Below are 115,343 nucleotides of genomic sequence, written 5' to 3' on the forward strand. Positions count from 1 at the left end.
TGCATCCAAGTGATAAGCCCAGCACAATTTTCATCTGTATTCGCATCAATACATAGTTTATGAATACTATCTGCAGTCGTTAGTACTGGCTTTAGGACGATTTCATATGGAAGGTTTTCGTCACTGTTTAACCGTGCGACAATTTGACGAGAGTGCTCTTGTACTTCTTCAATCGTTTCTGGACCGTACAAGTGTTGACTTCCTGTTACAAACCAAAATTCGTATTTCTTTATTTTCAACATGTTCCTACTCCTCCTCCTTAAAACTTCTGTAATCTCGGTGTTACTCATTGTTCCTTTAGTGCTTTTAACCTTTTCATGACGTCATTTTCGCCGCGCCCAAAGTAATCATGCAACCTTGTATATTCTTGATACAGCTTTTCATAAACCGCGACATTTTCAGGGATTGGCTTAAATGTTTCTTCTTTCACTCTCCCCATTGTTTTAGCTGCATCTGTAATCGTCTCATATCCACCTTGTTCACTTCCCGCTGCTACTGCGCCAAACATCGCAGCTCCAAGTGCAGGGGTTTGTTTTGATGCCGCTACCTTAATTTCTCGATTCGTAACATCTGCATAAATTTGCATCAGTAATTTATTTTTTTGCGGTAACCCGCCACAAGCGTATAATTCGTCTACCGGTACACCGTTATGATGAAAGGCATCTACGATTTTTCTTGTCCCAAATGCAGTTGCCTCAAGCAATGCGCGATAAACTTCCTCCGGTTTTGTAAGAAGATTGTATCCAAGTAAAACACCCGTCAAATCTGTATCGACAAGTACAGAACGGTTGCCATTCCACCAATCTAAAGCAAGCAGGCCGGTTTCGCCTGGCTTATACTTAGTAGCCTTTTGTTCTAGTAATACGTGAACATCTAAGCCAGCTTTTTCGGCTTCTTCTTTAATATAAGCCGGTACACCTTGATCCACATACCATGCAAAGATATCGCCTACGGCTGACTGCCCCGCTTCATATCCGAGGTAACCAGGAATGATTCCATCTTCGACGACACCACACATACCTTCTACCTTTTTCTCTTCTGTACCTAAAAGCATGTGGCATATTGAAGTCCCCATCGCCATAACTAGTTTGCCAGGTGTAACGACGCCAACTGCCGGAACAGCAGCGTGTGCATCCACGTTCCCTACAGCAACAGCTGTTCCTGGGAGCAATCCGACAGCATTTGCCATTTGTTCGGTTAGTTCCCCTGCTTTTGTTCCAAGAGGAAGAATATCGCCTCGTAACTTTGTTTCTACTAAATCTTCCAACCGTGGATCAAGTGATTTAAAAAATTGTTTAGACGGATAACCTTCTTTTTTATGCCAGATCGCTTTATATCCTGCTGTACAACTGTTCTTCGTAATATTTCCGGTCAGCTTAGAAATGACCCAATCCGTTGCTTCAAGAAAACGGTCCGTCTTATCGTATATATCACGGTCTTCGTTTAAAATTTGCCATACTTTCGCAATCATCCATTCTGAAGATATTTTCCCTCCGTAACGTGGAAGGAACTCTTCACCTCTTTTTTCTGCAATTTCATTGATCAAGTTCGCTTCACCTTGAGCTGCGTGGTGCTTCCACAGTTTCACCCAACTATGAGGTCGATCTTTTAATTCAGGATAAAGGCATAATGGTTCCCCAACTTTATCAACAGGCAACATCGTACACGCTGTAAAATCAATCCCAAGACCGATCACATCTGCTGGATCCACTCCTGATTCCTTTATGACTGCTGGAATCGATGACGCTAAAACGTTAATATAATCAAGCGGGTGCTGGAGTGCCCATTCATGATCTAATTTAACTCTAGATTCAGGTAGCTCTTCATCAATCACCCCATGATCGTAAACGGTTACATGATCTGCAATTTCAGATCCATCTGATAAATCAACAAGCACTGCACGACCAGATTCAGTACCGTAATCAACACCAATCGTATATTTTTTACTCATCCTGCAACCCTACCTTTCTATGAATCTCTTATTTTTGTCCGTAATAAGCATTTTTGCCGTGTTTGCGTAGAAAATGCCGATCTAATAACGTTTGATCCATCGGTTTTGTATTTGGATTAATTGATAGCGTCTTCCATGCCATCTTTGCTACTTCCTCTAAAACAACAGCATTATGAACGGCATTTTGTGGATCCTCTCCCCAAGCGAAAGGAGCGTGGGAATGTACTAATACACCTGGAATCTGCATAGGGTCGATATTTCTTGATTGAAAACACTCTACAATCACATTCCCTGTTTCTAACTCGTATTTCCCATTTATTTCATCTTCGGTCATCGGTCGAGTACATGGTATCTCCCCATAAAAGTAATCTGCTTGTGTCGTACCGTATGCAGGTATAGGTTTGCCTGCTTGTGCCCAACTTGTTGCAACTGTAGAATGAGTATGGACAATTCCGCCTATGTGAGGGAAAGCATTATAAAGAGCAAGGTGTGTAGCAGTATCAGATGATGGTCTTAAGTCCCCTTCCACTATGTTCCCATCAAAATCAACGACTACCATATCTTTACTACGCATTTCAAAGTATTCTAGACCACTAGGCTTAATGACAATAACTTCCTTTTCACGGTCAATGCCACTGACGTTTCCCCATGTAAAGGTAACTAAATGGTGCTTAGGTAAAGCAAGATTCGCTTTGAATACGGTTTCTTTTAGTTGCTCTAACATGTAAATACTCCTTTCCTTTTCACTCATTATATAATTCCATTATACACTTGTACGGACATTTTCCCATAGTTATTTTCTCTTTTTTTATTTATTCGATCAGATAATTTTAGGTAAGATTATTCTTTCTTCTCGAATATCTATTCAAATAAAGGGGAACTCTGTACGTACAACTTTTAGATATTTATATTAAATGAATAAGTTGTCGTCGATTGATATACATCCCCTTGCTTCAACATAATTGACGGAAAGGATGGATGATTGATGGCATCGGGATGTTTTTGTGTTTCTAAGCAAAGACCTAGATATTTTTTCGATTGAACTCCCCTAATTGAAAAGTCATCTCCTAATTGATTGCCTGTATAAAGAACGACACAAGGTTCATCCGTTTCAACGACTAAATTACGCCCGCTTTCTCGATCTTCCAAAACAATTTCTTGTTGATGATTCGTATTTAATACGAAAGGGTGATCATAACCATTTCCTGCAAGGATGTTTTGTTCATGATTCGATTGCGCTCCGCTTATAATTTGTCTTCTCTTACGAAAATCGAAGTCCGTATTTTCTACAGAAGCCAATTCCCCCATAGGAATTAATTGTTTTGTTAATGGCAAATAAGCCGAAGCATCCATCGTTAAATAATGATTGAGTACATCTCGTTTTAAATGACCACTTAAATTAAAGTAAGTATGATTCGTTAAATTAAGCAGTGTTGTTTGATCTGCTTCTCCTTCATAAGCGATTGAAAATTCGTTAAGATCATTTAACGTGTAGATGACTTTCACACGTAAATTCCCTGGATAGCCTTCTTCTCCATCTGGACTGAAATAGCTAAATTCTAAGCCTACTTTATCTTTTTGATCGATGACTCTTGTATCCCATATGACTTTATCGAACCCTTTATGTCCTCCATGCAGATGGTTTTGTCCATCATTGACCGGTAATTTATAAGTTTCACCATCTAATTGAAATGCTGCTTTATCGATTCTTCCAGCTACTCTACCGATTGTTGCTCCAAAATAGGAAGAATAGTTATGATAATCTTCTAAACGATCAAAACCTAATACGACATTTTCAAATGTTCCATTTTGATCTGGTACTAACAATTTTGAGATAATACATCCATAGTCTAAACAAGTTACCTCATAGCCATTGTTATTCGTTAACGTATAAGCTGTTACATCTTTCCCTTGATATTCTCCAAATTTTTCTTGCGTCACTTTCACTTTTTCATCAGCTCCTATGCTGTCCTTTTTTTTGTTTTGGCTGCTTTATTAAAGATTGTTGCTTTTGGATCATATTATATGATTGTTCGAACCCGTTACTGGCAGACGCTTTCACTCAGAGCACAAGTGTTACATCTACTCTCGCTTGCACTTCGTTTGCATACGTAGTGGCTTTTTTGCAACGGACAATGTCTCAACTTCCTATGCTCTACACTGTGTTCCCTAGGAAATTTTCGACTATTGCTTATACTGCTTGAGTCGCCACTGTTTACTTCTTCGCATTTTCAACTAAACAACAATCTATGAAAAAAGCCTTTGCTTTATAAAAAATTTAGTGCAGTATGATAACTCTTAATTGTCTCATAAGGGGTATGGTCCGTTTTACGATGTTTATGACGATAATTAAACCAAATACTATTCCATCCAGCTTCACTCGAAGCGACAACATCATTCGTCCAGGAATCTCCAATGTAATAACAATGTTTAGGAGCAAATCCTATTTTCTCTGTTACATGATGAAAGATTCGTTTATCGGGCTTTGCAAAACCAACAGCATCAGAGATAAAAATATTCTCTTTAGAAATATAATGTAATAGCTTGAGAGCATACACTTTTTTCATTTGATGTTTGACAGGACCATTTGTAATTAACCCAACTACACAATCTTTTTTTATCAATTCAGTAATGAACGGGATAAAACCTTCAAAACAATAGATGTTATGTTGCCTTTTCTCATATTCTGCTTGGATTTTCTCTGCGTCATGGACAGTGATTGTTTCACCAAACAAGTTAAATGAGTGAACGAGCCTCTGTAACCTTAACTCAGTTAAAGTTATTTCCCCTTCTTTGTATCTCGTCCAAAGGAGATCACTCGCTTCCCTCACCTTTATAAAGAAAGATTCATAAGGGAAATCATGCTCAATATTTAACGTTGTACGAACAGCATCTTTAAACGGTAACAATTGATCATATATCGTATCATCTAAGTCAAAAAAATAAGCTGCCCGTATCTCCTTCGCCGTGATCATGATAAACTCCCTCTCAGATGACCTTATTGTTTATACGAGTCATCATAGTGTTAAAAAATTTCAAGAACGTGTACCGATCTCTTAGAAGATGAGCTTCTTTTAAGCTCTTTTTTAAAAGTTCCGTTTCAATGCCTAATTCAATTGGCTCCACTTCTCCTCCCAGGGTCGAAATCATCTCTTTAATACTGCTCGATTTTGGAATTTCATTAATGATTTCCATGACTTCTTCTCTGTGATTTAACACTTTTTGGACATGTTCTTCATCGCTATGTTCATTTAATACACTGACATTGGAAACGAGCTTTCGAACCTCTTCTTTATATAAATCTGCGATAATCGAACAGGAAATACTTACTTTTGCTCCGTGCATTACTTGTTGCTTGTTTCGACGGATAAAGTCCATTTCCCAATAATGTGAGAGGTGATGTTCAGCTCCGGATGCAGGATGAGAATGACCGATGAGAAGCATCGCAAGACCTGATTTGATTAAAGCCTCAGTAAGCGTTTGGATTCCTTCTTCCTCTCCATTTGCAATCGAGCTAACATTAGTAACACAGTCTTCTAACGCACTTTTTGTCATCTCATAAGCTAATGGACAAAATATTTCGTCACCAATGAGATGACTAAATTTCCAGTCAGCTAAAGAAGTACTTTTTCCTAACATATCCCCGAAACCTGCAGCAATCATTTTTTTAGGAGCTTGCTTTAAAATCGTGAGGTTCGCGAACAAGGCAATCGGTGCCTGTGTTTGATATGTCTTTTTTACCCCGCGGACGATGATCGGCGCCCCCATCGAATTAAATCCATCTACAGATGGAGCCGTAGGAATCGAGATAAATTCCTTGTTCATTTTATAGCTGACAATTCTCGTAATATCATGAATCGTTCCGGCCCCAACAGCTAGTAAAATATCTGTTCTCTTCGATACTGCTAACATCACTTGAACAATTGATTCAGCATCAGCAACGACGTCGCCTTGGTCATCAGGCTGAACTAAACAAACATCTACTTCAATCCCGTTTCTTTCAAGAATGTCACGAAGGTTTTCACCTGCTATTTCATTTGTTGTACAATCTGCTACAATCATGACATGCCCCGTTGTTTTTTGTTGAATAAATGAAACTGCATCTTGAAATGCGTCATTGTGAATGACCATTTTCTCAATATTTATATCATAATGATGTAAACCACACTGACACTTTTTAACTTGTTCTGACATGCCATTCATATTCATTTCCATACAATCTCCTCCACTCTTTAAAAATATAATTGATACGTACAACTATATTTTATTTCTTATATTTTAGTAAAGGATTATACTTTATTTTAACTGAAGAAAAATGAAAACATGACTTTCTCTAAGTCATGCAACTTCCCCTTCTTTCCTTACATTAATAAACTTGTTTATGAATTAACAAAGATGTATTATATTTTTATAAATATTTATTATAAGTCATCTATCTCTCATCGTAGCGCGTGATAGGAGGAACGAATGTGAAAGTAGACATATCAATGAATTCACTGCCTGTTTATGAAGCACTTGCTAGTAAAGTAAGACTATCGATCATTCAACATTTAACCGTTCGTTCGATGAATATTAGAGAACTTGCAGAAGCTGTTGGGCTTAGCAGTGCGATTATGACAATGCATATAAAAAAGCTTGAAAAAGCAAAAATTATTCGAACAGATATGGTTCCTGGAAAAGCAGGTATGCAAAAATTATGTATTCTGAACGTCGATCAAATCGACATCCAATTTCCGAAAAAAGAATCGAATATGACAGAATATCACCAAACTGAACTTTCTGTTGGCCATTATACTGATTTTAATGTTGAACCAACTTGTGGACTAGCTACCCAAGAAAAGATTGTCGGTGAATTTGATGAACCTCGTTATTTTCTAGATCCAGAAAGAGTAAATGCGAAAATCCTCTGGTTTAGTAAAGGGTACATCGAGTACAAAGTCCCGAACTTTATCAAACCTACCCATCAACCAAAAGAGCTTGAAATCTCATTAGAATTGTCATCAGAAGCTCCTTTTACAAATGAAAACTGGCCATCTGACATTTCATTTTTCTTTAACAATGTGAAGGTAGGAAAATGGACCAGCCCTGGTGATTTTGGCGACAGATTAGGAAAGTATACACCTGATTGGTGGCCAAAAGTCATTAATCAATATGGCATACTAAAGTTTATTCGTATTACAAAAAACGGCACGTTCATAGACGGGAATAAAATTTCTGATGTGACGATTCATGATGTATACATTCGTGACAAACAGTGGTCATTCCGTATTGCCGTTGAAGATGATGCTGAAAATGTTGGTGGTGTAACAATCTTCGGAACCAGCTTTGGAAACTATAATCAAGACATTTTATTCAGGCTGTTCTACACAAAAGAAACATATAATGAAAATGATGAGCAAATGCCATAAAAGTGAATATTTATGGCATTTTTTGTCATCATGTAAAAGCACGTCTATATACTTGACGATTTCATACTTTCTTTTATCGTTTTACCTTTTTTAAGCGAATCACATTCCAAGAAGCTTTAGATAACTTCGCTTCAACAAATCCATCATGAAGAGTTGATATACCATTCAAATGCGGTCGAATATTTTCTGACGTTGCTGTATTGACAGCTTTTAAATCATCATTTTCTAGCACAATATGTTCGATTAACTCATACCCTTCAAAACTCCGTACGTCAGCATCAAGTACAAGCGCTTCTTCTAAATGACGGTTAACCGCAAAAATCGTAACTTCTTCCTTTTCTTCGTTATATACGGCAGCAGAGTCAATATACGGCACATCAGTAAAATCTTTACTATCATATTTTGGTGATGATACTACCGGGCGTAACGCCACCCCTCTTCCAAAAGTGGATACATGTGCATACGGGTAAAAAATCGATTGCTTCCATGCTTTACCATCATTTTCTGTCATAATTGGAGCAATAACATTGACTAATTGGGCCATACAAGCAATTTTCACACGATCTGAATGACGTAAAAATGTCAATAACATCGATCCAACAAGCAATGCATCCTCAAAATTATAAACATCTTCTAATTGAGGAGGTGCAATCGACCAAGGCTCAATCTGTTTATCTTGATCGTTCGAGTGATACCATACATTCCACTCATCAAAACTTAAGTTAATCGTTTTCTTGCTGCGTTTCTTGGCTTTCATATAATCACATGTGGAAATGATTGTTTTAATAAAATGTTCCATATCCATCGATTTCGCTAAATAGTTCGCTGTGTCATTATTTCGATTTCCATAATATTGGTGTAACGAGATATAATCGATTGCTTCGTATGTGTGCTCTAATGTAGTCGCTTCATATTCCGGAAAAGTCGGCATACTAGTGTTAGAGCTTCCACAAGCGACAAGCTCAATCGTAGGATCTACTAATCTCATTGCTTTGGCTGTTTCTAATGCTAGTCTTCCATACTCTTCTGCCGTTTTGTGCCCAACTTGCCACGGACCATCCATTTCATTCCCTAAGCACCACGTCTTTATATTATGAGGTTTTTCGTAGCCATGATTTTTCCGGAGGTCACTATAATACGTTCCTCCTGGATGGTTACAATATTCAATAAAATTTCGAGCTGCATCAATACCACGTGTTCCTAAGTTTACTGCCATCATAACTTCAGAATGAACTAAATTTGCCCAATCAACAAATTCATTCGTTCCAACTTCATTCGTCTCAATCGTTCTCCAAGCTAACTCTAATCGTCTCGGTCGTTCTTCTTTAGGTCCTACTCCGTCTTCCCAATTGTATGCAGAAACCATATTTCCTCCGGGATAACGAACAATTGGTACTTGAAGTTCTTTAACTAACTCGATCACATCTTTTCGGAATCCATTCTCATCTGCATCAGGGTGATCAGGTTCATAAACTCCTCCATATACCGCCCGGCCTAAATGTTCGATAAATGAACCGTAAATACGTTCATCTATTTCAGAAACACGAAAGTCTTTGTCTACAATCATTTTCGCTTTTTGTAAAACTACCATGATGCTCATCCTCTCTTTTATTAATCATTCTTTATCGACTTTACATCTCTACAAGTGTACCAATTACTAACTTCTATATAGATACTGTTTTAAACAAGTGATGAATAGAATACAGAAAAAAAAACGATTTTTATAAACAGGGCATGATTTCAAAGTTTTATCGTCTCATTAAGCCGCAGCCTCTTGTGACAACCTTACGGCTTTATTTTTTGCTAGATATATGACGAACGCGATCGAAAATATCGCAAAACCAATCAAGTCCATGGACAATAATTGAACGGCTCCCCATATTCCAATCCATATAATGACCTTATTTTGAATCTGATTATCCTTCATTTTAATAGCAATGATGAAATTTACGATCGCACCAACAAGCATAAATATTCCGAAAAGTAAAATGACATCAAGTATATTATTTACCATTTGAGACCCTGCCAGTGCAGTACTTTGGTCTACCAGCTCTAACCGTTGTGCACCTTCTCTTTTGAACCATGTATAATAACTGAACATCGTTAATAAAGCTGTAATTAAATTCCAAAGTGACCCTGTTATTAACAATTTTCGTTCTAAACCCCTGTTCATAGTCATTCCTCACTTTTTATCGGTTTTCCAAAAAGATTTAGATTGCTAACCTTTAATTCCCGCATTCAATTTAATAGCTTGGACAAAGTATTTTTGTGCAAAGAAGAATAGTAACAGTGTCGGAATAATCGCTAAAATAGCTGATCCCATTAGTTGTCCAATCATTCGGTAGTTACCGTATACATCTTGGAGTAAGAGCAAACCTGCTGTTACAGGCATTTTTTGAACATCTGTATAAACGATTACCGGCCATAAGAAATCGTTCCATGACCCAACAAATGAAAATAAACCGCATACGATTAAAATCGGCTTAATGAGTGGCAAAATAATCCTCGTGAATATTTGAAAATCACTTGCACCATCTACACGTGCAGATTCATCTAATTCTCTAGGGATCCCTTTCATAAACTGCCTGACAAGGAAAATATTTGCCATTCCGGCTAAACCAGGAACGATCATTGCCCAAGGTGTATTCACCCACCCTAGCATGTCAACAATCATATATGATGGAATAATATTTACGACGTTCGGAAAGAATGAAATCGCTAATAGAGTGAAAAATAACACATCTCTCCCTTTAAATTTCATCCGTGTATACCCATATCCCGTGATCGATATAACGATCACGACTAGTAAAGTATGAGTAGTCGCAATAAATATGGAGTTCCATATCCACTGCATAATTGGTGCAGTTGATGTATTTTCCAAAATGGTCACATAATTATCAATAATCCAGTTAACAGGCAGCAGCCTGAAGCCTTCATTCACAACTTCTGATTGGGATCGAAAGGAAGTCGTAATCCCATAAAGAACAGGCACAACCCATATCGCACTAACCGTAATTAAAAATAAGTACGATAAATACTTCGATATTTTTAAAGTATTTCTCATTTTTTAAACCTACCTTTCTAGTTCCTATCAATAGAACTCACTCATAGTCTTAAGCTGTGTTACGGCTCATCAAGTAGTATTGGATGGCTGAGATAACGAGTATGACTAGCCCAAGCAATACCGCCATTGCTGATGCTATTCCTGCTATTGATTCACCATGACTAAAGGCTAAATCTCGAATATACATCATTAATACGGTTGTACTTTGTCTCGGTCCACCATCTGTCATCATTAATGGTTGTGCAAACACATTAAACGCACCAGCGGTTGACATAATGAGTGTATAAATTAATGGGAAACGAATAGAAGGTAAGGTTACGTGGAAAAACTTCCGAACCGGTCCTGCTCCATCTATTTCTGCAGATTCATATAAATCCTCTGAGACACCGTTGATCGAAGCACGGTAAATGATCATATTTCCACCTATCCCTGCCCAAATCGTAATCACAATAATGATTATCCAGGCATACGGTTGAGTGGATGCCCAAACAGCTTCAGAGCCAAACACATTATTAACGACTCCTAGTTGTCTATTAAAAATCAGTGACCAAATGAGTGCAGCAGCAGAAATGGAAATGAGTCCTGGTATAAAAATAAGTGTTTGAAAGAAATTTTTCATTTTTACTTCTTTATGTTCTAAGGAAACAGCAATCATTAATGGTATGACGATCATTAATGGAACACTTGCTCCAACAAAAATAAACGTATTTTTCATACCATTAAAAAATTGACGAGAAAAAGTAGATTCTTCATTAAACAGAATCGTACGGTAGTTTTCTAACCCGACCCACACCGGATCACTTACTAAGTTCCATCTAGTAAAAGAAGCGTAAATACCGTACACAGATGGGATGAGGATAAATACAATGAAAAGTATGATATGTGGTCCGATAAAGAAAACAGGCGCTAAATTCATTTTCTTCTTCACCGTTACGAAACCTCCTTTGTTTAAAAGTAATGTACCAATAAAAATTGGTACATTACTCTATTGCTGTTGTTTATTCTTCTTCCTCTTCTAATTCTTCAATAACGGTATCGAGATCCAATGCGCCTTCTGCCACTCTATCTACTACAAATGAATGCATTTCTGCTAAACCTTCATCAATATCCATCTCTCCATGTACAATGTCTGCCGCATATGTGTCTAATGCTTCCGAAATATATGGGTAGTGCTCATAAGTGTAGATGTATAGTGAATCAGTTTGTTCTTCAGTGGACGTGAAGAATGATTGCATATAATTTTCATATTCTGGACTTTCAATCACATCAACACTCGCTACAATTTGTCCAGCTTCAGCCCACTCAATCGAGTTTTCACGAATGAACTCTAAAAACTCACCAATTCCTTCTACTTTCTCTTCCGTTCTTTCTTCACTTCTTAACATCGAAAATAAATGTGATGAAGCGCGGTTGTGGAACGTGTCTGGTTCATACGCATATATATTTGTTACACCAAAATCTAAATCCTCAACTTGAGCATGACCTAACGAACTCCACGTTCCATCTGTTGAAAATAAAACGTCACCAGATTGGAACATTAAGTATCCATCATCCCCAAAAGGAGTCATAATCCCTGCGTCAGCAAGTTCTTTTATCGATAAAATGGCTTCTCTCATTTCAGGAGTATCTATCGCTGGGTCACCATTCTCATCTTCGATATCTCCACCTAAATTTTGAATTTGTGCAAAAATAACCCAAGTTAATAGTGCATCATTTAAAACGTAGTGTCCCTCATCTAACTGACCTTGTAAGGATAGCATTTCATCAAAGGTAACTACATCATCATCCAACCAATGTTCCACACCATAATAAGCGAGTAATTCTCTATTGTAGTACATCGCACTACCGTGAATATCTAATGGAATTGTAAATTGTGTACCATCAATAAGTCCTGAAGTCCAAGCCTCTTCAATGTAATTTTCTTCCCTTAACTCCGGCTGCTGTTCTATAATATCATCCATAGGTACTAACAAGTCTTGCTTAACAAAATTCGGGACGCGGTCAGCGTGTATAAGTGTTAAGTCTGGAATACCGCTCCCTGAGTTCAATACAGTGTATAAGTTCGTATACAAATCGGATGTTATAACATGGTTCACTGGAAACTCCGGATCTGTTTCATTGTACTCTGCAACTAATGCATCCATGTTTGCACCGTCATCGCCAGTTAAAGGTGTCCAAAATTGAATGGTATTAGGATCTTCACTATTACCGCAGCCTGCTAGAAAAAGTACAAGTAAAGAAAATAAGAAAAAGACGTTTGATTTGATTTTCATTTTATTCCCCCCTGTTTTAAGTACTAAACACTACTCCGAATACTACAAATCCCATTGAAAGACAAATGATTGGTAACGCTTTCAATGTGAATAAATAAATCTCTAAAACTACCACCCCCATTTCATATAAAAACCTAATGACAATCAATTTATTAAGGTAAAGGTACCAACTGAGGAACAAAGATGTTAGATTTCATCATTGAAGTTGGGTACGCTTCATACTTATACGGATAATTATCTATTGTTAACGTTATCATTAATAATTGGTACGTACATTAACCTTGATGTCATTATATTTATTAAATAAACAAATGTCAATGGAATATTTTCTGACTTTTCTAATCCTTTTTTGTCCCTAGTTGTAAGCAGAAAGTACCTAATATACTAGGTTATAAAGTGTTTGAATGAAGGGAGTTAAAAATATTAGGACTCTTCATATGATTAATATTTTAGTTAATAACAAGACGTTTTATATGTAAGTTAAGTGGTTATTATTTATATATTTTTGTACGGATATGTATGAACCCATTACTTATTTTTCATAATCTGTTACGATTAGATTAATAATAGATTTGTTTATTATTTGTTGATAGATAAATAGTACGTCGTTTAGAATAAAAGTGAACCGAGTATAGAGTGAAATGGAGATAATAAAGGGGTGGTTTATGTTGGAATTAAATAAAGCATTTAAAACGCTAAACATTTCAGAAGATGCATCTAAAGAAGAGATAGAAGAAAAATATTTCATTCTCATAAGAAGATATAAAAACCAATTGGACCAACAACAAAATGACCTGCTTAATATCGATGAAATAAATAAGGCATATAACGTCATTCAAGATCATTTCGACCAAGATGAATTAGCGAAAATGACAGAGAACTCTCCTCGTAAAAGCCGATTCAGAGAAAAGGCAGAACATATTTGGGACTATTATAAGCTTCATATTATATTTGGACTTATCGCGATGTTTATTTTAACTAGTTTAACAAGGACTTCATTACAAGCATGGCAGGAACAACGATATTTAAATAGCTTACCTCCCGCTGATTTGACCATTACTTTTTACGGTGAATTTCGGGATGTCGACTCAACAAAAGTAGAAGACGAGATTCTCTCTTTGTTTCCCGAATGGGAGCGTGTTATTGTCAATGTCATTACTTCTCCCAATGAAATGACTAGTCAATATAGTTTTGGTGAACAACAAAGAAGTATGATCGAACTTATGGAGGACGAGTCTGATTTGTTTATTGTCGATATGCCTCAGTTTAGTCATTTAGCTGAACAAGGTTTATTTTATTCCTTTGGAACATTTGAAAGCGTATTGAAAGATTCGGTTCATGAAGAAAAGCTTGTTTATGTATATAATGATCAAGAACAAAAGGAACTTCTTGGTCTAGATATTTCGAACCACAGTTTGTTTAATGACAGCGACATAACGACAGATGAAAATATCATTTTGGCGCTTCACTCCCGCTCCGAAAATAATCAGGATCATTCACTGCATTTTGTGGAACACCTGATAGAACAAGAATAAATTCATATAACGAAAAAAATACAAGTCATATATGACAAATTATGACTTGTATTTCTTACTCAATTAATTCTATGAATTCCTTTCTTTTTACTTAATTCGGGCTTACTATTTTAACGAAATAAATCCCTCCTGCAGCATACCCTTCCTCAGAAGCAAAACATACTTCAACTTTCCTGTTTCCTTTCGTCAAATATTCAGGAATCGGATAACGAACAGCAAAAGTACTAGCAGGAGGACCGCTATTTTCTAACAGTTGATTCGCTATGATTGTACCATCGATTAATATATCAAAATGACGATGATAGGTTGTTCCCTCATCCACAATCGCCTTGTCCCCGCCAAAATAACCAACTTCTAAAATCGCGCTCTCATTAGGATTAACAGCCATTTCATAGCTGAAAAATCCTCGGCCGCGCGTCTCTCTCCAGCCGCTTTGAACAATTTTTGAATAACCTGCATTAGAATTTTCTTTTCTGATTCCGTGTTCTACTTCGGATTGCTGTTCATAAGGCTGGACTTCATCAATGACAACTTCTTGCAATTGCGATACCCCTACTCGGTTCCTTTCAAAGTTGTTATATTCTTCTTCCATCATCATTCTCCAATATAATGAATAACGTTCGTGATGGACGTTATAAAATGGACGTAATGTTAATTCTTTATTGCCGGGTTGTCCAACTGCTTCTGTCATAAATCTCAAATTTTCACTTTTTACCTTCTTTACCCATTCATTAGGGTCCTTCTTATCGACTACAATCGTAGGAATGTCGATTAACGGATGATTATTAAGCTTTAAATGATCTGTCACAATATCACTTTCAGGAAAGTGGTCTCTGCCTAATACGCCTGCTAAAACAAGTGGTCCGTACATGATTCCAACATTAGAAGAATCATCTTTTGCCTCGTAAAGATGTAAATCCATAGGTAGCTGAACCTCAACCGTATCACCAATCCCCCATTCCTTTCCAATAGTTACATAACGATTATCACTATTCAGCGGTATTTCCTTCTTACCATTTACGTTTACACAAACTTTCCCTGCGACCCAATAAGGAACACGTATATGAAGCTGTAAAAAACGGCGGTCGCCCTCAATGAACGTTAACGTTGTCTTATCGGTTTTCGGAAAATCAGTCTCTTGTCTTAAAACTGTCTTTCCATCAGATAAATGTATGTCTGAATCAATAAATAAATTTACATACAACTCTTCTTGGTTCTCCTTATATATATTGCGAGTATATCGAGCTGGATTTTCCATCCCAGTACCTGTGCAACACCAAAAAGAATGATCAGGTGAACAATAGACTTTAAAATGTCCCGGTTCTGTAGAAACGAAATACGTCTTCATCCCTGAATCAGGGTCTTGAGAAGCGAGAATATGGTTATATAAAGCCCTCTCATAAAAATCGATATATGCTGAATCATAAGACCAGCCATATATGATTTCCGTAAGCTTTAACATGTTATATGTATTACACGTTTCCGCTGACTGAACACCTAGTTTTTCTTGATCTATTGGTCCAAAGTGTTCGTTAATACTATTGCCGCCAATGATATATGATCTTGTTTTTGTTACTTGATCCCAAAAAAACAAGGCGATATTTTTATAAATTTGATCTCCTGTTATGTTATATAGTTTCGCTGCACCAATCACTTTCGGAATTTGGGTATTTGCATGTCTACCTTCCAGCTCATCTATCCCTCTTGCTAAAGGTTCAAGAACTGCTTCATGACAGAATCGAATCGCAAGCTTTAAGTATGCATCTTTTTTCGTTAACAAATAAAGATCAGCCATCGCTTCATTCATTCCGCCATGTTCACAAGTTAGCATTCTTTCAAACTGTTCAGCTGTTAAGTTTTCAGTTCCTGCTACCGCCCAATCTGCGAGTCTCTCAACAATGGTTAAAGCACTCGTTATTCCAGTAAAGGTATACGCATCAATAAGTCCTGCAAACACTTTGTGAAGGCTGTACCACGGTACCCATTGTCCAGCTAAACTAAAGTTGTCTACTTCAAATTTACCTGTAAAAGCTCTATCAAAACAAGTTCTCGGAAATCCGCCGAGATAACCATCTATTTCATAGCTTTGAATTTTAGTAAGTTCATCTAATGCATAGTGTAACTTCTGTATTAGTTTTTCGTCTTTTGTTACGTCATACATATGTGATGCTGCTGATAACCAATGACCTAGAGAATGACCACTAATCCCCGCTGACTCCCAGCCACCATAACGAGGTTTTTTCGGTTGTTTATTCACAGCTTCATAAAAAGGTGCTAAAAGTCGATCAACATCGAGATAAATTAAATATTCTTTCCCCTTCTCTTGAGATTCTTTAAACATTCCTTCACGTAAGATAGTGATTGGCATATGTTTCACCTCGTATTTCTCTATTATTAATTAAAAACAGAAGAGAGAAACTCGTACGGGGAAAAAGTCCGTACGAGTTTTCATTATTTTCTCTACTGAGATATTGCTGCAATTTCGTCTGACGATAGTGCGCCTTCATATATTTGCAAATCATCGATTAAACCTTTATAAGGCGGATCCCACCAATTTACTCCTAGGCTGAAGCTTCCTTGAGTATTTGTGAAAATATTCGGAAAATCTGTCCCGCTAAATAATACAGCACCATTAAGAAAAACGTTTATATTTCCTTCATCTACTGTTAGCGCAACATGTGTCCATTCTTCGGTAGGAATTGTTGTTCCTGTTAGAGCATCATACCAGTTTACACTTCCTGACCAGACCATCGTTTGTCCGCCGACAGGACCACTCGGAAGTACACTAACCCAATGACTATCATCTCTCGCACCAAAGAACGTAGTCGTGTACGTTGTTAATTGTTCTGGTTTTAGCCAGAATGATACGGAATACGAGTTACTCGAAATTAAACCATCTGCTAGCCTAACTCCAGACTCTCCGTCAAAATAAGCTGCTTGACCTAACACGCCTTCAGCAAATGAAATCGAGCCACCTGTATATTCATTCTATTTCCTGTCACTGTACCGGGTTCAAAGTTTCCTTCACTGTCATCTAAGTTACCATCAAAATCATAATGAGCTATGAGACCGGCTTCTCTTAATGCGAGCACAGTAATTTCAAAGGTTTTCGTAGATGTAATCTCCCCTTTCGTTACCGTTGCAGTAAGTGTAGCAGTAGCATCTTCTTCAACTGTCTCTGGTCGGGTAATTTCTCCTATATTTGTGATAACAGTATCATCTGACGACTCCCATGATATTTCAGTATTTCGCGTACCTTCAGTTGGTAAATCTAAATCAGCAATGACGCTGTTTAAATCACCTAAATCAATATCATTTACGACATCCTCAACGATTTCCTCATCAGTCCTCTGTAACATTTTACTGCCCCATACCGCAACACCGTCATTTGACATTGCCGTAAAGGTCATGACATTTCTCTCTGAAGCAGGATCATATTGTCGGAGGAATACTCCTTCATAAGTCGTACCATCAATCGTTAATTCTGCTCGATTATGCCCTTTAGACCTCCAAGTTCCGTCAACACTACCTGAGATGGTATTATTTTTATTTAATGTAATAAATTTTGATGATGTTATCGAGGATGTGATGTCTTTTCCATGATTAATAAATTTATATTCTCCAATTACATCTTGTCTGTTGATCTTTTCTAACGTTTCACCTGTATACCTATAAGGTGCAACGACAGGCCATTCGGAGTCGGTCATAAACATTTGATGGACACGTACTTCATGCAATTCCCCTCTTTCTGGGAAACGCGTATGGAATACTAGAAACCTTTCACCGGTATCAGGATCCGTATAAACAGAGTTGTGACCTGGTGAAACATACCCGTAGCCGTTTCCTGTTCCCGGATCGCCTAACTGTCTGTCAAATAAGAAATTCCCCATTAATTTGTTCCCATATACTTCATGGGAGTAATCGCCTACTTTGTTTCGAACGGTTCCATCATCGAGGTCTTCCGGAAAATATGCAGGCTCCCCAGCAACATCCTCATAAGGTCCTTCAGGATCTTCAGATCGGAACACTCTCATTTGGTATCCACCATCAGACGCTAGTCCGCCATAAGTGACATATAGGAAATAATAACCCATTTCTTGATCATATTGAACATACGGACCTTCTACTGAATGTCCATATCCTCCTGCAATCTTCGTTCCAAAATAACGATCGACCATTCTCCCGTCTTCTGTCGTTCCATCTTCCCCAGGATAAATGAGTTGACCTGTAGCCGGGTCTACTTCTAAAATGAAAATCCCCCCTGCCCACGAACCATAGGTCATCCATAAACTTCCATCTTCATCGAAGAATAAGTTCGCATCAATAGAGTTAGTGAAAAGACGGTAGTTATAACCCCCTTCTTCTGTAAACCAATCCGGGTTCGGTTCTTCAAAAACTCCTTCTTCTATAAGTGATGGTATATTCGTATTTTCAAAGTGCTTATTCACTGTACTGTTGTTATCATAAGCTTCATGATCATAAAACCCCGAATACATTACTGTATCAACATATTCAAATGGTCCTTCAATATCTTGTGAAACAGCATAACCAATTGCCGAACGAATGTAAGTAGATGATACACTGTAATACATCATGTATGCACCTGTTGTCCCATCATCGTTCACATAATGTTCATTCCAAAAAATCTCTGGTGCCCATACAGCATATCCTCCTAAACTATCCGCATCGTCTTCACCTGCCCATTCAAAAGATTCTGACAAGTTTTCAGATAAATCACCATATACATCATTCCCTGGAGTAGTGTAACCATTCGTAAAGTTAGACCAATTTATTAAGTCCTCAGATTTAGCTCCAGCAATATGAGATCCATAAACGTAGTACATGCCATCAGATTTAATGATAGACGGATCATGTACAGAGGCATTCTCAAAGTCGATATGCTCCCCCTCTTCGTCTAAGTGAGGTTTATTGTTGTTTTCGTTTGAAGGGACATTTCCCTTGCCAGAAGCCATAACAGTAAGTGGTATCATGAGTAATATAATCAGGAAAACAAAGGTCATTTTCTTTACTGCTCCTTTTCTCATGAAATCATTCTCCTTTCATCCATATGAAATCTTATTTACGAGACTATATATCCCTTTTCATTAAACGAATATATAATAGTAAGGAAAAATCTTGATGCCTTCGTTTTTTGTCATGCTTTGGAAATACTACATTTTACATACTGCGTCTCCGTCCCCCTATGGATTTGACATCTACTTAAAAATAAACCGCTTACATATATTAATAAATATATTTATTAATATATTTATAATTAAATTAATATTATAAAAATCAACATCGTAACTCATGAGAATATTTTCCTATTTTCCGTCTAAAAGGGCTAGGTATATTCCTACATCTTAATCATGTCTTTCTTATAAATTTACGAATAAATATGAATTACTCAAACTTATTAAACAAAATGCACTTTCCTCTACTTTTTAAAAGCATCGTATAATATTAATGAATATATTAATTTATTGTACGATCTCTATACACAAGATCTATAGCAAGTAAACATAATATTATTATCGTCATGTAATTCCTGTCTTTTCATTCTTAGAAGATTATCGTAAAATAGATAGCAGAGAAGAAAAGAGGTGATGTCTGATGCCAAATGATCTGTTTATGTGGATGATTGCCCTTTGGTCTGTATTTCTAATGGTAACAGTTGGTATCGGCGGGTATTTTATGTTTCGAAAGTTTTTAAAGAAGATGCCGAAAGAAGATGGGAAATCGGTCTTAGATTGGCAGGAACATTATATTAATGAAACGCTCCACTTATGGACAGATGAACATAAAGCTTTTTTGAACGAACTTGTCGAACCAGTACCTGAGATTTTTCGAGATGTCGCAAAAGGAAAAATAGCTGGTAAAATAGGTGAATTTGCGTTAGAAGAAAATGCTGAGGAAATGACTCAAGACTTAATTATTAAAGGATATATCGCAGCTACACCAAAGCGTGATCATAAATTTCTCATTAAAAAGCTAAAAGAAAAAAATATAGACTATACTGCTTACAATTCTTATTTCCAAGCATAAACAAAACTTGGCTTTCCGCAAATTTATTGGAAAAACCTTAGTTAACGTTATACGATTGTCCATAATTCCTATTAGTATAAGAAAAACCCAACGTTTAGCTTACGTCTGCTAAGTCGTTGGGTTTTCTCGTTGAACATGTATTGGTTGTTCGATTGTTTGTTGTTTTAACTCCCGCTCTACGTCTTTAAACTTCATAAGCATGGCAATCCGCCACGGTAAAATCATGCCAAATGCTAGAATGAAAAACAATCCGGCCAGTACTTCATATTCGAAATGGATTCCAAATGTAAGCTTAAAACTTAACCGTATTCCGAGCAATCCAAATAATATAAAAGGGAAAGCAACGGACCTTTTCATAAAAATTGCTTTGTCTTTAATGATAAATGAAGACGTTTTAATTAAAACGATCGAAAACACCATACCTACAGCAAGGGCTAGTATGACTTCCCACGCAGGAGGCCGTGTCGGCGGATATAAAAACATTAAAAATCCAGTCGACATCGCTACTGGAGGAATGATGATCTTTTTAACATTTGCTGGTTTTTTCATCGCTTTCATTCGTATAAATATAGCAATAACTGCCATAATTAACGCTAATACTGTAAATATCGTTGCATACATGATTCACAACCCCGTTCTTTCTATCGATGTTCCATCCGTATTATATCATAAGTCATCATTTTAATATAAAATTTTTCTATCGTCCTCTGTTAGAGTTGAAATGGGCTAACGATAACATATGCAAATAGAAAGCCAATAACAATAAATAAACTTCGTCCCAGTCTTTTTCTAGACGAAACAAATAGAAATGCACCAACAATAATGAGCATAAGGAACCATGCATAATAAACATTTACCATGTGGTATGTAAGATCGCCAATCGTATAGCCGAACGATAATGAGCTGACTGCCCCATACTCTTTTATAAATATTGAATACGTAAATAATGTAAGAGCACTACCGAAAACGATACTATCGATTGTTTTCGAAGACCATTTCTTTCGATAATACTGAAATCCAAAATACGTAACAGCTACTGTACTTGCTGCAAGTATAGCATATGGACCTCCAGAGTAATAAAGTAATTGCTGAAATGATGTGATGAGACTTGGTTCAAGGATAAATGGCCAGCTTTTATAAACGATTAAAGAAAGAATGATCGCTACGATCAAAGCATCTGAAACAGACTCCTTCTCCGCTTTACTGTACGTTTTTAAATACATCTGTACTGAAAAATAACCAGCTGCGATTGAAACAATTAGAAATAATAACATATAAGATAATGATATTGGACCTAAATTGATCGTTTCAAATGGTTCAAACATCGTTATTTATTCTCCTTTCATTTGTTGTACACCTTGGCTTATATCAGCGTTTGTTAATGCTCCAACTTTGCGATGTACAATCGTTCCATCATGCTGAATAAATAACGTCGTTGGTACGGGAGGAACGAAATACTTTTGAGATACCTCTCCCTGCTCATCCAAACCATTTAAAAACGTAATATCGTGATTATTGATAAAAGCTTTCGCATTTTCTATTCGGTCTTGTGATGTTACATTGATGCCTAAAATTCGAATATTCGTCAGTTCAGCTGATGCTTTTTGTAAGGCTGTCATCGAAGCTTCACAATATGGACACCACGAAGTCCAAAAATAAACGATCGTCCCGTCGTACTCAGCTCCGTCATTATATAAGGTGACTTCCTCTTCAGTCGATATTTCACTTAGAGTAAAGTTTGGAGCCTTATGTCCAATTTGGACGAGCTCCCCTCGGACTGCCCCTTGTTCATCTCTTTGATCCATCCCGATGAAGAAAATAACCGATATACTAGCGATAATAAACCATATTCGTTTTAATATAGTCATTTTATATGTACCCCTCTGTCCATAATTTGACGTGCCAAGTATATCACGTTTTTGTTCTCTTTTATTAGAAAATGTTCATATCCTTGTCGAACCCTTGAAGACCCTCTTTTTAACAAAGTCTATCATGAAAAAAGAGCATCACAACTGTGACACTCTTTCATAATTTAAAATTGGTGTTTATTCAACATCTTCTAATACTTTTTTTATACTCTTTAAGTGATCGCCGTCTTCACGGTTAATCATTTTGACAAGTAAAGGGCGCATTAATTTCATCGTCCATTTTTTTGCAATGACATTTCCATTAAAAGTCACTTTCGTTTTTTGATCAACTTCTTGAAAGGAATAGTGATACGTAACTTCCAACCCATTCGCATCACTTTTTACCCCGTATGATTTTTCCGGTTCATACTCTGTTACTTCAAGAACAGCACCAACTTTCCGATTTGCTAGATGTCGGAACTCTTTATACCGGCTGCCGACTTCCACTTGCCCTTCAGACAACTTTTCGACTTCAACAACATTTGCAAAATAATACGTTGCGTTCTTCGGGTTTGCAATAAACCGATAGACATCATCAATTGTTTCGTTGATTATCACTTCTTCATGAAAATCTGCCAAAGCAACATACCTCCATACATTTTAACTTCCAAATCATTCACTCTGCTGCTGGAATTTCTAATTTATCTGCTCCTTGCTGTAATAAGTACATTTTATGATATAGTCCTTCTTTTGCCAACAATTGAGGATGTGTACCATATTCAACGATTTCACCTTGGTGTAATACTAAAATGTGATCGGCATCTTTTATAGTAGAAAGCCTGTGAGCAATCGCGATGGTCGTTCTTCCCCGACGCATTTTCTCTAAAGCTGCTTGGATTTCTGTTTCAGTCTCTGTATCAACACTTGCAGTCGCTTCATCAAGTACGAGAATTTTCGGCTTTTTCGCCATCGTTCTTGCAAACGAGATTAATTGCCGCTGCCCGCTAGAAAAAGTTGACCCTCTTTCTCCTACTTTCTCTTTATATCCACGGGGTAAACGATTGATAAACGAATCCGCATGGACAAATTGTGCCGCTTCTCTCACGTCCGTTTCACTAATACTCTCATCATATAAGCGAATATTATACTCAATATCGCCTACGAATAAAAAGGGATCTTGCAACACGAGGCCCATTTTTGTACGCAACTCTTCATCACTGTATTGTTCAATTGGCTCTCCGTCAATTTTTATTTCACCTTGCTGAATTGAATAAAATCTCATTAATAAATTTATAATTGAACTTTTTCCACTGCCAGTATGACCTACAAGTGCTAACGTTTCCCCTTCGTTTACTTTAAAGTCAATATTTTTTAACACATCTTGTTTTCCGTCATAACTAAATGTCACATCATTAAATTCAATAACTCCATCTGTAATTTTTGGATCAGCTGTTCCTTCTTTTACAGGTGCAAGTTCATTATGATCCATTAACCGGAAGACACGACCTGCAGAAATAATCGCTTGCTGAAAAATTGAGAGACGCTGCATGACTTGATTGACGGGTTCGAAGAAACGGTCTAAATAATTTACAAATGCATATAACACGCCGATTTCAACAGGACTGTTTAAAGATGTTATTCCGAAAAAACTTAACACGAGTACGAGGGCTATGATCGAAATAAAGTCAACAGCAGGACGAAGTAGCAACCCGTCTAATTTAATGCTTTTAAACCATGCTTCATGATGCTCCTGATTCGTTTTTTGGAATTCTTTGTTCATCCTGCGTTCTTGTCTGAACACTTGGATAATCGCCATCCCTTGTATCGACTCATTTAACCTCGCATTTAACTGGCTGAGCTTTTCACTCATTTCAGCATAATATTTCGAGCTGAAGCGACGATACAATTGCATAACGAGCAGAAGGATCGGTAAGATACCTAAACAAAATAAAGCTAGTTGAACATTCAAAGCGAACATCGCGATGAATACTCCTACTAAAAAGACGATATTTTGTATAAATATTGCCATAACACTTACATATAACTCTTTTACTTGCTCTGTATCATTTGTGATCCGTGAGACGAGCCCACCTGTCGGAAATTGATCAAAAAAGGACAACCCGAGCTTTTCTACTTTATTAAACACATCAATTCTTAACTGCTGTATGATTTTTAAGGCGATTTTCTGAAAGAGTAGTCCTTGGGCATAGTTCATCACTGCTGCACATATATAAAGAAAAATAAATCCAAAACCTAACCATAATAGCGGCTGTAAGTCAAAAATTCTTGGAGTTAAGAAATCATCAATAAATATTTTTATTAAAATTGGACCTAAAATTTCTGCACTCGTTCCACCTATTAATAAAATTAATGCTATGGAGATCCACTTTAAGTGGGGCTTCGTATATGTCAACAACCTTTTAAACACTTGACCTTGAGGTAAGGGAGTTAATAAATGCTTATGGCGGTCAATCATTCACTCCCCCTCCTCTCTCAACAAGTGATTCAAGTTGCTGGTGTTCATACATTTGCTTATACCAGCCGCCATGACTCATTAATTGTTCATGAGTTCCTTCTTCCACAATTCTCCCTTGATCTAATACAATAATTAAATCAGCATGTTTAATTGCACTTAAACGGTGAGCCGTAATGAACGTTGTTTTCCCTTTACGAATATCACGAAGTGCATGAAGGATTTGTTCTTCCGTTTTAGCATCAACTGCTGAAAGAGAGTCGTCCAAAATTAAGACTTCCGGATTACTCATTAACGCGCGAGCGATCGACATTCTCTGCTTTTGGCCACCAGATAAGGTTACACCTCTTTCACCGACAATCGTTTCGTAGCCTTCATCAAACCGAATGATATCTTCGTGTATATTCGCTAATTTGGCGGCTTCAATTATTTCCTGATACGTCGCATCAGGCTTTGCAAAACTAATATTATCTGCAATCGTTGCAGAAAACAGAAAATGGTCTTGTGGGACATAGCCAATTGATTTTCTTAATGCATCGAGAGAGTAGTGCTTCAGGTCGTGACCATCAAAATCGATCTTGCCGTGTTCAATATCAAAATCTCTAACCATCGTTTTTACAAGTGTCGATTTCCCGCTTCCCGTCCTCCCAGCAATCCCGACAGTTTCACCGCGCTTTAATGTAAATGAAATGTCTTCAAGGGCTCGTTCGTTCTCATCTCCGTAACTGAAATGATCAATATTAAAGGTAATATCCCCTTGAGGAGAAGATTGAATGGCTTCATTTATATCTATAATTTCTTGCTTTACTTTTAACAATTGAGAAACACGTTCATATGACGCCCTTCCTCGTTCTACAATGTTAAACAGCCAACCGAACGCAAGCATCGGCCAAATGAGCAAGCCTAAATAAACAGTAAAGCTCGTTAACTGTCCAATAGTCATTTCATCCATTACGACATAGCGTGCTCCGAAAGCAATTGAAAGAAAATAAGAAAGCCCTACAATCAAAGAAATTGTCGGATCAAACAACGCATCGACTTTTGCGACTTGAATATTTTTATCTACGACGTCATCTGATTCCTTTTTAAATGAAGAAACCTCTTCATTTTCGTAACCAAACGTTTTCGTGACACGAATTCCAGACATACTTTCTTGCACTTTATCATTTAAAGATGAAAATGCAGCTTGTGCTTTCGCAAACCGTTTATGAAGCATTGAACCGTACTTGCTCGTAGCTAACGCCATAAATGGCATAGGGATAAGGGCAATTAATGTCAACTCCCAGCTGATCGTTAACGCCATCGTAATAATGACGAACCCACCCATCGTAATTGAATCCACTAATGTAAGCACACCTGCTCCCGCCGTTTGTTCGATCGCCCGAATATCATTTGTAGCATGTGCCATTAAGTCACCAGTTCTGCGCTTTTGGAAAAAAGACGCAGACATTTTCGAAAAATGATCATACAGCTGATTTCTGAGCAGTCTGGCTAAACGAATCGCTGAGCCAAAAATCATAATTCTCCATATGTACCTTAAAATATAAACCATGATAGCAAGAGCAAATAAAATGAGCACCCATTGTAACAATATTTTTTCGGTTAACGTTGCTTCATTAATATGATCGACAATAACTCCGACAACATATGGAGGAAGAAGAGAAAGTAAGGATACGAGTGCTAATACGAGAATTCCTCCTCCATAATTCCATTTTTCTTTTTTGAAATACCACATTAAATCAATAAAAACCCTCATATCCGGGCCCCCAATATATAAAACTTATAATATTCTGAAAGCGAAAAAGACCAATCTCATCATATCAAAATTTTCAAAAATATAACAGATATTTTTTTCTAAAATAATTTCGAAAACTATCCATCTTGAATCATTAATGAATACAGAATAATATTTTCGTCTTATGTTTGGGTTGTTGCTAGTTGTTAAAATAAAAAACACCCCGAACTGGAGTGTCTTTTTTACTTCGTATTATTTTGCATAGCTTTCATCATTTGATTGATCTTTTTTTGTGATGGGTTCATACCCATTTGCATCATCATGACACGAAGCATTTTTTCGTTAATGGGTGGATTTTTCTTCATATAGCTCATCATATACTGTCGAGCGATAAAGAAGCCGAGCGCGATCCCTGCCAACAGTGCTACAACGATGAGAACGATTGATAACCACAATTCCATGCTACGGTGACCCTCCTTCTTGCTGATCTTCCAACTATCCCTTTTCGTCTATTGGAACCTTATACATTATAACCCATTCACTAGGACAATTAAAGGGATGTTTATTAAACTTCAAAAAAATTCATTAAGAATGATTGGCATATTTTAATGTTTTTATTGGTTTTAACCAGCCGTAACGACCACTTCGATAATCCATCGCTAAAAAGTATGAATGGTAGTTCCGCAGAAGTTCAAAGAATGTTACTTCAGCATCATATAATCCGTTCGCTTTTATTTTGACACAATGATTCTCCACCACTAACTGAGCAAAGCTACGATCATTTTTCTCTTTTAAAAAATGCTTCTGTTCATCCGTGATGTAACCTTTATTTTTCAGTAAATGTCTGGTCAAATATTTATCCAAATTTGCTTTATCAATTTGCTCACTTATATAGTTAATTTGCAAAGTAGTGATTTCTTTTAATTTTCCTTTTGATTCATAATTCTCTATAAATAAGTGGAAAAGTTTCGATTCCAATCCGTAATAAATTGACGCAAATTCTTCACGTATAATATACACATTATATTCCCTCATCGAACCCACCCTCCTTATTTTCTTTCATTATAGTAGACAAGCATAAAGAGGCATGTCTTATTTTGACACAAAAAAAGACTTGTTTTGTCGGATTGTGTATCAATCTTTAAATTCGTCTCAAAAACATTCGTTTTAGATACAACAATAAACAACGTGATTCATACTAAATTTATTATTTAACCAATTGGTTGACAATTAGCAATTAATGCATTATATTTAACCATATGGTTGAATATAATGATAACATTGGATAATATTTTTCATGCGTTGGCTGATTAAACCCGTAGAGAAGTTGTTCAACTCATTGCATCTAAGGAGTTTACCGTTTCTAGTTAGCAGAACTACCTGACACTCTTTAGCTGCGATTTCTAAACATATAAAAGTGTTAGAACGAGTAGGCTTGCTGGAAAGGAACATAAAAGGGTGTACATATACTTGTCGCCTGATTGCATAATCATTATTTGTAGCTACAGAGTGTTCTTTTTTATGAACAGTTTTGGAACAGTCAATTTGATGCTCTTGAACGTGAGTTGAAAATGCAATAAAGGAGGAACATTAAGAATTAATTAAAGGATATTTTCACCAAATTAAAGGAGGGATAGAGTGGTTGATAAGTCTACCACAATACTTACGATGACAAGGCGTTTTGATTCATCTCCGGAGAGAGCGTTTGATGCATGGCTTAACCCTGAGATGTTTAGAAGATGGCTATTTACCTTTCATAAAATCTCGTATAAGGAGGTTAGATAAATATGGGAATTCCTAATCAAAAAATTACCACTTTTATCACTTTCGAAGGAAAAGCTGAAGAAGCTATGAACTTTTATACTTCTTTATTTGAAAACTCGGAAATAAAAAACATCTCTCGTTACGGTGCCAATGAGCCTGGTAAAGAGGGAAGTGTACGACATGCTACGTTTTCGCTTAATGGACAAGAATTTATGTGTATTGACAGCATTTTTAAGCATGAATGGGAGATTACTCCTGGAGTCTCACTTTATGTAAACTGCAAAGATGAAGCAGAGATGAATAAGCTCTTTGACAAATTATTAGTGGATGGTAAAGCGCTTATGCCATTAGATGACTACGGTATGAGTAAAAAGTTTGGCTGGGTGAATGATCGATTTGGTGTTTCTTGGCAGCTAAATCTGCCTTAGAAAATTGACGTTAAATTGAGGGAATCACCGATGTAAGTCAGCACTTACATCGGTGATTTTCAATAGTTTTATCCAAAATAACACTTAAACCATACAATTTACCACTAAAAACAAATTGCGTTTCATTATTCGGGAATTTCACTTTAATTCGGAGTGATATTTTAAAAACTGCACCTCCAATTATTAGATTCTATCTAAAAATTGAGGTGCAGTTCATGAATTGTACGGTTTTTACTGATTATTTATTTAATAACTGTTTAAATTGTGCTGCAACGTTTTCAACTGTAAAGCCATATTCTTTCATAATTCGATCTCCTGGTGCAGAAGCTCCAAAACGGTCAATGCCTAATACAGAACCATGGTCACCTGTATAACGCTCCCAGCCAAATGATGCAGCCATTTCAATCCCTAATCGTACTTTAACATTTGGATCTAATACTTGATCTTTATATTCATTAGATTGTTTTTCAAAACGATCCCAGCTTGGCATACTGACAACAGAAACATAAATTCCCTCTTTTTCAAGTGTCTTTTGTGCTTCTACTGCTAATGCTACTTCGGATCCAGATGCTAACAATAAACCGTCAACATTGCCATTTGCTTCAGAAACGATGTAGGCACCTTTTTTAACACCTTCATATGCTTTTTCCGCAGTGTGTTCAAGTGTCGGTAGCCCTTGGCGTGTTAAAACGAGTGCAGTTGGATGATCCGTGCTCTCTAAAGCTAGTTTCCACGCTGCAGCCGTTTCGTTCCCGTCAGCTGGACGAATTAATGATAATCCAGGCATTGCACGTAATGCAGGAAGTTGTTCGACTGGTTCGTGTGTCGGACCATCTTCACCAACAGCAATACTATCATGAGTAAAGACATACGTCACTGGTATGTTCATTAATGAAGATAAGCGCATAGCTGGACGAAGATAATCAGAAAAGACGAAGAACGTTGCAGCATATGGCTTAACGCCTCCGTGTAAAGCCATACCATTTACAGCTGCTGCCATAGCAAATTCACGAACACCAAACCAAATGTTACGACCTGCGTAGTTATTTCTTGAAAAATCATCTTCATCTTTTAGCATCGTTTTGTTTGATGACGCTAAGTCTGCAGAGCCTCCAAACAAGCTTGGAACATTTTTCGCAATAGCATTTAAAACTTCTCCGCCAGTCGCGCGTGTCGCTGCTTTATCGCCTACACTGTAAGTTGGAATATGTGCATCCCAGTCAACCGGAAGTTCTCCTTTAATGGCTAACGATAATTGCTCAGCAAGCTCTGGGTATGCTTTCTCGTATTCATTAAATAGATCGTTCCAAGCTTCTTCTTTTTTCGCTCCTTCATCTGCCAACTGTTTATAATGGTCTCGTACTTCATCAGGAACGTGGAAGTCTTGTTCAAATGTCCATTTGTAGTTTTCTTTCGCTAGTTTTGCTTCATCTTCTCCAAGCGGCGCTCCGTGAGATGCAGATTTACCGCTTTTATTCGGAGCTCCGTAACCGATTGTCGTTTTTACTTCAATCAATGTAGGACGCTCGTCTCCCTTTGCAGATTGAAGCGCATTTGAAAGTTCTTCTAAATCATTACCATCTTCTACGCGAATGACTTGCCAACCGTATGATTTAAAGCGGTCTTCAACACTTTCAGAAAACGATTGGTGTAGATCTCCATCGAGAGAAATATCATTTGAATCATATAATACGACGAGATGACCTAGCTTTAAATGTCCAGCTAAGGATGCTGCCTCAGCAGAAACACCTTCCATTAAGTCACCATCACCACAAATCGAATATGTATAATGGTCAATAATATTGAATTGATCACGATTATATGTTGCGGCTAGATGTCTTTCTGCCATTGCCATTCCGACAGCCATCGCAACACCTTGACCTAATGGACCAGTAGTAGCTTCCACCCCTGGTGTATGACCGAATTCAGGGTGTCCTGGTGTTTTACTATCCCATTGACGGAAGTTTTTTAAATCTTCCATTGAAACATCATACCCATGTAGATGTAACAAGCTGTAAAGGAGCATCGATCCATGACCTGCTGATAATACAAATCTGTCACGGTTAAACCAATCCGGGTTTTTAGGGTTGTGATTCATAAATGTTGAAAAAAGTTTGTAAGCCATTGGTGCAGCCCCCATCGGCATCCCAGGGTGGCCTGATTGTGCTTTTTCGATACTATCAATTGCTAGTGTTCGTATCGTATTAATTGATAACGTATCAATATTGCCTGACATGAATGTTCATCCTTTCGTTTTCAAATGTTGACAACTTCAAGTCAATCATATACTTATTTTATCTTGAAAACAAGCGTTAATCGAAGAGTTTGTGCTTAATTTAACATAATCTTAATCCCCGTTCATTTCATTTTGAATTAAATGGTTTCCATATCATTATCTGTCATGAGAACTCCAAAACTTTCTACATAAATAAAGTGACAATTTTGTGAAAGTCATGAACTTTTATATTGATCACTTTTGACGTTTTAATTTCGTCTGTTGTAACAGGATTCCACCTACACTTACTGTACGGATCCATAAACCAATACTCCTTGCCATCAATCAGGAGTGTACGGCATCCACTCACCTTAACTTCTCGACCTTCATTTTGTCCTACGGAAACGCCGAAGTCACCACATCCGTGTGGAAACTCGTGATGTAAACGCTAGTCGCTGAGCTAGACGTAACAACTATTTCGAGAACTTATCTACAAGATAAATCTATAGTTTCCAAAACAATAAAAAAAGACAAAATGACCATTGATTAATGAGTCATTCCGTCTCCACCTTTTTCTCTTTTTAACTTCTCAGGAGTTACGTCATTTCCTTCATCATCGACAACCTTAACGGATTTCAACTGATTTTTGAAAGATTTTCGGACGTTTTTTAAATAAGCTTCTCTCAGTTCTTTTTGCTCTTTTTGCTCTTTCAAGGTTAACCCTTCAGATTTGGATTTCCTTGATAATTCATTTATACGTTGAATCTTGTCTTTGCTTAACATTTTTAACCCTCCAATATTCAGTATTTCTATCGTACATAACATTATTGGAGGTTTCAAGTTTTTGAATTTTCAGCTTCACGCATGTATTGCTGGTACCTGCGATGGGCTGTCGCTTTTGACAAAGAATAACCAAATCCTCTTAACGTGGCAGCAACTTCATGAAAGGTTAAACCGTTAGATTTCAAGCGAACAATTTCTTCAATTGGTACTTCTTTTTTCTTTCTTCCTCCAGCATGTTGTTTATAGCGCAAGTTTTCAGCTGGGTTATACCCCTCTTCAACAGCTTTTTTCATTCCACGTTTTATTTTTAAATTATGAAGCTTTCTTTGATACTCTTCTACAATAGATACGATATCTAGTATCATCGTATCTGTTTCTGATAGGACAATCGTTCCCATATCTTCGATCGTATATATTTGAATTCCCCACTTATGAAGCTGATGTATTAAGGCAACTTTTGCATTGCCACGCCCCAGTCTCGTATCGTCTTGGATTAATAAAGCATCGGCTTGTCCACTTTTGAATTTTGACAGCATGTTTAATACACCTTGCCGGTCTATATCATAACCACTCGCCTTTTCTTCGATCACGTCGACAACATTCATCTTCCATTCTTGTGCGCCTCTCAGTAATTCCTGCTGCTGCCTTTTTAAAGAAGTCTCTTGAGTACCTTTGTCAGTACTTACTCGTGTGTAAATAATTGCTCGCAAACTCATTCTGTAACATATGCCTCCAGTTGTAAGGGGACAGTAATTTTCTGCCCTGGGTAAATATGTGACCCGCTTAATTCATTATGTTCTTTCATCCATAATACTACGTTCTGTATAGGTGCATCTATATGTTTTGTTTGCTCAGAAGCAATAGACCATAAGGAATCGCCCTCTTGCACAACTTTTTCTTCAAATAATATTCCGTCATTAATGGTAGATTCACTTGCAGTAGCTGTCGTCCAAATAAACAGACCAACAGATAAAATTAAGATAAAAATCGAACAATCTAATCCTTTTTTAACTTTTGATACAGCTTTCATTGTTATCACTCCATTAATCGAATGTTTGTTCGTACATATAATATCAAGAACAGGTGTTCGTGTCAACAACAAAAAAGAGAACGAATGTTTGCATACCATTTCTGTCCATGGTATAATGTTCCTGAACTAGAGTAGTCAGTGAAAATAGATTCCTTAAATAAATCCATTGATAAATTCACTTTATACAAAGAGGTGCATCAAATGACGAAATTATCAAAAAGACAGCAAGATATACTTTCTTTCATAAAAGACAAAGTAAAAGAAAAAGGCTATCCACCTTCTGTGAGGGAAATTGGCGAAGCAGTTGGACTAGCTTCTAGCTCTACTGTTCATGGACACTTATCCCGACTAGAAAAAAAGGGCTACATACGTCGTGATCCAACTAAGCCGCGGGCAATTGAAGTAATTGGATTAGAAAAGGAAACTTCTCACGTCTCAGAATCCCCTTCTTTATACATTCCTGTCATCGGTAAAGTTACGGCCGGTTCACCGATTACTGCGATTGAAAATATTGAGGAATACTTACCTATGCCTGCACATTTAGCAGGTGACGAAAATTCGTTCATCTTAGAAATTCAAGGGGATTCTATGATTGAAGCAGGTATTTTCGACGGGGATTATGTTGTTGTCAGACAACAGCAAAGTGCAAACAACGGTGACATCGTTGTTGCGATGACTGAAGATGATGAAGCAACGGTAAAAAGATTTTTTAAAGAAAGAGACCACATTCGGCTGCAGCCAGAAAACTCTACGCTTGAGCCAATTATTTTAAGAAATGTTCATATTTTAGGTAAAGTTATCGGCGTCTTCCGTACGATCCATTAAACTAGCACTTTTTCTTATCACTTCTCCTATAACGCAAGAAGGCAAGACCAGCTCTGGCCTTGCCTTCCTTTAGTCGTATATTATTATACAATTTATGATTAATAAACCTTCTCAAACGAAAAACCGTTAGAACCATTTCGGATCTAACGGTTTCATTTTTTAATATGTGCTTAAATATTGCTCTCTCTCCCATGGGTGAACTTGGGTACGGAACATATCCCACTCAATTTCTTTCGCTTCAATAAAGTGCTCTAAAGCGTGCTCACCTAGAGATTTTGTAATTGTTTCATTCGTTTTCAATGCATCAATGGCACCCTTTAATGTTGCCGGTAATGCACGGATCCCTTCTGATTCACGCTCAGCTTCATCCATTGCATAAATATTTCGGTTCGTCTCTTTCGGAGGTGTCATTTCTTGACGTACCCCGTCAAGGCCAGCAGCTAACAGTGCTGCCATTGCTAAGTACGGATTCGCAGATGGATCTGGACTGCGGACCTCAATACGAGTACTTAGTCCTCTTGAAGATGGAATACGTACTAACGGAGAACGGTTTCTCATCGACCAAGCAATGTAACATGGCGCTTCATAGCCTGGTACTAATCGTTTATACGAGTTAACTGTTGGGTTTGTAATGGCAGTAAATGCATCTGCATGATTAAGTATTCCAGCTAAGAATTGCATAGCCGTTTCACTTAGTTGGTTTGGCGTATTTGGATCGTAGAATGCATTTTCTTTTTCTCCTCTGAATAGAGACATATTTGCATGCATCCCGCTCCCATTAACTCCAAACAATGGTTTCGGCATAAATGTTGCGTGCAATCCATGCTTACGTGCAATTGTTTTTACGACAAGCTTAAACGTTTGAATGTTATCACATGTCGTGACTGCATCAGCATATTTAAAGTCAATCTCATGTTGCCCTGGTGCAACCTCATGGTGAGAAGCTTCTATTTCAAATCCCATATCTTCTAATTCTAATACGATATCACGACGGCAGTTTTCCCCTAGATCTGTCGGTGCTAAGTCGAAGTATCCGCCTTTGTCGTTTAATTCTAAAGTTGGTTCACCTTTTTCATCATTTTTGAAAAGGAAAAACTCCGGTTCTGGACCAATATTAAAATCTGAAAATCCTAATTCCTCTGCTTCTTTTAAAACGCGTTTTAATACGCCGCGTGGATCGCCGTCAAATGGTGTTCCATCTGGGTTATAAACGTCACAAATTAAACGTGCAACTTTTCCTTTTTCCGGAGTCCAAGGGAAAATCACCCATGTATCTAAATCTGGATATAAATACATATCAGATTCTTCAATTCGAACGAATCCTTCAATTGACGAACCGTCAAACATCATTAAATTATCTAATGCTTTTGGGAGTTGGTCTACTGGAATTTCTACGTTCTTAATAATTCCTAGCAAATCTGTAAATTGTAGTCTGATAAATCGTACATTTTCTTCTTCAGCCATTCTCGTAATGTCTTCTTTTGAATACTTACTCATCTACATTTCTCCTCCTTAAAATATTCAATGCTTTACAAAGCATTTGCTTACGTTGTTTACCTTTTTCTTTCTGGCTTTTTTCTGTATACTGTTTCTACTTTTAACATCGCAGTTGAAACCCTAAGACATAGAAATAGCAACAGTCTTTTAGAATAAAAGCCAACTTACTCAAGCAAAAATGTGCAGCTGCATTTTATAGCCAACTCCGATCATATTCTGCTCTCTTACGTTATACACATCGTAACGAATATTCCGTGTTGCATGTCATACTATGTTAGATAATCTGACAAAGAAATTTTCCGAAAAATGAATATCGTCTCGTTATTCCTGCATTATAACGGAAACCATATAAAATTTAAGTAAGTAGTGATTTTATTATATTGATTATGTTAACCATTTCTCTCCTAGATTATCATTCCCTCCAATTCGCTTAATTAAATAAATCATATTCATGTAAAAAAAGAATGGACATCATATCCACTCTTTTAATCTTGCTTTTCACGTAAAGAGCATAACCCTTGATCAAACAAGGACTTAACTGCATCAAAAACGCTAATTTTTACGTGCTCATATGTTAGTCCGCCTTGGACGTATGCTGTATAGGGTGGACGAATTGGACCATCAGCTGTTAACTCAATACTTGCACCTTGAATAAATGTTCCGGCAGCCATAATAACGTCATCTTTATAACCCGGCATATAACTAGGCTGCGGCTTTACATGTGCATCTACTGGAGAAGCTCCTTGGATCGCCTGACAAAATGATATCATCGTTTCTTTCGTAGGAAAATTAACAGATTGAATAAGATCAGTACGTTCTTCAGTCCAGCTAGGTGATGTTTCCATTCCGATTTCTTCAAGAAACTTTGCCGTAAACAAAGCTCCTTTCACCGCTTGATTGACGATATGAGGGGCTAAGAAAAAGCCTTGATACATTTCTAGTAAACTGTAAAGTGAAGCCCCGCCTTCTAAACCAATTCCAGGTGCAGTAAGACGGTAGCCGCACAAATCAATATACTTCTTTTTCCCAACTAGATATCCACCTGTTTTGACGATTCCACCGCCAGGATTTTTAATTAACGAACCTGCAATTAAATCAGCACCTACATCAGTTGGCTCTTGCTTTTCTACAAATTCTCCGTAACAATTGTCTACAAATACGATGATCGTCTCGTCAATTTCTTTTACAAAACGAATCATTTCCTTTATCTGATTGATTGTAAATGACGGACGGGAGTCATAGCCTTTTGATCGTTGAATCCCTATCACTTTCGTATTCGAGCGAATGGTCTGTTGAATGAGCTCATAATCAACTGCTTCTTCTTTTAACGGCACATAACGATAATCAATACCAAATTCTTTCAATGACCCAGATTGTTCCCCTCTAACACCTACAACTTCCTCAAGTGTATCGTACGGCTTTCCTGTTATGTATAGCAGTTCATCTCCTGGTCTAAGCACCCCGAATAAAGCAGTACTGATTGCATGTGTACCAGAAACGATCTGAGGACGGACGATCGCTTTTTCACCACCGAAAACTTCAGCATATATTCGCTCAAGTGTATCACGGCCAGGATCATCATATCCATATCCAGTAGAAGCTTGAAAATGAAAGTCTGAAACTTCGTGATTCTTAAAAGCGCTTAATACTTTTCGCTGATTGTACTCACTAACTTCATCTCTTTTTAGAAAATACGGTTGGAGTGCCTTTTCTGTTTGTTCGCGCATATCTTCAAGTTTTTTTATGTCTTTATTCATGATTGTACTCCTTTAATCATCATTTTCATGTCTTGCTTGCATTTCATGGTAAATCGCTGAATCCGGAGAAGCATAGCCGCGAACAAAATACTGCTCTCTGTCTTCGTCAAAATATCTTTCAATTTGGATAGTCTCTTGCTGTAACCGGTGAAGGAGCTTCCCTTCATTTCCTTCAAGGTACACAATATAAGGCGAAAACTGTTCTTCCATAACTGATTCAATTTTTTCTTTCAGTTTATCTAAGTCACTATCATCATGCGCACTAATTAAGATAGATGGTCCTTTCGTATAAGGGAAGAAATCTCCATATAAAGCATCCCGTTTATTGTATACAGTCAATATAGGAAGCTTGTCTGCTTCTAATTCTTCTAACAAGCTGTACACCGTTTTTTCATGATTTGGAAAATCAGCATTGGATGCATCGACAACATGAATAATTAAATCAGCCTCCTTCACTTCCTCTAATGTTGAACGGAACGCCGCTATGAGTGATGTTGGCAGCTGTTGAATGAACCCAACAGTATCTGTTAACAGTACTTCCATTCCTGATGGTAACTTCATTTTTTTCGTCGTCGGATCTAATGTAGCGAACAATTGATTTTCTACGTATACATCCGCTTCAGAAAGACGATGCAGCAATGTTGATTTCCCTGCATTTGTATAACCAGCTAAAGCAATTTGAAACGCTTGATTCTTTTTCCTTCTACTACGGTAACGTTCTCGATGAGAAACGATGTTCTCTAATTGTCGTTTTATATCAGTCATTCGATTACGAATGTGGCGTTGATCGACTTCTAATTGTGTTTCACCAGGTCCTCTCGTTCCAATTCCGCCCCCTAAACGAGACAGCATTTGTCCTTGCCCGCGTAATCGAGGTAATAAATAGCTTAATTGTGCAAGTTCTACTTGTAATTTCCCTTCTTTTGAACCTGCACGGCTTGCAAAAATATCTAAAATTAATTGAGTTCTGTCAATCACTTTTACGTCTAATGATGACGTCATATTGCGCAATTGCGAGGGTGACAGTTCATCATTAAAAATAATTAGCTCTACCTCATATTCATCGATAAGCACTTTCAGTTCATTTACTTTACCTTTCCCGATGTACGTTGCTGAATCAGGCTTTTCGCGATTTTGCGTCACTTCCATCACGACGGTTCCTCCAGCCGTTTTCGTTAAGGCTCTTAATTCTTCCATACGATATAAAAAAGACTCTTCGTCGATGTCTTGGCTTTTCACACCGACGATCAGTACTTTTTCATCTTCAACATTCCATTGTTCGTTCAATATGTTTTCCTCCTAAAAATGACTGTCTAAAATGACTCATTCGTAAAATAATAAGCTTTTCTCAAATCTTTACTTGTTAATGTCATCAGCTTCTTTTTATGATAATTATCTTCTTCTAATAAACGTACCGCCTGAGCACGAATACTTTTCTCCAACAAATTTCGGATAAACCGTCCATTACTAAAATGCTCATACTCTTCTTGTTTCGCTTCAATTAACAGTTGCCGTAACACATTTTCCGCATCCTCATTCAGCTCATACTCCCGCTCTTTGATCATTTGGTTCGCAATCATCATCAATTCATTTACGGAGTAGTTTGGGAACGTAAGCTTCATTGGAAACCTTGACGGCAGTCCAGGATTCAGCTTTAAAAACCGGTCCATTTCTTTTGGATATCCAGCTAAAATGAGTACAAAACTATGCTGTTGGTCTTCCATTGCTTTGACTAGCGTGTCAATCGCTTCTTTTCCGAAGTCTTTTTCTCCGCCTCGTGCTAAAGAATAGGCTTCATCCACAAATAGTATACCACCAATTGCCTTTTGAATAAGGTCCCGTGTCTTTTGAGCTGTATGACCAATGTATTCTCCTACTAGATCAGCCCGTTCCGCTTCAATTAAATGACCTTTTTCTAACACACCCATTTCTTTAAACAATTTGGCTATTAACCTGGCAACCGTTGTTTTACCTGTACCAGGATTACCTTTAAACACCATATGCAGAACTTGTTTTCCAGCTTTTAATCCTTCTTCTTTCCGCTTTTCATTTAAATAGATCCAAGCATATATTTCTTTAATAAATTGTTTAATATGGTTTAAACCAATAAACTTCTCTAAATCAGCTTCAATATCTTTAAAAGCAGCGTGCTTCGGCTCATGCAGCACATTCGACTCACGTTCTGAGATTTCCTGACTTGCTGATGTATTTTTTAAAACGATATTTATCTGACCTTTTCGCTTCATTTTTGACTGTTCCAATGAGGTCACCGTCCTCTATTGTATAGTGGAAAGAATCCTGTCACAACTACTATACGCAAAAGCTTCAAACACGTGACAAATGCCTATTCCCTTTACATAAAAAAATCATGCTACAATAATAAATAAAGTTTTTCTACTTTTATACATAAAGGACATAACGTTTACACGCTTCATAAACTTAACGTGAAGGTGATACAAATGGAAGAAAGTATACTTACATATTTACAAAAGATAAAAGCAAAACACCAACAGAGCACTGTAAAGCGCTATGAATATGACTTAGTCCAATTTTTTTCTTGGCTGAAATCAACAGGTCGTTCTTTTCAATCGATTGATGACCTCCATTTATACTATACCTATTTATTGGACAATCAACGCTATTCCAAAAATAGTATTCGACGTGTTTTTGCCGTTTTAAAACAATATTTTCTTTTTATTGGTCATAAAGAAGCTGTCAAGACCATTGAAGCACTTATTCAAGAACAGCACTTAATACGAAAGATTGAAAAGAGTGACATTCTTTTTCCAGATGACATTCACCTACTTTTTCAAACATTTAAAAGTGATAAAGGACTTACCGATCACCAAAAAAAATTCCGGCATAAATTCCTATACCGAAATGAGATGATTATAAATCTCATGTTAAATTACGGGTTATCTGTACAAGAAATAGCAAATATAACTGTAAACAATATTCACTTCACCTCAAACATGATTGGCGTTCAAACGAGGAAGCAGCAAATACGAACTATTTCAATTAGCAAAAGTGATAAAGAGAGTCTCTATCATTATTTTCTGTCAATACCTGAACCAATCAGGCCTAACCGGTATGATAAACACGCTTTTTTTATCGCTTTTGATTACCAAAGAGGGACTTACAGGTGGAATTATACAAACGATGAACCTAAAGCTCTATCCGTCGTCGCTATTCAAAAAATGATTCGCACAGAAATGAGACGCGCAGGTTTGAAGAAGCATTACTCTGCGAGTAGCTTAAGAAAAACGTATATTTTCCAACAACTTTTAAGTGGAAAATCTAAGGAAGATCTTCAAAAAGAATTAGCTTTTAAAACGACACAGCCATTAGATCCATACGTTAGATTCATCGAATCACTCAATGAATGAAATTACAGTGTCCATTCTACACATTGCTTATTTTAATAAAAACTTAAAAGAGTACGTTTTTGAATAATGATGTAGAGTAACGCATTGACAACTTCTTATCAAAGTTACGAAGGCTGTTCCTCACTAGGAACAGCCTCATCAAAATCATTATAGTCGTTGTCGTCAAATTCTAATACAACAGATCATAAAAATGATCGATCACAGATCCATCCTTCGAGCTTCCTCATGTTCAGCAGTAAAGTTAACTATTGTCTTGGTTCAGTTGAACATTGCGCTGCGGAGAAAATGTAGAAATCGCGTGTTTATAAACGAGCTGCTGTTTCCCATCTGTATCAAGAATAATTGTAAAATTATCAAAGCTTTTTACAAAGCCTCGCAGTTGAAATCCATTTAACAAGAAAACTGTTACGGGGATATTCTCTTTTCTCAACTGGTTCAAAAATTGATCTTGAATATTTACTGTTTGTTGTTTCATGACACATAGGCCTCCCTCTTATCACATTATTATCTATATTCGCGATTTAAAACAGCTTTCCTTCTATAAATTCATGAATTTCTTTAAGCTTTTTTTCCCGATCGGTCGACATGTCAAACCATTCAATATTCATTTTATTTCGAAACCAAGTCAGCTGCCGTTTTGCATAGCGCCTAGAATTTTGTTTAAGCGTTTCAATTGCATCTTCTTTTGATAAACGACCTTCAATGTAATCATAAATTTCTTTGTAACCAATCGCTTGGACAGATTGACAATGGTGAACACCATTTTTATATAATAATTTTGCCTCTTCAATTAACCCCTCTTCAATCATATGATCGACACGTTTATTTATTCGCTCATATAACAGCTCACGCTCCATCGTTAGACCGATCACTGTCACATCATATGGGGAAACTTTAGATTGGTGATTATGTTCACTGAATTTTTTACCAGTGACATGATAAACTTCCAAAGCACGAATGACCCTTCGAACATTGTTAGGATGTATTTCAAGATAACTGTCAGGGTCGATTCTTTTTAATTTTTCATGTAAAGCTATTTCTCCATAAGTATTGGCATAGTTTTCCATATCCATACGGTATGTCTGATCACTGTCAGAAGAAGAGAAATCATAGTCATAAATGACTGAGTTCACGTATAGCCCCGTCCCACCTACGATAAACGGAAGTTTATTTCTATCGTGTATGTCATCGATCAGTTTTTTTGCCTTTGATTGAAATTCTGCAACCGAAAAGTTTTCTGTTGGATCCTTTATATCAATCAAGTGATGAGGAATGTCGTCCATCTCATCTTGCTTAATTTTTGCTGTTCCTATATTCATTTGACGATACACTTGCATCGAATCCCCGCTAATAATCTCTCCATGAAAAGCTTTCGCAAGTGAAATACTTGTTGCAGTTTTACCAACAGCAGTAGGACCTACTAGGACGATTAGTTTCTTCATCATATCCACCTTAAGTTTCTTTAATATACATATTCAAAACTTTATTATCAAGAGTTGGTCTCATATGCGTTAAAAATGATCAATAATGCCAAAATGGTACGTTGCAGAAGGACGAACCTGTACGGTAAATCCAAACTTATCAAAGCGAGTACTTCTAAAATGATCTTTTAATACAACTCTTTTTCTTGCGACTCTTTTTGCCTCTTCGATTGTATCATAAGTCAGCTCATGGTTAACTGTCATCGGCCTCATTGCATCAAATCCAGCAGACCCTTTTACTTTTTCCTCAAACATCGGGTCAAAATAGACAACATCAATACTTTTACTTTTCTGCTTTTTTAGCCAAGCTAAATGGTGGTCATGATGAACAATAATGCGCCTCATTGCATTGTCTATTTGATCATGATGAGAATTGTATGACTTTAACCCGGACTGAACAAGGTAAGCTAACAATTTTGATGATTCGCAGCCAATTACTTTTCCCTTTTCTCCAATAGCGAGACTAGCTAATATCGCATCAGATCCTAGCCCTAACGTACCATCAAAGAAAGTATCACCCTTTTTTAACTGACATGCCTTGATGAGTGGATCTTCATTCGTCTTTAACCAATGCTTCGCTCGAAACATTGCGGCATTCGGATGAAAAAAGAAAGGGTGCTCGTTCCCTTCATTATATAATTCGATCCTTTCTTTTCCTACTACGACCACAGGTGACCGATGCTCTCGCGTGAGTTGATTAATAGGCTTCTCATTCCGCTCGACATAGCGAGCCGATAAAGACAAAGCAGTTTGCTTTGCCTTCGTTACCGTAAAAGAAGTTGGTCGGCTTGCAGTAGTAATGACTGACTGTTCCAATAACACTCATCCTCTTTTATACGATCAGCATGATAAAAGATGCCGACGATAGTATAACTTCAACTAAGGCTTTCGCCATCGTTTGGCGATAAGCCAAGTTTTGTTTACATCACTCTTTTGAACATTCTCTCCATCTCGTACGTAGAATAATGAAGAATAATTGGACGTCCGTGCGGACATGTATACGGTTCTTCACACGTCCTTAACGTTTCAAGTAATTGGAACATCTCATCTTGTGTTAAGTAACGATTCGCTTTAATCGCCGCTTTACATGACATTAAAATCGCGGCATCGTCTCGTATCTTTCCGATATCAACCATTTTATGTTCGGTTAGCTGTTCAATCATTTCTTCAATAATTTCTTGTTCTTGACCTTTTGGAAACCATGTAGGGTGGGAACGAACAATATACGTCCTCGTTCCAAACGGTTCTAAGTGAACTCCTACTTCTTTAAATACATCTGTCTTTTCCTTTATAAGTTCTTCTTCTTTTTGAGTAAACTCGAATGTAAGTGGAACGAGTAAGTCCTGTAATGTATGATCCACTTTTCTAACTTTGTCTCTAAAATATTCATATTTTATTCGTTCTTGCGCTGCATGTTGGTCAACAATATATAAGCCTTGGTCATTTTGTGCAAGAATATACGTCCCATGAAGCTGTCCGATTGGATAAATAACTGGAACTTCATTCTCATTTAAGCCGTTAGCTGTTTCTACGACTTCTTTTCGTCCATTACCCACAACGGGAGTATCTTCTTTAGAATTCTGAATTTGTGCATCTTCATCTCGAACGTCAACCGTATTTATTTGTGAATGATTTATCGAATCAGAGATTGTATCCCGCTGCTCCGCAATCGTTTCGTTTACTGGGCTACCGACTGTTTCCTTTACATAACCTTGGTGTTCATTTTCTTGATGTTGAGTAAACTGGAGTTTTGACCCATCTTGTTTCACTTCACGATGCTGAAGATCAAATGAGATTTGTTCTGATTTTGGTTTTTCATAGGTCGTTTTCTTTACTTCAGGAATAAGTCGTGTTTGTTTAAACAATTGTTTAATTTCTGTTGTCAAAAGTTCTTGCAGCGCCTGCTCTTTACTAATCCGAACTTCTAATTTAGAAGGATGCACATTGACATCAACTAACACAGCATCCATATCAATGTGCAGGACGACAATTGGATTTTTACCAATTGGTAATAAAGTATGATATCCTTCTTGGATCGCTCTGACGAGAGAATAATTTCGAATATAACGACCATTAATAATGGTGGAAATATATGAACGGTTCGACCTCGTCACTTCTGGCTTTGCAATAAACCCTTTCACTTTAAAATCTAAAGTTTCGGCTTCAAAAGGGATCATGCTTTTGGCAATATTCGTACCGTAAATGGCAGCGATCACACGTAATAAATCTCCATTTCCCATCGTTTTTAATAACGTTTTTCCGTTATGAGTCAAATGAAAGGCTACACTCGGATGAGCAAGAGCCATTCGGTTGATCACATCCGATATGTGGCCGAGCTCTGTATGGATCGTTCTTAAATACTTCAGTCTTGCAGGAGTATTATAAAACAGTTCAGATACTTGTATTTCGGTTCCTTTTCTAGAGGAAGTAGCTCCTTTGTGCACTACTTTTCCGCCTTCTAATTGAATTTCTTGCCCTTCTTTTGTACCATCACTCGTTTTTAAAGTGAGCTTAGAGACGGAGGCAATACTCGGCAATGCTTCCCCTCGAAATCCTAACGTTGCAATACGGAATAAATCTAGGTCTTCCCGAATTTTACTCGTTGCATGCCGATAAAAAGCTGTTTCAATGTCGTCCTCTTCAATTCCTTCGCCATTATCAAGAACCCGAATGAGTGAGAGTCCACCTTCTTCAATCTCAACCCGTATATTTGTACTTTTTGCATCTAACGAATTTTCTACTAACTCTTTAACAACCGATGCTGGTCGTTCAACAACCTCACCTGCTGCGATTTTATTAGATAACAAATCATCCAGTTGATGAATTTTCCCCATGCCGTACAACCTCCTCTCGTTTAAAAATACAAATGGTGTAAGTTTATGATGACTTCCGATTACCTATCTTCCTTTTTATCGATATAAAAGGTGATTATTTCAATTTTCTTTGTAATTGATCAAGAAGTTCAATCGCCTTAATAGGTGAGACATGCAATAAATTTACACCTTTTAACTCTTGAATAATCGCTGCTTCCTGATTTGTAATGGCTTCTTTTTTATTTGTCGCTTCAGAGCCTAAATTATCCTCTTCAAATAAAGTAAGCTGTTCATTCGTACTATATGAAGGTTTTTGTTCAACCGAAATTGCTTTTTCATTTTCAGTTCCTTGCTGCAATTGAGCTTGTCCATTCTCAAAATCATATAAAATTTCTTTTGCTCGTGTGATTAGCTTTTCTGGGAGCTCAGCAAGTTCTGCGACGTAAATCCCATAACTGCGATCGGCTGAACCATCCACAACTTTATGTAAAAAGACGACTTTACCATCTTCTTCGATTGCGGAAACGTGAACATTTTTAAGTCGTTCACAATGCTGTTCTAATGTCGTTAATTCATGGTAATGCGTCGAGAACAACGTTTTTGCACCTATTTCATTATGAATATACTCAATGATCGACTGTGCAAGCGCCATCCCGTCGTATGTAGATGTGCCTCGTCCGATCTCATCTAGTAAAATTAAACTGTTTTTTGTAGCTTTTGATACCGCGTGTTTCGTTTCAAGCATTTCAACCATAAACGTACTTTGTCCTTGTGCTAAATCATCGGCTGCACCAATCCGGGTAAAGATTTGGTCAAAAATAGGTAGTGTCGCCTCATCAGCAGGGACGTAGGAGCCGATTTGAGCCATGATTGAAATTAACGCTAACTGCCTCATATACGTACTTTTACCAGCCATATTCGGACCTGTAATTAATAATAATTCTCTTTCTCTATTTAGTGTCAAGTTATTAGAGACATACTCCCCGCTGTCGATCACTTTTTCAACGACAGGATGACGTCCTTCCTTAATATCGACGTCCCCTTCAGGGGTGATTATCGGTTTAACGTAATGGTTTTGTTCTGCTACAACAGCAAAGCTTTGCAGCACATCGATCGTGCTCACAATGTTAGCTAGCTCCTGTAAAGGTCGAATATATTCCTTAACGTTCTCACGAACTTCCATAAACAGTTCGTATTCCAGCTTCTCACTATTCTCTTCTGCTTCTAGTATTAAAGCCTCTTTTTCCTTTAACTCCTCACTAATATACCGTTCAGCGTTCGTTAACGTTTGCTTGCGTTCGTAACGACCTTCAGGTAATAAATGCAAATTTGCCTTTGTCACTTCAATATAATAACCGAACACTTTGTTAAAACCGACTTTTAATGATTTAATTCCGGTTTCTTCCCGCTCTTTTTTCTCCATTGAAGCAATCCAAGATTTTCCGTTTCGCATCGCATGACGATATTCGTCAAGATCAGCATTGTAGCCGTCTTTAATAATATTTCCTTCGGTAATCGAAACAGGCGGATCTTCATGGATGCTTTTCTGGAGAAGCTCTTTTAATTGTTCACAATGGTCGGTTTGCTGCAATAATTTGTTGGCAAAGTCATTTCTTAAACTTTGAACGATATCAAATAACCGAGGCACTTCTTCAAGCGATCGTTTTAATTGAATGAGATCTCTTGCATTTACATTCCCAAACGCTACCTTACCTGATAGACGTTCAAGGTCATAGACACCGATTAAATGCTCGCGCACCGCTTCACGTTCAAAATAATGTTCGATAAACGAATCAACTAGACTTAACCGCTCTGCAATGTGTTCCTTACGAATTAACGGACGCTCAACCCATTGCTTTAGTGCTCTTGCCCCCATCGCTGTTGCCGTTTTGTCTAGAACCCATAGAAGTGAACCTTGCTTCTTTTTTTCTCGGATCGTTTCGACTAATTCCAAATTGCGTTTTGAATACGAGTCAATCGTCATATATTCATTCGGTAAATAATAAGTCGCTTGTTGGATATGGTCTAACGCTCGTTTCGTCGTGCGATAAATATAAGTGAGCAGTCGCTGGCACGTCATCTTTGTCCGATAATCTTCCAAATGATTGACATACTCTCCCATACTTTCGATCTGTTCGCAGTTGTCCTCGTATGAGATTGTCACACCTAAACGGGATGTTAACAATTTCTGTTTTTCTTCACCTAAAAAAGATGGCACAACGATTTCTTTTGGCCGGAAACTTGCTGCTTCATGAGAGACATCTTCAAAACTTGTTGTAATGATTGTCGTTAACAGCTGTCCAGTTGTCATATCAATCGCTGCTAGTCCATATTCTGTTTCCGAAAAATCAGTGATCGAAAGGAGATAGTTGTTTTCTCGATCAGAAATCGCCTTCCCTTCCATGACCGTCCCAGGAGTTATAATTTGAACGACTTCTCTTTTTACAACCCCTTTTGCTTGTTGAGGATCTTCAGTTTGCTCACAAATCGCCACTTTATATCCTTTTTCAATTAGCTGTGTTATGTATTGTTCTGAGGAATGATAAGGCACTCCGCACATTGGAATCGCTTCATCGCCTTTTCCTCGTTTCGTTAATGTAATTTCAAGCTCTTTTGCTGCTTTTTGAGCATCATCAAAAAACAGTTCGTAAAAATCCCCTAAACGAAAAAATAAAAAGGCATCCTCATGCTCTGCCTTGATTCGTAAATATTGCTCCATCATCGGCGTTTGTTTTGCCATTCGTTATTCTCCCCCGTATTTCACTCGTTCTGTACATGCAAGTTCAAAAAATGAGCCTCATTTATTGAACAATCTCTATAACGGGTCTATTATAACATACGTCGCTACGTTTATTAATCTAGTTTGTTCTGTTTCAACCATGCGAAGAAGTTGTCCGCACGTTGTCGTACAATGGGACTGCTAGACCGCTTTAGCTGTAAAAATTGATGAACAGTTTCTTTCCATAACACCGATCTGCCTCCATCATAATACGCTTTAATAACACGTTTATTTAACGAATCTCTAATTGAAATGTTCTGAAAAAAGACCGTTTCGATCCATTCAAAAAATGCTCTTCCTTCACGAATATAGTGATACCATGAAGGAAGAGTCCGATATTCAAACCCGTTAAATCGATTCAAACGAACAGATCCTAACCTGCCGAAAGAATCTCTGCGCCTCACATCTTTTTCATCACTTATCGCTGCTAGCGGAATAGCAAGAAGCTGATCTAGTTGCTGAATTAATTGGTTGGATGGCTTTTTGTTTGAAATATGTAAGTGCCCTCCTAAAAAAAAGCGTCCGAAAGGATGACCATTTGAAACGACGGATAAGTTGTTTGAAGATAACTTTCTCTCCAATTTTCCCTGCAAATGTAAACATTCATTGTAAAGGTCGTTTCCCGTCTTTACCGGTTTTGTCCGAAGTTCAATAATAGGGTGAGAAAAAGAATTTCCTTTGCGGACTAACGTACGATCTGTACCGATCCTCTGTCCGTCGTCTTTCCTCATCGGTAATGAAGCAAATTTGTTTGTTTCAGCATTTTTTATCATAATTTCAAGATCAGAGCCTAGAAGCACCGCACCTTTTGTATCGCATATTCGTGCTGCTGACCGTGTGAAATCTTCAGTAACAGAAATAATGCTAATATCTTTTCCAAGTCGCTGTAAATGAACGGAAAAATAACGTATTCGTGCATAATATGCAGCTTGAACACCAATATCTAATAACTCTTGTCCTAAATAAAAGGACGTAAGTTGTTCAACTGTTATTTCTTTGAAATCCGCTTGGAAAGACTCCTTTATACGAATACGATCCGGAACAAATTCAACACCGGAAATCATTAATTGAAACGCATTTTTCATAGGTTCTTTCGTTTTTAGCTTGTGTACAATCCAGGGCTCGAGTTCCATTCTTTTCCTCCCTTCATATCATGAAATACGGGTACTATGTTCGTAACTAGAAATTCGAAAGAAAAGAAATAAGGAAGAAGAGACGTCTTCTTCCCGCTCTAGTTATTCTTCTAAATCACCCATGAGGAAGTTCGGATCAAGGTCTTCAAACTCTTCATCTTCTACATCATAATCCCAAACTTTTTCATCCCAGTCATCGCTAATACCATCAGGATTAACATATACACACACTTTCGTCTCCCCAATCACTTCAACGAGGAACTCTCTTTCGACTTGAATGTCAACGTCTGTTCCATTCGTTGCAATTGTTGCTTCAAGTGTGTTCGGTTGTTGAATTGCACGAGCAATTACTTCCAACTCTTCAGACAAAACATTTTTGTCTTGCATTGCAAGCGGTACGATGTCTGTGTACGCCACTGTTTCTGTCGCTACGTTTGTCTTCGTATTATTGCTGTATGAATACCATATATTGATGTCATATTTCCCTTGAACCTCTATGGCATCACCTTTTTTGGTTGCATCATATTTGTGATTTATGATCCAACAACCTAAAATACTAGTCGGTTTTTGTGCAGGAGATATGGAATGACTAGCTTGAGAAAATTTTCTACCTTTTCCACATACGGCTTTCGTTATAATCTCTCTGTAATTTAGCTCTCTGTCTGCTGGTGACATGCTTTTCCCTCCTCAAACAATTATTGACGCTCAGCAAACGAACCCATTAAATCAAGACGGTTTCAATTGCATGATATGCATGACAAATGACTAGTGTGAATGAAATAACTGACTACTCTACCCTATGATAGTGAGTAATGAATAGTTCCGATAAACCTAGATTTTTTTTATACTATCAAGATTTAATAATAAAAAGGCGATAGTATAACTTTCACTAAGGTTTCTGCCATCGGATATGGCGATCAGCAAGTTTGTTTAGAAAAATTAGATCTGTCCCCTTTCCTAATCATTACTTCCTTTACTAGATAGGCAAGAAAGTATAAATATAGTTTGGTTCGTTCCCCAGCTACTGCTTTTCGAGATTCTTTGTAAACCCTTTGAATCTCACTGTCATGCAGCGCCAGCAAATAAAAATAGAGCGATGATCATTTCATTTTCTAAAACAGTATTTAGTCTCAAATGAGTCATATTCTTTAGTGAAGTAATAAGCATTTGAGACCGTGGCAACAATTCTTATGATGACTCGTCAGAGGTGAAAAGGATGAATGGAATTATGACGTTTGCTAAATCTTAATCCATAGTTCAATTATGTATATGTATTCAAGACGAGGTTCATGAATGAGATTTTTGATTTTCTTTTATCTATTTCTAATTTGGTACGTGAAATAATATAAGAAGCTTTGCATGACGGTTTATTAGGGTAAAAAACTGCCCCAAAACGCTTGTAGATGTTTCGGGACAGTTTGCTTATTTATTAACAGCCATTGTTTAGAGGATTTTTCTTTGTCGTGCCTTGGAGGGGATCTCCACCCGTTGATTCAATAATTTTATTTGTGACTGTGTTTGAAATTGTAGTACTCACGAGTTGAAGCAAGCTATTCACGTCTGTTTGAGATTGTTTAAATTCTCTTACTAACGGAATGTTATCAAGTTCATCTTGTAAAGCATCAATTTTATCTTCCACTGCTTTTAAAGCTTCGTGCTTTTCATAATGCTTCAAATTCACAGCTTCTTTTTGCAGTGACTTTATTTGGCCGATAATCTCTTGTACTTTCAAATGATCATTGATTTGCAGTTCTGCCCGTTTAAAAAAGTCTACTTCTTCTGTTTCGGCAATCATATTCGCTAATTCTTTCGCCTTCTCTTTCACTTCTGCTTTTGTATATAATTTTGTCATGAGCTTGTCACCTCTGCAGTTTCTACAACATGACCATCTAAAGACCATGTTTTCGCTTCTGTTATTTTTACGTTCACTAATTGCCCGATTGCCGATTTAGGTGCTCTTAAATTAACAAGTCGGTTCGTTCGAGTACGTCCCGTCAATACGTCAGGATTCTTTTTACTCTCGCCTTCCACTAACACTTCCACTACTTGACCTTCATATGGCTTATTCTTTTTCGCTGCCAAGTCATTAACAACTTCATTTAGGCGGCGTAAACGATCCTTTTTTACTTCCATCGGAATGTTATCTTCCATCTTAGCAGCTGGTGTACCATCACGCGGGGAGTAAATGTACGTAAAGGCTGTATCATACTCCATTTCTTTTACAAGTGATAGTGTATCTTCAAATTGTTCCTCTGTTTCATTTGGAAAACCAACGATAATGTCAGTCGTAAATGATGCATGAGGAATCTTTTCTTTTATTTTGTTTGCAAGTTCAACATAGTGCTCACGAGTATACTTTCGAGCCATTAATTTCAGTACGTCACTATTCCCACTTTGTACTGGCAAGTGAATATGTTCGACCAAGTTCCCACCTTTTGCAAGTACATCAATTAAGTGATCATCAAAATCACGTGGGTGACTAGTCGTAAAGCGAACTCGTGGAATATCAATCTTACGAATTTCATCCATTAAATCGCCTAATCCATAATCCATATCAACTAAATCTTTTCCGTACGCATTTACATTTTGTCCAAGTAACGTAATTTCTTTATATCCGTTTCGGGCAAGGTGGCGAACTTCTTCAATAATATCTTCTGGGCGGCGGCTGCGTTCTTTTCCGCGTGTATATGGAACGATACAATACGTACAGAATTTGTCACAACCGTACATAATATTGACCCAGCCTTGAATTTTACCTTTACGTGCACGAGGCATGTTTTCAATTATGTCGCCTTCTTTAGACCAAACTTCAATGACCATTTCTTTATTAAAAATCGCATTTTTAATTAAAGTAGGTAATCTGTGAATGTTGTGTGTACCGAAAATTAAATCGACTTGCTGATGCTTTTCGAGAATTTTATTTACGACAGACTCTTCTTGTGACATACAGCCGCATACACCTAGTATTAATTCCGGACGCTCACGCTTTAACGTTTTTAAGTGACCGATTTCACCAAAAACTTTATTTTCGGCATTTTCGCGGATCGCACACGTATTTAAGAGAATAATATCTGCATCGTCTGTTTCTGTCGTCGATTCAAAACCCATGTTCATTAAAATACCTGCCATGTTTTCAGAATCATGTTCATTCATTTGACAGCCGTATGTGCGAATTAAAAACTTCTTCCCTATCCCTATTCCTTGCATATCTTCAGGAATATCAAAATCATAATGAATTTCTACATCCTCTTTTCCGCGTTTTTTTGCTTGTTTTAAATTTGGAGGAATATAGGTCGTTTGAAAATATTGAGAATAATCCTTTTTCTGTACGGATTTTTTGTCCGCAGATAAAGAATTATCAGAAGCTTGAGTTTGCATTTTTCGTTGTTCTTCATTCATGTATATCGCTGCTCCTTTAATATTTCGTTAATTAGGATGTTCAAAGTTTTAGAGAATCGATACTCTTTTAAACATGAGAGGCTTTGTCATTTCACACCTATTCTTACGTGGAAAAACAATTTCCCACAACTGTTTAGTATAAAGAATTTTTTACCGTTTCACAATAGATGGGGCAAATCAATTGTGACAATACTTAAAATCACTAGGAGCTGCTCATGATAGACCGGGAAGTTGATTGAAAGAATTCCTTGCTTTTTTAAGAAAAGCGCAAACGACCTCGAGCGAGTGCCGCTGCCTCTTCCTCTTCTAGCATCGCTCTGTGGTTATATCCGTCAACTGTGCAATACGCAAATCGTTAGAACAGATCTTCGGCTAAAACCCCCGCGTCCTACGGGAACGCCGAAGTCCCCACATCCGTGTGGAAGCTCGTGATGTAAATGCTCTTTAGAGCTAGACAACTATCCATGAGAAAAATGATATACTTTCTTATTTTTGTAAAAAGACGATGGATTTCATCCACCGTCTTCTAGCATTAAATAATCTCAAGTTCTTTACCTGCTTTTTCAAATGCGTCTAATGCTTCCTGTAAAAGCTCTTTCGTATGGTCTGCAGTCACGATCGTTCGAACACGTGCTTGACCTTTCGGAACTGTAGGGAAAGCGATTCCTTGAGCAAATACTCCATATTGTAAAAGCTTGTCTGATAATTGATGCGCTTTTGCACCGTCACCTATAATGACTGGTGTGACAGGTGTTTCACTTTTACCTGTATCAAAGCCAAGTGCGTGAAGGCCATCTTTAAAGAATTTTGTATTTTCCCATAAACGGTCAATTCGTTCTGGTTCCTCAAGTAAAATATCAATCGCTTCTGAGCAAGCAGCTGTTACCGCTGGCGGATGGGATGTACTGAATAAGAACGGTCTGCCTTTATGAATAAGATAGTCTCTGACAGTTTGAGTACTTGCAATATATCCACCGAGTACACCGATTGCTTTACTTAATGTACCGACTTGAATATGAACACGACCGTTTAAATCGAAGTGATCAACAGTACCTCGACCATTTCGACCTAATACACCGCTCGCATGAGCGTCGTCTACCATAATGAGTGCATCATATTTTTCACATAGCTCGACAATCTCAGGAAGAGGAGCAATGTTACCGTCCATTGAGAACACACCATCTGTTACGACTAGACGCTTTCGGTATTGCTGTGTATCTTTTAATGCTTCTTCTAAGCTTTCCATATCAACGTGTTTATAAATTTTACGCGCTGCTTTAGTTAAACGAATCCCATCTATAATGGATGCATGGTTTAGTTCGTCAGAAATAACGACATCTTCTTTCGTTAAAATAGAAGATAAAATTGCCTGATTTGCGGTAAAACCAGATTGTAGCACTAACGTTGCTTCTGTATGCTTGAACTCTGCTAGTTTCTTTTCGAACTGTTCGTGCATGGAAAATGTTCCAGCAATTGTTCGAACAGAACCTGTACCTGCTCCGTATTTTTCAACAGCTTTTAATGCTGCTTCTTTCATACGAGGGTGTGTAGTCAAGCCTAAATAGTTGTTTGAAGAGAGTTGAATGACTTCTTTTCCGTTAATCGTTACTTTAGCACCTTGATCAGATTCTAATGGTACGAGAGAACGAAATACCCCTTCCTCTTTCATTTCATTTAATTCTTCTTGTAAATATTCAAAGCCCTTCATTCATGTTTCCTCCCATTTTACATTTTTACATTCAGCTCTGTTCACTCTTGTTGCTAAAATCAACATTCACATTATAACAGTGCCTAACATTTTTAAGAAAGTTTTCTTCACAACTTAAGGGTGTAATACCACTTTCCCACATGCACCTTTAATCATTAAATCGAACCCTTTTTCGAACTCTTCTAGTGAAAAATGGTGAGTGATCATTGGTTTCACGTCAACTTGGCCAGATTCAAGTAATCCAGATACTTGCTGCCATGTTTCATACATACGCCGTCCTGTTATCCCTTGAACAGTAATACCTTTAAATACGATATCGTTTGTAACATCGATTTCTACCGGCTTTACAGGGAGACTTAAAATAGAGACTCTTCCTCCATTTGTAACCATTTTAAAACCTTGATCCATTGCAACTGGATGTCCGCTCATTTCACAGACGACATCAACACCTTGACCTTTAGTCAATTTGTTTACAACAGAGAGCGGGTTTTCGTTCATTGAATTAACGACAGTCGTTGCTCCCATATTTTTTGCTAACTCCAGTCGATAATCATTTAAGTCAAAAGCAATAACTTGTGATGCACCTGCTGCTTTTGCAACACCAACTGCCATAATACCAATCGGTCCACAGCCAATAACCGCTACTGTTTTACCGACAACATCACCTGCTAGTACGGTGTGTACAGCATTTCCCATTGGCTCTTGAACACTAGCGACATCAAAAGGTAGTTCAGGGTCGTTTTTCCACATATTCTCTGCTGGCAGTGCCACATACTCGGCAAAACATCCATCACGATCTACTCCAATAATTTCTGTATTCGCACAAATATGCGCTTGCCCTGTTAAACATTGCGGACAATGGCCACAAACGATATGGGTTTCCGCAGATACATGGTCACCTACTTCTACATTATTAACGAGTTTTCCTTTTTCTACAACGACTCCAGAAAACTCGTGACCAAAAACGTAAGGAGGATTTACACGGCTTTGGGACCATTCATCCCAAGCATAAATATGAACATCTGTACCACAGATGGAAGTAGCTTTCACTTGAATTAATACTTCTTGGTCCCCAATCGTCGGGACAGGGACTTCTTTTAAAGTAGCGCCTGGTGCACGCCCTTCTTTAACGATCGCTTTCATCATTTTTGTCACTGTGCTTCACGCCTTCCAATTATAATAAACTAATAATCTTTGTAAGCATTTACATTTACAAAAGATAGCAAACTTAAACTATGTTTATTTTAGCATGATCTTTTGTTCTCGTAAACAGAACAGTCCATCTCACGTATACAAAATGGTTTAAGTAAGCGCTTCCATTTTCGCGCAAGAGATCTTACGAATACAACCCTTAAAGGTTTATTTTCACACAGGCATAGCCTGTGGTTTACAAAGAATATAATAAAAATGGGCTGCCCTCAAAATACTAGGACAGCCCATTCATTTGATTTAGTTCTTTGATTACATAAATTCAGAAACTAACTTGTTAAATTGCTCTTCTTCGAGCTCAAGCGACTGATCGGAAAGAGGTTCATCTTTATACCCTTTTACTAAGGAGTCATAAGATGGTTTCTCTTTATCTTGGTAAATGAGACCTGTCACTAAGCCATTGTAATTCATTAATGTATTCATAGCTTTCGTACGATCATGTGGATCATAATCATCGACCTCAGCTAAAGATGTTAAGTTTTCTTTAAACCAGTCATACGTATTTACTTTATTAAATGTGACACACGGGCTAAATACATTGATTAATGAAAAGCCTTTATGGTTGATCCCTTGTTCGATGAGTGATGTTAACTCTTTTAAATCTCGTGAAAAACTTTGTGCGACAAATCCAGCACCAGAGGAGATCGCTAATTCCATAACATTTAATGCAGACTCAATTGCACCGTCTGGTGTACTTTTCGTTTTAAAGCCCATGTCACTTCGAGGTGATGTTTGACCTTTCGTTAACCCATAAATTTGATTATCCATCACAATATACGTGACATCAATATTTCTGCGAATAGCATGTACCGTATGACCCATTCCAATTGCAAAACCGTCACCGTCTCCTCCAGATGCAATGACAGTAAGGTCACGATTTGCCATTTTCACTCCTTGAGCAATCGGTAAAGATCTTCCGTGAATACCGTGGAACCCGTAAGAATTAATATACCCTGATATTCTACCAGAACATCCGATACCAGACACGACAGCTAAATCTTCAGGTACAACCCCGACATTTGCAGCAGCTCTTTGAATTGCCGCTTGTACTGAAAAGTCACCACACCCAGGACACCAGTTAGGCTTCACATTATTTCGAAAGTCTTTGAATGTGGCCATTTTTAAAACAACTCCTTACATTGTTGATAAATTTCTTTTGGTAAAAATGGGTTTCCGTCGTATTTTAAGACCGATTGTATATGAGGGTAACATAAGTTCATTTTTACGAGCTGAGATAATTGACCAGTTGCATTGTTCTCTACAACGACAACTTTTTTCGCTTTTTTAATCATACTTTCCACTTCTTCAGTCGGGAATGGATGTAATAATCTGACTTGGCCGTGATTGACTTTCAATCCGTCTTTTTCTAAACGTGGAATTGCTTCTTGAATCGTCCCGCGTGTAGAATTAAATCCTAATATTAATAAATCGGCTTCATCGTGCTTTTCATCTTTATAAACCGGTGTTGGAAAGTGTTTAACTAATGTGGATAGCTTTCTCATTCGTTTATCCATTTGCTCTTTTCGATTCACTGCACTTTCAGACGGTTTGCCCTGCTCATTATGTTCTACACCTGTTACATGGTGTAATCCATTTTTTGTCCCAGGCAAGACACGCTGAGAGATCCCATCATCTGTTAAAGCATACCGCTTATAATATTCTTTATTTTCTTGTTCGGGTAAGTCATTTAATTCAAGTTTTCCTCTGCGGATTTCCACTTTACTAAAGTCTAACGGTTCGACTGTTTGTTTTCCCAATGAGAGAGCTAGATCAGTCATAATAATAACCGGAACTTGATATTCTTCTGCAATGTTAAATGCTTCTACTGTATCGTAAAAAGCTTCTTCTACCGTAGACGGTGCAAAAACAACTTTCGGAATCTCACCGTGAGTACCGAAAATCATTGCTAGAATATCAGATTGTTCTTGTTTTGTCGGTAAACCAGTACTTGGACCGCCCCTTTGTGTATCTACAACAACGAGTGGTGTTTCTGTCATTCCACTTAAACCGATCGCTTCCATCATTAATGACAATCCCGGACCTGCTGAAGCAGTTAATGATCGAACACCTGTGTAATTGGCTCCGATAGCCATTGTACATGCGGCGATTTCATCTTCTGTCTGAATGACTGTTCCACCGTACTCAGGCAATTTCTTAATTAAATATTCCATAATTTCAGAAGCAGGCGTTATCGGGTAAGCTGGCATAAATCTCGCCCCGCCAGCTAGAGCTCCTAAAGCTACCGCATCGTTACCAATCATAAACATCCGGTTTTCCCCGTCTGCTTTTGCTAGTTGAAAATCTCCTATTGCGCCTTCTGATTCTTTCAAAAAGTAATTCATTCCTTCTTCAATCGCCAACATGTTTTTCTCAACGACAGATGCACCTTTTTTTGAAAAAATTTGTTCAACAACAGACTTAAAAGCCTCAGCTTTTATCCCTAATAAAGCTCCAGAAGCTCCAACTGCGACCATATTTTTCATTAATGAGGTCCCTAATTCAGATGCAATTTCTGTGAACGGAACTGAAAATAAGATAGCATTACTTCCTTCTGGTAAAATCGGTGAGAACTTACTGTCCCCAATAATGACTCCCCCTGCTACTAGCTCATGATGGTTAACATCAATCGTTTCTTGATCAAATGCCACAAGGATATCTAAATCATCAGAAATTGAATTAGTGGGTGCTGTACTTACACGAATTTTATTATTCGTATGCCCCCCTTTAATTCGAGATGAAAAGTGGCGATATCCATATAAATAATAGCCTAGTCGATTCAGCGCGGTAGAAAATATTTCTCCCGTACTTTCAATTCCCTCACCTTGCTGTCCGCCAACTTTCCATGAAAGTTGATTGATCATGTTTTCCTCCACCCCTTCTAATCTAGCAATACTACAATCTCTCACATGTGAATGTGAACACATTCATTTGCATGTTTATCCAACCTATTACTGTTAGAACCGATCAGTTTTTCAGTGTTTTAATGAACCTTGATTTTTCACCGAACACTGCAAAACGGCTTTAATAAACAGAAATAAAAGTAAAAGTACACATGGATGATATATGATTCTTGTTGAAGCATTTACCTTCAAATTATCTGTTTTAGCAATCTTATTGTACCACATTTTTCAACCGTACTTAAAGCTCGAAATTCCCTCTATATTGACGATTGATATGCACACTCCTTTATTATATTCGAAGTTTCATACAGTTGATTGGACTTTACATATCCATTGCCATTAAATAAAAATGGTCCGAAAGATAGAATGAGGGGATGTCCTATTTTTTCACAAAGGTTTTTATCCTTCTTTGTTGCTATTTAATTATTGCAATTATAACCATTCTTATCCGAAAGAAAAGAACCTGCTAAATGATAAGAGCAGGTTCAACTTTTTTATCGAGGTTCAACAATTAATTTAATCGCTGTACGCTCATCACCATCAATTTGAATGTCTGTAAATGCTGGGATGCAAACGAGATCAATCCCGCTTGGAGCAACAAACCCTCTAGCTATAGCAATTGCTTTAACCGATTGGTTTAGTGCCCCTGCACCTATGGCTTGAATCTCTGCAGCTCCCCTTTCACGAATGACTCCAGCTAAAGCACCGGCAACAGAATTAGGATTGGATTTTGCTGAAACTTTTAATACTTCCACTTCAGTACCTCCTTATTGGATTAAATGGTGGTTTATAAGTCATATCTACATAGCGAAATAGAAACCTCTATTACGTCTATGATGATAATGAGCAGACTGATTAGTGTATTTGTTCCTCTTTTTGTATATATTCAAAACATTAACTTTTTATGATGTTTAATCAAAAAATGGGCGATCCTCATTGATTGATATTCTTTGAATTGATTCAGCATCACCACTTTTACTATTTACATTTATAATGACTCCATTACATTGTACCCGACCTTTAGCTACTTCAAACCTTGCTGGTAAATTTGTCAAAAATCGATTTACGATCACTTCTCGTTCCATGCCTAATATACCATCATACGGGCCTGTCATTCCAACGTCCGATAAATATGCCGTTCCTTTAGGTAGTATACGCTCATCTGCCGTTTGCACGTGTGTATGAGTTCCAATTACAGCAGAAACTTGACCATCTAAAAACCAGCTGACTGCTTGTTTTTCACTCGTTGCTTCAGCATGAAAGTCGATAAAAATAATCGGTGTTGATTTCTTTACTTCATTTACGATCGATTCTAATTTACGAAATGGGCAATCATTGTCATTCATAAATACTCTGCCTTGTGCATTCACAACTGCCACTTTTTGGTTGCCTACTTTTTTAATTAAAAATCCTTTACCTGGTATTCCTTCCGGGAAATTGGCCGGTCTGACGAGATCGTCAACATCATCAATAAAATCAAAAATTTCTTTTTTATCCCAAGCATGGTTACCAAGTGTAATAACGTCAGCACCACATTGCTTGATTTCATGATAAATCTTATCAGTAATCCCTTTACCTCCAGCAGCGTTTTCCCCATTTACAATCGTTAAATCTGGTCGGTGTTTACTTTTTAATTTCGGTAAATACTCCTTTAAAGCATTTCTGCCTGGCGATCCAACAACATCACCTATAAACATGATTTTCATTATTAATAGCTCCTTTTAATCATAAAAATGATAAGTCCACATCATATGTTTTAACGTATACGATTATAAATATGTATAACTCAATTTGAATATAGTATAAGGCAAGTTCGTATCCTATAAACGTTTAAATAAAGATTAGATCAAGTCATTTTATGTATAAAAATAAAGTGGCAATTTGCCACTTTATTTTGCATACTCAACTGCCCTTGTTTCACGAATGACGGTTACTTTAATGTGCCCAGGATAATCGAGCTCCTCTTCAATTTTCTTTGTAATCTCTCGAGCGAGTCGATACGAATCTTCATCATTAATGAAGTCAGGCTTCACCATTATACGTACTTCACGACCTGCTTGAATTGCATATGTTTTTTCTACACCTTCAAACGACTCAGAAATTTCTTCTAGCTTCTCAAGTCGTTTAATGTAAGTTTCTAGTGTTTCACGGCGGGCACCTGGCCTTGCTGCCGATAAGGCATCCGCTGCAGCTACTAACGTTGCAATAACAGATGTTGCTTCTGTATCTCCGTGATGGGAAGCGATACTGTTAATTACCACTGGATGTTCTTTATATTTTGTTGCGAGTTCAACACCAATTTCAACATGACTTCCTTCAACTTCATGATCAATTGCTTTCCCTAAATCATGTAAAAGTCCTGCTCTACGTGCAAGTTGAACATCTTCACCAAGTTCAGAGGCCATCAAGCCAGCAAGGTGGGCAACTTCCATGGAATGTTTAAGCACATTTTGACCATAACTTGTACGGAATTTCAAACGACCTAATATTTTTATAAGGTCAGGATGCAAATTGTGAATTCCCATTTCAAAAGTCGTCTGTTCACCATATTCACGGATCATTTCGTCTACTTCTCTTCTAGACTTGTCCACTGTCTCTTCTATTCGAGCAGGGTGAATACGTCCATCTTGAACAAGTTTTTCGAGTGTTGTTTTTGCAATTTCACGGCGAATCGGGTCAAATCCAGACAATATGACGGCTTCAGGTGTATCATCGATTATTAAATCGATTCCTGTTAATGTTTCAAGTGCACGTATATTACGCCCTTCTCGACCGATGATTCGACCTTTCATTTCATCGTTAGGTAAGTTAACAACAGATACGGTCGTTTCAGCTACGTGATCAGCAGCACAACGTTGAATAGACAATGATAAGATTTCTTTCGCTTTCTTATCAGCCTCTTCTTTTGCTTTCGTAACGGCATCTTTAATCATTATTGCTTTCTCATGGATTAGTTCATCTTCCATCGTTTTCATAATGATTTCACGTGCTTCGTCTTTCGTAAAGCCAGAAATACGTTCTAATTCTTGTTTTTGTTCTTTAAGCAACTCCTCGACTTTGCTATTCATCTCGTCGATTTCTTTTTGACGTTTTGACAATTCATCTTCTCTTTTTTCGAGAGACTCTTCCTTTTTGTCTAACGTTTCACTTTTACGGTCCAATACTTCTTCTTTTTGAACTAATCGATTTTCCTGCTTTTGAACATCGTTTCGGCGGTCGCGAACTTCACGCTCTGCTTCCATACGGATTTTATGAGCTTCATCTTTCGCTTCCAAAACCGCTTCCTTTTTACTGGAATCTGCTTCTCGCCGAGCATCTTCTATCGTTTGACGTGCCAGCTGCTCCGCACTGGAGATTTTGGCTTCTGCGATGGATTTGCGAACGAAGTATCCGATCAAGAAAACGATTACTGCAGTGAATAGCAAAATGAGGATTTGAACGATCAGGCTATCCAAGACTGATTCACCTCCTCATGCTATTTCTTGTTGGAACTAGTTTCATTTGTTTCTTCGTTTTCATTTAGCTGTGTTAAAATTACTGTTGTTTTGCCCGTGTCGGAAAATTTATTAAGCACTTGTCACCGAGCTTTTTTGTTAACTTTAGCGTCAATCATAAAGTTACATCATACTATACCTTTACGTATAATGTCGGAATTTGCACTAATAATATCAATACGAACAATCAACAGCCACCTATAACAGAGCCTTCATATTACAAAATTATGCATACATCCAGCACAGCTCATACAGTATGAGTATGGTTAAGGCAGTATTCTTTCTAATTGTATGCTTCATATGTAACAATGTCAAGCATTGGTAAGATTGATACACCTAATCTGTTATACCGTTTCAACATTTTCAGAGAATACGATGACTTTTGCTCTAGTTAAATACTTTAAACCTTTTAGGTTAGTTGACACAATGGTTAAAAATAACGTAAAAAATAAGCACTTTATTGTGCTCCAGGCTGTTGAGAAAGTTTTCTCAACAGCCTTTTTTTTTAAAGAAAAGTATGATATCTCACGATCTCATCCCTCCCGGCGGACGCTTTCCATGGGGCTTGTCTTCAACTAATTCTGACTCAGCGAAGCATCCTCAGAATGGATTTTCAGACTGCGCTGATCCCATTGGAGTCGCCGCCTTTCGTTCTTCAATCAACCTAGAACATCCATCGTTTCCTATTTAGAAATGATGGTTATTTTTTCATCAGTTTTATCTGATTATTCAGGTAAATATAGTATAATATAGATAAAACCACTCGTGAGGTGAGCGTGTGTTACGCCCCATTCGTGCAAAACAAGTTGAACTCGAAATGGTCTCTATCGATCAGTTAGTCCCAGACGACCACTTACTAAGAAAAATTGATGCCACAATTGATTTTTCCTTCATATATGACAAAGTAAAACCTTACTACAGTGAAGATAACGGTCGCCCACCAATTGATCCGGTTATGCTTTTTAAAATGCTGTTTATTGGATACCTTTACGGTATCCGATCTGAAAGACAGTTAGAAAAAGAAATTGAGACAAATATTGCTTATCGATGGTTTTTAGGATTAAGTCTAACTGATTCGGTTCCTCACCATTCCACCATAAGCTTCAATCGGCATAAACGGTTTAAAGAAACAGACTTTTTCAAGAGATATTTGATGAGACCGTTCTTCTGGCTATGCAGCATCGTATGGTTGGCGGGAGAGCTCTATTTACTGATTCTACCCACCTTAAAGCCAACGCAAATAAGCGGAAATTCACTAAGAAGACGGTTCAAGTTGAAACACGCGTGTACATAGAAGATCTAAATAAAGCGGTTGAGGAGGATCGAAAAGCACATGGAAAAAAGCCCTTACCGGAAAGAGATAAAAGAAAAAGAGATTAAAGTCAGTACGACAGATAAAGAAAGCGGCGATATGTTCAGGGATGGAAAGCCCGAAGGGTTCTTTTATTTAGACCATCGGACAACAGACATGAAATTTAATATTATTACTGATGTTCATTTAACACCAGGAAATATCCATGATTCCCTGCCGTATTTAAATCGACTGGACCGTCAGATAAAGACATTTGGTTTCAATGTGCAAGCTGTCGGATTAGACGCGGGCTACTTAACCATTCCCTTATGTAAAGGGTTAGAAGATCGCCATATTATGGGGGTTATCGCACATCGCCGCTTCATACCTAAAAAGGGGTATTTGCCAAAGTGGAAATTTACCTATAACAAAGAGACGGATACTTATACATGCCCTAATGGTAGCACCTTATCTTACGCTACAACGAACCGCGAAGGCTATCGTTAATACCATTCAAACCCTGCAGAATGTGTAAACTGTCCCCTGCTTAACCAATGTACGAAAGCCAAAAATCATAAAAAAGTTCTCACAAGGCATGTATGGGAAGACAGTGTTCGGATGATGTGGCTGGCGCAAGGGTATGAACCAAGCTACCGTACGATCAACCGTTTTAGGGTACACCATGAAGTCCAAGAATTACTACGTCAGTGTTTCGTTCAATTCCGTTGTCAGCTGGTTAAAGAAAAGGTGATTGAAGATGAATCGATCTTCATCGATGGCACAAAGATTGAGGCAAATGCAAATAAGTTTACGTTTGTCTGGCGTAAATCCGTTGAAAGGTACAGCACCCGTTTAGTTGAGAAATCCAATCAACTCTATGAGGAACTTCTAGAACATGAGATCATTCCTGCAATAGAACGGGATAGCCAAAAAGAACTGTCTAACAAGGAGCTCGAAGAGGTCGTTCAGAAGTTGGATGAAACCATTGAAGGTTACGATAACCGGATTGAAACGACTCAAGACACACAGAAACGAAAACAACTTCGCTCAGAACGGAAAGCACCTAAACAGTACCGTAAAAAGTTCAAGGATTTTGCCGCGCGTAAACAAAAATACAAGCAGGATCTTGCGACCCTGGGAGATCGAAACAGCTATTCCAAGACAGACCATGATGCCACGTTTATGCGGATGAAAGATGACTACATGAAGAATGGTCAACTGAAAGCCGGATATAATCTTCAAATTGCAACCGAAGGACAATATACGCTCGCTTATGACATATTTCCAAATCCAACTGATACTCTGACGTTGATCCCTTTTTTGAATACAATTGAAAAAGGTTTCTTTTCGTTGCCATCATTTATCGTTGCGGATGCCGGTTATGGCAGCGAACAGAATTATGATGATGTGTTAAACAACCGCCAACGGATGCCACTCATCACCTACAGCATGTATCGAAAAGAGAAGAAAAAAGCGTATAGAAACAATGCTTTTAACGTAGCCAATTGGCATTTTGATCAGGAGGGTGAAACATTTATCTGTCCAAATGGTAAGAGAGTAAATTTCCGGTATACTTCGAATAAGACAGATAAAGCAGGGTTTCAACGCACGTTTAAGGTTTATGAATGTGAAGACTGTTCCGAGTGTCCCTTGCGGGCACAATGTACAAAGGCCAAAGAGGGAAATAACCGAAAGGTTTATTACAATGAAAAATGGGAGAACCAAAAAGCTTATATTCGTGAAGTGCTTTCGGAACAGAAAACAGGCGAGATTTACGGGAAACGTAAAATCGATGTCGAGCCAGTCTTCGGGTTTCTGAAGGCTAATTTGCATTTCACCCGAACGTCGGTGAGAGGCAAAAAGAAGGTAAAAAATGAATTAGGATTTGCACTTATGGCGGTGAACTTGAGAAAGTACACCGCCCGACAGTCTCATCAACCTATTTTAGGTCAACAAAACGGTGCCAACTATCGAAAAGCGATAATTGACACCGTTTTTTACTTAATTTGAGACTGTTTTGTCCCAGCCCCTTCTCGACAATCTGAAGCACTTTATTGTGCTTATTTTTTACGTATATAGTGTGTTCCTTTTATTTTAAGTCTAACGATAAGTCTTCCTGCTCATCAACCTGGTCTTCTGCAGGTATTTCCTTTGGTGAATCCAACTCGTGGTATTCGCGAATCTGTCTTTCAATCGTACTTGTGAGGTCAGCATTCTCTTTTAAAAATTGCTTCGCATTCTCTCGCCCTTGGCCAAGGCGCTCACCGTCGTAAGAATACCAAGCACCGCTCTTTTGGACAATATCAAGATCCGCTGCGATATCAATAAGTGAGCCTTCGCGCGAAATTCCTTCACCATACATAATATCAACTTCTGCTGTTTTAAAAGGAGGCGCAACTTTATTCTTTACAATTTTAATTTTTGTTTTGTTCCCGATCATATCATTTCCTTGTTTCAACGTCTCAGCACGTCGAACTTCAAGACGGACAGAGGAATAGAATTTTAAAGCGCGACCGCCGGGAGTCGTTTCAGGGTTTCCAAACATTACGCCGACTTTTTCACGGATTTGGTTAATAAATACAGCAATCGTTTTTGATTTGTTCACAGCCCCAGACAGCTTTCTTAATGCCTGTGACATTAATCGAGCTTGCAGTCCGACATGACTGTCGCCCATTTCCCCTTCAATTTCCGCTTTCGGTACTAAGGCAGCAACGGAATCGATAACAATCATATCTACCGCTCCACTTCTTACGAGCGCTTCCGCTATTTCAAGTGCTTGTTCTCCAGTATCAGGTTGAGATAGTAAGAGCTCATCAATATTTACCCCTAGTTTTTGTGCGTAAACTGGATCTAATGCATGTTCTGCATCAATAAATGCCGCTTGTCCGCCATTTCGTTGAATTTCTGCAATTGCGTGTAATGCTACGGTCGTTTTACCAGAAGATTCTGGTCCATAAATCTCAACAATTCTCCCTCTCGGATAGCCGCCAACTCCTAATGCGATATCCAGTGCCAATGCTCCGCTGGAGACAGTCGAGACACGCTGATCTGTCTGTTCACCAAGCTTCATAATGGACCCTTTACCAAACTGCTTTTCTATTTGACGCAATGCCATATCTAATGCTTGTTTTCGTTCTGACATTTATCTCTCTCCTTTATGTATATAAAGTGGTAGTACTTTTTGTTTTTGTCTACGTATATCTTAACTCTTTTTATTCTATTTGCCAATAGATTTGCAAACATTCGTTCGTATTTTTTATCATATACATGTAAAATTGCAAATAAAAGCTGACTTTAACCGACAATGCTCTTACAAACGCACGTCCTTGAAAGAGCTGCCGGTTACAGCCAGCGTGAATATAATTATTTATTTTATTTTCTTTTCGGTCTAGGCTTTGCAGGCTCTAGGTTAATCCTTGCTCCGTTCAATCGTGAATATTTAAGTCCTTCATATACAAAAGGCGCTACTTCTTCTGGAACTTCAAGGAAGGTGAAGTTATCAAAAATATCAATTCGACCAATAGCTTTTTGAGAAATTCCGACTAACTGGGATACTTCTTCTACGATTTTTTTCGGTGTTAATTCGACGTTACGTCCAACATTAATAAAGAAACGGGTCATACCTTTTTGTGCACCTGTATCTCCGAAATCGTATCCATCATCATCAAGGTCTGTATGACTGTAAAATGCTAGCTTCATTAATGAAGAAATAATTTCCTTAGGCGGGTGGTCCTCTAATAATTCATTGACTAGGTCATCATAAAGGTTTACTTCTTCATTTTCTCCCATTAAATCAATAATCTGCTTTTTCCACGTATGTTGTTGTTTCTCAACAACTTCTTCTACAGAAGGAAGACCTTGAGTTGGAATAGACATCTTAATTTCTGATTCAATCGAACGTAAATGTTTCATTTCTCTTGGTGTAACTAGAGTGAGAGCAAATCCTTCACGCCCAGCTCTACCTGTTCGGCCGATTCGGTGTACATAGCTCTCCGGGTCTTGAGGAATATCGTAATTAATGACATGTGATACGTTATCAACGTCAATTCCTCTTGCTGCAACATCTGTCGCAATTAGAAATTCAATCGATGAGTCACGGAACTTCTTCATTACTCCATCACGCTGGGATTGAGTTAAGTCTCCATGTAAACCATCGGCCATATAGCCTCTTGCCTGAAGTGCTTCTGTTAATTCTGCTACCCCTTTTTTCGTGCGGCAGAAAATAATTCCTAAATCAATCGTTTCACTATCTATAATCCGACATAAAGAATCAATCTTATTTTTCTCTAACACTTTATAATACACTTGATTAATTGAAGGAGCTGTTACTTCGCCTTTACTAATCGTAACCTGCTTCGGCTGTTTCATATATTTATTTGAAAGTTTTCGGATAGGCGGCGGCATTGTCGCTGAAAAGAGAAGCGTTTGACGCTCACGGTTTACCTGGTGCAAAATCTTTTCAATATCATCTATGAAGCCCATATCAAGCATTTCATCAGCTTCATCTAATATGAGTGTATGAATTTGCTGAAGCTTTAATGTACCACGGTTTAAATGATCAAGTACTCGACCAGGTGTTCCGACAACGACTTGTACACCACGTTTTAAAGCACGAATTTGGTGACCAATTGATTGTCCGCCATAAATCGGTAATGTTTGAACTTTTTTATACTTTGATAGCTTTTGTAATTCTCCAGCTACTTGTATGGCTAACTCCCTTGTCGGAGTAAGTATTAATGATTGGATATTTCGTGTATCTTTAACATGTTCTAGAAGCGGTATCCCAAAAGCAGCCGTTTTCCCTGTCCCTGTTTGAGCCTGACCAATTACGTCAACACGCTTCAAGATTTCAGGAATTACTCGCTCTTGAATTGGAGAAGGGGCTTCAAACCCCATATCTTTAATTGCTTTTTTAATATCATTTGAGATTTGAAAGTCTTCAAATTTCATCATTTATTCATCCACCTTTTTAATTGTCTTATATCATAATAGTCACGTGGATACGTTTCATTTTTCCTCCACTAATATCGACTAACTGTCACAGTTGTGAAATAGCATGAAAACATTTTTCATACGAAAATATTGATTAATAGTTATTATGAGTCCTTCCGTAACCATTTTAACAGATTATAAAGTCCATACTTAACAGAACGCTCACGAATCACAGAACGATGACCTGCTAGATGCAATTCAAAAGATGTAGTTTCATCTTTTGACGATAATCCTATGTAGACTAATCCTGGTGATTTTTTCTCGGCTTCTTTTGGCCCAGCAACACCAGTGAAACTAACAGCGAGGTCACTTCCGGTTTTTATTCTAGCTTTGTCAGCCATTTCTTTTGCACACTCATGACTTATCGCTCCATGCGTATTTAAAAGTTCTTCGGAAACACTAAGTTGCTCCTGCTTCAACTTATTAGTGTAAGTAACAAGCCCTCCCACGAAACATTCACTTGCTCCGCTTACAGAAGTCATCTCAGCAGCAAACAAGCCCCCAGTTAAGCTTTCCGCAGATGACAACGTTAAATTCTTTTTTCGTAATTCTGCAATAACTGATTCACGTAGCGAACCATCACCAGTTCCATAAAAATACTGACCCACTCGACGTACAATCGTTTTTTGCAGATCGTCTAACATTTTTTTGTTGTTCATTTCATTCGAACCTTTAACTGTTAGCCTCAATGTCACCTCTCCATCAGAAGCAAGTGGTGCAATCGTTGGGTTTTCTTGTTTTTCTATAAGGTTATCAAGGATATCAACTAATTTTGATTCACCTATATCAAAAAAACGAAGGATACGAGATTGTATTTGTTCAGTTTTTGTGAATCGCTCGTTTATAAGAGGAATGCATTCATTTTCAAACATTGGGATCAGTTCTTTCGGAGGTCCTGGCAACATTATAATCGCTGATCCCTCATGCTTCAAAAACATGCCGCACGCTAAGCCGAAATTGTTAGCGATAATTGTTGACCCTTCAATCACTAACGCTTGTTTTCGATTATTAGCAGTCATTTCTTTCTCTCGTTCTTGAAAATAGCGGGTAATTTTCTGCTCAGTCGATTCATCATAGATCAATCGCCTGTCTAACAGTTTAGACAATGTTTCTTTCGTTAAATCATCTTTTGTCGGACCGAGTCCACCTGTAGTAATGACAAGGTCTGACCGATTGATTGCTGTATGTAGTACATCATGAAGTCGTTCCATATTATCACCTACAACAGTATGGTGATAAACATTGATCCCTAATTGGTTTAACTGCTTTGACAAATATGTTGCATTTGTATTATCAATTTGTCCAAGCAGTAACTCTGAACCTACTGCAACAATTTCAGCGTTCATCTATTCTCCACCCTTATTTACTTCGTTTGTTGAAAGACATGCATATTCTTTAAGAAATAATCGATTCCAGACCATACAGTGAGCACAACTGTTACGTAAACCATTAACGTATCGAATGGAATGTTTATTAATTCAAATATTATATTATGCAGCATTATCGCTGCTGCTGCAACGATTTGACTAACTGTTTTCCATTTGCCCCATTTACTGGCAGCAATGACAACTCCCTCACCTGATGCAACTAATCGAAGTCCTGTAACTGCAAATTCTCGTGTTAAAATTAACACCGCTGCCCAAGCAGGAAACATATCGATTCCGACTAATGAAACAAATGCAGCAGTAATGAGAAGCTTGTCTGCTAATGGGTCTAAAAATTTCCCCATATTTGTTACAAGGTTAAACCTTCTTGCATAGTATCCATCAAGCCAGTCTGTAGACGCTGCAATGATAAAAATGATCGCAGCAATAAAATGATGTAACGGAATTTCCGCACCAAATAAATCAATTGTTCCCCACTGAAAAGGACCAATTAATAAAATCATAAATGCAGGGATTAAAAAAATTCGAGATATTGTAATCTGATTTGGTACGTTCACAGTATTCCTCCTTGTAATCGTTAAAGACAATTATTTTATACTATAAGAATTTATAAAACAATTCGCCGTCACTTTAAAGTTAGGTTAAGAAAGATTTTACATTCTAAACTGTATTTTTTCCAGAAGCTTCATAAGCTTTATTAATTTTACCAAAATAACAACTATATTGCGAATGTTAGTTATAAAAGGGTGATTAAGACACCTATGAAGGACAACTAGAATATGAACTTTCTATCGACGAAAAAAAGCCGTTAAGAGAAACGGCTTTTTCGCAGATTACTGTTCAAACTCAATGATAATGTATTGACGAGTGTTTTCAATTGGGTATTCAAATAGCTCATCATTAATGTAAATATCTACAGTAGCTGCACTACCTAAATTAAATACAATTTCTGACTCATCACTAAAATCGAACGTGATTTCATCACCGTCATCATACGTTTGTGATACTAAAGCAGAATTATCGGAGTCTCGAACTTCGATCCAGCTCTGACCAGTTACTTCCATACGTACGTCAAATTCATCAGTATCTGAAAGTGTAAACGTTGAAGTATACCCTTCAGTTGATTCGAGAGTGATGACTTGAGGTTGCTCTTCATGATCTTCTTCCTCTTCTGCATCATCTTCTTCGCTTTCAGCAGCTGATTCTTCGTTTTCATCCTCTTCTTCTGTCTCATCATCATCGTCATCTGTAATGGTATCGTCAATATCAACAGACGAATCTCCCTGCGACTCATCCCGAGAAACCCCAGTAGGGTCTGTATCATTATTTTGACCGTACATCCATACTCCACCTAAAATTAAAAGAATAAATAAGACAGCAATGAGAGTAGGTACAAGAGTTGCCGTTTTTGATTTCTTTTTAACAACTTTCGGTTTCGAACGATTCACTCTTGTAGGTAACTCTGCCGGTTCTTTTTTCGGCTGAGGAAGTTCATCCTTATGTTCTTCAAAGAGCACTTCAGGATTCAGACCTACAGCTTCTGCATAACTTTTCACAAATGCCCTAGCATAAAACTCCCCGGGCAGTCTTGAAAAGTCTCCATCTTCCATGGCTATTAAATATCTCTTTTGAATTTTTGTTCTTGTCTGCAACTCTTCTAATGAAAACCCATTTTCTTCTCTTGCAGCTTTTAATCGTTGACCTAATTCAGACAATCCTAACACCTACCAACTAACTAATATCAAAAGACGAAAAGCTTGAATCTACAGCTTCATATGTAATTTCTTCGCCTTCTTCGCTTCTCAGCTCAATAATGTAATCAAAATCATCGAGTGTATATTCAGTTTCTCTCACGAAAATATCCGGATGTTCAACTACCTTTGTTGCTGGCAACCTCATAATTTCACTTACGAGCATATGATGACGTTCCGACGCTCTCATCGTTGATACAATCCCATCGATAATATAAATGTGATCTTCTGATAACTCGTCATCTGCCAATTGACTACGAATTGTTTGTCTTAACAATGTCGACGATAGAAATGACCACCGCTTGCTTGCACAAACACTTGAAGCCACGACTGATTCCGTTTTTCCAACTCGAGGCATCCCTCGAATACCAATTAGCCGATGCCCGTCCTTCTTAAACAATTCAGCCATAAAATCAACGAGCAGACCTAATTCATCACGTACAAAACGAAAGATCTTTTTTTCATCCTCATCTCGCTCAATATAACGTCCATGGCGGACAGCTAAGCGGTCTCTCAGTTTTGGTTCTCTAATCTTTCTTAGAGTAATAACATCCATCGTTTGTAATATATACTTTAAGCGCATAATTGCTTCATCATTTTGGCTTTTAATTAGCATTCCACGGCGACGATGTTCAACCCCGTTTATCGTAATAATGTTAATTCGAAGCATACCTAATAATGAGGCTATTTCCCCTAGTAAACCTGGCCTGTTTTCATGGATCTGATATTCTAAATACCACTCTTTTTCTTCCATCATCAAACCCCTTCCTAATTGAGAGAGATTTTCAAGGGACTCCTTCTTACCACTAATCATAATTGATTTTTTCATTTATTAAAAGAGATTTCTTAAATAGAATTGCAAATCTATACATTTTTCCACAATTTATGATGAATGACCGACAAAATGACAGAAATTACCCATTATTCCAATTTCGAATGATTCGTATCCCTTATTAGTAATAATAACCCGAGCACTAGTAATTGTGATTCATATAAAATGAACAGCTACTTTACAAAAAACGAAATTAACAGGTTCATAAGAGTATATACAATAAATAAATTCGAAAACCAAACTGAAGAAAAGTGTCGTTTTTAGACGACACTTTTCAATAATTACTGATTTTGCTGGACGAGTTTTACCATCATATTCGCAATTGCATGCTGCTCTTCTTCAGAAGCAACATGCCATAAGTCAGATAACACTTTTTCTTGTTCATTCTTTGGTTCAACTTGTTCTGCCAAATATTCACCAACTTGATATGCTACATCTGAGATCACTTGATTGTTCATACCTTCATGTTTTCCTTGATCAAGACGGTCACCTAAAAAGTGTTTCCATTGCTCCCAATTATCTAAAACAGACATAGTTCTTTCCTCCTTGTAGTAATTTCGATCTTAGTTTTTCACAAGAAAGGAAAGATATACATAAACATGAAATGATTTATGTGTACCATGCTCCGTTTACAGAAATCACTTGACCATTAATATACTCAGCTCGACTTGAGCATAAAAATGTAACAAGGTGCGCAACTTCCTCTGGATAACCAAGCCTTCCAGCAGGAATATCTGCCTCAAGATCATTTATCTCTTCTGCTGTATAGTGTGCAAGCATTTTCGTATCAATAGCACCAGGGGCAACAGCATTTACTTGGATCCCACTGATTGCTACCTCTTTAGCTAAGGCTTTAACAAAGGTGTTCATCCCGCCTTTGATCATTGAATATAACACTTCGCACGAAGCACCTGTTAACCCCCATACTGAAGAAACAACAATGATTTTCCCTTTTTTCTTTTGGATCATATGCGGCAAGATCGATTGAGTAATAAAAAACGGACTTGTTAACCCGATATTAATTTGCTCAATTACCTCTTCTTTATTTACATCCGTTATTAACCCAACATGTGAAGCACCACTGTTATAAATAACAATATCAGGGGATATCGGCAACTGTTTTACTCGTTCTGCTACATGATAGGGGTCATTAAAATCTGCTTGAAATAAGAAATACTCTCCATTGAATGTTTCATATAGGTACTCAGTTAACTGCTTGACAGCATGCTCGTTGCGGTTATAGTGCAATATGAGGGAATATCCAGCTTCAGCTAAATTTCGTGCAATCGCGCCCCCAATATCTCCACTTGCTCCCATAATTAAGACTGTCTGTTTCAATCTTTTCTATTCCCCTTTTGGTACGACGAAACATTGACTCATTTGCGTGTCAACGTTAAAGTGCTCTTTCCTCGCTGAAAGTAAATCGTCCTTCGTTATTTTTTCTAATGCAGGAATGACATCAAAAAGGTTCATATCATTAAATTGGTACCTCGTAAATTGGTTTGCAATGAATTCAGGAGAGTTTAAAGATCGGAGGAAGTTTCCGATTTTCTTTTTACGTATACTCTCCAAAAGGTTATCATCAAGTTCACTATCCATAAATTCAGTCACCATTTCGTTAATTCTTTCTGCTAATTCCTCTGGCTTATGAGTATCACCACCGATTACTGAGAATCCAAAGCCATATTCACCAGAATAGTCAAAAGAAAATGAGTCGTCAATCAACCCTTCTTTATACAACGTTTGATAATTTTCTGAACTCTGTCCGAACACCATTTCAAGTAAGAGTTGAATCGATAGTTCATGCTTTAACAACTCTTCCCCTTGTCGTTTAGGCTCTCTGTCTTTATATCCGACAAGGCATTTGCCTGTATTGACATTCATTTTAATAATTTCTTTTTTCTTATGAACTTCTGGAGGCTCTGCCTCAAAAAAACGTTCAATTTTTTTTGGTTCTTCGAACGACTTGCCTTCTTGATTTTCTCTAATTAATGTTAACACTTCTTCTGGATCGATTTTCCCAACAACGAACATGACCATATTACTCGGATGATAAAACGTTTCATAGCAAGTGTATAGAAGCTCTTTTGTAATTTTATATATCGAGTCTACCGTGCCGGCTATATCAATCTTAACAGGGTGATATTCGTATAAGTTACTGATTAACCCGAAGTAGTTCCGCCAATCAGAATTATCTTCATACATTTTTATTTCTTGTTCGATAATTCCTTTCTCTTTTTCAACGGATTCATCAGTAAAATAAGGTTTTTGTACAAAATTTAATAGTGTCTCAATATTTTGTTGTATGTTCATTGTACTTGAAAATAAATAGGCCGTTCTCGTAAAGCTCGTAAATGCGTTTGCAGAAGCCCCTTGTTTACTAAATTGGTGAAAAACATCACCTTCTTCATCCTCAAACAATTTATGCTCAAGAAAATGTGCAATTCCATCAGGAACTTTTACAGCCTCTTCTTTTCCTAACGGAATAAAGTTGTTATCAATGGAACCATATTTCGTCGTAAACGTTGCAAATGTTTTATTAAATCCTTCTTTTGGTAGGACGTATACTTGTAATCCATTTGGCAGCTTTTCTTCATAAAGTGTCTCTTGCAGTTGGTCAAAGGTAACTCTATTCATTAGAATGACCTCCTTTCCCTTTTAAGAAGTAAACCGTATCAAGCTGTACCTTTTCGGCAACACGCACGATATCCTCTTTGTTCACTTTGTCGATTTCAGACATCCACTCACTAATCGGCTTTATATTTTCAGTCAGCTCATTATGATAAGTAAGCTCGATTAATCCTCGTGGTACATCCATCGTTTCAAGCAGTTGATTTTTGTACACCGCTTTCGTTTGCTCTATATCATCCTCAGTAAATTGACCATTTTTCATATCTTCCATTTGTTTAAAAATAATCTCAGTTGCATCATCGTATTTATTTGATTCAATTCCAGACATGACGATTAATAAACCTTTATGACTTTCAACTCTTGAAGCTGCATAATAAGCTAAGCTCGCTTTTTCCCTCACATTAACGAAAAGCTTAGAATGAGAAAAGGCACCGAAAATACCATTAAAAAGCTGAAGAGCGAAATAATCATCGTCACCGAAAGTAACGCCTGTTCTGTAACCGATATGGAGCTTCCCTTGAGAAATATCTTCGTCTTCAATCACTTCTTTTGCGTCTTCGATCGCTTTATGTTCGACTTTTTTATTTTTTTCACTCGGTCGCTTACTACCTTCTGGGAAAATAAAATATTTCTCGATCATATTTTTCATGTCGTTTTCATTAACATCACCTAATACGTACATATCAATAACGTCATTTAATAATACGTGTTCATAATATTCATAAAGCGACTTCTCATCAATGTCGTCGACTTTATTTTTATCCCCTAATACAAAAAGACCGAATGGTTCTTTCTCACACATAACTTCTGTTAATCGTTTATTTGCATATCGCATTTTGTCGTCATAAACCGAATCAAGCTTTTGTTTTAATGTCCGCTTTTCACCTTCAACAATTTCTTTATCTAAGCGATCATTATCACCTGTCGGAGAAAGAAGTACGGACGCAAGCAGTTCAATTCCTTTTTCTAATAAAGGTTCTTTATCTTTTAGGAATTTTTCATTTGCAACATCTAAACGAATCGTCATTAAGTGGGATTCACCTTTTTTACTAACATCGACATTTAGCGTTGCACCGTATAACTCGTCTAACGCTCTTCTTATATGCTGTCTAGAAGGGTGTCGTTCTGTCCCATTTTGTAATACGTAAGGCAATAGTGCTCGTTTCGTCACTGTCTCTTCATCAAGTGGCGCTCTCATATGAATAAGGATCGTATTTGTTTTATATGTTTTTGATGGTAAGACATGCACTTGGAGCGGACCTGAGGTAAAGGTATGCATTTGTTTATCGTTCAATTCGTTTCCCTCCTTATTTAAAAACTAGGTATACATTCATATTGTTAGAAAACTTTATTCTCTTAATACATGAATACTTTGATTTTAGGAAAAAAAAACCTTTATTGCAAAGATTAACTGTTTTATTTCGGAAATAAACTTCCGCCCTAGCCAATTTCAACATTCATCAATTCAAAACCTAGGAAAATAAGTATTCGCAAAAAGTACCGTCAAGAGAAGATTTCGAGTCCCTTGGCGGTAGGAAAAGCAGTCAAGCTGCTTCGACGCATTCTCTTCTTCGATTAACCTTGCAGAGGAAGAAGCACAGAATCCCTTCCAACTATTCGTTACTTTTAAAGAGATCTCACGATTACGACCCTTAAAGGTTTATTTTCACACAGGCAAAGCCTGTGGTTTAAAAAGACTATAATAAAATGGCCCTCACCGTAGTGAGAGCCATTACTTCGATTTTTTCATTAGAACCATTGGTACAGGCATTATTGTATTAAGATAACCGCTTCCTTAAAACGTGAAATTTGAATTTATCTGCTCGAAAGTAATTGATTGAATATAGCACAGGCTTTTCACTTTCATCATAATGCATTTGTTTTAGGACGAGTAATGACGTTTCAGGCTCACAATTTAACATTTCAGATATTCGTTCATGAAAGCCGATCGGTTCAATCTCAGCAATCGCATAGGAGATTCTCGTTCCCGCTCCTTCGAGCTGTTCAAATATGGATTGACGTTCATGAGATACATAGTCTGGAAGAAGGTCTTTAGGAATTTTATCTAAACAATACACAACCGGTTCACCATCGGCTGTACGTACACGCTCGATCATCATTAATTCCTCTAAGCTATCATCTTGAAATCGTCTGTGATCATCTTCAACAGCCTGTACGATGGATGAGGACAAAAAAATTGTCCCTGGTTTCATATTTGCTTTTTCGATCATTCCGGTAACACTCGAGAGTTGTTCAATTCCTGATGAAAATAACGGTCTGCTATTTACAAACGTACCAACACCGTGCCGGCGGATGACGACACTTTCATCTTCAAGCATACGTAAAGCTTCCCTTAACGTAGCACGACTGACTCCGAGCTGTTTTGACAGTTCAAATTCTGATGGAAGCCTTTCACCAGCTTCAAAAGTTCCTTCTTCTATGTCATTTTTAATTTTATCAATCACTTGTAAATACAATGGACGATGGTCCGATTTTATCATCTTTCATTACACTCCCTCTTCCGAAAACAACAACTCATTTTTTTGATATATGTAATGTAACATGTTTTTCACAATTAATTCTATCATTTTTTAAAACGTTTACAAATTCCTGTCGCTCTTTACCAACAGATAATCAAAATAGGACGAAATCTTATAAATTCGCTTTTTTCATATAGATTGTTGTTAATTGATAATTCGAAGAAGTGATAAGGGGTGACAAAATATTTTTCTGCGACGAGTAACCGCAGGAGCATTGTTTTTCTGCGACGAGTAACCGCAGGAGCAACGAGCGATTCTTCGCTGAATTCTCTACGAGCTGCTTCGACGGACACACTCCTTCGAATAAGCTTGCAGAGGAAGAAGCACACAGTCTGCGACGAGTAACCGCAGGAGCATTGTTTTTCTGCGACGAGTAACCGCAGGAGCATTGTTTTTCTGCGACGAGTAACCGCAGGAGCAACGAGCGATTCTTCGCTGTATTTCCTACCGGCTGCTTCGACGGACACACTCCTTCGAATAAGCTTGCAGAGGAAGAAGCAGAATATCCCCTAGCTGTCCAGAGTGTGCACATAGGAAGTTGAAGCATTGCCCGGGCAAAGGAGCCACTGCGAATGCAAACGAATGCAGCATGAGTAGATGTCGTACTTGTACCCGAAGACGAAAGCGTCCGCTAGTAGCAGATTCGAACAATCATAATATATATCCGAAAGCAACAATCTTATATAAAACAGCCTATGAATTCTTTTGTAAGAAAAGCGCATGAAAATTCATTTTGGAATTTACGTGCACTTTTCTTGTTATATAGTCTCCCCTGTGTATACACATAAGGTTATTCGTTAGATGCTTCTTTTTCTTCTGATTTAGAAATTAATACTTCACGTGGTTTACTCCCCTCATAAGGACCAACAATCCCACGCGCTTCCATTTCATCAATCAAACGCGCAGCTCTAGTATAGCCAATTCTGAAGCGACGTTGTAGCATTGAAACAGATGCCGTCTGCATTTCAGCAATCAGTTGAACAGCATCATCATAAAGATCATCATCGACTTCCGAATTAACGACTTCGCTCCCTTCTTCTGGAATCATTTCTTCTGCATATTGTGCTTTTTGCTGTTCGATACAATGCATGACGATCCTTTCCACTTCATCATCCGATAGAAATGCTCCTTGAATTCTCGTAGCTTTATTAGCTCCAACTGGTAAAAACAACATATCACCACGACCTAACAGTTTTTCTGCTCCGTTTCCATCAAGAATCGTTCTTGAATCGGTTGAACTTGATACTCCGAAAGCAATCCGTGAAGGAATGTTCGCTTTAATAACACCTGTAATCACGTCTACTGAAGGGCGCTGAGTGGCTATGATTAAATGAATTCCAGCCGCTCGAGCCATTTGTGCTAACCTCGTAATCGAATCTTCTACATCAGAAGAAGCAACCATCATTAAATCAGCCAGTTCGTCTACAATGACGACGATATAAGGGAGTAACTGTTGTTGATTTTCATCCTCACGCTTTTTATTTTCTTTCTCGACATGCTGATTATATCCTTCGATATTTCGTGTACCTGAATAGGCAAATAATTCATATCTTCTTTCCATTTCATTAACAACTTTTTTTAATGCCTGTGATGCTTTCTTCGGATCGGTGACGACCGGAGATAACAAATGTGGAATTCCATTATAGACATTCAATTCAACCATTTTCGGATCGATCATCATGAGTTTCACTTCGTGTGGTTTACTCCTCATTAAAATGCTAATAATAATTCCGTTTATACAAACACTTTTCCCGCTCCCGGTCGCACCTGCAACTAGTAAGTGCGGCATTTTGTTCAGTTCGGCAATGACCGCCTCACCTGATATGTCTCTCCCTAATGCGATCGCAAGTTTATTTGTAGTGTCTTGCATCGTTTGAGAATCAAGTACTTCTCTTAACGTAACGAGTGATACTTCCTGATTCGGTACTTCGATTCCGATCGCAGATTTTCCTGGTATCGGAGCTTCCATACGAATATCTTTTGCTGCTAATGCCAATGCTAAATCATCAGTTAAGTTAACAATTTTACTTACTTTAACACCTGTACTAGGGTACACTTCGTACTTTGTGACTGATGGTCCTAAATGTACTCTCGTTACTTTCGCACTAACTCCGAAGCTTTCAAGAGTTCTCTCTAATTTTCTGGCGTTTTTGGACAGCATGGAATGTTCCCGTGATTGATTCACTTTTGATGGATTCGCTAATAAGTCAAGGGTCGGTTTCTCATAATCTTCATTTTCCTCTGCCCTAACTACAAAAGATGAAGTAGGTTCTTCTTCTTTATCAGCAGGTTCAGCCGACTCAGGTGTCACTGTAATCGTTTCAGGTTTCCGTTTATCTTCACCTAGAACAGATTCAACCTTTTTGGAATCATTCGTTACTTCTTCACCTTCTTCATATGCTTTCGTAGAAAAATCGTAAATGATCGGTTCTTCTTCAGAAGGAATAGTCGTTTCTAGTTCTCGTTCTTCTTGTTTCTTTTTCTTTTCAACAGCATTTTTTGCTTTCTTTTCAGCAAACCTGTCTTTTACTGTTTGCCAACTCGTCATAAGTGACGTTTTTATATTTTCAATGATTTTTTGAAAGAAAGTTGCAGAGTCACCTCCGCTCTTCTTTAACGCATCGACAACAGATTTACCAGTAATTAACATAACGGACGTTATAATTAATCCAATCGCAAAAACAATCGTACCTCCAGAAGAAAATAGAAAATGAGTCGCTGCAAACCCTAAAGCACCAATCATTCCACCACCAATATCATCTGTGACAGCTTGTCCTTGAAGCTGGAGCCAAAATAATTGCCAAGTATTACGGATGACGGATCGATCTGCAAATTCCGTATAATTAGAAAGCTCTCTAAAGAGACTTACATGACTTAATAAAGCGAACGAAAAAATAAGTAAATAAAGGCCAATTAATTTTCTTGTCCATATGTAAGGTAATTTACGCTTGATCATTAAATAGCTTGCGAATACAAATAGAGCGATAGCTAGTGCAATATGCCAGCTGCCTAAGAAGAATCGGAACAATTGAACTAGTCCTTCCCCAACAATTCCTAATCTAGCAAATGTAATAAGCGATACGATAATAAGAAATAGTCCGAATAGCTCAAAGGTTAGTTGTTTCTTCCATTTTTGATTTTTTTTACGTCTTTTTTTAGCCATCGTTTCACCCCAAACTGAAATACAAAGTGAAGCAGCAGCCGTTCTGCCGGCTGCTGTTATGTGTTTTTATATTGTGCTGATTATTTTTTAGTAGAGGGGACGACAAGTTCGTGAACGTCGTCTGTTTTCGCCCCCCCTGCCTCAATTTTTCAATACTCACATCATTGAATAACCAATGTTTTGAAATAGAACTCATTTTTTTATCGAACGCTTGTTTTCATTATTATATCATACTCATTTGTTATTTTTCCACGGTCGTTAGATCTTTTTTTGAAATGGTTGTCCTGGCTCATATTCAGAGTTCAGATATAGATTGGGGTCAGTTGAAAATAATCTAACAATACGATAAGATTGGTCTTCTTGTCGTTCCACTAATAATTGACCACCAGGAATGGAGACCATCTCCTGTTTAGTATAGGCGTCTGCCTCAACCGGAAAAATCGATTCTTGCGGCTGATACGTATATAAAATCATTGGACAACATCCTTCTTTTCATCCGGCTTATTTTGTTCAATAAGTTCATTTAATTTTTTCATTGCTTGACCAATCCCACCGACTTCGTTAATAATTCCAGACGCAACTGCATCTTTTCCGATCACATTTGTTCCAATGTCTCTCGTTAAATTCCCTTTGGAAAGCATAAGTTCCTTAAAATCTTCTTCTGAAATATTTGAGTGCTTTGTTACAAAATTAATGACACGATCTTGCATTTTATCTAAATACTCAAACGTTTGTGGAACTCCAATTACAAGACCAGTTAGCCGGACAGGATGAATCGTCATTGTCGCAGTTTCTGCTATAAAACTATAGTCAGCCGCTACCGCAATCGGGACCCCTATTGAATGTCCTCCGCCTAAAACGAGAGTCACTGTCGGTTTTGATATAGATGAAATCATTTCAGATAAAGCTAAACCTGCTTCCACATCTCCTCCAACTGTGTTAAGTATAATCAGTAAGCCTTCAATTTTTGCATTTTGTTCAGCTGCGACTAATTGCGGGATTACATGCTCATATTTTGTTGTTTTATTTTGAGGTGGAAGCTGCATATGTCCTTCAATTTGACCGACAATCGTGAGAACATGAATATTTGACTGTTCCATTTGAGGGACGTTCGTTTGACCCAGTTGTTGGATTTTATCCATGATCCCGCCATCTTTCGAACCTGGTTTTTTTTCATCTGGGTTTGATGGCTGTTGTGGTGGCTGAGGAGCCGGTTGTGTCGATGGCTGTGTATTCGGCGTTTCATTATTCATTTGAACCATTCCTTTCTAAAGGCTGGAACCTTTAATGTCCTCTTGATTCTTTAAGCCTTCTAAAATGTAGTATGGAATCAAATCTCATATTTAATGTATATAATACGCCGAAAATTCGTCATAACAATGAAAAAGGCTGACTCAAGCTGCCTGTGCTTTCTCCACGTGTGTAAAAATACGTCATTATAACGAGTTGCCTAATCGTATCTTTTGGTGGCTTAGCCATCGGCTTTTACTTGAATCAGCTGCTTTATTTCAATTTATTGTTTGTTAATATGAAGTAAATCCGCTAAAATACTTCGTTCATCAGAAGTTAACGGCACTAATGGTAAGCGTACACCACCTACATCTAACCCTTTCATTTGCAATGCGGTTTTAACTGGGGTTGGATTCGGTGCTATAAACATTCCATTCATTAGCGGCAAAGTTTCTTGATGAATCTTAGCAGCTTGTTTGACGTTTCCTTCTAAGAAATGAGCAATCATTTGTTGCATTTCATCACCAATGATATGACTCGCAACAGAAACAATCCCTTTTCCGCCAATAGACATGACAGGTAATGTTAACCCGTCATCACCAGAATATAACGCAAAATCGTCTGGTGTATCGGCAATTATTTTCGTCATTTGCTCTAAATCACCGCTTGATTCTTTGATTGCGACGATATTTTTAATTTTAGACAGAGCAATTACTGTTTCTGGTAACATATTCACCACTGTTCTACCAGGTACATTGTAAAGGATGATTGGTAATGATGTCTTTTCTGCAATTGTTTTAAAGTGGGCATACATCCCTTTTTGTGATGGTTTATTGTAATAAGGAACAACGAGCATCGCTGCATCAATTCCCGTTTTCTCAGCTTTTTTTGTAAATTCAACCGACGCGTATGTGTTATTTGATCCCGTGCCTGCTATGACAGGAATTCGCCCGTTTACTACTTTTGCTGAATGTTCGAACAACGCAAGCTTTTCCTCAGATGATAACGTAGGAGACTCACCTGTTGTTCCTCCAACAACGATGGCATCTGAACCGTGATCTATTAAATACTCAATTAACTTTGTTGTTTTTGGAAAATCAATATTTCCTTTTGAATCAAATGGAGTAACCATCGCAGTCACTACTGCTCCAAATTCCATAAAAACAACTCCTTTTACATATTAGTGCGTGTTCAAAAAGGAGCTACGTTTTTCCTGCGCTGAGTAACCGCAGGAGTAACGAGCGATTCTTCGCTGATTCCTCAACGAGCTGCTTCGACGCCATGCTCTTCTCTTATTTTTCTTGCAAAGGAAGAAGCACGAAAACTGCGACGAGTAATCGCACGTATTTAAAGAGCCGAGTAGATCTAGGAGGCGAAGCATCTAGCCCATGCACGTAGCTTTTAATACGTGAGGAGTAACGAGCGTTACCGCACGATAAGCTAAGGGCTGTCTCGATTGATATTCTGCAGAGCCTATTTGCAGTTGAGAGACAGGTACCCATGCAAGCCAACCAAGAGGTACAAACAGCTATTATTAGCAGACTTTTTGAACAACCTTTACATTTCTTTTTTTCCTAAAAACATTTCGTGTAAAGCATTAACAGCTTCTTTCATATCTTGCCCTTTTACAAGGACCCAAATCGTCGTATGTGAGTCAGCAGATTGTAATATCTGGATGTTTTTCTTTACTAGTGATTCGACAATTTTAGCGGTTACCCCTGGTACACCCGTCATCCCTGCTCCAACAGCAGAAACTTTCGCACATTGTTTAATGGCTTCAGGTGTAAAATCCATTTCTTTTAACACTTCAATTGCTCGGTCCGCTACATCATCACTTACAGTATACACGACACCCATCGGATGAATATTAATGAAGTCAACAGATATGTCCTCTTTTGCCATCGCTTTGAATACTTTTGCTTGTATGTCATATTGACCTTCTTTAGCAAATACTTTTATTTGAGTCACATTATTTACATGGGCAATTCCTGTGACAGGACGCTCTTCAACATCTCTTCCAACTAAATTTGTCGTACTTGATGTAATGAGCGTTCCTTCATCATCTGTCTCAGTAGATCGAATCCGAATTGGAACTTTTGCTTGCATGGCGATCTCAACAGCGCGTGGATGAATCACTTTCGCTCCTTGATATGCCATATTACAAATTTCATTATAAGTCACGACGTTAAGTGTTTGTGCCTTTTCAACAATTCTAGGATCCGCTGTCATGACGCCCTTAACATCTGTAAAAATATCGACAACTTCCGCATTTAGAGCGGCACCTAACGCTGTTGCTGAAGTGTCACTGCCACTTCTTCCAAGTGTTGCAACTGTTCCTTTAGGTGTTTCACCTTGGAAGCCAGTCACAACAACGACATCGAATTCTTCTAACTCACTTTTTAACATATCGACTTTCATCTCAGTAATCTTAGCATCGGTATATTCTTCTGTCGTGCGAAATCCTGCTTGAGCACCCGTTAACGCAATTGACTTTACTCCTTTTTCTTGGAGAAGGTGTGAAAAAACAACTGCTGAAATGGTTTCTCCACATGATACTAATAAGTCAAGCTCTCGTTTAGAAGCATGATTTTGAACGCCTCCAACAAGTTCTAATAACGTATCTGTTGCATAAGGGTCTCCAGTTCTTCCTATTGCAGATACGACAACAACGACTTTTTTTCCGTCTTTTAACACTTGCATAACATGTTCTGCCGCTCTATTTCGTAGCTCTTCCGTTTTAAGTGATGTTCCCCCGAATTTTTGAACGATGATCTTCATGTTTCACCTCGTGTTTTATTTACTAAAATTTAATTCTGCTTAAAAAGGAGGATAAAAAGAAACCTGGTTAGCCGACATCTTAAAAGCTCATCATCGTGCTTCTAACCATCAGCTAACCTAGTTTATTGGCACCTCTTTTATCCTGCATAAACGAATTATTTATCTAATAGACCTAATTTTTTTAGTGAGAAAGCGATTTGTACGGAGTTAAGCGCAGCACCTTTTAATAAGTTATCTGCCACAATCCATAAATGAAAACCATTATTCTTATCTAAATCTTGACGGATTCTTCCTACAAATACATCATCTTTATTCATTGCGTCTACTGCCATTGGATAAACTTGATTGTTAGGATCATCCTGCAAAGTAATTCCTGGTGCATCTTTTAAAACGTTATGAAGATCTTGGACAGTGACATCTTCTTTATCTATTTCGATGAATACTGACTCAGAATGTCCGGTTTCTATTGGTAATCTGACACAAGTTGCTGCAACATGCAGGTTATCATCGTGCATAATTTTTTTTGTTTCATTCATCATTTTTAATTCTTCAAAGGTGTAACCATTATCTTCAAAATTATCAATTTGAGGAATTGCATTATAAGCAATTTGATAATGCTTTTTATCTCCTGCTGTTGGCAAAATTTCTTTCGTTAACTCTTTTCCATCTTGCACTTGTTTAGACTGTTCATACATTTCATTTATCGCATCAGCACCAGCACCAGAAACAGCTTGATACGTCGAAACGATGATGCGCTTTAAACCAAACGCTTGTCGAATCGGTTCTAAAGCTGCAACCATCTGGATTGTTGAACAATTAGGGTTACTAATAATGCCATTATGATCGTTTAAATCAGCTTCGTTTACTTCTGGAACAACTAATGGTACGTCTGTATCCATTCTAAAGGCACTCGTATTATCAACTACGATCGCACCTCGTTTTACTGCTTCATGTGCAAGTGCTTTTGAAACTGATCCCCCAGCACTGAATAACGCTAGTTGAACACCTTCAAATGATTCAGGAGTTGCTTCCTGGATCGTAATCTCTTCACCTTTAAAAACAACCTTTTTTCCGGCTGAACGTTTCGATGATAAAGGAAGTAAGGAAGCAACCGGAAAGTCCAATCTTTCAAGCGTTTCTAACATTTTTTGCCCGACCGCTCCTGTAGCGCCTACAACTGCAACATGATATCCGTTATGTTTTGTCATCTCCTATTCTCCTCTCAACTGTAATAATACTAATTCATTACCTATACTTATATCGCGTAAGGTTCATTTAGTGAGCTATTTAATCGTTCTCAATTGAAAAAATATAAAGTAGTTAAGGATAAACCTTAACTACGAGAATTTGTATGCTCACCCTATTTCATGTTTTTATTTTATCAGTAATTGCATTATTTTTCACTATTCTTTATATCTTTCTATTAGAACGGGCTGAAATTGTTTTCCTTCAAGAGCTGCTTCAACTGTTTCTTGAATCTTTGTCATGTCTGCAACGAGAGAATTTGGTTTTTTAAACGGATGATCTTGACCGAACGGAACAAAGTAAATATTTTTTGTCGCCATTAATTTCATGACATTCATTCCATTTAACCCTAATGCGTCATTCGTCGATATCCCTAATACAACAGGCTTTCCAGTTCTTAGAGTTGCTTTTGCTCCCATTAATACAGGAGAATCAGTTAATGCATTCGCTAATTTACTCGTTGAGTTTCCTGTTAATGGTGCAACGACCATACAATCGAGCGGAGTTTGAGGCCCGAAAGGTTCTGCTTTAACAATTGAATTCACTAGTGGTTCATTTGTAATACTCATTATCTTTTCGAGCCAATCTTCACTTTTTCCAAACTTTGTATCGGTCGATTGTACTGTATAACTTACGAAAGGTGTAACTTTCGCACCTAATTCAACTAGTTTCTCTATTTCTGGAATGACTTCATCATACGTACAATGTGACCCCGTTAGTCCAAAACCAATGTGCTTACCTTTTAATGACATTGATTACGTTCCTCCTTTATGCGTTTCCCATTGTTCAAGTAATAGGGATGAAAGAACATTTGCAATAATTTGACCAGCTGTTTTTGGAGCAACGATACCTGGTAATCCTGGTGCTAACAACGCTTTTATACCTCTTTTTTCTGCATATCTGAAATCTGTTCCTCCGGGTTTAGAAGCTAAATCGACAACCAATGTATGCGGGTGCATCTTTGATAAAATTTCGCCTTTTAATATTAGCGCCGGAATCGTATTTATAACGACATCCATATCTTGAACATGACCCTTTAATTTTTCAAGTCCGAACGATGTAAACCCCATTTCAAAAGCTCTTGCCTGCAATTCTGGTTCATTTGCTGCAACAGATACATGGGCACCTAAGTTTTGAAACGTTCTGGCAACTGTAGTGCCTACTCGGCCGAAGCCTGTCACGAGAACATTCGAGTCATGAATTGTCATATCTGTATGCTGAATAACCATCATGACAGTTCCCTCGGCAGTTGGAACCGAGTTATAGATTGCTACATCATCCCTGTCAAAAAGTTCTACTAATGTATGGCCGGATTGCTCTGAAAGTTTCTTTAAATAATGATTCGCGATACCTGAATAAATAACCGTTTCTTCTGGAGTTTCATTCACCCATTTTTCATTTAACATCAATTTTTCACCAGTAAAGATTGATTCAATTTCTCCTTCTTGATTCGCTCCGCTTACTGGTAAAACGATGGCGTGAACGCTTTTTGGATCGACTGATAAAAATGTGTGTTTATTCGCACCGGCAAAACCATCATCTAATTGATCAAAGCCGATGAGCGTAATTTTTGCATCTTGTTCCGACAATTTTCTGATGACTTCTAATTGTCTTGCATCTCCGCCTACAATGACAATGTGCATATCTGTCAACAATCTCTTTTTCTCCCCTTTCTTAACATCATTTTTTATACGAAAGGGAACTTGCTTACGATGACAACTCACAACATCTTATGTATAGGTCATGGTTCATGTGAGACATGGACAAACGATTATTCACTGTTTTTTATTTCGTTGATAATTTCTTTGCTCAGTTCTTTCTCTTAACGTTGCGGGGAATTTTTACGTTTTCCAGTAAAGTTTTGGTGGACTCTCTCGGTAAATAAGGAACGTCCTCCAACCATACGGTGTTCCATAGCTAAGAGAACAATCTCATCAATAGCGTTACCTGCGGAAAGCGTCCGTCTATAGTGAATGCAGATTGTACTCTTTTTTTATTTGCTCGAAGAGCTATCTTTATTACACTATAAATATCTGAATAATCTGACTAATAGACATAAAAAAACAGGCTGTTGAGATAACTTTCTCAACAGCCTGATGTGCTAAAAAACCACTTTATACATCGATTATAATCATATCTGTACCGATTTTTTTTATTTGGTTCCAATACACTGTCACTTCTTTTTCACGCTTTCCTAAACCGAACCACTTCAAGGTAGGAATAACAAAAGCTTCAATTTGACCGTTATTTTCATCAATTAATAAATCAGTCTGACCTAACACGCCAAGACGCTGCCCTTTTGAATAATCAATAATTTCTTTATTGCTTATTTCACTTAATCTCATTATGACGGCCCCCTCATGTTGTTTTTACCATCATATGATATTAAGCTTGAAACATGCTCTGTTTCGTTAAATGAATAATTAGTGAACATTTTTCGGCAGTTTTCCTTCTTGACTAATTAATGTTAAAGCATATGGATGATTAAAAATACTTTTAGCCGTTTTCTGGACTTGATCAGTTGTTACCAGATCAATTTCTTGTGTAATTTCATCTAGTGTGCGGTGACGCCCCAGCATTAATTCATTTTTTCCATTTCTGCTCATTCTGCTGTTTGTACTTTCTAATCCAAGCATAAGACTACCTTTCAATTGTTCTTTCCCATTGTTTAATTCTTTTTCTGAGATTCCATTTTCTTTTAATTCACCGACAGTATGCATCATAACATTAAACAATTCATCTACCTGCTCTTGAGCAGCACCAGCATAAATCGTTAGCATTCCAGAATCATGAAAGGAAGAATGATAGGAAAAGACGGAATAGGCAAGCCCTCTTTTTTCTCTAACTTCTTGAAAAAGCCGACTGCTCATAGAACCTCCAAGAGTATTGTTTAAGAGAATTAAACTGTAAATATCTTTATTCTCAACCGGAATTCCTTCATATCCTATACAAAAATGAGCTTGCTCAGTATCTTTCTTTCGCGTCAAATATTGTTGTTTGAACTGAGGCTTTTGTAAACGTTTCTTCAATGATGAACCTTTCATCAAGGAAAAAACGTTCTGAACGTATTCTACAAAGGATTCATCAACATTGCCGCAAATCGAAATAACGACATTGTCTGCGTGATAATATTGTTCCATATAATGTCTTAATGAATCGCTAGAAAAGCTTTGCAACGTCTCTTCCGTACCTAAAATGGGATAGCCAAGTGAATGGTCTCCATAACATGCCTTACTTAATAAATCATGGATAATATCATCTGGAGTATCTTCGCACATTTTAATTTCTTCAAGCACAACACCTTTTTCCTTTAGCAACTCATTTGCTTCAAACGTCGAATTGAAATACATGTCAGATAACACATCTACTGCATGCTCAGCGTGTGTATCTAATACTTTCGCATAGTAGCAAGTATATTCCTTAGACGTAAATGCATTTACATGGCCACCAATAGAATCAAAGGATTCTGCAATCTGTTGAGCTGTTCGATTTTTTGTTCCTTTAAAAAACATATGTTCTAAAAAGTGTGAAACACCATTTTCATCTTTGTTTTCGAATCTCGAACCAGTTCCTATCCAAATACCGATTGAAACAGATCGTACTGTATGATTAGGTTCAAAAATTATTCTTAAGCCATTCTCTCCTACGAAGCGTTTAATCACAATGAACCTCCTAAATTTTTGCTCACTATTATTGAGTAGCGAAATTTAATCTCTTTTCACTTAATGTTTCTCCAACTGGACCTATTGTCAGTCCTTTATCCTGGATACCGTCAATCATCATTTGTAACCCGTTTACAGTAGATGAAGTCGGGTGCATTAATATTAATGAACCAGCTTCTGTTTTATTTATAACACGACTGGCCATATCTTGTGGATTGGGCTTTTTCCAATCGACTGTATCTACAGTCCATAGTATTGTAAAAAGATCCAAATCTCTTGCGATATCTACAACGTCTTGACGATAACTTCCACTAGGTGGAGCAAACCAGTCAGGTTTAATATTTAAGGTTGCCTCAATCATTTGATTTGTTTTCGAAATTTCTTCTTCAATTCGATCTCTAGATAAATTTTTCATATTAGGGTGTGAATAAGCGTGATTTCCTATCTCATGACCTTCTTCAACAATCATCTTAGCAAGTTTTGGATTGTTCTTCACCCAAGAGCCATCTAAATAAAATGTACTCGAAATTTCGTTTTCGTTTAATATCTTTAAAAGATCAGGAATATACTCATTTCCCCAGGCAACATTAACCATAAACGAAACCATCGGTTTATCCTGATTCCCTCTATAAACCGGTGATGGGGGCAAATCATTTAATGTAACTTCCGGTTTGACCTGGTCAAACACAATATCGCCTTCATTAAAGCTTCCTGCTTTCTTCATTTTTTCATACGTTTCAGGTACATTTATTTTTAAGCCATTATAACCAGGGATGGCTTTCCATACTTTATCGATGACAGCATCTTGAGGAGCAATTTCATATTGTTGCTTTTTACTTAATATTTCTAAATAAAGCGGGTCTTCATTCTTCATAACAACTTCTGCCCGGTCATGGAGTTCCATAATATATCCTTTAGTTATTGGATGTTGTGTGCTAGAAAAAGTAATAATAAAAATCATAGCAAATGTACATAATTGTATAATCCATTTTTTAAACATACCTTGTCCCTCCTCACCATTAAACTATGCATGAGGCAAGGAGTATAGAACGAATCAAATCTTAAGTTTATATGTATAGAAAGAGACCGGGAATGATCCCAGTCTCATATTATTCGCTCTTCTCTTCGTCTGGAAGAACAGCTTTACGTGATAAATTTACCCGACCTTGTCCATCAATCTCAGTTACTTTAACGAGGATTTCATCTCCGATCGATACGACATCTTCGACTTTTTTCACACGCTCTTTCGCTAACTGTGAAATGTGAACAAGACCATCTTTTCCTTTGAAAAGTTCAACAAATGCGCCAAATTTCTCGATTCGTTTCACTTTCCCTAAATATGTCTGTCCAACTTCGACTTCACGAATAATATCTTCAATCGTCTGCTTAGCTTTCTCATTCATTTGTTGGTCAGTCGAAGAAATATAGACTGTACCATCTTGTTCAATATCAATCTTAACACCAGTATCTTCAATAATTTGATTAATCATTTTCCCGCTCGGTCCAATGACGTCTCTAATTTTATCAGGATGGATCTTCATTGTTAAGATTTTAGGGGCATAGTCACTCAATTCTTGACGAGGCTCTGGGATTGCTGCTAGCATATTGTCAAGAATTTTCATGCGGCCGTCTTTCGCTTGAGCAAGTGCTTCTTCTAAAACATTTCGATCAATACCTTCGATCTTAATATCCATCTGTAAGGCTGTGACACCATTTGCTGTACCGGCTACCTTAAAGTCCATATCACCTAAAGCATCTTCCATTCCTTGAATGTCTGTCAACACAGAGACGTCTTCTCCATCTTTAACGAGTCCCATTGCAATTCCGGCAACTGGTGCTTTCATTGGTACACCTGCGGCCATCATTGCTAGAGTACTTGCACAAATACTCGCTTGTGAAGTAGAGCCATTTGACTCCAATACTTCAGATACAAGACGAATTGTATAAGGAAACTCTTCCTCTGATGGAATCACTTGTTCAAGTGCGCGCTCTCCCAATGCACCATGTCCAATTTCACGTCGTCCCGGTCCACGAATCGGTCCAGTTTCACCAACACTAAATTGCGGGAAGTTATAATGGTGCATAAATCGTTTTGACTCTTCAATACCTAGGCCATCTAGTACTTGTACATCTCCGAGTGCACCAAGAGTACATACACTCAATGCTTGTGTTTGCCCCCGTGTAAACAATCCAGAACCGTGTGTTCGAGCTAAAATATCTACTTCTGAAGATAGTGGGCGAATTTCGTCAATTTTACGGCCGTCAGGTCTAACCTTATCTTTCGTTATTAATTTTCGAACTACTTCTTTTAAGATTTTATCTAAAACCTCTTTTGCTTCACCTGAACGATCATCCTCGTCTGTTACATATTCCTCAGTAACACGGTCAATGACGTCTTTAATTGCAGCTTCTCTCGCATGTTTTTCTACGACCATCGCTGCTTCTTTTAAGTCTGCTTCAGCTTTCCCGCGAATTTCCGTTTCAAAGTCTTGATCTACCTGCATCAATTGAACATCAAATTTTTCTTTTCCAACTTCTTCAATAATTTTTTCTTGGAAAGCAATTAATCGTTTAATCTCATCATGACCAAACATGATCGCTTCGAGCATTGTTTCTTCAGGAACTTCTTTCGCTCCAGCTTCTACCATATTAATCGCATCTTTTGTTCCAGCAACGACTAACTCAAGGTCACTTTCTTCTAATTGAGCAGGGGTTGGGTTTATGACAAATTCATTATTTAATCGCCCAACAGTTACGCCTGCTATTGGTCCTTCGAATGGAATATCTGAAACCGATAGTGCTAAAGAGGAGCCGATCATTGCAGCCATTTCTGGAGAACAATCTTGGTCATTACTCATGACAATACTGATAACTTGTACGTCATTTCGAAATCCATTTGGAAATAATGGTCTGATAGGTCTATCAATTAAACGACTTGTTAATACAGCATGATCACTCGGACGGCCCTCACGTTTGATAAACCCTCCAGGTATTTTTCCCGCTGCATATAAGCGCTCTTCATAGTTTACAGTTAACGGAAAAAACGGTAAATCTTTTGGTTCTTTAGATGCTGTAGCTGTTGATAATACTGCCGTATCACCATATCGAACCATCACAGCTCCGTTTGCTTGTTTTGCGAATGCACCGACTTCAAACGATAGCGTTCTACCGGCCCATTCCATTGAGAATATTTGTTTTTCTTGTTCCATCTTTACGAGTACCCCTCTCGTCCTTTTAATTCGCCTACTATGAATATTGTTGGCTTTTTTTTATGTACTAAACATGTTGATCTGAAAATTGTTGTACGTGTATGAATATGGAAACAATCACCTATTGAAATTTCCCTAAGACTTATCATAACAAAAAATAATGAAAGAAGAAATAGTTTGTCATTTGCCCCAAAGACGACATGTGCCCGTGTCAAAAATATTTTCACTGATTGCTGTTATATAAATCATATAAATGACCGAACGTCTAGAGACCCTCTCTGCTACTAAATGCACTACTTTCCCCTAAAGGATGATGAATGCGAATTAACTGTAATGCCTTTCTAATTACACGAAAAAAAGCGGGGCGAAGCCCGCTTTCTTAGTTATTATCGACGTAAACCAAGTTTGTCAACAAGCTGACGGTAACGTGTAACATCTTTGTTACGTAAGTACGTAAGTAAATTACGACGCTGACCGACCATTTTAAGAAGACCACGACGTGAATGGTGATCTTTCTTATGTGTACGCAAATGCTCGTTAAGCGTGTTGATTTGCTCAGTTAGGATAGCTACTTGTACTTCTGGAGAACCAGTGTCGTTCTCATGAGTTTTGAAATCTTGAATAATTTCATTTTTGCGTTCTTGAGTTAATGCCATCCTTTCCACCTCCTTCTGTAAAATCCCCATCTGCCTAGCAAACGTTGGTGAATCGTGTCGCCAAGCATTGGTTATGAACATTATATAGCATACTAGTTTTCAATTATAATTTCAAGTATGAATAAAAATTATGTCCTTTTTTAGGTTTAATTTAATATTACTTTCGCTACTTCTGCATCTGAATTAATTTGAGTGATCAATTGATCAACTGATTCAAATTTCTTTTCCCCTCTTATATGCGAAACCCAGTAAATCGTTATTTCTTTACCATAAACATTGCTATTAAAGTCAAATATGTGAACTTCTATTGAAGGCTCGCTCGGTTTTTGATCATGGAATGTTGGTTTATAGCCAATGTTACAGACCCCTTTAAAGTGTTCACCGTCAACCTCACCTTCAACAGCATACACTCCGACTGCAGGAAGGTGTGATTGCTTTAGTGGTTTAATATTTGCCGTCGGAAAGCCGATCGTTCTTCCACGCTGCTCACCTTGTACGACAATGCCAGACGTTTCATATCTGCGGCCTAGTAAATGACATATCTCTCCCATACTTCCATTTTCCAATGCTTCTCGAATTCTTGTTGAACTGATTTTTTCTCCTTTATCTTCAACTGGCGGAATCGTTGTTGACGAAATTTTATTTCTAGAATGAAAAGGGAGGGTTTCCATCGTACCTTTCCCCAACCTACCGTATGTGTAATCAAATCCAGCAACAACATGCTCTACATTTAAATCTATTAAATAACGGTCAACAAATTGTTGAGGAGTAAGTTCAGAAAATGGCTTGTTAAATGTAATGACAAACAAATAATCGATCCCTAGTGATTCGATGAGCTCTTCTTTCCGTTTTAGAGGCGTTAAATATTTAATCCCATTCCCTTTACGGAGAACCTCTTTCGGATGAGGGAAAAAGGTCATTACTCCAGCTTTGCAACCTCGTTTATTAGCTTCTTCCTTTGCCGTTACAATTACTTTTTGATGTCCTTTATGAACACCATCAAAAAATCCTAATGCAAGAACTATTGAAGGCATCCCCGTTAACTGATGGGGGTGCGATATATATATCGTTTCCATGCTGCCACCTCTATTTTAGCTATGGAGTGATGATATGAAAGGATGTTAGTTAGTCAGGAAAACATTCTTTGAGGCTTCTTGAAAGCTCGGTTAGCGAGGCTTTCACCTATTATAGCTTCTGTCTTTTCCTTTAAAACATAAGCTTTTACATATTCTAGCCTCTGGTTTTATAATCGACCCTTTTGTTTTCTTTCACACATTCTATTCATTGTTCGTTTTCAGCATTTTTGCTGGTTTCATCATTCCATGTCGCTTTGGATGTTTTTCATATAATGCTAAACATTCCCCATGTCGATTATACAGAGCTAATAACCTTTCGTCTACGATCTTTTCTGAAAGAGGTAAAATGGCGCCATTCATTACTTTCTTTTCTGTTTCTTCATTAACTTCTTCTCGCAGATAATTGTTTAAAGCATATTCAAGTGGAAGCAGTGTCTCTAAAAGATTTTCACTTTCCCTTCGTTCAACCAATTGTTCAAATGTATAGCATTGCTCTTTGGAAAATTGACCCGAAGCTGTTCTCGTTAAAAGAGACATATGGGCAGGGTATCCAAGCATCTCACCGATCATGACCGACAATGTTCGAATATATGTCCCTTTGCTGCACGTTACCTCAAACTGAAATCGAACAAGGTTTTCATTCGTAACTTCAATATCAGATAATAATTTCAACTCATATATGTGTACATTTCGTACTGGTCTTTCGACCGTTTTCCCTTCACGGGCATATTCATATAATTTTTTTCCTTTTACTTTGACAGCAGAATACATCGGTGGTATTTGTTCTATTTCACCTATTAATGATTGAAATAAGCGCTCGATTTCGTCCTTAGATACGTGACGGTCAACTATCTTTTCTTCAACAAGTTCACCAGAAGCATCTTCTGTTGTTGTCGAATACCCTAATGTCACCTCACCAACATACGTTTTTCGATCTGCAGTTAAATATTCAACAATTTTTGTGCCTCGTCCTAAACAAATAGGCAGCACGCCGTCAACATCAGGATCTAATGTTCCTGTATGACCAGCTTTTTTCGTTTGAAATAACTTTTTTACTTCTAAAACTGCTTTAAAAGAGGTCATCCCTCTCGGTTTCCATAATGGCAGTACACCATCCGTTTTATTCATCTACTCCACCTACTCGATCTTGATTTTACCTAAGCTATGTATGAAGGGAAAAGGGATTATTTCAAAAGTCCTTTTACAATGAGATAAATGAGCCGGAATCAACTTACCCCAACTCTTTTTAATATGTTTAGTATGTCATTTTAATATCATTATGTATTCGAAAGAGCGCCAGTCAGCGACTCCCACGACTATCATATTTTTCACAAGCCTCCACAAGGTTGTGGTGACATCGGCGTTCCAGCAGGACGCGGGGTTTTAGCCGAAGATCTACCCTAAACGAGTTGCTTTATCGGACAGGACGTCCTAATGCCAACATTCCACAGGACTTGGCATTTTGACCGGTTGACGCAGACAGCTTCAGAGCAATACTGAAGAGAAAGAAGTAGGAAAAGCAATAGATGAGAATCTCATTGGTGCACACTGTGTTGCACCGAGGAAGTCCAGGCATTGTCCACGGCAAAGAAGACACTACGAATGCAACAGAAGTGCTGCACGAGTAAATGTCGCACTTGTGCTCTGGAGTGAAAGCGTCCGACGATAGCGATTTCGAATTCTTTATAAAATGAAAGAAAGGGTGTCCTCAAAATTCTTTTGGGACAACCCCTCTTCGTTTAAATAAGAACATATACTGTTTTCTTATTTATCATTGTCATTTAATTTGCGTATTAATTCTTCAATACGATTACCGCGTTCAATGCTCTCATCAAACTTAAAAAAGAGTTCGGGTGTTTTTCGAAGCTTAATGCGCTGACCAAGTTCAGAACGAATAAAGCCCTTTGCTTTCGATAATCCTTCGAGAGTTTTAGAGCGTTGTTCATCTTCGCCATAGACAGTCAAAAATGCTGTCGCCTGTTGTAAATCACCAGTTACTTCAACTGCAGTGATAGTAACAAATCCGATACGTGGATCTTTCATCTCACGCTGGATAATCTCAGTTAATTCTTTTTTTATCTGTTCTCCAACACGGTTAGCACGAACATTACTCATAAATATAAACACCCCTGTTCATAAGGTTTTGCAGTTTCCTTTAATATTATCATCAAGTAACTCATTTGTATTTTAAATAAGAAGTGTTAATACCATTCCCACGTTACTTGACTTACTTCAACACTTTCGTGTACGTCTATTACAGATAAGGAGCGTGTTAATTCTTTTTCAACTTGCACTTTATCCGTACTTACAGAAACAATGACCCACTCTGTTCGCTGCCAAACATTTTGGTGAGCACTTTCTGTAATCGAAACATTGAAGCGCTGACGTATTTTTGTCGTCACACTTTTAATGATCTAGCGCTTTTCTTTTAAAGATTGCGGATCATAAAGTAAAGCTTCAACAGTTAACGTACCAATGATCAACGTTTAATTTCCTCCATAATATACGCTTCAAATACGTCGCCTTCTTTAATATCATTAAAGTTTTCTAACGTAATACCACATTCATAGTTTCTCGCAACTTCTTTTACGTCATCCTTAAACCTCTTTAATGCATCGATTTTTCCTTCATGAATGACAACACCGTCTCTAATTAACCTTACTGTAGAGTCACGAGATATTTTTCCTTCTGTCACATATGAGCCAGCAATCGTTCCAACTTTCGATACTTTAAATGTTTGACGGACTTCAGCTTGACCGATGACCTTTTCTTCATATTCTGGATCCAGCATCCCTGTCATAGCTGCTTCTACTTCTTCAATCGCATTATAGATAACTCGGTGCAGACGAATATCGACATTTTCTAATTCAGCTGTACGCTTTGCATTTGCATCAGGACGGACGTTAAAACCAATAACGATTGCGTTTGATGCGCTAGCTAAAATGATGTCTGATTCAGCGATCGCTCCAACACCTGTGTGTATAATATTCACTTTTACGCCTTCTACTTCAATTTTCTCTAATGAACCTTTCATTGCTTCAACAGAACCTTGAACATCTGCCTTAACGATAATGTTGATTTCTTTAACATCACCTTGTTGGATTTGTTCAAATAGGTCATCAAGACTTACCTTTGAAGTTTCACGGCGGTCCGCTTCTTTTTGTTTCGTCGCACGGGCTTCACCGATGGAACGAGCTTTTTTCTCATCTTTAAATACCATAAATTGATCCCCAGCTTGAGGAACTGAGTTTAAGCCTGTAATTTCCACTGGAGTAGATGGACCAGCTTCCTTTACTCGGCGGCCAAGATCATTAACCATTGCTCTAACGCGTCCATAGGCGTTTCCTACAACGATCGGGTCACCAACTTTTAACGTTCCTGATTGAACTAATAGTGTTGCAACTGCTCCGCGACCTCGGTCTAATTCTGCTTCGACGACAGACCCTCTTGCAGCTTTAGTTGGGTTTGCTTTTAGTTCTTGTACTTCTGCTACAAGCAAAACCATTTCTAACAATTCATCGATACCTGTCCCTGAAAGTGCTGACACGTTCACAAAGATAGTATCGCCACCCCAAGCCTCAGCTACTAATTGATGCTCAGTAAGCTCTTGCATCACTCGGTCAGGGTTGGCTCCTTCTTTATCAATCTTATTCACCGCTACTATAATTGGCACGTCAGCAGCCTTCGCATGATTAATCGCTTCTACTGTTTGCGGCATGACTCCATCATCTGCAGCAACAACAAGGATCGTAATGTCTGTTACTTGTGCACCACGAGCACGCATTGTTGTAAATGCGGCATGTCCTGGTGTATCTAAAAACGTAATTTTTTTGTCATTTTCTTCAACTTGATAAGCGCCGATGTGCTGAGTGATTCCACCAGCTTCACCAGCAGTTACTTTCGTGTGACGAATGCTGTCTAACAATGTTGTTTTTCCGTGGTCTACGTGCCCCATAATCGTAACAACTGGCGGACGCTCTTGTAATAGAGCTGGGTCATCATTTTCCTCGAAATTTTCGAACTCTGTTTCATCAATGACAATTTCCTCTTCTACTTCAATACCAAAGTCCTCAGCAAGAAGCTCAATTGAATCTTTATCAAGCTCTTGGTTGATTGTTGCCATGACACCTAAAAACATTAGTTTCTTTATAATTTCAGAAGGTTCTTTATTAATTTTTTCAGCGAACTCACCAACAGTAATTGGTGTTGTATATAATACTTTAGATGGCGTTTCTTTTACTTTTGGCTGATGAAGATTTTGTTTTTGCTGATTTTGCTGCTGATGACGACGTTTATTTTGGTCACGCTTTTTTCCACGCTTTTTGTCGTGATTATTTTGTGGTGAATGATTTTTTTGAGTCGAATTATTTGACTGATTTTTTCCATCCTTACGTCCGGAAGAAGGTTTTTGAGCTTTCTTGTTGCTCTCATTCTTCTTGTCTCGTTGTGATGATTTATCTGTTGCTGGCTTCGATTGATTCCCCTCAATCTTTTGAATTGTTTCTTCAGTTATAACGCTCATGTGGTTTGAAACTTCAACCCCTAAACTTTTTAATTGTTCAATAATTTCTTTACTTGTTTTATTTTTTTGTTTTGCATATTCATAAATTCGAATTTTACTCATATACTAACCTCCCACCTTTACACTGCGTAATCCCAAATAAGGATCGTCACACTATAAAGTTATTCAATTAAAGATTTCATCTTTTGTGCGAATCCTTTATCTTGTACTGCAACTACGACTCGTTCTCCTTTACCGATTGCCTGACCAATCGTTTGACGATCACTCATAACAGCATAAGGTACTTTATAATACTTGCATTTATCTGTTAGTTTCTTCATCGTGTTGCTTGATGCATCAGCGGAAATAATAACAAAGTGAACCTTGTTATACTGAATCGCTTTTATCACTAATTCTTCCCCAGCAACTAATTTTTTCGCCCGATAAACTAACCCTAATAAACGTATCCATTTATCATCCATTGTCATGCTTTAGAACCTTTATTTACTTCTTCTAGAAGCTGATCATATAATTCATCAGTTACATTAGCCTTTAAATGTCTCGATAAAATATTTTTCTTTTTTGCTTCTAATACGATGTTTTCATCATTCGAAATATAAGCCCCACGACCGGATTTTTTAGAAGTAGGGTCAACGAACACATTACCTTCTGGTGATCTTACGACGCGGATTAGGTCTTTTTTAGGCTTCATTTCATTTGAAACGACACACTTTCGCAAAGGTATTTTTTTCTTACTAGCCATGTGTGCTGCCTCCTTTAATCTTCGCGCTCTTCCTCATATTCTGTTAAGTCAGCATCAGTATCATGTTCATATGCTGGTTCCTCTATTTCATCACCGGAGAAATCATCATACGTTTGCGGAGCGTTAGGATCATAAAGTCCAAGCTCTTCAGCTTCACTTTGACTTTTAATATCAATTTTCCACCCAGTAAGCTTCGCTGCTAATCGAGCATTTTGCCCTCTTTTGCCGATGGCTAATGACAATTGATAATCCGGAACAATCACTTGGGTCATTTTTTCTTCCTCATCAACGGTTACTTGGAGAACCTTGGATGGGCTTAATGCGTTTGCGACATAAACTTTAGGATCCTCAGACCAACGTACAATATCAATCTTTTCCCCTTTCAACTCATTGACAATTGTTTGCACCCGTTGACCTTTCGGACCGACACATGATCCGACTGGATCCACCTCTGGATCTTCTGCATGAACAGAAATTTTCGAGCGGTCCCCAGCTTCTCTTGATACAGATTTAATCTCTACAGTCCCATCATAAATTTCCGGAACTTCTAACTCAAATAATCGTTTTAATAAGCCTGGATGTGTACGTGAAATCATAATTTGAGGACCTTTTGTCGTTTTTTCCACTTTCGTAATAAATGCTTTAATTCGGTCATTATGTTTATACGATTCATTTGGCATTTGTTCATTTAATGGCATCAATGCTTCAACACGGCCAAGGTCGACATAAATAAAGCGGTGGTCTTGGCGTTGAACGATCCCCGTCATAATGTCTTCTTCTCGATCAATAAAATCAGAATAGATGATGCCTCTCTCTGCCTCGCGTACTCGTTGAGTCACAACCTGCTTCGCTGTTTGAGCTGCAATTCTTCCGAAATTCCTTGGAGTAACTTCGATTTCAACAATATCGTCTACTTCATACTGCGGGTGAATCGCTTTCGCTGCTTCTACTGAAATCTCTAGCCTTGCATCGAATACTTCTTCGACTACTTCTTTTCGAGCAAATACACGGATAACCCCGGTATCTCTGTCGATGTCTACACGAACATTTTGCGCAGAATTAAAGTTTCTTTTATAACCAGTAATTAACGCTTGTTCAATTGCTTCTAAAATAATTTCCTTATCAATACCTTTATCTTTTTCAATCGTCGTTAATGCATCCATAAATTCACTATTCATGAATTTCTGTTCCCCCTTTCAAATATTAAAAAACGACTGCAAGTCGTGCTTTAGCTACTTTTTCTAATGGAATTGTGACTTCTTTCGTTCTCGTTTTCACCTTTAACTCGACTGTCAATGTTTCACCGTCATAATTTAAAAGCTTGCCTTCAAACGTTTTCTCACCGTCAATCGGTGCATATGTAGTTACATTCACGTGCTTACCAATTGATTTATAGTAATCTTTCTCCTTTTTCAAAGGTCTTTCTGCTCCTGGCGAAGAAACCTCAAGGTAATAAGCTTGCTCTATCGGATCAGATTGATCCAAAGCTTCACTTAATTGTTCGCTTACTCTCGTACAGTCGTCTAAGTCTACACCATTTTCTCCATCAATATATACTCTGAGAAACCAGCTTTTTCCTTCTTTTTTGAACTCAACATCAACTAATTCAAGTGAAAGTTCTTCAAGGATTGGTATTACAAGTTCTTCCGTTTTTTCTTTAACATTGCCTGCCATTCGACTATAACCTCCTTTAACCTACCATTCATGCTCAACTACATCTATTATTTGAGAAAAGCGATTATAAATGTATGATGCCTCTATGTTGTGATAATTTATCTGCCTTCAGCTAAAACTTTTAAAAAACAGTAAATGATGGCAAAAGAAAGAGTGGGTTTGCCCCACTCTTTCCGTAAGTAGCTATTCTTAGTATTTCCATTTTACTATACCATAAACATTAAAACCTTGCAAATTCACATATTCGAGCGTTTGCATCAACTATTAGTGGACAACTTTTTTAAAAGGTTAGAATACCTTTTTTTGTTTTGTTGGATCAATTTCGTAAATTGGTATCTCATGTAGCTCTGTTGGACTGCATCTGCTCGCATTCACCTCTAGGCCACATCCGTTCATGCATCACTTCGTTTGCATTCACAGTGTCTTCTTTGCCGCGGACGAACCACCGAGCATCCATAGGAAAAACGCCTTGCGGGGTCTCGTCTGCCCCGTTTTTCCGAAGGTGTCTCGCCGATTCCATCCAACTGCTCTAACATTTTACTCATACCATTCGAGCGGTGATTTGACGTATGAAACATGTTTATACATTTTTATGCTTAAAATAATGATAGCTGGTTAGATTCTGGCATCCCTGCTAGACAGCCGTGTTCATCGAGATGTTCTAAGACCGTTTTCGTAATTTTACTGCGTTCACGTAAGTCTTCTTTTGAAAGGAATTCTCCCGCCTCTCTTGCTTTAACGATATTTATAGCTGCATTTGTCCCAACGCCTGATAAGGCATTAAATGGTGGGATGAGTGAATCTCCTTCAACGATAAATTCTGATGCTTTCGAGCGGTATAAATCCACCTTTTTAAACGATAACCCGCGTTCACTCATTTCCAAAGCCAATTCAAGAACGGTTACTAAGCTCTTTTCTTTTGGCGGTGCATCATTTCCTTTCGCATATATCTCTTCTATTCGTTTTCGAATACTCGCAGAACCTCTAACCATTGTATCCAGTTCAAAATCATCAGCCCTTACTGTGAAATATGCTGCATAAAAGAGAATTGGATGATACACTTTAAAATATGCAATTCTTACTGCCATAAGTACGTATGCTGCAGCATGTGCCTTCGGGAACATATATTTGATCTTTAAGCAGGAACTAATGTACCAGTCAGGTACTCCGTGCTTCTTCATCTCCTCAATCCATTCTTCCTGAAGACCTTTCCCTTTCCGAACAAATTCCATAATTTTAAATGCTAATGAATCTTCCAATCCTTTATGCATTAAGTAAACCATAATATCATCACGACAACCGATAACATCTTTTAAGACACATGTACCTTCTGCAATTAAATCTGCTGCATTGTTTAACCACACATCGGTCCCGTGAGATAACCCGGAAATTTGTACGAGTTCACTAAATGTACTCGGTTTCGTATCTTCTAACATCTGTCTTACGAAGCGAGTTCCAAATTCCGGAATACCATATGTTCCAGTTTTACACATAATCTGTTCCTCTGTTACACCTAGTGATTCTGTTCCACTAAACAATTTAAATACCTCATGGTCATCAACTGGAATATCTTGTGGATCAATACCACTTAAATCTTGAAGCATACGGATAACTGTCGGGTCATCGTGTCCTAAAATATCGAGCTTCAACAGATTATCATGAATGGAATGGAAATCGTAGTGAGTCGTTTTCCATTCTGATGACCGATCATCTGCAGGATATTGGATAGGGGTAAAGTCATATATATCTAAATGATCAGGAACGACGATAATCCCGCCTGGATGTTGGCCTGTCGTTCTTTTTACGCCAGTACATCCAGAGACAAGCCGGTCTATTTCTGCTCCTCGAAGCTGTAGCTGATAATCATCCTCATATCCTTTTACAAATCCATAAGCCGTTTTCTCAGCTACGGTTCCTATCGTACCAGCACGGTATACGTATTCTTCACCGAAAAGTTCCTTCGTATAATTATGTGCAACAGGCTGGTATTCTCCAGAGAAGTTTAAATCAATATCCGGTACTTTATCCCCTTTAAAACCTAAAAACGTTTCAAAAGGAATATCATGTCCATCTTTTTTATATGTCGTCCCGCACTTTTCACAATCTTTATCAGGCAAGTCGAAGCCTGACCCGACTGATCCATCATTAAAAAAGACTGAATGATGGCAGTTTGGACATACATAGTGAGGCGGCAGTGGGTTTACTTCGGTTATTTCAGTCATTGTCGCAACGAAGCTGGAGCCGACTGAACCACGCGATCCAACTAAATAGCCATCGTCTAATGATTTTTTTACTAGCTTTTGAGAGATTAAATAAATAACAGAGAATCCATTACTAATAATACTATTTAATTCTTTTTCAAGTCTTGAAACGACAAGCTCCGGAAGCTCTTCTCCATATATGCTACGGGCGCGGTTGTAGCACATGTCACGCATTTCTTCATCCGCCCCTTCTATATGAGGGGTGTAAAGATCATCTGGGATCGGCTGAATTTCGTCGATTTCATTTGCGACCCACTGTGTATTGTCTACAACAATCTCTTTTGCTTTCTCCTTCGGTAAAAAACTAAAGCATTCGAGCATTTCATCAGTCGAGCGAAAATGAACTTGTGGGAGCGTTTGTTTATTTAACGGGTTCGCCCCTCCTTGAGAACCTATTAAAATCTTTCTGTAAATGTAATCATTTTTATTTAAGTAGTGGACGTTTCCTGTCGCGACTACTTTTTTATTTAGCTTTTCACCTAAATCAATTAATTTACGAATAATATCTTTTAATTCAAGTTCGTCACGGACAATTTCCTTTTCAATAAGATGATAGTAATTTCCTGGAGGCTGTACTTCGATATAATCGTAAAATTCAGCGATCTCCTCTACTTCATCTGGTGCTTTTTGCATCATCGCATCGAATACTTCGCCTTTATCACACCCTGACCCAACTATCAATCCTTCTCTGTACTTTTTTAAGACAGATTTAGGAATTCTAGGAACACGGTAGAAATAGTCTATATGCGATAATGAGACGAGTTTATATAAATTCTTTAATCCTTCTTTATTCTTTGCGTAAATAATACAGTGAGACGGACGACCTTTTTTATAATCATCGGAAGTCGTTTGCTCATTTAATTCATGATGCATATAAATATTTTGTTCGGTAGCGTCTTTGACCATTTTCCATAGTAAATGTCCTGTAGCTTCCGCGTCATAGATCGCACGGTGGTGAGAAACAAGCTCAATATTAAACTTTTTACATAACGTATTTAGTCGGTGATTCTTAAACTGTGGGTATAATAAACGACCAAGTTCTAGTGTATCAATGACAGGATTCGTTGCTTTTTCTAAACCGCTCTTCTTGAATCCTGCATTAATAAAAGCCATATCAAAGCTCGCGTTATGGGCAACTAATATATCGTCCCCAATCCAATCATTGAACTTGCGTAGAACCTCTTCCACTTCTGGTGCATCCTCTACCATATCATCTGTAATTCCAGTCAAATCAATAATTGTCGGACTTAATTTCTCATGTGGATTAGCAAAGGATTCAAAGCGGTCAATCACTTCTCCGTCTTTTATTTTCACTGCTGCTAATTCGATAATCGTATTATAAACAGCTGACAACCCTGTCGTCTCAACGTCAAAGACGACGTATGTGTCTGTTAATAGTTCCCGTGGTTGTTCATTATAAGCAATGGCGACACCGTCATTGACTATATTTGCCTCTAAACCGTATAAAATCTTAATATCATTCTTCTTTCCTGCACCATATGCTTCTGGGTATGATTGCAAAACTCCGTGGTCAGTTAAACCGATCGCTTTGTGTCCCCACTTCTTCGCTTGTTCAACATATTTCGAAACAGATGTTACTGCATCCATTTGACTCATTGGAGTATGGAGGTGTAGTTCAACTCTCTTTTCTCCTTCGGGTGCTTCATCTTTTCGTTCGACTGGAGTAACTTGCTGTAAGTCTTTTGCTATCATGACGAGATCACGAACAAATGTATCATGTTGGATTTGTCCACGTACTTTTACCCACATTCCTTTTTTAATTGCTTCAAATACTGGAACATCTTCTTTATCATTTGAGAACATTTTTACAAGGATCGAATCGGTATAGTCGGTAATTTTAAACGTTAATAACGTACGGCCGCTGCGAAGTTCTCTCGTTTCAGCATCAAAAATGTACCCTTGAACAGCAAAGCGTCGTTCTTCTTCGACAATTTCTTCGATCGGTCGAATGTCATTTTTAATAGCAAGACCGAGAGACAGAGATGTGCCACTTGATAAATCTTTCGCTTTGTTTTCTTGCTTTTTCTTCTCGATCATCGCTTCGATTACTTTTGAGTGGTCTTCTTCTTTTTTTTGCTCGTTAAACTTTTCAATCGCTTCTTTCGACTCTTTTACAGTCGTTTGAACCGTAACTTTACCGAAACCTAGTTCATAAAACACTTGCTGCAACGGTTCATTAATGCGTCTATGAATCATTTCTCCTTCTGTTTCATTCATGACTGCAAGGGTGAGCTTATTCCCTTCCATATAAGGTGTTTGCTCTTGCAGTCTTTTTATTAAGCCGTTCGTTGAAGAACGAAGACGTTCAACGATAAATGGCCAATAAGAGCTAATATGATCTGAAGGTATAATCTCATCATAAGTAAGGATTACATTTACTTTTGCAATATGTTCTAATCCATTTACAATTTGGTGCTGAAATAGTTGAAAAGCCGAAAAAGGAAGCGGCTTTGGGAGCTGAATCGTGAAATCCCAACGTTTTTCACTTTTGTAAACTTCTAGCTTTTTTATCCAGCCATCCTTTAAATGGTTCTGAATAAGATCATCTGGCATGACGACCTGTTCTAGCAAAAGTTGAAATCGTTCTTTTCTAATTTGCCGTTCATCATTCATGTCAGGCCCTCCTATATTCTTGAATTCTATCATCCTCTATGGGATAGAGCTGATGCAAAAGTAAAGTGCCAGGCAGCTCCAATTACAAAATACAGAAAGAATTCGCGACTATATTTTGCATTTATGGAGAAAGCCAGGCACTTTAAAAGACTACCTTTGCTTCATCATGTGGAGAAATGAAGAGTACATCAGACAATTAACGTAAATAACCTTTAACTGTTTGAATCAGTTCATCTTTATGAACTTCAATCACTTCGCCCGTTTTTCGCAGCTTCAATTCAACAATTCCTTCGGCAGCTTTTTTCCCAACGGTGATTCGAACAGGAAACCCAAACAAATCAGAGTCTTTAAACTTTACTCCCGGTCTTTCTGTACGGTCATCATACAAGACATCTAATCGTTCTCCTTGTAATTGATTATACAATTCATCAGCTAATTGCTTTTGATCTTCTTGCTTTATATTTACTGGTATAAGATGAACATCAAATGGTGAGACGGATGCTGGCCACACAATGCCATTTTCATCATGGTGCTGTTCGATGACAGCTGCTAACGTACGCGAGACACCGATTCCATAACACCCCATGATCATTGGCTTCGATTTCCCTTGGTCATCTAGGAACGTTGCATTCATCGCTTCACTGTATCTCGTCCCTAATTTAAATACATGTCCAACTTCAATACCTTCTTTAAACATAATCGTCCCTTTACCGTCTGGGGAAGGGTCACCTTCTTGAATGTTACGTAAATCGTAATAGTCATTGACAGTAAAATCACGTCCAGGGTTCACATTTAAAAGGTGAGTATGTTCTTTATTTCCCCCGCATACACCATTCACAATATATTCTACAGCATGATCTGCTACGACTTTAATGCGCTCATCCGCTCTGACAGGGCCAATAAATCCAGGGACACACTTCATCCATTTTTTCGTCTCTTCATTAGTAGCAACCTCAACAATTTGTGCATCAAATACGTGTTTGATTTTCACATCATTTACTTGATGATCACCACGCACAAGAACTAATACAGGTTCATCGTCTACGATAAATAATACTGATTTAATACATTTTTTCTCATCTATCTGCAAAAACGAAGTAATGTCTTCAATCGTTTTTTGTTCAGGCGTAGCTTTTTCTTCTAATTCCTTAACCGGCTCGTCAGAATTTTTATAGTCACATACGACAGGAGCAATTTCAATGTTAGCTGCAAAATCCGATTCATCTGAATAGGCAATTGTATCTTCACCAATGTCTGACAATACCATAAATTCATGTGTATCTTTCCCACCCATTGCACCGGAGTCGGCAACAACAGCACGGAAATCTAAACCGCACCGTGTAAAAATTTGAGTATATGCATCATACATTTTCTGATAACTTTCATCTAACCCTTCAAAACTTGTATCAAACGAATAAGCATCTTTCATTAAAAATTCTCTCGCTCTTAATACACCGAATCGCGGTCTTCGTTCATCTCTATATTTATTTTGTATTTGATATAGCGTCATCGGTAATTTTTTATACGAACGGACATCATCACGCACTAATGTCGTAATCACCTCTTCATGGGTCGGGCCTAGTGCGAATTCTCGGTTATGTCGGTCATTAAGTCGCATTAGTTCAGGTCCGTACGCTTCCCATCGTCCTGATTCTTGCCATAATTCAGCTGATTGAATAGCTGGCATTAACAGTTCCTGTGCGCCAGAATGATTCATTTCCTCCCGAATGATCGCTTCAACTTTTTGCAAAGCTTTAAGGCCAAGTGGCAAAAATGAATATACTCCAGATGTACTTTGCCTAATAAGTCCGGTACGCAACATTAATTGATGACTTTTTACTTCAGCATCGCTTGGTATATCTCTTAATGTTGGTGATAAATACGTACTTTGTTTCATCAATCAGTCACCTCTATTTCTATATTGGTCCATCGTTGCTGGTAAAGAGTGTCGCCGATAGGCGGACGCCTTGCGCTTTTCTTATAAGATAAGAAAGTATAAAATATCAATCTCTCGATTGATGTCTAGACTTCAGGAACGAGCGTTTCCTACACGAGCTTCCACAAGGATGTGGTGACTTCGGCGTTCCCGCAGGACGCGGGGCTTTTAGCCGAAGATCTGATCTAGCGAGTTGTCTCGATGGACAGGACGTCCTAATGCCGGGCATGCCCCAGGACGTTGCGTACTGCCCGGTTGACGGATCTAGCTTTAAAGTGATACTAGAAGGGGAAGAGACAGCTGTTTTCGGCTCGAGGTCGCTTCGCCCCACCACTTGAAGTCTAAGTTCGGACTTCTTCCTGTCGGTAGCCCCAAAGAGCATTTACATCACGAGCTTTCACACGGATGTGGTGACTTCGGCGTCCCCGCAGGACGCGGGGGTTTTAGCCGAAGATCTGATCTAGCGATTTGCCTCGACGGACAGGACGTCCTAATGCGGGGCATGCCACAGGACGTGGCGTATTGCCCGGTTGACGGATATCACCACAGAGCAATGCTAGAAGAGGAAGAGGCATCGCTTTTCGCCGATAGGCGGGCGCCTTGCGCTTTTCTTATAAGAAGAATTTATTAATGTCATTCCAAGTAACAACGAGCATTAATAACATTAACAATGCAAAACCGATAAAATGGACGAGTCCTTCTTTTTGTGGGTCAATAGGCTTGCCGCGAACAGCTTCTAATCCAATAAACATGAGACGTCCTCCGTCTAACGCTGGAAGTGGGAGTAAGTTAACGATTCCTAAATTCACACTGAGAATCGCAGCCCATTGCATTAAAACGAGAATTCCCATCGCAGCGACTTCCCCGGTATAGCTGTATATTCCTACAGGGCCAGCAAGATGGTCCAGGCTAAACTGTCCGGTTATGAGCATCCCTAGTGCTTCAATAATCAGCACTGTGTATTCGTATGTTTGGGTAAAACCAAATCCGATTGCCCCTAACACATTCTTTTCTGTTGGAGGGTAAATGCCAACAACTCCATCAACCTCTTCTTCTGGGTTGATCCGTTCTTGTGGTGTCATGGACACATTAAATGTTTCAGAACCCCTCTCAACCTCAAATTGTAATGGTTCATTCGGGCTCGCTTGAATGATGGTCGTCATCTCTTCCCACGTTTCTACCGATTCACCTTCAATGGAAACAATTCTGTCACCGGTTTCTAGTCCTGCTTGTATCGCTACTCCATCATCTGTCACACCGCCTACAACAGATTCATCTACAGGCATCCCTGCAATAAGTGCATAGGCCATTAAAATGACAGCTGCTAAAACGAAGTTCATTAAAGGACCTGCAAATATGGCCATTGCACGCTGGGGAATTGTTTTTGAACCGAATTGTCTGTCGTAAGGAGCGATTTGAGTAGCCTGCTCATCATAGACATACTCAGCTTTTTCGTCAATTTTGTACGTAACAATTCCTTCTTCATCATTCAAATACCCTTGTACAAAAAGGTCTTTCTCCATATCAATTTTTTCTACTGAAATGACCTTACAATCTGGATGTTTTGACTTATTATTAATAATAATTTTATTTACTTTACCGTCTCTGTTAAATAGCAGGCCAACTTCATAACCAGGTTTAATTTGAATCATTTCCGGATCTTCTCCGGCCATTCTGACAAAACCTCCTAACGGCAGGAGACGGATCGTATATGTCGTTTCATCTTTTTTAAATGAGAAGATTTTCGGACCGAAACCAATAGCAAACTCTCGGCAAAGTATCCCTGCTCTTTTAGCAAAGATGAGGTGACCTAACTCATGAATAAACACGAGCAAGCCAAAAATGATGATTATTGCAATCAATGTATTCATGGATTCACATCCTCTAATTCATATAGGTTTTTACAACATTTCGAATATCTTCATCAACCGAAATTATTTCTTCGAGCGTAGGGTTTGAAATTTTGGTGTGATCGTTTAAAGCTCTTTCAACAACCTCCTCTATTTGCAAAAAGGAGAGTTGATTATTTAGAAAAGCCTCCACAGCTACTTCGTTGGCTGCGTTTAATACAGTCGGCATCGTTCCGCCCGCTCTACCTGCGTCGAACGCTAACTGCAAACACCTAAATCGCTCAAAGCTTGGTTTTTCAAAATGAAGTGCGCCAATTTCCCATAAGTTTAACGGCTTTCCACCATGTACTTCTAGGCGAGAAGGCTTTGATAACGCGTATTGAATCGGCACTTTCATATCCGGGGTACCAAGATGGGCTAGTACACTACCATCAATATATTCTACCATAGAATGTATAATACTTTCTTTATGTAAAATAACATCAATTTTTTCATAATCTATATTAAATAACCATTTTGCTTCAATCACTTCTAACCCTTTATTCATCATCGTCGCCGAATCAATTGTAATTTTAGCGCCCATCGACCAGTTTGGGTGATTCAGTGCATCTTTAACCGTAACCCCTTCCAAATCTCCTCTCGTCCGATCACGAAAACTACCGCCAGAGGCTGTTAAAATTATTTTTTTGACTTCCTTTTCAACGTTACCTTCTAAACATTGATAAATCGCTGAATGTTCGCTATCAACGGGAATTAATTCTACCCCGAATTTTTTTGCTTTTTCTGTTACAAGGTGACCAGCAGTTACGAGTGTCTCTTTATTTGCAATCGCAACTTTCTTCTTCGCTTCAATTGCAGCTAAAGTAGGCTCTAGTCCGATGCTGCCCATTACGGCATTGACAACAATCTCTGCATCTGTATGTGCTGCAACTTCGATTAATCCTTTCTTTCCATAAACGACGTTTACAGAAGTTGGAACAAGTTTTTGTACCTCGTCCGCAATCTCTTTCGTTTTAACACTGACAACTTCTGGTTTAAACTCATGAATTTGCTTGAGTCCTTCTGTCATGTTTGTACCAAAACTCATTGCACTTAATTGAAATATATTTGAATGAGAACGAATAATGTCTAACGTTTGAGTTCCTATAGACCCAGTTGACCCTAATAAACTAATTTTTTTCATCGAGATGCTCCTCTTATTGCATAAAAATTTTAATCGTCATTTTCTAAAACTATATCGATCAAGAGAATGACTTATATTAAGGCGAATAAAAATAAGACAGGCATAACAAAGATCAAACTGTCAAAGCGATCAAGAATCCCACCATGCCCAGGTAAAACTTGTCCCGAATCTTTTACCGAATAATGTCTTTTTAGTGCAGACTCGACCAAATCCCCCATTTGTCCTGCTACAGATACGACGAGTATAAATATAATTGTTTTATAGAAAGAATCAAACAGAGGAACAAACTGAACATAAACGATGCCGATGATAAAGGCTAAAACGATTCCGCCAATCGCTCCTTCTATCGTTTTCTTTGGACTAATTTCTGGCCAAAGCTTCCTTTTTCCAAGACTTCTTCCTGCAAAATAAGCGCCAGAATCTGTTGACCATACTAAAATAATAATGAAAAATAAGAGAGCTAGTCCATCATCTAAAAAGCGTGTATACATAAAATAATGAAAGCCAAGCCCTATATAAACTGAGGCTAAAATTGTAAATCCCGCTTCATCAAAGCTAAATGAATTTTTCGTAATGACCGTAAATGCTAGTAAAATGAATATGAATAATAAAAATAATTCCATTTTGGTCATATGTAACCAATCTAAAGTAAAGTACATGTCCGGTATGAGCAAAAGCCACATAAGGAAAAAGCTCAACAGACCTTGAATCGAAAATGGAGAAATTTGTTTCATTTTTAGTATTTCTCCCATTGCGATTGTTGCCAGAGCGATCATTAATAGTGTAAAGGGGAGGTTACCGATGACGACAAGGCCAATAAAGCCAGCACCTGCAATCACACCCGTTATAATGCGCTGTTTCATATTCCTCCACCTTTCTAGACTCCACCATATCTTCTCGTACGCTTCTGATAAACGTGAATCGCTTCTAATAAATGTTCTTCTGTAAAATCTGGCCATAATACATCTGTAAACCAAAATTCAGAGTAAGCTAACTGCCATAACATGAAATTGCTGAGGCGAATTTCACCGCTCGTTCTAATGAGGAGGTCCGGATCTGATAAGTTGCCAGTCATTAAATGTTCCGATAACATCTCTTCATTAATCTCGTCAATGGACATCTTCTTCTCTTCAACTTCTCGGTAAACCTTTTTGACCGCTTCAATGATTTCATGACGGCTGCCATAATTTAAAGCGAAGTTTAATGTCAAACCGTCATTGCCTCTCGTTTCTTCAACTGCACGTTCTACCGCTTTTATTGTATGACTAGGTAAATTTTCTTTTGATCCAGTCAATCGAACAACAACATTTTCTTTCACTAACTTCGGAAGCTCTACATTTAAAAAACGTTCTGGTAACCTCATTAAAAAGTCTACTTCACCTTTCGGTCGTTTCCAATTTTCTGTCGAGAAGGCATATAACGTTAACGCTTCAATTCCGAGTTTATTCGCTTGCCGAACAATTTTACGAATCACGTTCATTCCTTCTCTATGACCAGCAACTCGCGGGAGTCCTCTTTTCTTAGCCCAGCGTCCATTACCATCCATAATAATGGCTATATGTTTTGGCAAGTTTTCAATTTCATATGAAATTGAAGTCTCCATATCGACAAGTTGTTTTGTCTTACGACCTGTAAGTTTTCTTAGCATTGTTTATCCCCCAAAATACTTAAAATGCCCCATACCTTTTCAGGACATATCATTATGTATGAATGTTTCGCGAAGGAGCGTTTTAATCTTTCACTTATCTTATCATTTTATCCATCATACACTTTTTTTTAAACAATTTATATACCATAAAAAAGAGAGTGTTAAAAGCTCAGGAAAATAACCTTTGTTATTCTATTTATAGAGAAGTGTGAAATGGACTAGCAACAGACTTTTAGAAAACAGCTTTGTAAATCCCTGTTTTATAAAAATACTTTTGTTCACTGAGCTTATGGCTTACTTCTATTCTTTATATAGACGTAGTATAGAAATTGTAAAAAAACCCCCTGAGAAAAGAGGGTCTTTTGCATCTTTATTTTACATGTTTTTGCGTTACACTTCCATGATTTCTTCTTCTTTTGCTTTTGCAATCTCTTCAATTTGGCTAATTACGTTATCTGTTAGCTTTTGGACATCATCTTGACCGCGGCGTAGCTCATCTTCGGTAATCTCGCCATCTTTTTGAACTTTCTTTAATTCATCGTTCGCATCACGTCGAATATTTCGTACAGCTACCTTCGCATCTTCTGAGTATCGCCCGACTAATTTAGTCAACTCTTTACGGCGCTCTTCTGTTAAAGCAGGAATAGAAATTCGAATAATATTCCCGTCACTAGAAGGTGATAAACCGAGGTCCGCTTTTTGGATCGCTTTTTCGATATCTGAAACAGATGATTTATCAAATGGTTGGATTGTTAGCATGCGTGCTTCTGGAACAGAGATTGTTGCGAGTTGATTTAGCGGTGTCATCATTCCGTAATACTCAACTTGTACTTTGTCTAAAATAGACGGATTCGCTCGACCTGCACGGATTGTTGCTAATTCTTTTCGATAAGAATCGACTGACTTGTTCATTCGTTCTTTTGATTGATTTAAAATTTCGTTTGTCATCATTCTTTCCCCCTTATAATTGTTCCAATGTCTTCACCTTCAACAGCTCTTTTAATATTACCTTCTTCAGTAATGGAGAATACAATTAATGGAATGTCATTATCCATACATAACGATGAAGCAGTTGAATCCATTACGGCTAGACCGTCTTTTAATAAATCTAAATAAGTCAATGTTTCATATTTTTTCGCATTCGTATCTACTGATGGATCTGCGCTGTAAACTCCATCCACTTTGTTTTTAGCCATCAAGATGACATCAGCTTCAATTTCAGCTGCTCTTAATGCAGCCGTTGTATCTGTTGAAAAATACGGATTTCCAGTTCCAGCTGCAAATATAACGACTCGTTTTTTCTCAAGGTGACGGATAGCTCTTCTTCTTATGTAAGGTTCTGCCACTTGTCTCATCTCAATGGATGTTTGGACACGAGTTTGTACACCAATGTTTTCAAGGCTGTCTTGGAGAGCTAATGAATTCATTACCGTTGCAAGCATCCCCATATAATCAGCTGTCGCACGGTCCATTCCTTTCGCACTGCCGGCCATACCTCTCCAAATATTCCCTCCGCCGACAATAATCGCTACTTCTACGTCTAATTCAATAATTTCACCGATTTGTTTGGCGATGGATTGAATGACAGATGGATCGATTCCGTATCCTTGATCGCCCGCTAAAGCTTCTCCACTTAATTTCAAGACAATCCGATTGTATTTAGGCTTTTCCATGGTACCCTCCAATACGATCAATTCCCAATTTGATGATCATTCATGATGAATATTATTATTGCACTCATTTACATCTGTTTGAATTAAAAAGTCTTTGGAAAAAAGGGACACAACGGTGTCCCTTTTAAAAAATACTTATTTTTTCACTTGAGACATAACTTCTTCAGCAAAGTTATCTTCACGCTTTTCTAGACCTTCTCCTACTTCATAACGGTAGAAAGTTTTAACTTTTGCATTTTTAGACGCAACGTACTTACCTACTTTTTGATCTCCATCTTTTACAAATGCTTGATCATTTAAACAAATTTCTTCGAAGTACTTGCTTAGACGGCCTTCAACCATTTTATCAACAATATGCTCAGGCTTACCTTCGTTCATTGCTTGTTGTTTAAGAACTTCACGCTCACGATTTACTTCTTCTTCAGATACTTCGTCGCGGCTTACATATTTAGGGTTAATTGCAGCAACATGCATTGCAACATCTTTTGCTACTTGTTCATCTGTCGTTCCTTCAAGAACTGTTAACACTCCGATACGTCCACCCATATGGATGTATGCACCAAAAGTCTCGTTATCGCCACTCTCAACAATTTCAAAACGGCGAAGTGAGATTTTTTCACCAATTTTCGCAATTTGATTGTTGATGAAATTCTCTAACGTTCCTTCTGCATCAAAGTCTTGTCCTAAAGCTTCTTCTACGGAAGATGGAGCGTTTTTTAGTAGATGTGTAGCTATTTGATCGACAAGGTTAATAAAGTTTTCATTTTTCGCTACGAAGTCTGTTTCTGAGTTAATTTCCACTAAAACTGCTTTATTTCCTTCAGTCTTAATATGAGCTAAACCTTCTGCAGCAACACGATCTGCTTTTTTCGCAGCTTTAGCAATCCCTTTTTCTCTAAGGAAGTCGACTGCTTTCTCCATATCGCCATCCGTTTCAGTTAACGCTTTTTTGCAGTCCATCATACCTGCACCTGTTTGTTCACGCAATTCTTTTACCATTTTCGCTGAAATTGCCATTGGAATTCCTCCTTAAATGTTAAATGGAAATTATGTCGTAACTTTATTAGGAACACTCTCATTTTTACCCCTATGTAAAAGTATTGTCAATCAACAGGGTAATCAATCTAATTTATTCATAAAGTACAATCTTTTTAACGAACTTGCTTTAAAAAAAGGGTGATAAGGGTCTAGCCCTCTATCACCCTTTTCGACAGCTGTATTAAGCCGTAGTTTCTTCACCTTGGTTTGCTTCAATGATTGCATCTGCCATTTTCGCTGTTAGTAAACGAACAGCACGGATCGCATCATCGTTACCAGGGATAACGTAGTCTACTTCATCTGGATCACAGTTCGTGTCAACAATAGCAACGATTGGGATGTTCAGCTTATGAGCTTCCGCAACAGCAATACGCTCTTTACGTGGATCAATAATGAATAAAGCATCAGGAAGCTTATCCATTTCTTTAATTCCACCTAAGAACTTGTTAAGACGATCTTTTTCTTTATTAAGAAGAACAACTTCTTTTTTAGGAAGGACGTCAAATGTTCCATCTTCTTCCATCGTCTCAATTTCAATTAAACGACCGATACGTTTACGAATCGTATCAAAGTTCGTTAATGTTCCACCTAACCAACGCTGGTTAATGTAGTACATGCCACAACGCTCTGCTTCTTCTTTCACAGCGTCTTGGGCTTGTTTTTTCGTTCCTACGAACAAGATTGTTCCACCTTGTGCTCCTAGGTCACGAACAAAGTTGAACGCTTCGTCAACTTTTTTGACTGTTTTTTGCAAGTCAATAATGTAAATTCCGTTTCTTTCGGTGAAGATGTAGCGATCCATCTTTGGG

Annotated in this window: 94 protein-coding genes and 2 pseudogenes (2 of these 96 running past the window's edge); 7 read left to right on the plus strand and 89 right to left on the minus strand. The window is 37.9% G+C overall.

Annotated elements, in window-relative coordinates; translation table 11 throughout:
- The 6 genes from araA to CD001_RS18160 form a co-directional block, all read right to left on the minus strand.
- Nucleotides 1-242 carry the 5' end (the start) of an L-arabinose isomerase gene (gene araA / locus CD001_RS18135; protein WP_096189015.1) on the minus strand. The gene continues 1,246 nt to the left of window position 1, outside the view, so only the first 242 of its 1,488 coding nucleotides appear in the window; its start codon is at nucleotides 240-242; the stop codon falls past the left edge of the window.
- A gap of 44 nt (nucleotides 243-286) precedes the next feature.
- Nucleotides 287-1,951, minus strand: a complete 1,665-nt coding sequence (locus tag CD001_RS18140; RefSeq protein WP_096189016.1) for a ribulokinase — start codon at nucleotides 1,949-1,951, stop codon at nucleotides 287-289.
- Nucleotides 1,952-1,979: 28 nt separating this feature from the next.
- Nucleotides 1,980-2,675: an L-ribulose-5-phosphate 4-epimerase gene (araD, locus tag CD001_RS18145; RefSeq protein ID WP_096189017.1), complete on the minus strand. Its 696-nt coding sequence runs from the start codon at nucleotides 2,673-2,675 to the stop codon at nucleotides 1,980-1,982.
- Between the two features lie 173 nt (nucleotides 2,676-2,848).
- Entirely contained in the window at nucleotides 2,849-3,898 is a 1,050-nt protein-coding gene (locus tag CD001_RS18150) for an aldose epimerase family protein (RefSeq protein WP_096189018.1), read from the minus strand.
- A 320-nt stretch (nucleotides 3,899-4,218) separates the two neighbouring features.
- Nucleotides 4,219-4,926, minus strand: a complete 708-nt coding sequence (locus tag CD001_RS18155) for an HAD family hydrolase (RefSeq protein ID WP_096189019.1) — start codon at nucleotides 4,924-4,926, stop codon at nucleotides 4,219-4,221.
- Nucleotides 4,927-4,939: 13 nt separating this feature from the next.
- Nucleotides 4,940-6,166 (minus strand): sn-glycerol-1-phosphate dehydrogenase, encoded by a 1,227-nt coding sequence (locus CD001_RS18160; RefSeq protein WP_257009854.1) that lies wholly within the window; start codon nucleotides 6,164-6,166, stop codon nucleotides 4,940-4,942.
- A gap of 254 nt (nucleotides 6,167-6,420) precedes the next feature.
- Between CD001_RS18160 and CD001_RS18165 the strand changes: the two genes are divergently transcribed.
- Entirely contained in the window at nucleotides 6,421-7,359 is a 939-nt protein-coding gene (locus tag CD001_RS18165; protein ID WP_096189020.1) for an ArsR/SmtB family transcription factor, read from the plus strand.
- Between the two features lie 73 nt (nucleotides 7,360-7,432).
- Here CD001_RS18165 and arfA read toward each other — a convergent pair whose 3' ends face one another.
- The 5 genes from arfA to CD001_RS18190 form a co-directional block, all read right to left on the minus strand.
- On the minus strand, nucleotides 7,433-8,950 hold the full coding sequence (gene arfA, locus CD001_RS18170) for an arabinosylfuranosidase ArfA (RefSeq protein ID WP_096189021.1): 1,518 nt from the start codon (nucleotides 8,948-8,950) through the stop codon (nucleotides 7,433-7,435).
- A 168-nt stretch (nucleotides 8,951-9,118) separates the two neighbouring features.
- Nucleotides 9,119-9,532 (minus strand): hypothetical protein, encoded by a 414-nt coding sequence (locus CD001_RS18175; RefSeq protein WP_096189022.1) that lies wholly within the window; start codon nucleotides 9,530-9,532, stop codon nucleotides 9,119-9,121.
- Nucleotides 9,533-9,577: 45 nt separating this feature from the next.
- Nucleotides 9,578-10,423, minus strand: a complete 846-nt coding sequence (locus CD001_RS18180) for a carbohydrate ABC transporter permease (protein WP_096189023.1) — start codon at nucleotides 10,421-10,423, stop codon at nucleotides 9,578-9,580.
- Between the two features lie 49 nt (nucleotides 10,424-10,472).
- On the minus strand, nucleotides 10,473-11,339 hold the full coding sequence (locus tag CD001_RS18185) for a carbohydrate ABC transporter permease (protein WP_096190673.1): 867 nt from the start codon (nucleotides 11,337-11,339) through the stop codon (nucleotides 10,473-10,475).
- Nucleotides 11,340-11,421: 82 nt separating this feature from the next.
- Nucleotides 11,422-12,696: an extracellular solute-binding protein gene (locus tag CD001_RS18190; RefSeq protein ID WP_096189024.1), complete on the minus strand. Its 1,275-nt coding sequence runs from the start codon at nucleotides 12,694-12,696 to the stop codon at nucleotides 11,422-11,424.
- Nucleotides 12,697-13,361: 665 nt separating this feature from the next.
- Between CD001_RS18190 and CD001_RS18195 the strand changes: the two genes are divergently transcribed.
- Complete coding sequence (locus CD001_RS18195) at nucleotides 13,362-14,231, plus strand: J domain-containing protein (protein WP_096189025.1); 870 nt, start codon at nucleotides 13,362-13,364, stop codon at nucleotides 14,229-14,231.
- A gap of 91 nt (nucleotides 14,232-14,322) precedes the next feature.
- Here the strand turns inward: CD001_RS18195 and CD001_RS18200 are convergent, their stop codons facing one another.
- Together CD001_RS18200 and CD001_RS18205 are read right to left on the minus strand one after the other, a co-directional pair.
- Nucleotides 14,323-16,599 (minus strand): glycoside hydrolase family 127 protein, encoded by a 2,277-nt coding sequence (locus CD001_RS18200; protein WP_096189026.1) that lies wholly within the window; start codon nucleotides 16,597-16,599, stop codon nucleotides 14,323-14,325.
- Nucleotides 16,600-16,691: 92 nt separating this feature from the next.
- Nucleotides 16,692-19,276: pseudogene (locus CD001_RS18205) on the minus strand (lipocalin-like domain-containing protein).
- 568 nt (nucleotides 19,277-19,844) lie between these two features.
- On the opposite strand from CD001_RS18205, the gene CD001_RS18210 reads away from it, so the two are divergent.
- Nucleotides 19,845-20,276, plus strand: coding sequence for a DUF2621 domain-containing protein (locus CD001_RS18210; protein WP_096189027.1), 432 nt, complete (start codon nucleotides 19,845-19,847; stop codon nucleotides 20,274-20,276).
- Nucleotides 20,277-20,384: 108 nt separating this feature from the next.
- On the opposite strand, the gene CD001_RS18215 is transcribed toward CD001_RS18210, so the two are convergent.
- The 8 genes from CD001_RS18215 to sirA form a co-directional block, all read right to left on the minus strand.
- Entirely contained in the window at nucleotides 20,385-20,897 is a 513-nt protein-coding gene (locus tag CD001_RS18215) for a CcdC family protein (protein ID WP_096189028.1), read from the minus strand.
- 89 nt (nucleotides 20,898-20,986) lie between these two features.
- Nucleotides 20,987-21,601: a hypothetical protein gene (locus CD001_RS18220; protein WP_096189029.1), complete on the minus strand. Its 615-nt coding sequence runs from the start codon at nucleotides 21,599-21,601 to the stop codon at nucleotides 20,987-20,989.
- A 6-nt stretch (nucleotides 21,602-21,607) separates the two neighbouring features.
- Nucleotides 21,608-22,144 (minus strand): TlpA family protein disulfide reductase, encoded by a 537-nt coding sequence (locus tag CD001_RS18225; protein ID WP_096189030.1) that lies wholly within the window; start codon nucleotides 22,142-22,144, stop codon nucleotides 21,608-21,610.
- Nucleotides 22,145-22,321: 177 nt separating this feature from the next.
- A complete protein-coding gene (locus CD001_RS18230) occupies nucleotides 22,322-22,762 on the minus strand; it encodes an SRPBCC family protein (RefSeq protein WP_096189031.1) in 441 nt (146 codons plus the stop codon).
- Between the two features lie 37 nt (nucleotides 22,763-22,799).
- Nucleotides 22,800-24,599: an ABC transporter ATP-binding protein gene (locus CD001_RS18235; protein WP_096189032.1), complete on the minus strand. Its 1,800-nt coding sequence runs from the start codon at nucleotides 24,597-24,599 to the stop codon at nucleotides 22,800-22,802.
- Complete coding sequence (locus CD001_RS18240) at nucleotides 24,592-26,352, minus strand: ABC transporter transmembrane domain-containing protein (RefSeq protein WP_096189033.1); 1,761 nt, start codon at nucleotides 26,350-26,352, stop codon at nucleotides 24,592-24,594. Before CD001_RS18240 ends, CD001_RS18235 begins: the two co-directional genes overlap by 8 nt.
- Before the next feature lie 221 nt (nucleotides 26,353-26,573).
- The gene (locus CD001_RS18245; protein WP_096189034.1) at nucleotides 26,574-26,792 is read right to left on the minus strand and encodes a YneF family protein; all 219 of its coding nucleotides are present in this window, start codon (nucleotides 26,790-26,792) and stop codon (nucleotides 26,574-26,576) included.
- 124 nt (nucleotides 26,793-26,916) lie between these two features.
- Nucleotides 26,917-27,366, minus strand: coding sequence for a sporulation inhibitor of replication protein SirA (gene sirA, locus CD001_RS18250; RefSeq protein WP_096189035.1), 450 nt, complete (start codon nucleotides 27,364-27,366; stop codon nucleotides 26,917-26,919).
- 752 nt (nucleotides 27,367-28,118) lie between these two features.
- Between sirA and CD001_RS18260 the strand changes: the two genes are divergently transcribed.
- Nucleotides 28,119-28,523, plus strand: a complete 405-nt coding sequence (locus CD001_RS18260) for a VOC family protein (protein ID WP_096189036.1) — start codon at nucleotides 28,119-28,121, stop codon at nucleotides 28,521-28,523.
- Nucleotides 28,524-28,761: 238 nt separating this feature from the next.
- Here the strand turns inward: CD001_RS18260 and tkt are convergent, their stop codons facing one another.
- The 4 genes from tkt to yneA all read right to left on the minus strand — a co-directional run bounded on the left by tkt (nucleotide 28,762) and on the right by yneA (nucleotide 32,551).
- The gene (tkt, locus tag CD001_RS18265; RefSeq protein WP_096189037.1) at nucleotides 28,762-30,759 is read right to left on the minus strand and encodes a transketolase; all 1,998 of its coding nucleotides are present in this window, start codon (nucleotides 30,757-30,759) and stop codon (nucleotides 28,762-28,764) included.
- Nucleotides 30,760-31,284: 525 nt separating this feature from the next.
- Complete coding sequence (locus CD001_RS18270; protein WP_096189038.1) at nucleotides 31,285-31,521, minus strand: DUF896 domain-containing protein; 237 nt, start codon at nucleotides 31,519-31,521, stop codon at nucleotides 31,285-31,287.
- A 53-nt stretch (nucleotides 31,522-31,574) separates the two neighbouring features.
- Nucleotides 31,575-32,231: a YneB family resolvase-like protein gene (locus CD001_RS18275; protein WP_096190674.1), complete on the minus strand. Its 657-nt coding sequence runs from the start codon at nucleotides 32,229-32,231 to the stop codon at nucleotides 31,575-31,577.
- Nucleotides 32,232-32,233: 2 nt separating this feature from the next.
- The gene (gene yneA / locus CD001_RS18280; protein ID WP_179298812.1) at nucleotides 32,234-32,551 is read right to left on the minus strand and encodes a cell division suppressor protein YneA; all 318 of its coding nucleotides are present in this window, start codon (nucleotides 32,549-32,551) and stop codon (nucleotides 32,234-32,236) included.
- Between the two features lie 201 nt (nucleotides 32,552-32,752).
- On the opposite strand from yneA, the gene lexA reads away from it, so the two are divergent.
- A complete protein-coding gene (gene lexA, locus CD001_RS18285; RefSeq protein WP_096189040.1) occupies nucleotides 32,753-33,376 on the plus strand; it encodes a transcriptional repressor LexA in 624 nt (207 codons plus the stop codon).
- A gap of 159 nt (nucleotides 33,377-33,535) precedes the next feature.
- Here lexA and glnA read toward each other — a convergent pair whose 3' ends face one another.
- The 4 genes from glnA to spoVK form a co-directional block, all read right to left on the minus strand.
- Entirely contained in the window at nucleotides 33,536-34,873 is a 1,338-nt protein-coding gene (glnA, locus tag CD001_RS18290) for a type I glutamate--ammonia ligase (RefSeq protein ID WP_096189041.1), read from the minus strand.
- A gap of 485 nt (nucleotides 34,874-35,358) precedes the next feature.
- Nucleotides 35,359-36,600 (minus strand): methionine gamma-lyase family protein, encoded by a 1,242-nt coding sequence (locus CD001_RS18295; RefSeq protein WP_257009993.1) that lies wholly within the window; start codon nucleotides 36,598-36,600, stop codon nucleotides 35,359-35,361.
- A gap of 42 nt (nucleotides 36,601-36,642) precedes the next feature.
- Nucleotides 36,643-37,917, minus strand: coding sequence for a GTPase HflX (gene hflX, locus CD001_RS18300; RefSeq protein ID WP_096189043.1), 1,275 nt, complete (start codon nucleotides 37,915-37,917; stop codon nucleotides 36,643-36,645).
- A gap of 26 nt (nucleotides 37,918-37,943) precedes the next feature.
- A complete protein-coding gene (spoVK, locus tag CD001_RS18305) occupies nucleotides 37,944-38,876 on the minus strand; it encodes a stage V sporulation protein K (RefSeq protein WP_096190675.1) in 933 nt (310 codons plus the stop codon).
- Nucleotides 38,877-39,089: 213 nt separating this feature from the next.
- Here spoVK and CD001_RS18310 point away from each other — a divergent pair, with 213 nt between their 5' ends.
- Complete coding sequence (locus CD001_RS18310; protein ID WP_096189044.1) at nucleotides 39,090-40,016, plus strand: tyrosine-type recombinase/integrase; 927 nt, start codon at nucleotides 39,090-39,092, stop codon at nucleotides 40,014-40,016.
- A gap of 241 nt (nucleotides 40,017-40,257) precedes the next feature.
- Here CD001_RS18310 and hfq read toward each other — a convergent pair whose 3' ends face one another.
- From hfq to rny, 16 genes are all read right to left on the minus strand, one after another.
- Nucleotides 40,258-40,491 carry an RNA chaperone Hfq gene (hfq, locus tag CD001_RS18315; protein WP_096189045.1) on the minus strand — a complete coding sequence of 78 codons (234 nt, stop codon included), beginning with the start codon at nucleotides 40,489-40,491 and terminating at the stop codon, nucleotides 40,258-40,260.
- Between the two features lie 46 nt (nucleotides 40,492-40,537).
- On the minus strand, nucleotides 40,538-41,461 hold the full coding sequence (gene miaA, locus CD001_RS18320; RefSeq protein ID WP_096189046.1) for a tRNA (adenosine(37)-N6)-dimethylallyltransferase MiaA: 924 nt from the start codon (nucleotides 41,459-41,461) through the stop codon (nucleotides 40,538-40,540).
- 66 nt (nucleotides 41,462-41,527) lie between these two features.
- A complete protein-coding gene (locus CD001_RS18325) occupies nucleotides 41,528-42,313 on the minus strand; it encodes a class I SAM-dependent methyltransferase (protein ID WP_096189047.1) in 786 nt (261 codons plus the stop codon).
- A gap of 104 nt (nucleotides 42,314-42,417) precedes the next feature.
- Nucleotides 42,418-44,331 carry a DNA mismatch repair endonuclease MutL gene (gene mutL, locus CD001_RS18330; RefSeq protein ID WP_096189048.1) on the minus strand — a complete coding sequence of 638 codons (1,914 nt, stop codon included), beginning with the start codon at nucleotides 44,329-44,331 and terminating at the stop codon, nucleotides 42,418-42,420.
- 94 nt (nucleotides 44,332-44,425) lie between these two features.
- Nucleotides 44,426-47,050 carry a DNA mismatch repair protein MutS gene (gene mutS, locus CD001_RS18335; protein WP_096189049.1) on the minus strand — a complete coding sequence of 875 codons (2,625 nt, stop codon included), beginning with the start codon at nucleotides 47,048-47,050 and terminating at the stop codon, nucleotides 44,426-44,428.
- 113 nt (nucleotides 47,051-47,163) lie between these two features.
- A complete protein-coding gene (locus tag CD001_RS18340; protein ID WP_096189050.1) occupies nucleotides 47,164-48,222 on the minus strand; it encodes a putative amidoligase domain-containing protein in 1,059 nt (352 codons plus the stop codon).
- A gap of 102 nt (nucleotides 48,223-48,324) precedes the next feature.
- Nucleotides 48,325-48,897: an outer spore coat protein CotE gene (locus CD001_RS18345; protein ID WP_096189051.1), complete on the minus strand. Its 573-nt coding sequence runs from the start codon at nucleotides 48,895-48,897 to the stop codon at nucleotides 48,325-48,327.
- Nucleotides 48,898-49,651: 754 nt separating this feature from the next.
- Nucleotides 49,652-50,074, minus strand: a complete 423-nt coding sequence (locus CD001_RS18350) for a RicAFT regulatory complex protein RicA family protein (protein WP_096189052.1) — start codon at nucleotides 50,072-50,074, stop codon at nucleotides 49,652-49,654.
- On the minus strand, nucleotides 50,071-51,621 hold the full coding sequence (gene miaB, locus CD001_RS18355) for a tRNA (N6-isopentenyl adenosine(37)-C2)-methylthiotransferase MiaB (RefSeq protein WP_096189053.1): 1,551 nt from the start codon (nucleotides 51,619-51,621) through the stop codon (nucleotides 50,071-50,073). Before miaB ends, CD001_RS18350 begins: the two co-directional genes overlap by 4 nt.
- Before the next feature lie 532 nt (nucleotides 51,622-52,153).
- Nucleotides 52,154-53,329 carry a glycine C-acetyltransferase gene (locus tag CD001_RS18360; RefSeq protein ID WP_096189054.1) on the minus strand — a complete coding sequence of 392 codons (1,176 nt, stop codon included), beginning with the start codon at nucleotides 53,327-53,329 and terminating at the stop codon, nucleotides 52,154-52,156.
- A 114-nt stretch (nucleotides 53,330-53,443) separates the two neighbouring features.
- Entirely contained in the window at nucleotides 53,444-54,484 is a 1,041-nt protein-coding gene (gene tdh, locus CD001_RS18365; protein WP_179298813.1) for an L-threonine 3-dehydrogenase, read from the minus strand.
- Between the two features lie 306 nt (nucleotides 54,485-54,790).
- Nucleotides 54,791-55,657 carry a 2-oxoacid:ferredoxin oxidoreductase subunit beta gene (locus CD001_RS18370; protein ID WP_096189055.1) on the minus strand — a complete coding sequence of 289 codons (867 nt, stop codon included), beginning with the start codon at nucleotides 55,655-55,657 and terminating at the stop codon, nucleotides 54,791-54,793.
- Between the two features lie 2 nt (nucleotides 55,658-55,659).
- Complete coding sequence (locus tag CD001_RS18375; protein WP_096189056.1) at nucleotides 55,660-57,399, minus strand: 2-oxoacid:acceptor oxidoreductase subunit alpha; 1,740 nt, start codon at nucleotides 57,397-57,399, stop codon at nucleotides 55,660-55,662.
- A gap of 533 nt (nucleotides 57,400-57,932) precedes the next feature.
- Nucleotides 57,933-58,193 (minus strand): stage V sporulation protein S, encoded by a 261-nt coding sequence (locus CD001_RS18380; protein ID WP_096189057.1) that lies wholly within the window; start codon nucleotides 58,191-58,193, stop codon nucleotides 57,933-57,935.
- 156 nt (nucleotides 58,194-58,349) lie between these two features.
- Nucleotides 58,350-59,144: a TIGR00282 family metallophosphoesterase gene (locus tag CD001_RS18385; protein ID WP_096189058.1), complete on the minus strand. Its 795-nt coding sequence runs from the start codon at nucleotides 59,142-59,144 to the stop codon at nucleotides 58,350-58,352.
- Nucleotides 59,145-59,327: 183 nt separating this feature from the next.
- Nucleotides 59,328-60,884 carry a ribonuclease Y gene (gene rny / locus CD001_RS18390; RefSeq protein ID WP_407081149.1) on the minus strand — a complete coding sequence of 519 codons (1,557 nt, stop codon included), beginning with the start codon at nucleotides 60,882-60,884 and terminating at the stop codon, nucleotides 59,328-59,330.
- 826 nt (nucleotides 60,885-61,710) lie between these two features.
- On the opposite strand from rny, the pseudogene CD001_RS27380 reads away from it, so the two are divergent.
- Nucleotides 61,711-64,233: pseudogene (locus tag CD001_RS27380) on the plus strand (IS1182 family transposase).
- A 79-nt stretch (nucleotides 64,234-64,312) separates the two neighbouring features.
- Here the strand turns inward: CD001_RS27380 and recA are convergent.
- From recA to rpsB, 44 genes are all read right to left on the minus strand, one after another.
- Complete coding sequence (gene recA, locus CD001_RS18400) at nucleotides 64,313-65,365, minus strand: recombinase RecA (RefSeq protein WP_096189060.1); 1,053 nt, start codon at nucleotides 65,363-65,365, stop codon at nucleotides 64,313-64,315.
- Between the two features lie 230 nt (nucleotides 65,366-65,595).
- The gene (locus CD001_RS18405) at nucleotides 65,596-67,176 is read right to left on the minus strand and encodes a DEAD/DEAH box helicase (RefSeq protein ID WP_096189061.1); all 1,581 of its coding nucleotides are present in this window, start codon (nucleotides 67,174-67,176) and stop codon (nucleotides 65,596-65,598) included.
- Nucleotides 67,177-67,319: 143 nt separating this feature from the next.
- Nucleotides 67,320-68,561, minus strand: a complete 1,242-nt coding sequence (locus CD001_RS18410; protein ID WP_096189062.1) for a competence/damage-inducible protein A — start codon at nucleotides 68,559-68,561, stop codon at nucleotides 67,320-67,322.
- Nucleotides 68,562-68,578: 17 nt separating this feature from the next.
- Nucleotides 68,579-69,157 (minus strand): CDP-diacylglycerol--glycerol-3-phosphate 3-phosphatidyltransferase, encoded by a 579-nt coding sequence (gene pgsA, locus CD001_RS18415; protein WP_096189063.1) that lies wholly within the window; start codon nucleotides 69,155-69,157, stop codon nucleotides 68,579-68,581.
- A gap of 276 nt (nucleotides 69,158-69,433) precedes the next feature.
- The gene (locus CD001_RS18420; RefSeq protein WP_179298814.1) at nucleotides 69,434-70,315 is read right to left on the minus strand and encodes a helix-turn-helix domain-containing protein; all 882 of its coding nucleotides are present in this window, start codon (nucleotides 70,313-70,315) and stop codon (nucleotides 69,434-69,436) included.
- Between the two features lie 16 nt (nucleotides 70,316-70,331).
- A complete protein-coding gene (locus tag CD001_RS18425) occupies nucleotides 70,332-71,105 on the minus strand; it encodes a DUF3388 domain-containing protein (protein ID WP_096190677.1) in 774 nt (257 codons plus the stop codon).
- Nucleotides 71,106-71,464: 359 nt separating this feature from the next.
- The gene (locus CD001_RS18430) at nucleotides 71,465-71,716 is read right to left on the minus strand and encodes a DUF3243 domain-containing protein (RefSeq protein WP_096189065.1); all 252 of its coding nucleotides are present in this window, start codon (nucleotides 71,714-71,716) and stop codon (nucleotides 71,465-71,467) included.
- A gap of 76 nt (nucleotides 71,717-71,792) precedes the next feature.
- Nucleotides 71,793-72,521, minus strand: coding sequence for an elongation factor P 5-aminopentanone reductase (ymfI, locus tag CD001_RS26065; RefSeq protein ID WP_257009859.1), 729 nt, complete (start codon nucleotides 72,519-72,521; stop codon nucleotides 71,793-71,795).
- Nucleotides 72,522-72,527: 6 nt separating this feature from the next.
- Nucleotides 72,528-73,820: an EF-P 5-aminopentanol modification-associated protein YfmH gene (yfmH, locus tag CD001_RS26070; protein WP_142303614.1), complete on the minus strand. Its 1,293-nt coding sequence runs from the start codon at nucleotides 73,818-73,820 to the stop codon at nucleotides 72,528-72,530.
- Complete coding sequence (gene yfmF / locus CD001_RS18440; RefSeq protein WP_096190678.1) at nucleotides 73,813-75,093, minus strand: EF-P 5-aminopentanol modification-associated protein YfmF; 1,281 nt, start codon at nucleotides 75,091-75,093, stop codon at nucleotides 73,813-73,815. Before yfmF ends, yfmH begins: the two co-directional genes overlap by 8 nt.
- Nucleotides 75,094-75,592: 499 nt before the next feature.
- Nucleotides 75,593-76,315, minus strand: a complete 723-nt coding sequence (locus CD001_RS18445; protein ID WP_096189066.1) for a GntR family transcriptional regulator — start codon at nucleotides 76,313-76,315, stop codon at nucleotides 75,593-75,595.
- A gap of 119 nt (nucleotides 76,316-76,434) precedes the next feature.
- Nucleotides 76,435-76,821: a hypothetical protein gene (locus CD001_RS26075; protein WP_142303615.1), complete on the minus strand. Its 387-nt coding sequence runs from the start codon at nucleotides 76,819-76,821 to the stop codon at nucleotides 76,435-76,437.
- Nucleotides 76,822-77,144: 323 nt separating this feature from the next.
- Nucleotides 77,145-79,517 (minus strand): FtsK/SpoIIIE family DNA translocase, encoded by a 2,373-nt coding sequence (locus CD001_RS18450; protein ID WP_096189067.1) that lies wholly within the window; start codon nucleotides 79,515-79,517, stop codon nucleotides 77,145-77,147.
- Between the two features lie 258 nt (nucleotides 79,518-79,775).
- Nucleotides 79,776-79,991 carry a YlzJ-like family protein gene (locus CD001_RS18455; protein WP_096189068.1) on the minus strand — a complete coding sequence of 72 codons (216 nt, stop codon included), beginning with the start codon at nucleotides 79,989-79,991 and terminating at the stop codon, nucleotides 79,776-79,778.
- Entirely contained in the window at nucleotides 79,988-80,770 is a 783-nt protein-coding gene (locus CD001_RS18460; protein WP_096190679.1) for a ClpP family protease, read from the minus strand. The genes CD001_RS18455 and CD001_RS18460 overlap by 4 nt, the downstream gene beginning before the upstream one ends.
- Before the next feature lie 260 nt (nucleotides 80,771-81,030).
- The gene (dapA, locus tag CD001_RS18465; RefSeq protein ID WP_096189069.1) at nucleotides 81,031-81,906 is read right to left on the minus strand and encodes a 4-hydroxy-tetrahydrodipicolinate synthase; all 876 of its coding nucleotides are present in this window, start codon (nucleotides 81,904-81,906) and stop codon (nucleotides 81,031-81,033) included.
- Between the two features lie 398 nt (nucleotides 81,907-82,304).
- Nucleotides 82,305-83,525 carry an aspartate kinase gene (gene dapG / locus CD001_RS18470; protein WP_096189070.1) on the minus strand — a complete coding sequence of 407 codons (1,221 nt, stop codon included), beginning with the start codon at nucleotides 83,523-83,525 and terminating at the stop codon, nucleotides 82,305-82,307.
- A gap of 155 nt (nucleotides 83,526-83,680) precedes the next feature.
- Nucleotides 83,681-84,733 (minus strand): aspartate-semialdehyde dehydrogenase, encoded by a 1,053-nt coding sequence (gene asd, locus CD001_RS18475; protein WP_096189071.1) that lies wholly within the window; start codon nucleotides 84,731-84,733, stop codon nucleotides 83,681-83,683.
- 195 nt (nucleotides 84,734-84,928) lie between these two features.
- Nucleotides 84,929-85,522 carry a dipicolinate synthase subunit B gene (locus CD001_RS18480; protein WP_096189072.1) on the minus strand — a complete coding sequence of 198 codons (594 nt, stop codon included), beginning with the start codon at nucleotides 85,520-85,522 and terminating at the stop codon, nucleotides 84,929-84,931.
- 3 nt (nucleotides 85,523-85,525) lie between these two features.
- Nucleotides 85,526-86,425: a dipicolinic acid synthetase subunit A gene (dpaA, locus tag CD001_RS18485; RefSeq protein WP_096189073.1), complete on the minus strand. Its 900-nt coding sequence runs from the start codon at nucleotides 86,423-86,425 to the stop codon at nucleotides 85,526-85,528.
- 459 nt (nucleotides 86,426-86,884) lie between these two features.
- Nucleotides 86,885-87,115 (minus strand): YlmC/YmxH family sporulation protein, encoded by a 231-nt coding sequence (locus tag CD001_RS18490; protein WP_096189074.1) that lies wholly within the window; start codon nucleotides 87,113-87,115, stop codon nucleotides 86,885-86,887.
- Nucleotides 87,116-87,193: 78 nt separating this feature from the next.
- Nucleotides 87,194-88,432 carry a M16 family metallopeptidase gene (locus CD001_RS18495; protein ID WP_096189075.1) on the minus strand — a complete coding sequence of 413 codons (1,239 nt, stop codon included), beginning with the start codon at nucleotides 88,430-88,432 and terminating at the stop codon, nucleotides 87,194-87,196.
- A 28-nt stretch (nucleotides 88,433-88,460) separates the two neighbouring features.
- Entirely contained in the window at nucleotides 88,461-89,432 is a 972-nt protein-coding gene (locus CD001_RS18500; protein WP_096189076.1) for a polysaccharide deacetylase family protein, read from the minus strand.
- 109 nt (nucleotides 89,433-89,541) lie between these two features.
- The gene (locus CD001_RS18505; RefSeq protein ID WP_096189077.1) at nucleotides 89,542-91,641 is read right to left on the minus strand and encodes a polyribonucleotide nucleotidyltransferase; all 2,100 of its coding nucleotides are present in this window, start codon (nucleotides 91,639-91,641) and stop codon (nucleotides 89,542-89,544) included.
- 386 nt (nucleotides 91,642-92,027) lie between these two features.
- Entirely contained in the window at nucleotides 92,028-92,297 is a 270-nt protein-coding gene (rpsO, locus tag CD001_RS18510) for a 30S ribosomal protein S15 (RefSeq protein ID WP_096189078.1), read from the minus strand.
- 146 nt (nucleotides 92,298-92,443) lie between these two features.
- A complete protein-coding gene (locus CD001_RS18515) occupies nucleotides 92,444-93,373 on the minus strand; it encodes a bifunctional riboflavin kinase/FAD synthetase (RefSeq protein ID WP_096189079.1) in 930 nt (309 codons plus the stop codon).
- A gap of 201 nt (nucleotides 93,374-93,574) precedes the next feature.
- On the minus strand, nucleotides 93,575-94,501 hold the full coding sequence (truB, locus tag CD001_RS18520; RefSeq protein ID WP_096189080.1) for a tRNA pseudouridine(55) synthase TruB: 927 nt from the start codon (nucleotides 94,499-94,501) through the stop codon (nucleotides 93,575-93,577).
- 636 nt (nucleotides 94,502-95,137) lie between these two features.
- Nucleotides 95,138-95,488: a 30S ribosome-binding factor RbfA gene (rbfA, locus tag CD001_RS18525; RefSeq protein WP_096189081.1), complete on the minus strand. Its 351-nt coding sequence runs from the start codon at nucleotides 95,486-95,488 to the stop codon at nucleotides 95,138-95,140.
- 86 nt (nucleotides 95,489-95,574) lie between these two features.
- Nucleotides 95,575-95,775 (minus strand): DUF503 family protein, encoded by a 201-nt coding sequence (locus CD001_RS18530; RefSeq protein WP_407081115.1) that lies wholly within the window; start codon nucleotides 95,773-95,775, stop codon nucleotides 95,575-95,577.
- A gap of 77 nt (nucleotides 95,776-95,852) precedes the next feature.
- Nucleotides 95,853-97,997, minus strand: coding sequence for a translation initiation factor IF-2 (gene infB, locus CD001_RS18535; RefSeq protein ID WP_096189082.1), 2,145 nt, complete (start codon nucleotides 97,995-97,997; stop codon nucleotides 95,853-95,855).
- A gap of 59 nt (nucleotides 97,998-98,056) precedes the next feature.
- The gene (locus CD001_RS18540; protein ID WP_306454083.1) at nucleotides 98,057-98,362 is read right to left on the minus strand and encodes a YlxQ family RNA-binding protein; all 306 of its coding nucleotides are present in this window, start codon (nucleotides 98,360-98,362) and stop codon (nucleotides 98,057-98,059) included.
- Nucleotides 98,359-98,637 (minus strand): RNase P modulator RnpM, encoded by a 279-nt coding sequence (rnpM, locus tag CD001_RS18545; RefSeq protein WP_096189083.1) that lies wholly within the window; start codon nucleotides 98,635-98,637, stop codon nucleotides 98,359-98,361. Before rnpM ends, CD001_RS18540 begins: the two co-directional genes overlap by 4 nt.
- A 14-nt stretch (nucleotides 98,638-98,651) precedes the next feature.
- Complete coding sequence (gene nusA / locus CD001_RS18550) at nucleotides 98,652-99,815, minus strand: transcription termination factor NusA (protein ID WP_096189084.1); 1,164 nt, start codon at nucleotides 99,813-99,815, stop codon at nucleotides 98,652-98,654.
- A 25-nt stretch (nucleotides 99,816-99,840) separates the two neighbouring features.
- Complete coding sequence (gene rimP / locus CD001_RS18555) at nucleotides 99,841-100,311, minus strand: ribosome maturation factor RimP (RefSeq protein WP_096189085.1); 471 nt, start codon at nucleotides 100,309-100,311, stop codon at nucleotides 99,841-99,843.
- 596 nt (nucleotides 100,312-100,907) lie between these two features.
- Nucleotides 100,908-105,206: a PolC-type DNA polymerase III gene (locus tag CD001_RS18565; protein ID WP_096189087.1), complete on the minus strand. Its 4,299-nt coding sequence runs from the start codon at nucleotides 105,204-105,206 to the stop codon at nucleotides 100,908-100,910.
- A gap of 196 nt (nucleotides 105,207-105,402) precedes the next feature.
- Nucleotides 105,403-107,103: a proline--tRNA ligase gene (locus CD001_RS18570; protein ID WP_096189088.1), complete on the minus strand. Its 1,701-nt coding sequence runs from the start codon at nucleotides 107,101-107,103 to the stop codon at nucleotides 105,403-105,405.
- A gap of 650 nt (nucleotides 107,104-107,753) precedes the next feature.
- Complete coding sequence (gene rseP / locus CD001_RS18580; protein ID WP_096189090.1) at nucleotides 107,754-109,013, minus strand: RIP metalloprotease RseP; 1,260 nt, start codon at nucleotides 109,011-109,013, stop codon at nucleotides 107,754-107,756.
- A 13-nt stretch (nucleotides 109,014-109,026) separates the two neighbouring features.
- Nucleotides 109,027-110,175: a 1-deoxy-D-xylulose-5-phosphate reductoisomerase gene (locus CD001_RS18585; RefSeq protein ID WP_096189091.1), complete on the minus strand. Its 1,149-nt coding sequence runs from the start codon at nucleotides 110,173-110,175 to the stop codon at nucleotides 109,027-109,029.
- 71 nt (nucleotides 110,176-110,246) lie between these two features.
- Nucleotides 110,247-111,038, minus strand: a complete 792-nt coding sequence (locus CD001_RS18590) for a phosphatidate cytidylyltransferase (RefSeq protein ID WP_096189092.1) — start codon at nucleotides 111,036-111,038, stop codon at nucleotides 110,247-110,249.
- A 14-nt stretch (nucleotides 111,039-111,052) separates the two neighbouring features.
- Complete coding sequence (locus tag CD001_RS18595; RefSeq protein ID WP_096189093.1) at nucleotides 111,053-111,823, minus strand: isoprenyl transferase; 771 nt, start codon at nucleotides 111,821-111,823, stop codon at nucleotides 111,053-111,055.
- A gap of 390 nt (nucleotides 111,824-112,213) precedes the next feature.
- Nucleotides 112,214-112,771 (minus strand): ribosome recycling factor, encoded by a 558-nt coding sequence (gene frr / locus CD001_RS18600; protein WP_096189094.1) that lies wholly within the window; start codon nucleotides 112,769-112,771, stop codon nucleotides 112,214-112,216.
- Nucleotides 112,771-113,496 (minus strand): UMP kinase, encoded by a 726-nt coding sequence (gene pyrH, locus CD001_RS18605; protein ID WP_096189095.1) that lies wholly within the window; start codon nucleotides 113,494-113,496, stop codon nucleotides 112,771-112,773. Before pyrH ends, frr begins: the two co-directional genes overlap by 1 nt.
- Nucleotides 113,497-113,631: 135 nt before the next feature.
- Nucleotides 113,632-114,513 carry a translation elongation factor Ts gene (tsf, locus tag CD001_RS18610; protein ID WP_096189096.1) on the minus strand — a complete coding sequence of 294 codons (882 nt, stop codon included), beginning with the start codon at nucleotides 114,511-114,513 and terminating at the stop codon, nucleotides 113,632-113,634.
- Between the two features lie 202 nt (nucleotides 114,514-114,715).
- A protein-coding gene (rpsB, locus tag CD001_RS18615) for a 30S ribosomal protein S2 (RefSeq protein ID WP_096189097.1) crosses the window boundary here: on the minus strand, nucleotides 114,716-115,343 show its 3' portion. Its footprint extends 71 nt past the window's final position; the window shows 628 of its 699 coding nt (coding positions 72-699); its start codon lies off the right edge, out of view — the gene reads right to left on this strand; its stop codon occupies nucleotides 114,716-114,718.

This window comes from Evansella halocellulosilytica (assembly GCF_002335745.1).
Taxonomy (GTDB): Bacteria; Bacillota; Bacilli; order Bacillales; family Salisediminibacteriaceae; genus Bacillus_CA; species Bacillus_CA halocellulosilytica.

Coding starts and splice junctions, on each gene's coding strand:
- CD001_RS18360 (WP_096189054.1), bottom strand. CDS start 53,329: ATGAAGGGCTTTGAATATTTACAAGAAGAATTAAATGAAATGAAAGAG.
- yneA (WP_179298812.1), bottom strand. CDS start 32,551: ATGAAAGCTGTATCAAAAGTTAAAAAAGGATTAGATTGTTCGATTTTT.
- recA (WP_096189060.1), bottom strand. CDS start 65,365: ATGTCAGAACGAAAACAAGCATTAGATATGGCATTGCGTCAAATAGAA.
- truB (WP_096189080.1), bottom strand. CDS start 94,501: ATGAATAAAACGGATGGTGTACTGCCATTATGGAAACCGAGAGGGATG.
- rnpM (WP_096189083.1), bottom strand. CDS start 98,637: ATGGCTAGTAAGAAAAAAATACCTTTGCGAAAGTGTGTCGTTTCAAAT.
- spoVK (WP_096190675.1), bottom strand. CDS start 38,876: ATGAAGCGAAAAGGTCAGATAAATATCGTTTTAAAAAATACATCAGCA.
- CD001_RS18190 (WP_096189024.1), bottom strand. CDS start 12,696: ATGAAAATCAAATCAAACGTCTTTTTCTTATTTTCTTTACTTGTACTT.
- CD001_RS18410 (WP_096189062.1), bottom strand. CDS start 68,561: ATGAACGCTGAAATTGTTGCAGTAGGTTCAGAGTTACTGCTTGGACAA.
- CD001_RS18350 (WP_096189052.1), bottom strand. CDS start 50,074: ATGACAAAATTATATACAAAAGCAGAAGTGAAAGAGAAGGCGAAAGAA.
- araD (WP_096189017.1), bottom strand. CDS start 2,675: ATGTTAGAGCAACTAAAAGAAACCGTATTCAAAGCGAATCTTGCTTTA.
- asd (WP_096189071.1), bottom strand. CDS start 84,733: ATGACAAAACATAACGGATATCATGTTGCAGTTGTAGGCGCTACAGGA.
- CD001_RS18500 (WP_096189076.1), bottom strand. CDS start 89,432: ATGTTTAAAAAATGGATTATACAATTATGTACATTTGCTATGATTTTT.
- CD001_RS18240 (WP_096189033.1), bottom strand. CDS start 26,352: ATGAGGGTTTTTATTGATTTAATGTGGTATTTCAAAAAAGAAAAATGG.
- CD001_RS18160 (WP_257009854.1), bottom strand. CDS start 6,166: ATGGAAATGAATATGAATGGCATGTCAGAACAAGTTAAAAAGTGTCAG.
- rimP (WP_096189085.1), bottom strand. CDS start 100,311: ATGGCAGGCAATGTTAAAGAAAAAACGGAAGAACTTGTAATACCAATC.
- CD001_RS18180 (WP_096189023.1), bottom strand. CDS start 10,423: ATGAGAAATACTTTAAAAATATCGAAGTATTTATCGTACTTATTTTTA.
- CD001_RS18185 (WP_096190673.1), bottom strand. CDS start 11,339: ATGAATTTAGCGCCTGTTTTCTTTATCGGACCACATATCATACTTTTC.
- mutS (WP_096189049.1), bottom strand. CDS start 47,050: ATGGCAAAACAAACGCCGATGATGGAGCAATATTTACGAATCAAGGCA.
- CD001_RS18450 (WP_096189067.1), bottom strand. CDS start 79,517: ATGGCTAAAAAAAGACGTAAAAAAAATCAAAAATGGAAGAAACAACTA.
- rbfA (WP_096189081.1), bottom strand. CDS start 95,488: ATGAGTAATGTTCGTGCTAACCGTGTTGGAGAACAGATAAAAAAAGAA.
- mutL (WP_096189048.1), bottom strand. CDS start 44,331: ATGGGGAAAATTCATCAACTGGATGATTTGTTATCTAATAAAATCGCA.
- tkt (WP_096189037.1), bottom strand. CDS start 30,759: ATGTCAGGCAATATTGATACGTTATCAATTAATACGATACGAACACTA.
- CD001_RS18310 (WP_096189044.1), top strand. CDS start 39,090: ATGGAAGAAAGTATACTTACATATTTACAAAAGATAAAAGCAAAACAC.
- CD001_RS18590 (WP_096189092.1), bottom strand. CDS start 111,038: ATGAAACAGCGCATTATAACGGGTGTGATTGCAGGTGCTGGCTTTATT.
- CD001_RS18375 (WP_096189056.1), bottom strand. CDS start 57,399: ATGATCAATCAACTTTCATGGAAAGTTGGCGGACAGCAAGGTGAGGGA.
- hfq (WP_096189045.1), bottom strand. CDS start 40,491: ATGAAACAACAAACAGTAAATATTCAAGATCAATTTTTGAACCAGTTG.
- CD001_RS18585 (WP_096189091.1), bottom strand. CDS start 110,175: ATGAAAAAAATTAGTTTATTAGGGTCAACTGGGTCTATAGGAACTCAA.
- glnA (WP_096189041.1), bottom strand. CDS start 34,873: ATGAGTAAGTATTCAAAAGAAGACATTACGAGAATGGCTGAAGAAGAA.
- CD001_RS18460 (WP_096190679.1), bottom strand. CDS start 80,770: ATGAATAATGAAACGCCGAATACACAGCCATCGACACAACCGGCTCCT.
- dapA (WP_096189069.1), bottom strand. CDS start 81,906: ATGGAATTTGGAGCAGTAGTGACTGCGATGGTTACTCCATTTGATTCA.
- CD001_RS18210 (WP_096189027.1), top strand. CDS start 19,845: ATGCCAAATGATCTGTTTATGTGGATGATTGCCCTTTGGTCTGTATTT.
- rpsO (WP_096189078.1), bottom strand. CDS start 92,297: ATGGCATTAACTCAAGAACGCAAAAATGAAATTATTCAAGATTTCAAA.
- miaB (WP_096189053.1), bottom strand. CDS start 51,621: ATGAATGAAGAACAACGAAAAATGCAAACTCAAGCTTCTGATAATTCT.
- CD001_RS18140 (WP_096189016.1), bottom strand. CDS start 1,951: ATGAGTAAAAAATATACGATTGGTGTTGATTACGGTACTGAATCTGGT.
- lexA (WP_096189040.1), top strand. CDS start 32,753: ATGACGAAATTATCAAAAAGACAGCAAGATATACTTTCTTTCATAAAA.
- CD001_RS18425 (WP_096190677.1), bottom strand. CDS start 71,105: ATGGAAGAAAAAGAGTGGTATTTAGAATATCAGATCCATGAAAACAGG.
- CD001_RS18295 (WP_257009993.1), bottom strand. CDS start 36,600: ATGCGCGAACAAACAGAAAAGGCACTCCAACCGTATTTTCTAAAAAGA.
- yfmH (WP_142303614.1), bottom strand. CDS start 73,820: ATGAATAGAGTTACCTTTGACCAACTGCAAGAGACACTTTATGAAGAA.
- CD001_RS18245 (WP_096189034.1), bottom strand. CDS start 26,792: ATGGAATTGTGGTTATCAATCGTTCTCATCGTTGTAGCACTGTTGGCA.
- CD001_RS18155 (WP_096189019.1), bottom strand. CDS start 4,926: ATGATCACGGCGAAGGAGATACGGGCAGCTTATTTTTTTGACTTAGAT.
- CD001_RS18175 (WP_096189022.1), bottom strand. CDS start 9,532: ATGAACAGGGGTTTAGAACGAAAATTGTTAATAACAGGGTCACTTTGG.
- arfA (WP_096189021.1), bottom strand. CDS start 8,950: ATGGTAGTTTTACAAAAAGCGAAAATGATTGTAGACAAAGACTTTCGT.
- CD001_RS18405 (WP_096189061.1), bottom strand. CDS start 67,176: ATGATGAAATTTGAAGACTTTCAAATCTCAAATGATATTAAAAAAGCA.
- pyrH (WP_096189095.1), bottom strand. CDS start 113,496: ATGGAAAAGCCTAAATACAATCGGATTGTCTTGAAATTAAGTGGAGAA.
- CD001_RS18505 (WP_096189077.1), bottom strand. CDS start 91,641: ATGGAACAAGAAAAACAAATATTCTCAATGGAATGGGCCGGTAGAACG.
- CD001_RS18570 (WP_096189088.1), bottom strand. CDS start 107,103: ATGAAACAAAGTACGTATTTATCACCAACATTAAGAGATATACCAAGC.
- tsf (WP_096189096.1), bottom strand. CDS start 114,513: ATGGCAATTTCAGCGAAAATGGTAAAAGAATTGCGTGAACAAACAGGT.
- CD001_RS18565 (WP_096189087.1), bottom strand. CDS start 105,206: ATGAATGATGAACGGCAAATTAGAAAAGAACGATTTCAACTTTTGCTA.
- miaA (WP_096189046.1), bottom strand. CDS start 41,461: ATGATGAAGAAACTAATCGTCCTAGTAGGTCCTACTGCTGTTGGTAAA.
- yfmF (WP_096190678.1), bottom strand. CDS start 75,093: ATGCATACCTTTACCTCAGGTCCGCTCCAAGTGCATGTCTTACCATCA.
- CD001_RS18235 (WP_096189032.1), bottom strand. CDS start 24,599: ATGATTGACCGCCATAAGCATTTATTAACTCCCTTACCTCAAGGTCAA.
- CD001_RS18515 (WP_096189079.1), bottom strand. CDS start 93,373: ATGGAAACGATATATATATCGCACCCCCATCAGTTAACGGGGATGCCT.
- dapG (WP_096189070.1), bottom strand. CDS start 83,525: ATGAAGATCATCGTTCAAAAATTCGGGGGAACATCACTTAAAACGGAA.
- CD001_RS18490 (WP_096189074.1), bottom strand. CDS start 87,115: ATGAGATTAAGTGAAATAAGCAATAAAGAAATTATTGATTATTCAAAA.
- CD001_RS18200 (WP_096189026.1), bottom strand. CDS start 16,599: ATGCCAATCACTATCTTACGTGAAGGAATGTTTAAAGAATCTCAAGAG.
- CD001_RS18270 (WP_096189038.1), bottom strand. CDS start 31,521: ATGTTAAGCAAAGACAAGATTCAACGTATAAATGAATTATCAAGGAAA.
- CD001_RS18540 (WP_306454083.1), bottom strand. CDS start 98,362: ATGACAATGGATGATAAATGGATACGTTTATTAGGGTTAGTTTATCGG.
- infB (WP_096189082.1), bottom strand. CDS start 97,997: ATGAGTAAAATTCGAATTTATGAATATGCAAAACAAAAAAATAAAACA.
- CD001_RS18445 (WP_096189066.1), bottom strand. CDS start 76,315: ATGATAAAATCGGACCATCGTCCATTGTATTTACAAGTGATTGATAAA.
- sirA (WP_096189035.1), bottom strand. CDS start 27,366: ATGAGGGAATATAATGTGTATATTATACGTGAAGAATTTGCGTCAATT.
- CD001_RS18480 (WP_096189072.1), bottom strand. CDS start 85,522: ATGTCATTAAAAGGTAAGCACATTGGTTTTGGACTAACGGGGTCACAT.
- CD001_RS18195 (WP_096189025.1), top strand. CDS start 13,362: ATGTTGGAATTAAATAAAGCATTTAAAACGCTAAACATTTCAGAAGAT.
- rseP (WP_096189090.1), bottom strand. CDS start 109,013: ATGAATACATTGATTGCAATAATCATCATTTTTGGCTTGCTCGTGTTT.
- CD001_RS18260 (WP_096189036.1), top strand. CDS start 28,119: ATGGGAATTCCTAATCAAAAAATTACCACTTTTATCACTTTCGAAGGA.
- CD001_RS18595 (WP_096189093.1), bottom strand. CDS start 111,823: ATGCTAAGAAAACTTACAGGTCGTAAGACAAAACAACTTGTCGATATG.
- CD001_RS18340 (WP_096189050.1), bottom strand. CDS start 48,222: ATGGAACTCGAGCCCTGGATTGTACACAAGCTAAAAACGAAAGAACCT.
- CD001_RS18345 (WP_096189051.1), bottom strand. CDS start 48,897: ATGTCACCAGCAGACAGAGAGCTAAATTACAGAGAGATTATAACGAAA.
- frr (WP_096189094.1), bottom strand. CDS start 112,771: ATGACAAACGAAATTTTAAATCAATCAAAAGAACGAATGAACAAGTCA.
- CD001_RS18220 (WP_096189029.1), bottom strand. CDS start 21,601: ATGTTTGAACCATTTGAAACGATCAATTTAGGTCCAATATCATTATCT.
- CD001_RS18430 (WP_096189065.1), bottom strand. CDS start 71,716: ATGTCTGTTTTAGATAATTGGGAGCAATGGAAACACTTTTTAGGTGAC.
- CD001_RS18370 (WP_096189055.1), bottom strand. CDS start 55,657: ATGGCCACATTCAAAGACTTTCGAAATAATGTGAAGCCTAACTGGTGT.
- CD001_RS18455 (WP_096189068.1), bottom strand. CDS start 79,991: ATGATTTTATATACGTATCAGCCGCAAGAATCGATTTTTCCGGTTGAG.
- CD001_RS18385 (WP_096189058.1), bottom strand. CDS start 59,144: ATGAAAATCATGTTTATAGGTGATGTTGTTGGATCGCCAGGCAGAAAT.
- CD001_RS18215 (WP_096189028.1), bottom strand. CDS start 20,897: ATGTATGCAACGATATTTACAGTATTAGCGTTAATTATGGCAGTTATT.
- CD001_RS18225 (WP_096189030.1), bottom strand. CDS start 22,144: ATGACTATATTAAAACGAATATGGTTTATTATCGCTAGTATATCGGTT.
- nusA (WP_096189084.1), bottom strand. CDS start 99,815: ATGAATAGTGAATTTATGGATGCATTAACGACGATTGAAAAAGATAAA.